This window comes from Klebsiella sp. YJ, assembly GCF_002108615.1.
Lineage (GTDB): Bacteria > Pseudomonadota > Gammaproteobacteria > Enterobacterales > Enterobacteriaceae > Klebsiella > Klebsiella planticola.
The window spans coordinates 1-115,343 of the sequence record NZ_MTEG01000020.1 but is presented as its reverse complement, the minus strand read 5'-3'; the positions used below and the strand labels follow the sequence as shown (position 1 = coordinate 115,343).

Below are 115,343 nucleotides of genomic sequence, written 5' to 3'. Positions count from 1 at the left end.
CGCTGTTCTTTGCCGCCGCCTGGCTGCCGTGGATCTACAAAGGTCTGACGCTGCTGCTGATCGGCTGTCCTTGTGCGCTGGTTATTTCCACTCCGGCGGCCATTACTTCCGGGCTGGCGGTGGCGTCGCGTCACGGTGCCCTGATTAAAGGCGGCGCAGCGCTTGAGCAACTGGGTCGCATACGTCAGGTGGCTTTTGATAAGACCGGGACGCTAACCGTCGGCCAACCGCGCGTCACCGCCGCAATCGCCCTGAATGACGTGGATGAAGATGGCCTGCTGGCACTGGCGGCGGCAGTAGAACAAGGCTCCAGCCACCCGCTGGCGCAGGCCATCGTGCGCGAAGCCCAGCAGCGCCAGCTGACGATTCCGTCTGCCCGCGGTCAGCGCGCGCTGGCGGGTTCGGGTATTGAAGCCGAGGTTGACGGTCGTCAGATACTGATTTGCGCGGCAGGCAATGACGCCGCCGCAGAGCATGAGGCGCAGATTCAGCAGCTGGAGAGCGCGGGTCAGACGGTTGTGCTGGTATTGCGCGAACAGTCTCTGCTCGGCATTCTGGCGCTGCAGGATACGCTGCGCGATGACGCCCGTCAGGCGGTCGACGATCTGCATCGTCTGGGGGTGCAGGGCGTCATTCTGACCGGCGATAACCCGCGTGCGGCTGCCGCCATTGCCGGGGAGCTGGGGCTGGAATTCCGTGCCGGACTGCTGCCGGCCGATAAAGTCGAGGCGGTCACGGCGCTCAATGCCGCTGCGCCGCTGGCCATGGTCGGTGACGGGATTAATGACGCGCCGGCAATGAAGGCCGCCACCATTGGTATCGCCATGGGCAGCGGAACCGACGTGGCGCTGGAAACCGCCGATGCCGCCCTGACGCATAACCGCTTAACCGGTCTGGCGCAGATGATTGCCCTGGCCCGCGCCACCCACGCCAATATTCGGCAGAACATTGCGATTGCGCTTGGCTTAAAGGGGATTTTCCTTATCACCACGCTGCTCGGATTGACCGGGCTGTGGCTGGCAGTGCTGGCCGATACGGGGGCAACGGTGCTGGTGACCGCTAACGCCCTGCGACTGTTACGTAAGAAATAAGCGGAAAGACCCCGGTGGCGCGTTGCTTACCGGGGCTACGGGAGCGTGCGGTCTTTGGATTTTGTAGCCCGAACAGGGACGTAGTCCCGCCTCCGGGAAGACGGTCTGCGGCAATCGCACCGTTTATCCCCTGGTGGCGCGTTACTTACCGGGGCTACGGGAGCGTGCGATCTTTGGATTTTGTAGCCCGGACAGGGGCGCAGCCCCGCCTCCGGGAAGACGGCCTGCGACAATCGCACCGTTTATCCCCCGGTGGCGCGCTGCTTACCGGGGCTACGGGAGCGTGCGGTCTTTGGATTTTGTAGCCCGGACAGGGGCGCAGCCCCGCCTCCGGGAAGACGGCCTGCGACAATCGCACCGTTTATCCCCCGGTGGCGCGTTGCTTACCGGGGCTACGGGAGCGTGCGGTCTTTGGATTTTGTCGCCCGGACAGGGGCGCAGCCCCGCCTCCGGGAAGACGGCCTGCAGCAATCGCACCGTTTATCCCCCGGTGGCGCGCTGCTTACCGGGGCTACGGGAGCGTGCGGTCTTTGGATTTTGTAGCCCGGACAGGGGCGCGCCCCGCCTCCGGGAAAGGCCGTGCGGCACGTAAACCCGTGCTTAATGGCTTTTACGAATCAGATAGCGGTAGGGCAGCGCCGCGGTTTCTTGCGCCAGCAGCTCATGCTCCATAAAGCGGCAAAAACCCGGAATATCGCGGGTTGTCGCCGGATCGTCGGCGATAATCAGCAGCGTTTCGCCCACCGGCATGGTACGTACGGTCTTACGCACCATCATTACCGGCTCCGGGCAACGCAGGCCCTGAGCGTCCAGAGTGTGGTCAGGGCTGGAGAAAAGTTCGGTCATTTTTATCTCACATCAACAAAACGGCCCTAGTTTACCCCCACTTTTCCGCTACGCAAGTCAGGTTAACGTTTGCGCGAAAAACAACCATTGCAATACCCGCTCAACGCAGTATCATTCTGCCGCTTCAAACTGGTACTCGCGCGTTGGCAAGCCACGGCACGAGTATTGATTTATTGGGTTCCCTCACCCCAACTCTCTGGTCCTGAATCATTCGAGTTGCAGAAAGGCGATACCGCAGTGAATTCCCGAGGGCTTACCCAGGTAAGCGACTGGAATACACGAGGAGAGTCAACGCATCTGCAGTCTGAAGGATAACGGGCATAAAAAGGTCACAATATGAATCCGTTTACAACGTCACAGCGTCAAAAAGCGCTGGTCTGGCTTTCTCTTTTTCATTTGCTGGTTATCACCTCCAGCAACTATCTGGTGCAGCTCCCGATCACCATTTTTGGTTTTCATACCACCTGGGGCGCATTCAGCTTTCCGTTTATCTTCCTCGCCACCGATCTGACGGTGCGGATTTTCGGCGCGCCGCTGGCACGACGCATTATCCTGGCGGTGATGGTCCCGGCGCTGCTGATCTCCTATGGCATCTCGTCCCTGTTTTATATGGGCGAGTGGCAAGGCTTTGCCGCGCTGACCCACTTTAACCTGTTCGTCGCCCGTATCGCCGCCGCCAGTTTCATGGCCTACGCGCTGGGCCAGATCCTCGATGTCCACGTCTTTAACCGCCTGCGGCAAAACCGCCGCTGGTGGCTGGCGCCGACCGCCTCGACCCTGTTCGGCAACGTCAGCGATACCCTGGCCTTTTTCTTCATCGCTTTCTGGCGCAGTCCGGACCCGTTTATGGCGGCGAACTGGGGAGAAATCGCGATTGTCGACTACAGCTTCAAGGTACTGATTAGCATTGTTTTCTTCCTGCCGATGTATGGCATGTTGTTGAATATGCTGCTGAAAAAACTGGCAGATAAATCTGATTTATCCGCATTGCAGCCAGGTTAAGAGTACTCGCAGGTTGATGTGATAAGATAAGCGAATGAGCCGTTAATGGCCGTTTATCGAAAGGAAGATGTCAATGCGCAATTTGGTTAAATATGTCGGTATTGGCCTGCTGGTTATGGGGCTCGCGGCCTGTGATAACAGCGACACAAAAACGCCGACTGCCGGGGCAGCTGCGGAAAGCAACGCCAGCGGACAAACTATCAGCCTGCTGGACGGTAAGCTGAGTTTTTCCCTGCCAGCAGGAATGACCGATCAGAGCGGTAAGCTGGGTACCCAGGCCAACAACATGCACGTCTATTCTGACGTCACCGGACAGAAAGCGGTGATCGTGATTGTTGGCGACAGCACCAATGAAGAATTGAGCGTGCTGGCTCAGCGCCTGGAAGATCAGCAGCGCAGCCGCGATCCGCAGCTGCAGGTTGTCACCAATAAATCGATTGATATCAAAGGCCACACGCTGCAGCAGCTGGACAGCATCATCTCCGCCAAAGGCCAGACCGCCTGGTCTTCCGTGATTCTCGGCAAGGTTGACGATAAGCTGCTGACCCTGCAGATCACGCTGCCGGCAGACAACCAGCAGCAGGCGCAAAGCGCGGCTGAAAACATCATCAACACCCTCGTCATCCAGTAACTACTGGCCTGACGTAGCGGCCTCCGGCGCCACCGCCGGGGGTCGTGTTTTTAACCGCCAGCTCAACAACAGCGCTACCGCCACCAGCCCCGCCGCCGCCAGATAAATGGTGGAAATCCCGGCCCATGCCATCAGCAGCCCGGCCAGCGGCCCGGTGATGCCTAAAGACAGATCCATAAATACCGTATAGGTCGCCAGCGCCGATCCCTGATTTTGCTGCGGCACCGCCTTCACCGCCACCACCCCCAGCGCAGGGAAGACCAGTGAAAAACCGGCGCCAGCGAAGAAGGTCCCGACTTTGGCGATCGGCGAAGTTTCAGCCAACCCCACCAGCAGAAGTCCGACAATCTCAACGCTAAAGCACAGCATCGCGACGTTCAGTCCCCCCAGACGATTAATGCCATTAGGGAACAGCAGACGCGTACCAACAAACGCACAGCTAAATAACGTCAGCGCAAACGCCGCGCCGTCCCAGCCTTTGGCGTCGTAGAACAGGGTAATAAACGTCGCGATCGTGCCAAACCCGGCGGAAGCCAATGCCAGCGCCATCCCATACGGCCAGACCCGGCCCAGCACGGCGCGAAACGTCATCGCTTTGCCCTTCGTTGCTCTGACCGCCGCCCTCGGCAGCGCACACAGAATAGCGACCAGCGCCACGGCCATAATCGCCCACGCCAGCCCCGGCAGTCCGACAAGGGAATAACAGAGCACGCCGAGCGGCGCCCCCATCGCCATCGCCCCGTAAGTCACGATACCGTTCCACGAAATAACCCGCCCGATATGCAGCGAGCCCACCACGCCCACTCCCCATAGCGTTGAACCGGTGCCGGCAAAGCTTTGCCCGATGCCGAGAATCACGCGACCGAGGCACAGCAGCGCCAGGCTAAAGATCGGCCAGCCGCTGCCGACGGCCGCCAGCAGATAGCTCAAACCGCTGAGAAAACAGCCGCACAGCCCGAAGATCACGATCTTTTTCGGTCCAAGAAGATCGGCGTAGCGTCCGGCATGAGGGCGGCTGAGGAGAGTGGCAAAATACTGCAGGCTAATGACCAGGCCGGCCCAGAACGCGCTAAATCCCATCACATCATGGACATAGCCCGGCAGAACGGCCAACGGCAGGCCAATTGTCAGGTAGCTGGCAAAATTAAACATCACAACGGAGACAATCCGCAGATTAAGGCGCACGCCATTCAGCGCCGGTTCGTCAACGGGTTCGGGCATGGGGGTCCACCAGACTTTTACAACAGTGTTTCACTATTACCACGTCGTCTGCTCAAAAGCAGCCCGCGGCGCAGAAATTCGCGCGCGACGGGCCGCACGATCAACCTCAGCATCGGGTACAGCTTCTGTCAGCAAGGACTGCTACAGGGCAACTGGCGTTCATTTTCGCTTCGCCATGGGGGAATGTTTGTGTCGCTAGCCGGAACCGGCCGGCAAGAGAGCCGCATTGGTCAGGAACGAATGTAAATAGCCGAAGGCGGCATCGGTGAGGAGCCAGGATCGCCCGGGAACACAGATAACCCGATAGCCGGAGTGAATGGGCCTGGTCAACACATGCGCAACCGGATGTCTAAGGCATATTTATTTAAATACCGTCAGCGATATACCTGAATATCCCCCGCGAATTAACTGTCTGGCGAATAATAATGTCGTTGGTATAAGCTTCGGAAATTCCCGCTATGCCGTTAAAATTCAACCTCATAAAACCATTCATTATCACTCATTACTGCTGGTGGCCTCGCTCGCTATCCTTTATGATGAAAACCGTCGCATCATTAAGACAACACGAAAATCCATACCGGATATTTATCCGGAACTTTCTGGTGGCCGACATTCATTTTTAACGTCAGCCATTTCATTGTATTACCGGTAATTTGACAGGGAGTGTTCATGAAAAAGTATGTGCAGTGGTTCGCCGCTATTGCGGTTGCAGGCGCGTTGGCCGGCTGTGCGCGCACCGCGCCGGTTGAGCAAATCCAGACCACCGTGAGTGCCGGTCATACTGAGGCTCAGGTGAAACAGGCCATTCTGCGGGCCGGCGTGCAGCGCCAGTGGATCATGTCGCAAACCGCGCCTGGCGCGATCGCCGCGCGTCAGCAGGCTCGCGACCATGTCGTTGAGGTCCGTATTAATTACTCCGCCAGCGGTTATTCTATTCACTACGTCAGCAGCAGCAATATGCTGGCCTCCGGTGGGAAAATCCATAAAAACTATAACCGCTGGGTCCACAATCTGGATAAAGATATTCAGGTAAATTTAGCCGCTGATTCAAGCCTGTGATTGTCCTCGTCATCCCATCATTGATTCAGGAGTCAGCGCGCAAATGCTGACTTCTGAAGAGGCACAGGATCAGAGACTATTCTGATGCTCGACAGGATTCGGCATTATCCTATGTATTCGTTTGCCACCCGGTAGAATATGTGGCGGAAATGTCAGAGTCAGGTCACTGACCTGTTGATGGAATAACAGAATATCTCTCTCAGGCGCGAATAGTTGCCATAATAAATTGCGCTGGCATAGGAAAATATCGAAAATACGCCCTGACTTCGCCGCATAAATTGCCATGCGGTGAATATGCTTGCCGATATGCCCTCAGACTCACCCTGAGGCCGGATATCCGGTCGGCAAAAAGCGGAACGGTAAACAATCCAGGCCGGTAATGCGCCGTTGGTCAAGGCGTTAGCCATACTGTATACGCGTGCCACAACAAAAATAAAAAGTGCCGTTAAAAAATGGCGCTAAGATCACCGATTTATCGCGGATACGCGTTGATGAAATTTGCACTAAACATAGTTGACTGGCAGGGCAGAGCCCCGGGAATGAGCGAAGCGACACAGTGGCAGCAATGGTCACGGCATCCGCACGCCTTCGATCCCTCAGCCCCACAGGCAAAATTAACCGAATTACCGATGATGACCGCCAGACGCCTTAGCTCCGGCAGTAAACTCGCCGTTGAGTGCGGGCTGGCAATGCTGCGCCGTCATCAAATCGACGCCATACTGTACACCAGCCGCCACGGCGAACTTGAACGCAATTATCGTATTCTCCATGCCCTGGCGACGCAGCAGGCCATCTCCCCGACCGACTTTGCCCTGTCCGTCCATAACTCGGCGGTGGGGAATCTGACCATTGCCGCACAGCGGCCGATCGTTTCCTCCTCTCTGTCGGCCGGGCGGGATACCTTCCAGCAAGGGCTATGCGAAGTCATGTGCCTGCTGCAGGCGGGCTATCAACGGGTATTAATGGTGGATTTCGACGGCTACCTGCCCGAGTTCTACCATCCGCAGCTATCGCCAGAAATGCCAACCTGGCCCTATGCGCTGGCGCTGGTGATTGAAGCCGGGGCGGCATTGCGCTGCGTCACCCGTCGCAGCGCACCGTCCGCAGAGACCGCGCTGCCGCAAAGCCTGTTATTTTTACAACACTATTTGCAGGACAGCCCGGCCTTTACCCTGCCCGGCGAGCGCGTGCAGTGGCAATGGAGTCGCACATGAGCCCTCTGCTGGCACGTCTGAACCGGGTCTGGCGGGGAGCCATGACCGGCGTCTGTTTCGCCTTGTTCGGTCTTGGTGGACTGCTGCTGTCCCTCATCTGGTTCAACCTGCTGCTGATAGTTATCAGGAACAAACCCCGTCGCCGCCGTCTGGCGCGGCGCAGCATTGCCGCCAGCTTCCGCCTCTTTTTGGCGGTGGTCAGAGCCGTCGGCGTGCTGGATTACCGCATTGAAGGCGGTGACATTCTACGCCAGGAGCGCGGATGTCTGGTGGTGGCCAACCATCCCAGCCTGATCGACTACGTGATGCTGGCGTCGATCATGCCGGAGACCGACTGCATGGTAAAAAGCAGCTTGCTGAAGAACCCGTTCGTCAGCGGCGTGATTCGCGCGGCGGATTATCTGCTTAATGACCAGGCGGATTCGCTGCTGCCCGCCAGCCTGAACCGCCTTCAGCAGGGTGATACCATTTTGATTTTCCCCGAAGGCACGCGGACGCGCCCCGGTGAGCAGATGACGTTGCAGCGCGGTGCGGCCAATATTGCCGTGCGCTGCGCCAGCGATTTACGGGTCGTGACAATCCGCTGCAGCGAACACATGCTTGGCAAGCAGTGCAAATGGTACGATGCGCCGCCCAGCAAACCTCTGTTTACGATTGAGGTGCGGGATCGGATACGTATCAACCAGTTTTTCGATGCCAGCTCACAGACGCCATCGCTGGCGGCACGGCAGCTAAACCGGCATCTTTTGCTTCAATTACAATCAGGTACTACGCCTACTTCAGGAATTAATGATGCAAGCGCTCTATCTTGAAATTAAAAATCTCATAATTACTACGTTGAATCTGGAAGAACTGTCGGCTGACGACATTGACACCGATGCGGCACTCTTTGGCGATGGCCTGGGTCTGGACTCCATCGACGCCCTGGAGCTAGGGCTGGCGGTAAAAAACCGCTATGGCGTGGTGCTCTCCGCCGAAAGCGACGAGATGCGCCAGCATTTCTTCTCCGTTGCCACCCTGGCCGCGTTTATCGACGCTCAACGTACCTGAGGCTCGCCCCATGACTGAATCACATGATATTTATGCCGACGTCTCGGCACTGCTGGTTAAGCTGTTTGAAATCGATCCTGAGGATATCAAACCGGAAGCGCGGCTGTACGAAGACCTGGAGCTGGATAGTATCGACGCGGTCGATATGATCGTCCACCTGCAGAAGAAAACCAGCAAGAAAATCAAAGCAGAAGAATTTAAAGCCGTGCGCACCGTGCAGGATGTGGTTGATGCCCTCGAACGCCTGTCCCGGGAAGCCTGATCCGCATGTCGGGGGCACTTTCACGCAAGGGTATTCTGCTGCTGACAAGCCTGCTCCTGCTGGCCTGGCCTTGTGTTATCTGGCTGGGCCTCGCGCATAACAGCCTGCGCTGGCTGCTTCCTTTAATGGTGCTGCTGCTGTATTTACGCCTGCGCCAGACCCGGCGTCAGGCGGGTCCGCTGCGGATCGTCACCCAGGTGGTCGCGCTGGCGGGGATCGTCCTGTGCGTGGCCAGCACGCTGTTGAAAACGCACCAGCTGCTGCTGTTTTACCCGGTGGTGGTCAACGCCGTGATGCTGGCTGCGTTCGGCGGTTCGCTGTGGACAACCATGCCGCTGGTGGAACGCCTGGCCCGCATACAAGAGCCTCACCTCCCCGCCGCCGCCGTGCGCTATACCCGTCGGGTCACGCAGATCTGGTGCCTGTTTTTTATCGTCAATGGCAGTATCGCCCTCTTTACGGCGCTGTACGGTGATATGGCGCTCTGGACCGCATGGAACGGCATGATCGCCTATCTGCTGATTGGCGCGCTGATGGCCGGAGAGTGGCTGGTACGCCGTCGGGTGATTAAGCGAGAATCCTCATGATGCCGCCTCTTTCTGTGGTCCGCTGGCTGAGTACCCCGCGTTCGGCCGACACCCTCGTGGCCTGGCGGGGCGACCAGGTCTGGACCCTGGGCCATCTGCGCGATGACGTTGCGCACTGCGTGGAGCGGCTGCAGCAGCACCAGGGTCAACGCTGGGCGCTCTGTTTTGACGACAGCTATCTGTTTCTGGTCGCGCTGCTGGCCACGCTGCATGCCCATAAAACGCCGGTGATCCCGGGGCATAGCCGCCTCTCTCAACTGGAAGAGCAACGCGCGCTGTTCGATGGCGTGCTCAGTGAAAAGCCTCTTGGCTGGAGCGGCCCGACATGGGTCATCAGCCGTTCCCGACGCCCTCCCGCGCAGACGGTCACCTTCCACCAGTTGGCTGATGACGCCACCATTGAGCTGTTCACTTCGGGTTCGACGGGGCAGCCGAAGCGAATTATCAAATCGCTGGCCGTTCTCGACCGCGAGGCTGAACTGCTGGCCACGCGCTTTGCCGACCGGCTGGCCGGCTGTCGTATTGTCGCTTCGGTGGCGCCCCAGCATCTTTACGGCCTGACCTTTCGCATTTTCCTGCCCATGGCGCTCGGCCTGCCGCTAGATGCGGCCATGCTGAATTATGCCGAACAGCTCAGCGCGCTGGATCCCCGGCATCGCTATGCGTTTATCAGCAGCCCGGCCTTTTTGAAGCGCCTTGACCCCCGGCTGACCCCGCCGCCGGTGGCAATCCTGTTCTCTGCCGGCGGAGTACTGCCCTGGGAACAGGTGACCGGAGCGGCCGACTGGCTTAAATGCTGGCCGGATGAGATTTACGGCAGTACCGAAACCGGCATCCTTGCCTGGCGTTGCCGCGAGCAGGAATATGGCAACTGGCGGCCTTTCCCCGGGGTCAAACTTCTCCCTGAGGGCGAAGCGTTTCGCGTATTTTCGCCGCTGATTGCCGAGCGAGATGGTCTGTTACTCGACGATACCCTGCAACTCACCGCCGACGGACACTTTCGCCTGACCGGGCGCCGTGGACGGGTGGTTAAAATTGAAGAAAAGCGGATTTCGCTCAGCGAAATTGAACAGCGCCTGATGGAACTGGAGGGGATTCGCGACGCGGTGGCTTTACCCGTCAGCCGCGGTGGCCGACAGGCCATCGGTGTCCTGCTGGTGCTCAATGACCATACCCGTCAGCAGTGGCTGTCCGCCAGCAAACCCCTTGAGCAGGCGTGGCGGCGAGCGCTTCGGCCAACGCTTGAGCCGGTCGCCATTCCCCGCTACTGGCGCAGTATCGATGAGATCCCGGTGAACAGCATGAATAAGCGCGTGTATGCGCAATTACAGGAGTTATTTCATGAAACCCCATGAAATTAAAGGGAATCAGGCGCATCCGCAACAGGTTGAGATTGTCTTGTACCTCGATCCTGGCCTTTTCTGGTTTAGCGGCCATTTTGCCGTACAGCCGCTGCTGCCCGGCGTTGCCCAGCTGGACTGGGTAATGCATTACGCCACCACGCTGCTGGCGCCAGGCTGGCGGTTCCACAGCATTCAGAACGTCAAATTCCAGGCGCCGCTGCTGCCGGATGCGACCGTCACGCTCACCCTGCACTGGCAGGAAGCGCGCCAGATACTCACTTTCAACTATCAGCGCCACGATGGCGAAGCGCGGCATACCGCCAGCAGCGGGAAAATCCGTCTATGTCAGTAACCTTCGCGCCCTGTGTGGTGATCCCTTGCTACAACCACGGCGCGATGATGCCCCAGGTGCTGGCCCGTTTACGGTCCTGCAATCTGCCGTGCATCGTGGTCGACGATGGCAGCGACGCGCCGACGCGCCGGGTGCTGGAACAACTGGCGGCGCAGGAGCCCGGGTTGACGCTGATTCGCCTGACGGAAAATGCCGGCAAAGGCGCGGCGGTGATCCGCGGCCTACAGGCCGCAGCCGCGGCGGGTTTCAGCCACGCCGTGCAGGTGGATGCCGACGGGCAGCACGCCATTGAGGATATTCCGCAGCTGCTGGCTCGCGCGCAAGCGCACCCGGCCGCGCTGATCTCCGGGCGGCCCGTTTACGACGACACCATTCCCCGATCGCGCCTCTATGGCCGCTGGATTACCCACATCTGGGTGTGGATAGAAACGCTCTCGTTCCAGCTGAAAGACAGCATGTGCGGCTTTCGCGTCTACCCGATTGCGCCGACGCTACAGCTGGCGCAGCGCGTGGCGCTGGGTAAACGAATGGATTTCGATACCGAGGTCATGGTGCGTCTCTACTGGCAGGGCAATGACAGCCATTTTGTGGCGACCCGCGTGACCTACCCCGTGGACGGGCTGTCTCATTTTGATGCGCTAAAGGATAACTGTCGCATCTCCTGGATGCACACTCGCCTGTTCCTCGGCATGCTGCCGCGTATCCCTTCCCTGCTGTTTCGCCGTCGGGCAAGCCACTGGGCGCAGCAGCAGGAGCTCAAAGGGCTGTGGGGAATGCGTCTGATGCTGCTGGTCTGGCGGCTGCTGGGGCGTAGGGCGTTTTCGTGGCTGCTCTACCCGGTGGTGGCCGTCTACTGGCTGACCGCGCACCGCGCCCGTCAGGCCTCGCAAAACTGGCTCTCCCGCGTGCGCGTGCAGCTTAGCGCCCGTCAGCAACCGCTGCCCGCGCACCTCAACAGCTATTGCCATTTTCTGCGCTTTGGCGAGGCGATGCTCGACAAAATCGCCGGCTGGCGCGGCGAATTACGCTTCGGACGCGATGTGGTTTTCGCCCCCGGAGCGGAAGACGCGCTCAGCAACACCACGCCAGGCGGCAAGCTCTTACTGGCCTCCCATCTCGGCGATGTCGAGGCCTGCCGGGCGCTGGCGCAATTGCAGGGCGGTCAGGTCATTAACGCGCTGGTGTTTAGCGATAACGCCCGCCGCTTTAAACAGATCATGGAGGAGATGGCGCCGCAGGCCGGGATCAACCTGATGCCGGTGACCGATATCGGCCCGGAGACCGCGATGCTGCTCAAAGAGAAGCTGGAGCGTAACGAATGGGTGGCTATCGTCGGCGACCGCATCGCCGTGACGCCCCAGCGCGGCGGCGAATGGCGCGTCTGCTGGAGCAAATTCATGGGGCAGCCCGCGCCTTTTCCGCAGGGGCCGTTCATTCTGGCGTCGATCCTGCGCTGTCCGGTGCAGCTGATTTTCGCGCTGCGCCAGCAGGGCAAACTGCATATCCATTGCGAACCCTTCGCCGACCCGCTGACGCTGCCTCGCGCAGAACGCCAGGCGGCGTTACAGCATGCCATTGACCGCTATGCAAAGCGCCTTGAGCACTACGCGCTGCAGTCGCCGCTGGACTGGTTCAATTTTTTCGATTTCTGGCAGCTGCCGGATGCCAAAGAGAAGGAGTAAAGGGTGCTGAACGATCCCCGTTTTACTGCCGAGGTAGAGCTGACCGTACCGTTTCACGACGTCGATATGATGGGCGTGGTGTGGCATGGCAACTACTTTCGCTACTTTGAGATTGCCCGCGAGGCGCTGCTTAATCAGTTCAACTATGGCTACCGCCAGATGAAAGAATCCGGCTATCTCTGGCCAGTGGTGGATACCCGGGTGAAATACCGCGACGTGCTGACCTTTGAACAACGTTTTCGCGTGCGTGCCCGGATAGAAGAGTACGAAAACCGGCTGCGCATCGGCTATGAGATTTTTGCCGCCGACAGCGGAAAACGCACCACCACCGGCTATACCATCCAGGTCGCCGTGGAGGAGAAGAGCCGTGAGATGAGCTTCGTCAGCCCGGATATCCTGTTTGAGCGCATGGGGGTGAAGCCATGAGATGGTGGCCCCTGCTGGCGCTGCTGATTAGCCCGTTGGTCAGCGCCCTGACGCTTGACGATCTGCAGCAGCGCTTTACCGAACAGCCGGTGATCCGCGCCCACTTCGATCAAACCCGTACCATTAAGGATCTGCCGCAGCCGCTGCGATCCCAGGGCCAGATGCTGATCGCCCGCGACCAGGGGCTGCTGTGGGATCAGACCGCACCGTTCCCGATGCAGCTCCTGCTGGATGATAAACGGATGGTACAGGCGATCGGCGGCCAGCCGCCGCAGACGATCACCGCCGAGAACAACCCGCAGATGTTCCAGTTCAACCATCTGCTGCGCGCGCTGTTTCAGGCCGACCGTCAGGTGCTGGAGCAGAACTTCCGCGTTGAGTTTGCCGATACCGGCGAAGGGCGATGGACCCTGCGCCTGACGCCGAAAACCACACCGCTGGATAAAATCTTCGCCACCATCGACCTGGCTGGCCAGCGCTACCTGGAAAATATTCAACTCAATGATAAACAAGGCGATCGTACCGATATCGTCCTCTCTCAACATCAACTGACGCCCGCGCAACTGACCGATGACGAACGACAACGATTTGCTGCACCGTAACCGCCGGAGCATCGCGCTGCTGTGGGGCTGCGCCTGCCTGCTGATGCTGGGCGTTCTGCTGACGCTGCTGCCGCAATCGCGGGTCAACAGCAGCGTGCTGGCGATGTTGCCGAAGCAGACCCTTGGCGCGATTCCCCCGGCCCTGAACGATGGCTTTATGCAGCGGCTGGACCGGCAGATAGTCTGGCTGGTGAGCCCCGGCAAGCAGGCCGGTCCTCAGGCGGCAGGCGAATGGCTCACTCTCCTTCAGCAATCGCACGCTCTCGCAGAGGTGAAAGGCCCGATGGATGCCGCCAGCCAGCAGGCCTGGGGAACATTTTTCTGGCAGCACCGCAACGGGCTTATCGATGATGCTACCCGCGCCCGCCTGCAAAACGGCGGCGCGGCGCAGGCGCAGTGGGTCCTCTCCCAGCTCTACTCCGCCTTCTCCGGCGTCAGCGGCAAAGAGCTGCAAAACGATCCGCTGATGCTGATGCGCGGCGCGCAGCTGGCGATGGCGCAAAACGGCCAGCGTTTGCAGCTCAAAGATGGCTGGCTGGTAACCCAGGATAAGCAGGGAAACGACTGGTATCTGATCCACGGCGAGTTGGCCGGATCCTCATTCGATATGCAGCAGACGCACCGCGTCGTGACGACCCTCGCGGAGCTGGAAGAGCAATTAAAAGCGCGCTACCCGCAGGCACAGGTGCTCGCCCGCGGGACGGTGTTTTACAGCGACTACGCCAGCCAGCAGGCGAAGCAGGATATCTCCACCCTCGGCATCGCCACGCTGCTTGGCGTGATCCTGCTTATCGTTGCGACTTTCCGTTCGCTTCGTCCGCTGCTGCTGTGCGTGATTTCCGTTGGCATTGGCGGGCTGGCGGGCACCGTCGTCACGCTGCTGCTGTTTGGCGAACTGCATCTGATGACGCTGGTGATGAGCATGAGCATTATCGGTATCTCCGCCGACTATACGCTGTACTATCTCACGGAACGTATGGTCCACGGGCATGATGCCACGCCGTGGCAAAGCCTTGCCAAAGTCCGCCGCACGTTGCTGCTGGCGCTGCTGACGGCCGTGGTGGCCTATCTCATCATGATGCTCGCCCCCTTCCCCGGTATTCGTCAGATGTCGGTGTTCGCCGCCGTCGGACTGAGCGCCTCCTGCCTGACGGTGATTTTCTGGCATCCGCTGCTGTCCCGCGGTCTGCCGGTTCGCCCGGTGCCGGCAATGGGGCTTATGCTTCGCTGGCTGGCGGCATGGCGACGCAACAAAAAACTGTATATTGGCCTGCCGCTGACGCTGGCGCTCTTATCGCTGGCCGGTATCGCCACCCTGCGGGTCGATGACGATATTTCACAGCTCCAGGCGCTGCCGCAGCATCTTCTGGCCGAAGAAAAAACGATCGTCGCCCTGACCGGCCAGAGCGTGGATCAGAAATGGTTCGTGGTCTACGGTGCGACGCCGCAGCAGACGCTGGAGCGGCTGGAGGCCTTTACTCCTGCCCTTGCCCAGGCGCAACGTCAGGGGATGCTCAGCGGTTATCGCACGCTTCCGCTCAATTCGCTGGCCCGTCAACGCCAGGATCTGGCCCTGCTCAACGCGGCAGCCCCGGCGGTCACCGCCGCGCTGCAAAACGCCGGGCTCAAAACGGTCGATGCCGATCTTTCCGCCATGCCGGTCACGGTCGATGACTGGCTTGCCAGCCCGGCCAGCGAAGGCTGGCGCCTGCTGTGGCTGACGCTGCCAGGGGGCGAAAGCGGGGTGCTGGTTCCGGTTGACGGCGTGAAAACAAGTGCGGCGCTACGGGCCCTGAGTGAAAAACAGCCCGGCGTCGCGTGGGTAGACAGAAAAAGTGCCTTTGACGAACTGTTTACTCTCTATCGCCATATTTTGACGGGGCTGCTGGTGGTTGCGCTGGCGGTCATCGCCTGTGGCGCCATATTGCGTCTCGGCTGGCGCAAAGGGTCGATCGGCCTGCTGCCCTCCGTGCTGTCATTAGGCTGCGGGCTGGCGGCCCTCGCCTTCAGCGGCCACCCGGTGAATCTGTTTTCACTGCTGGCGCTGGTGCTGGTGCTGGGGATTGGTATCAACTACACCCTGTTTTTCAGCAACCCGCGCGGAACGCCGCTGACGTCACTGCTGGCGATCATCCTCGCCATGATGACCACCCTGTTGACCCTCGGCATGCTGGTCTTCAGCGCCACCCAGGCCATCAGCAGTTTTGGCATTGTGCTGGTCAGCGGTATTTTCACCGCTTTCCTGCTCTCCCCGCTGGCGATGCCCGGTAAAAAAGAGAAAAAAAGACGATGATTAAACACAGACTCCGGTGCGCCGCGGCGCTGGCCGCCACCTTCATCCTCGCCGGGTGCAGCCACTCGTCGAGCCCCATGCAAGGGCGACCGCAGGCATGGCTGGAGCCGGGAACCCGCGTGACGTTACCGGCGCCGGGCATCACCCCGCCGCTGAATGCCCAGCAGCTGCTTACCGGGCGTTTTCACGGCCAGACTCAGTCGCTGCTGGTGATGCTCAACGCGGATGAGCAAAAAGTCACGCTCGCCGGTCTCTCATCGATGGGGATCCGCCTGTTTCTTGTGACCTATGATGAAAAGGGGCTGCACACCGAGCAGTCTATCGTGGCCCCGCAGCTGCCGCCGGCAAGTCAGGTGCTGGCCGATGTGATGCTCAGCCACTGGCCTGTCGCCGCCTGGCAACCGCAGCTGCCGGGCGGCTGGACCCTGACCGACACCGGCGACCGCCGCGAGCTACGCAACGCCAGCGGCCAGCTGGTGACGGCGATCGTCTACCTGAACCGGGATGGTAAGCGCGAGCCGATCAGCATTGAGCAGCGGGCCTTTAAATACCACATCACCATTCAATATCTGGGTGACTGAGATGATCTACATTTCTGCTGTCGGCATGATCAATGCGCTGGGCGACAACTGCGATGAAATCGCCGCGAATCTGACGCGCGGTGTTGCCCCCGGCATGCGCCCGCGTGCGGGCTGGCTAGAGGGACAGCCCGCAGCGGTACTCGGCGGCGTGGATGCCGTCCTGCCTGCCATTGCCGATGATTTTGCGGCCCACCGTTCGCGCAATAACCAGCTGCTGCTGGCGGCGCTGACCCAGATTCGTCCCCAGGTCGATGAAGCCATCGCGCGCTTCGGCAGCGACAGAGTCGCGGTGGTGCTTGGCACCAGCACCTCCGGCCTCGACGAAGGTGATATTCACGTGGCGGCCACGCTTAACGGCGGGGCCAGCGCTGGCTGGCAATATCCGCAGCAGGAGCTGGGCGATCCTTCGCGTTTTCTGAGCCACTGGCTGGCGCTGGACGGCCCGGCGTTCACCCTCTCCACCGCCTGCTCCTCCAGCGCCAGGGCCATGATCAGCGGGCGACGGCTGATTGAAGCCGACCTCGCCGACGTCGCGATTGTCGGCGGCGCCGATACGCTGAGCCGGATGCCGGTGAACGGTTTTCATAGCCTGGAGTCCCTCTCGGTGACGCGATGCCAGCCTTTTGCCCGCGACCGCTGCGGGATTACCATCGGTGAAGGGGCGGCGCTGATGCTGTTGACGCGCGAGCCGCAGCCTATCGCACTGCTGGGCGTCGGCGAATCAAGCGATGCGCACCATATTTCGGCCCCGCATCCACAGGGCGAAGGCGCCATCCGCGCCATTACCCAGGCGCTTGACGATGCCGGCATCACCGCCGGGGCGGTGGGCTACATCAACCTGCACGGCACCGCCACGCCGCTTAACGATCGGGTGGAGTCGCAGGTCGTGCAGCAGCTGTTCGGCGACACCGTGCCGTGCAGCTCAACCAAACACCTCACCGGACATACTCTCGGCGCCGCCGGGATCACCGAAGCGGCAATCGGGATGCTGATTTTGCAGCGTCATTTGCCACTGCCGGCCCAGGATTTCAGCCTCTCGCCGCGCGACCCGGCGCTGGCGGAGTGCGGTATTATCGCCACGGCGCAGCCTCTTGAACGCCCGGTGATTTTGTCCAACTCATTTGCCTTTGGCGGCAACAACGCCAGCATTTTGCTCGGGAGAGTTTCATGAGCCATTACCTGGCGCCCGGCGCCTATCTGCCGCACGATGCCCCGATGCTGCTGCTCGAAGAGGTGCTGGAGGTGACCGAGGAAACGGCCGCCTGCCGCGTGACCGTCGCCTCCGGGGGCGTACTGACGCCGTTTCTTGATGCCAACGGCGATCTGCCGGGCTGGTTTGCGCTGGAGCTGATGGCGCAGACCATTGGCGTCTGGTCCGGCTGGCATCGTCAGCAGAAAAACCTGGACAACATCGCCCTCGGTATGGTGCTGGGAGCCAGAGAACTGGTATGCGCCGCCGGGGTTCTGCCTGCCGGGCATACGTTGACCATCGCAGTCAGCTTATTAATGCAGGATGAACGTTTCGGTAGCTTCGAATGCACCATCTGCTGCGGGAATGACACGCTGGCAACGGGCCGCATCAACACCTTCCAGCCCACCCAGGAAGAGTTAACGACGCTTTTTAATCAGGGAGAGAAACCATGAGTCGTTCCGTATTAGTGACCGGTGCCAGCAAGGGTATCGGGCGTGCCATCGCCTGCCAGCTGGCGGCCGATGGCTTTATTGTCGGCGTCCATTACCATCGTGACGCAGAGGGCGCGCAGGAGACGCTGAAGAGCCTCCGCGCCGCCGGGGGAGCAGGCCGGACATTGAGTTTTGATGTCGCCAACCGTGAACAGTGCCGCGAGGTGCTGGAGCAGGAGATCGCGACTCATGGGCCGTGGTACGGCGTGGTGAGCAATGCCGGCATTACCCGGGATGGCGCCTTCCCGGCGCTCAGCGACAACGACTGGGATGCGGTGATCCACACCAATCTCGACAGTTTTTATAACGTCATTCAGCCGTGCATCATGCCGATGATCGGCGCCCGTCAGGGCGGACGGATTATCACGCTCTCTTCGGTGTCAGGAGTCATGGGCAATCGCGGGCAGGTTAACTACAGTGCCGCCAAAGCGGGCATTATCGGCGCGACCAAAGCGCTGGCCATTGAGCTGGCAAAACGCAAGATCACCGTCAACTGCATTGCCCCTGGGCTGATTGATACCGGGATGATCGCCATGGAAGAGACCGCCCTCAAAGAGGCGATGTCGATCGTTCCGATGAAACGCATGGGTCAGGCCGAAGAAGTCGCCGGACTCGCCAGCTATTTGATGTCGGATATTGCGGGCTATGTGACGCGTCAGGTGATTTCCATCAATGGAGGTATGCTATGACTCGTCGCGTCGTCATTACCGGCATGGGCGGCGTCACCGCCTTCGGTGAAAGCTGGCAGGCGGTATCCGCCAGACTACAGGCCTACGAGAACGCCGTGCGCACAATGCCGGAGTGGCAAATCTATGATGGTCTGCATACGCTACTCGGCGCGCCTGTCGACGATTTCACCCTGCCAGAGCACTATACGCGCAAGCGTATTCGCGCCATGGGCCGCGTCTCGCTGATGTCCACCCGCGCCAGCGAACTGGCGCTGGAACAGGCCGGACTGATTGGCGAGGCGGTTCTCACCAATGGCGAAACCGGTATTGCCTACGGTTCCTCTACCGGCAGCACCGGTCCGGTCAGCGAATTCGCCACCATGCTGACGGAAAAGCATACCAATAACATCACCGGCACCACCTACGTCCAGATGATGCCGCACACAACCGCAGTGAACACCGGCCTGTTCTTCGGCCTGCGCGGGCGGGTCATTCCCACCTCCAGCGCCTGCACCTCCGGCAGCCAGGCGATTGGCTATGCCTGGGAGGCGATTCGTCACGGCTATCAGACCATCATGGTGGCCGGCGGCGCTGAAGAGTTGTGTCCGTCGGAAGCCGCTATTTTCGATACGTTGTTCGCGACCAGCCAGCGTAACGATGAGCCGAAAACCACACCGTCGCCGTTCGATGAAGCCCGTGACGGACTGGTGATTGGCGAAGGCGCCGGCACCTTTGTACTGGAAGAGCTGGAGCATGCCAAAGCCCGAGGGGCGACGATTTACGGTGAAATCATCGGCTTCGCCACCAACTGCGACGCGGCGCATATTACCCAGCCGCAGCGGGAAACCATGCAAATCTGCATGGAGCAATCGCTCAGGATGGCCGGTTTAAGCGCCGAGGATATTGGCTATATTTCGGCGCACGGCACGGCGACCGATCGCGGTGATATTGCCGAGAGCCAGGCCAGCGCGGCCGTGTTTGGCGACCGCGTTCCGATCTCTTCGCTAAAAAGCTATTTTGGCCATACCCTGGGCGCCTGCGGGGCGCTGGAAGCCTGGATGAGCCTGCACATGATGCGGGAGGGTTGGTTTGCCCCTACGCTCAACCTGCGCCGTCCGGACCCACAGTGCGGCGAGCTGGATTACATTATGGGCGAGAGCCGGCGGATCGACTGCGAATTTATTCAGAGTAATAACTTCGCCTTCGGTGGGATCAATACGTCAATCATTATTCAGCGCTGGCCCTGATATGTATCGACTTTTTCTGGGAAAAATCTCGACGTTAAGCACCCGGCCTCTGCCGCAGAGCCTCGCGGCTCAGGCGCCGCAGGGCAGTCGGCGCGCAAGCTGGCTGGCGGGTCGGGTCCTGTTGGCGCAGGCGGTGTCGCCGCTGCCTGAGATTATTTACGCTGAACACGGTAAACCGGGGTTCTCCGGCGAGACGGGGCTGTGGTTTAACCTCAGCCACAGCGGCGATGATATCGCCCTGCTGCTCAGCGATGAAGGCGAGGTCGGCTGCGATATCGAAGTGATACGCCCTCGACCGAACTGGCGCAGGCTGGCTAACGCCGTATTCAGTCTCGGGGAGCATGCGGAGGTCGAAGCGGAGCATCCGGAACGGCAGCTCGACGCCTTCTGGCGTATCTGGACGCGCAAAGAAGCGATGGTTAAGCAGCGCGGCGGCAGCGCCTGGCAGATTGCCAGCGTCGACAGCACGCGCGGCGCGACGCTCCCGGTCAGTCAGATTCAGCTTGCCGATCTGAGTCTGGCGGTCTGCACGCCAACGCCGTTTGCGTTGAGGGCCGACAGGATTCGCTGACTCAGGCTTTACGCTTCGCCGGCCAGAAGATTGTCAGCACGCCGGCGATGATAATCAGCACCCCCAGCAGGGAACGCCAGTGGAAAGGCTCATGCCAGCCGGGCAACCAGATGGCGGCGGCCCAGACCAGAATGTAGCTAAGGCTGAGCAGCGCGTAGGCTTTAGCCAGCGGCAGCTGGTGCAGCGCAAAGTACCAGCAGACCATCGACAGCAGGTAGCCGCTCAGCCCCAGACCCAGGCCGATAGTTCCGGCACGCAGGTGTAGAAGATGATTGAGAAACGCGAACAGGTCACTCAGCGGCGGCAGCTCAACCATCGCCCCGCGCAGTAGAAGCTGTGCGGCGCTGACCAGCCCGACGCTGAATAACGCCCAGATTAACCCCATCAGACGCTACTCCCGAGCACCACGATGCCAACCACAATCAGCCCTACGCCGACCCAATGCCGCCGGGCTACCGGCTCGCGCCAGATCCCCCAGGCCGCTAACGTCACCCAGACAAAATTGAGGCTCAGCATGGGATAGGCCACACTCACCGGAATGGATTGCAGCACGCTCAGCCACAGCAGCATACCGCCGCCGAGCGCCAGGAGCGCAAGGCCCAGCCAGCCGAGAATATGTCGACCGCGCCGCCGTGATTTAGACGGGCGCGTCGCCTGTTTCTGGCACAGCTGCCCGGCGCAGCTTAACAGGCTCGCCAGCGCCAGGCAGATCCAGGTACTCATTGCGGCAGATACTGGAGGAACACAACCCGCTCTAACACATAGCTGCTGTCAGGTTTCGGTAGCGGTAAATCGGCCATGTTTTCTCCTTTATCCATCAACAGCACCAGCGATACCGGTCCTTCCTGGCGATGCGCTGCCAGCCAGCTGGCAAACTCACTCTGGCTCACAAAGCCATTCTTCGCATCCGGCCAGTCTAAACCGTACTTCAGTTCGCCCTGCTTGTCATACATGATGATATCGTTGCGCTTGAGTTCCCACGCCAGACCCGCGGCAATGCCAACGTTGTTGCTCAGCACATAGCGGCTTGGCGCCAGTGATTCACCAATAATATCGACCATGAACTGCGGCTGCTTACTATCAATCACCCGGTCAGGAATAGCAAAGCCAATCAGCAGCGCCAGCCCCAGGGGACAGCAGGCGGCTAATGTCCAGCGACGACCGTTATCTTTCATCGCCAGCCAGCCCATCAGCGCCCAGACGGCAAACGCAATCGCCGCCAGCAGACATTTATACAGCTCGATCTGCGTCCAGACCGGTTTATGCATCACGCCCCACGGCGACACCACCAGCACGGCAACCAGGCCAACCAGACCAAAGACAAGGTTGATGAGGCCGTTAATGCGCAGCGCTTTCGCTCCCGCCTTCGCCGCATCCAGCGCATAGCGTGCCATCAGAATCGATAGCGGCCCGAAGCACGGCAGAATGTAGGTCGGTAGTTTCCCTTTGGCGATGCTGAAAAACAGGAACGGCATCGCCACCCAGCCAAGCAGATACAGCGCGCCGCGCACGTCATCGCGCTCGCTCCAGCCGCGCTTCAGCGCCCCGGGCAGCAGCGCCAGCCACGGCAGGCTTCCGGCGAGCAGGAACGGGATGTAATACCAGAACGGCGCCTTGTGCTGGGCATCTTTTTCAGCAAAGCGTTGAATATGCTCCACCCAGAAGAAATAGCGCCAGAAGTCCGGTTCGCGTTTAGCGATGGCCAGGCCCCAGGGCAGCACCGTCAGGATACAGACGCCCACCGCCAGCCAGCCGTAGGTCAGCACTTCACGCCAGCGTTTCTGGGCAATCACCCACGGCAGGACCCCGACAACCGGCACCGCCAGCGCCAGGAAGCCTTTGGTCATCACCCCCATTCCACAGGCCACCCCCAGCAGCGCGTAGCCGATGAGTTTACCGTTTCGGGTCTGCGCCTGAGCGGCGCCCCAGAAACTGCACATCGCCAGCGCCATCCACAGGGTGATCATCGGGTCCAGCACCGCATAGGTGCCAATAGCGTAGACCAGCAGAGCGGTCAGGAAGATCACGGCGGACAGAATCGCCACCCGTTTGTCCTGCCAGATTCGCCATGCCAACCACGCAATCAGCAGCGCGGTGACGCTAATGGAGAATACCGAGCCAAAGCGTACGGCAAAGTTATTGTGACCAAACAACCACTGCCCGATGCTGTTAATCCAGTATCCGGCAATCGGTTTTTCAAAATAGCGCAGCCCGAGAAAATGCGGCACCACCCAGTCACCGGACGCCAGCATCTCGCGGCTGATCTCCGCATAGCGCGTTTCATCAGGCTGCCAGAGCAGGCGGAAATTCAACGGAAGTAGATAATACAGCGCAAATAACACCACTAAAGAGACGCTATAACGAATGCTTTTCATACGTCCTGACTCAATAATTGTTCACGCCCAAGCCAGCCTTCCCGGCCAGCCAATTCACCGCGAACCACTTTACCCAACGGCAGCTCGCTAAAATCTGCGGGCAGCAGTTGGCTCAGCGGGCAAAACTGGATTTCTTCCTGTGCGGCCATCGTCAGCAGTTCATCAAACTGCCGGGCAAAGGCAATTCCTTCCACTTCAGCATGAATGGTGTAGACCGGCGTACCGCTATCCTGATGAATACAATCCAGAAGATAGCGATTGAAGCCCCCGGCATCGACGCTACTGCCGACCACTTCATCCCAGGTAGGCAGCGTAACGGGGATCTGCACCGTACCTGTCACCTTGTCGCCCAGCAACGGCAGGAAGGGACGCGAGCCCCGGCAGTCGCTGTTGTAGAGGAAATTGAAGGACTCTTTGGCTTTAATCACCCGCTGATCCGCGCGCCAGCCCGCCACGGCGGAACAGGTGACCGAACGGCCGATGATCCGCTCCAGCTCGAGCAGGCCACGTTCGACCTCCAGCGCCAGCCGCTCCTGTGGCCAGACGCCGCTCCATGCCTGCCAGCTGTAATGATCCCAGGCATGCAGACCCACTTCATGCGTCTGCGCCGTCGCACGGATAACCTCTTCATTACCCGCGCCAATCCGTCGCCCAGGCCAGGCGGTGCCGGCCAGCAAAATATCCCAGCCGTACAGCGAAGCGGCGTTTGAACGCAGCATCTTCCACAGAAACTTCGGTTTTATCAGGCGCCATAAATGGCGCCCCATATTGTCCGGCCCAACGCTGAAGAAGAAGCTTGCCTGAACCCCGCGCTGGCCCAGCAGGCTCAACAGGCGCGGTACCCCGTCCCGGGTACCGCGAAAGGTATCGACATCTATGCGTAAGCCGACCTGTTTCATGATGTCTTATCGTCCACCAGCTCAACCGTGCGCAGGAAGAAGTCGAGCGTATGCTCCACGGTTTCTTCCATCGGAACCGTCGGCGTCCAGTTCAGGCAGCGCTTCGCGTTACGAATGCTCGGCTTACGATGCTCCACATCCTGATAGCCTTTACCGTAGTAATCGCTGCTCTCGACGTCGCGGAAACCAGCGAACGGCGGGAAGTTATTGCGCAGCGGATGACGCTCGAAGCACGCCAGCAGCATCTCCGCCAGCTCTTTGATGCTGGCTTCGTTTTCCGGGTTACCGATGTTGATAATCTGCCCGTCGCAGCGGCCGTCTTTGTTCTCAATAATGCGGAACAGCGCTTCGATACCGTCGCTAATATCGGTGAAGCAGCGTTTTTGTTTACCGCCTTCGATCAGCTTGATCGGCGAACCTTCAACCAGGTTCAGGATCAGCTGAGTAATCGCACGAGAGCTGCCGATACGCGCGGCGTTCAGGTTATCCAGACGTGGTCCCATCCAGTTAAACGGGCGGAACAGGGTGAAGCGCAGACCGGACTTGTCGCCATAGGCCCAGATAACGCGGTCGAGCAGTTGCTTCGATACCGAGTAAATCCAGCGCTGTTTGTTGATCGGGCCGACCACCAGGTTTGAGGTGTCTTCATCGAAGTTTTTGTCGGTGCACATGCCGTACACTTCGGAGGTCGACGGGAAGATAATGCGCTTATCGTATTTCACGCAGTCGCGGATAATCTTCAGGTTCTCTTCGAAGTCCAGCTCGAACACGCGCAGCGGGTTGCGGGTATATTCGATTGGCGTCGCGATGGCCACCAGCGGCAGTACCACGTCGCATTTCTTAATGTGGTATTCGATCCACTCGGAGTGAATGCTGATATCGCCTTCAACGAAGTGGAAGCGCGGGTTGCCGAGGAAACGACTGATCGCGTCCGACCCGATATCCAGGCCATAGATTTCATAGTTGTCGTCGGCGAGCAGGCGCTCGGTCAGGTGGTTGCCGATAAAACCGTTCACGCCAAGGATCAGCACGCGGGTACGACGTTTCATCGCCACAACCGGTTTGCTGCTCAGTACCGCACCGGATACCAGCCCCAGCGCCTGCGCCAGCTGCGTACCCTGCATGTAAACGCCGCGCTCGGTTTGACCGGTTACGATCTCCAGCGCGCCATCCTGACAAGCGACCACCAGCGGAGAGGTCGACATCACCGTTCCAGGCTTCGCCGCTGCCAGGTCCTGACGCACGCGGGATTTCCAGACGATAAATTTATTCGCGCCCACATAGCCAAACGCCCCCGGCCACGGATCGGAAACCGCGCGGACCAGGTTATGCAGCGTCAGCGCAGGTTTGTCCCAATCGAGACGGCCATCTTCCGGCGTGCGGCGCCCAACGTAAGTGGCCTGGCTTTCATCCTGGGCACGAGCCTGGATTTTATCTTCACGAATCGCCGGCAGAGCCTGGTTTAGCAGCTCTGACGCCGCGGCGCACAGCTTGCGATGCAGGCTCAGCGCGACATCATCAGCACCGATAGCCACCGTCTGCTGCGTCACGATATCGCCGGCATCCGCACGGCTGACCATGCGATGCAGGGTCACGCCGGTTTCCGTTTCACCGTTAACCAGCACCCAGTTCAACGGCGCGCGGCCGCGATATTGCGGCAGCAGAGAACCGTGCAGGTTGAAGCCGCCTTTTGGCGCAAGGCTGAGGATATCGTCGCCCAGCATGTTGCGATAGTAGAAAGAGAACAGTACGTCCGGCTTCATGTCGCGGATGCGTTCAATCCACAGCGGGTGGTTAACATCTTCTGGTGCCCACACCGGGATACCTTGTTCAGCAGCAATACGCGCAACCGAGCCAAAGAAATGGTTTTCGCCAGGGTTATCCGGATGGGTGAAAATAGCGGCGATTTCATACCCGGAATCCAGCAGAGACTGAATGCCAGCACAACCCATATCGTGATAAGCGAAGACTACAGCTTTCATGAACGATCTTCCTCTTGAGACGCCGTTTCCGGCTGACGAACAACACGTTGAATAAAGTAGCGGGGACGGGCGCGGACATCGTTATAGATGCGTCCGATATACTCCCCGAGCAGCCCCATGCCGACAAACTGCGCTCCGATGAACATGAACAGTACGGCAAACAGCATGAACACCCCTTCCGCCGCCCACTGCGGGCCAAATACCAGTCGCAGGAACACCAGCAGGAAGGCGAAAGCGAAGCCCAGCAGGGCAATCACGCTGCCAAAGACGCTAAGCAGACGCAGCGGCGTGGTGGTCAAACAGGTCACCAGGTCGTACATCAGATTAATCAGGCGCATAAAGCTGTATTTGGAATCGCCAAATTCACGTTCCGCGTGCATCACCGGGATTTCGACCGCCCGGCGGGCAAAGGTATTTGCCAGAATCGGGATAAACGTACTGCGCTCATGGCAATTGAGCATCGCGTCAATAATGTGGCGACGATAGGCGCGCAGCATGCAGCCGTAGTCCCCCATCGCTTTACCGGTGGTACGTTGAATCAGGCGGTTGATCATCTTCGACGCGCTTTTGCGGAAGAAGGTATCCTGGCGGTTCTGCCGAACGGTACCGACCACGTCGTAACCTTCGTCCGCCTTCGCCACCAGGCGCGGGATCTCTTCCGGCGGGTTTTGCAGGTCGGCATCAAGGGTAATAATCAGATCGCCGGTGACATGGCTGAAGCCCGCCATAATGGCCGAGTGCTGGCCATAGTTGCGGTTAAGCAACACCGCGACCACATGGCTGCCCTCGGCTTCTGCCGCCTCGGTCAACATACGGGCAGACTCATCGCTGCTGCCATCGTCGACCAGCAGAATCTCATACTGGCGATCCAGCGTCGCGCAGGCGGCATCCGTACGGCGAATCAGCTCGGGCAGGCTCTCCTGTTCGTTATAAACCGGAATAACGACCGAGACTTTTTTCACGGGTGGGTAAGTAAACATATCAACATCCTGACAGCTGGTGCAGCGCGGAAATGACCCGAGTGACGTCATCGTCGGTCATATCCGGGAACAAAGGGAGTGAACAGATACGCGCGCTGTTCCATTCCGTATTCGGTAAGGAAAGCGTCGGGAAACGCTCGCGGTAGTATTTTTGCGTGTGGGCCGCGCGGAAGTGCAGGCCGGTGCCGATGCCCATGGCTTTCAGTTTTTCCATCAACGCATCGCGGCTAATCCCGCAGGTGGCTTCATCCACGCGAATAATAAACAGGTGCCAGGCGTGCTGGTGTTCCCATTCCGGTATCGCCAGCGGCTTAAACGGCGTATCCGCCAGCTCGCGCAGATAGCGTTGGGCAATCTCGCTACGCCGCTGGTTGGCATGGGCCAGTTTATCCAGCTGTACCAGCGCCAGCGCGGCGTTGATATCGGCCAGATTGTATTTAAAGCCCGGCGAAATCACCTCCGCCTGCGGCGCCCGGCCATGCGTCTGACGGTCATAGGCATCGACGCCAAGTCCGTGAAATTTCAGGCTACGAATGCGCGATGCCAGCGCATCGTCATCGGTCACGATCAGACCACCTTCGGCGCAGGTCATATTTTTGATGGCGTGGAAAGAGAAGATCGCGCAGCCGCGTCCACCCACGTGTTTGCCCTTGTAATACGTCCCCGCCGCGTGCGCGGCATCTTCAATCACCGGAATGCCGTGACGTTCTGCCACGGCGCGAATCGCGTCGATATCCGCAGGCGCGCCCGCATAGTGCACGGGAATAATCGCCTTGGTGTTGGGGGTAATCGCCGCTGCCACAGACTCGGCGGTTATCATCAGATTGTCGCGATCGACATCGATCATCACCGGTGTCGCACCCAGCAGACAAATCATGTTCAGCGTGGAAACCCAGGTCTGGGATGGCGTGATGACTTCATCGCCCGGGCCAATGCCCAACGCCATCAGCGTGACGTGCATGCCGCCAGTCGCCGAACTCACCGCCACGGCGTGACGGTTGCCGGTCAGCGTACAGAATGCCTCTTCCAACGCCTGGTTTTTCGGTCCGGTAGTGATCCAGCCCGATTGCAAAACTTCACGCAGCGCAGCCAGCTCTGCGTCGCCCATCGACGGGCGCGAAAACGGCAAAAATTCGCTCATCATGTTCCTGTTCTGTATATGACCCTTTCAGGGTTACGGGGTCGATAGAAAAAATATCCTGCGCCAGCGGACTTAAACAAAATGAAAATGGAATCTCTTCAGCACCACTTTTCATTCCAGGGTATTTGACGTTATTAAATTTAGACGGGGTTGCTTAGGATAATATTAAGAAATTAATATAATTTGCCAGACAGACAATAATCAATTGTTTTTAAATGGAATTTACAATTGACGAGGCGGGAGAAGAGAGGGAAACTGGCTCCCGTTCATGGGCAAAACAGGAGCACGATGTAGTAAAGTAAACAGACATTAAACGGTTAAACAATAAATAGAATTTTATTCTGCAATCTGAATTTCAAAAACAGATCTTAGCTCACAAAATCATTTCCGGTAGATGACAAATTTGCAGGAAAGTCAGTCGGTAATTGATTAGCCGGGCAATTAATGACGCTGTTATTATCCGCGCCGCAATCACGTATAAAGGTAATGGTGGCGAACTCGTCAATCACTTCCGTCGGGTAAGCCGGTCCGGCTTCACGGTAAGAAACCATCAGCGGGATATGATCGTTCTGGAAGCAGACGGTTTTTTCCGGATTATTCATCACCCAGCGCGGGAAGAAGATGGTGCCGTGAAACAGTTTGTCGCCGAGGTTGACGATCAGGCTCACATCAGTGCCGGTCGGTTCGGTCCAGGAAATTTTGTAGATGCTTTCACCAACGCGAACGATGTAAGCCTGCTGATCTTTCACCCAACGATTCGCGACGATACCGCTGTGAATTCGGTAATCCAGGGTGTTGGCGTTTTTCACGTAAATTTCGTAATTCCAGCCGTTATCGTAGGTATAAACCAGATGTTTGCCGATAAAACCGCTCAGGTCATGTTTGTCGAATGTGCTCATAATCTGTTCTCCTCTATTTGTTGAGAACAAGCATACTGCTTTAAAAAATGGATGAATAACGCTATGTTTTGATGAAACTCATTCACTTTTTCGATAAATCATGCACAAAACGACGCTGGAACAATGGGCCTTGCTGGAAAAAGTCATCGCGCTCGGAAGTTTCGCAAAAGCAGCAGAAGAGACTCACCGCAGCCAGTCTTCGGTGAGCTATAACCTCGCCCTGTTGCAGGAAAGGCTGGGCGTCGCGCTGCTGCACCCCTCAGGCCGCCGCGCGGTCCTCACTCCGGCCGGAGAGCTGCTGCTAAGCCAGGTAAAACCGCTCCTGCAGGCATTTTCATACGTTGAAACCCGCGCGGCGACCCTGCACAACGGCGCACGAACCCGTCTGGACCTGGTTGTGGACAGTATTTTCCCTCGCGAACGGCTGTTTGCCATTCTGCGCCAGTTTCAGCAGCGCCATCCGCAGACTCAGGTGAGGCTGACCGAAGTCCTCGAAAACATGAAAGATGAGCAGGAGGCCCGCAGCGAAGCCGACGTGATGGTACTCACCCGCCGCCAGGATATTACCGGGCGCGGCGAATGGTTGATGAACATTGATTTTGTTGCCGTTGCCCACCGGGACCATCCGCTTGCCAGACTGAGCGGCCCCCTCGACGACAGTGCGCTGGCCTCCTGGCCGCTGGTACGTATCGCCGATCGCAGCGACGACCCGCAGACGGGGCGCGAGGCGTGGACGTTTTCCACCATTGATGCCGCTATCGATGCCGTGCTCTATCAGGTCGGCTTCGGCTGGCTCCCGGAAGAGCGCATCCGCTCCCGGTTGGATCAGGGTCTGTTGAAAATATTGCCGCTCAGCCACGGCGCCCGACGCGCCACCCCGCTGCACCTGATCGTCAAACGCGATCTGGCGCCCATTGATGAGCAGCTCGCCACGCTGCTGGCGCTGTTCAGAGCGCCCTGAATCGCCCGCTTGCGCGGGCCTACGGGCCACTCATCCTTCACGTTGTCTCGACCTGGCTAACCTGCAGACAATCTGAATGATGAAGTGTGTATATGAAATTCTTATACTTTCTGTCCTGACATTGATCCAGGTTAGGCCTGAAGTATGATGAATTATTAAAATCATCATACTTTCCTTCCTGTTGAGATAAAGACCTTGTCTATTTTCCGCACCACGCTGCTGGCGCTCCTCGCCTGCGCACCTCTGTTGACCGCCGCCGCTTCCTACGACATCACCACCGCCTGGCCGGTGAACGTGGGTCCGCTGAATCCGCATCTGTATACCCCCAACCAAATGTTTGCCCAAAGCATGGTGTATGAGCCGCTGGTCAAGTACCAGGCGGATGGTGCGGTGAAGCCGTGGCTGGCTACCCGTTGGAGCCACTCTGCGGACGGGAAAGTGTGGCTCTTTACCCTGCGTAACGACGTGCAGTTTTCTAACGGCGAGCCGTTCAATGCGCAGGCTGCGGTCGCCAACTTCCAGGCGGTGCTGGCTAACCGGCAGCGCCATGCCTGGCTGGAGCTCACCAATCAGATTACCGACGTGCGGGCGCTCGGCGATACGCAGCTGCAGATTACGCTCAAAAGCGCCTACTACCCTTTCTTGCAGGAGCTGGCTCTGCCGCGCCCGTTCCGTTTTATCGCCCCTTCGCAGTTTGTGGAAGGGGGAACGCAACACGGTATCAAAGCGCCCATCGGTACCGGCCCCTGGGTACTGAAAACTTCGAAACTCAACCAGTATGATGTGCTGGTACGTAACGACCGCTACTGGGGTGACAAACCGGCGATCCGCCAGGTGACCGTGAAAGTGATTCCGGATCCGATGACCCGCGCCGTGGCCTTTGAAACCGGCGATATCGATCTGCTTTACGGTAACGAGGGCCTGCTGCCGCTGGATACCTTCGCCCGTTTCAGCCATAACCCGGCCTGGCGTACCCAGCTCTCTCAACCTGTGGAAACGGTGATGCTGGCGCTTAACTCCGCCAGAGCCCCCACCAATGAACTGGCGGTGCGTGAAGCGCTGAATTATGCGGTGAACAAAAAATCGCTGATCGACAATGCGCTGTACGGTACGCAGCAGGTGGCCGACACGCTTTTCGCCCCTTCCGTGCCATACGCCAACATTGGTCTGAAACCGCGCCACTACGACCCGCAGCAGGCAAACGCCCTGCTGGAGAACGCCGGTTGGATCCGGCCCGCGGGCAAAGCGATTCGCGAGAAGAACGGCCAGCCGCTGCACATAGAACTGTCGTTTATCGGTACCGATGCCCTGAGTAAGTCGATGGCGGAGATAATCCAGGCGGATATGCGCCAGGTCGGGGTGGATGTGGCGCTGGTCGGTGAAGAGGAGAGCAGCATTTACGCCCGCCAGCGCGACGGCCGCTTTGGCATGATCTTTAACCGTACCTGGGGCGCGCCGTATGACCCGCATGCTTTTATGAGCTCAATGCGCGTCCCCTCGCACGCTGATTACCAGGCGCAGCAAGGGCTAGCGGACAAGCCACTGATTGATAAAGAGATTGGGCAGGTTCTGACCACCAGCAACGATGCGCAACGTCAGGCGCTGTATCGCGATATTCTGACTCGTCTGCACAACGACGCGGTCTATCTGCCCGTCAGCTATATCTCAATGATGGTGGTGGCGAAACCCGAGCTGGGAGCGATTCCTTACGCACCGGTTACCGCTGAAATTCCGTTCGAACAGATCCAGCCGGTGAATCCCTGATGCAACGTTATCTGCTGCGCCGCATTCTGCTGCTGATTCCGATGATTTTTGCCGCCTCGGTGATTATCTTCCTGATGCTGCGCCTCGGCACCGGTGACCCGGCGCTCGACTATCTGCGGCTTTCAAACCTGCCGCCCACGCCGGATATGGTGGCCTCTACGCGGGCGATGCTCGGGTTGGATCAACCGCTCGTCGTCCAGTACGGCCGCTGGCTGTGGCGGGCGCTGCATCTCGATTTTGGCGTATCATTTGCCACCCAGCGTCCGGTGCTTGACGATGTGCTGCGCTTCCTGCCCGCCACGCTGCAGCTGGCGGGCGCGGCGCTGGTGCTGATCCTGCTGACCTCGGTACCGCTGGGCATCTGGGCCGCGCGTCACCGCGAGAATTTGCCGGATTTCATCGTGCGGATCATCGCCTTTCTCGGCGTGTCGATGCCAAACTTCTGGCTCGCCTTTTTACTGGTGCTCTTCTTCTCGGTCTATTTACAGTGGCTGCCGGCTCTGGGCTACGGCGGCTGGCAGCATATCATCCTGCCGGCCGTGTCGATTGCGTTTATGTCGCTGGCGATTAACGCCCGCCTCCTGCGCGCCAGCATGCTGGAAGTCGCCGGACAGCGCCATGTCACCTGGGCACGCCTGCGCGGCCTGAATGCCAGGCAAATCGAACGTCGCCACATTCTGCGCAACGCCTCGCTACCGATGATTACCGCCGTGGGAATGCACATTGGCGAACTGATCGGCGGGACGATGATCATCGAAAATATCTTTGCCTGGCCGGGCATCGGGCGCTATGCCGTTTCGGCCATTTTTAACCGTGATTATCCGGTTATTCAATGTTTTACGCTTATCATGGTGGTGGTATTCGCCCTGTGTAATCTGGCGGTCGATCTGGTAAATGCCGCGCTGGACCCGCGCATTCGTCGTCATGAAGGAGCGCGCTCATGAGCTTTTTCTTCTCAGCGCGCGGTTCGGTGCGCGCGGCGCTGGTCATCATCGTCCTGCTGACGCTGGTGGCGCTCACCAGCCAGTGGTGGCTACCGTATGATCCGCAGGCCATTGATTTACCTTCCCGTCTGCTGTCGCCAGACGGCCAGCACTGGCTGGGAACCGACCATCTTGGCCGCGATATTTTCTCCCGTCTGCTGGCGGCGACCCGGGTGTCGCTGGGGGCGGTGATGGCCTGTTTACTGCTGGTTCTGGCGCTGGGGCTCCTCATTGGCGGCTGTGCCGGCCTGATGGGCGGGCGCGTCGATCAGCTCACCATGCGGGTGGCCGATATGTTTATGACCTTTCCTACCTCCATTCTGTCGTTCTTTATGGTCGGCGTGCTGGGGACCGGGTTGAGCAACGTGATTATCGCCATCGCCCTGTCGCACTGGGCATGGTACGCGCGCATGGTTCGTAGCCTGGTGGTGTCCCTGCGCCAGCGCGAGTTTATTCTCGCCGCGCGGTTGAGCGGCGCAAATCGCTGGCGGCTTTTCCTCGATCACCTGGCCGGCGCGGTGGTGCCGTCGCTGCTGGTCCTCGCTACCCTCGATATCGGTCATATGATGCTGCACGTCGCCGGGATGTCGTTCCTCGGCCTTGGCGTCAGCGCACCCACGGCGGAATGGGGGGTGATGATTAACGATGCGCGGCAGTTTATCTGGACCCAGCCGCTACAGATGCTGTGGCCCGGCCTGGCGCTGTTTATCAGCGTGATGGCCTTTAACCTGGTGGGCGACGCGCTGCGCGATCGTCTCGATCCTCACCTGATCGCGGAGCACAGCCACTGATGCCGCAAAAGATCCAGTTAGAACACTTTACCCTGTGCGCCGGCCGCCCGCTGGTGACGGAGCTGTCGCTGACCCTGCGTCGCGGGCAGGTGCTGGCCCTGCTGGGCAGCAGCGGTTGCGGAAAATCGCTGACCTGTGCCGCCGCGCTTGGCGTTCTGCCCCCCGGCGTCCGGCAAACCGCCGGGCGTCTGCTGCTGGACGGCATTCCGGTGCACGGCGAACAGCTACGGGGCGGTACCATTGCCACCATTATGCAGAATCCGCGCAGCGCCTTTAATCCGCTGTATACGATGGCGACTCACGCGCGGGAAACCTGCCGCGCCACCGGCCAGCCTGCGGATGATGCGGCGCTTATTGCCGCCATGACCGCCGTCGGTCTGGAAAACCCGTCTCAGCTGCTGAAACGCTATCCCTTCGAGATGAGCGGCGGGATGTTGCAGCGAATGATGATCGCCCTCGCCCTGCTGAGTAAAGCCCCCTTTATCTTCGCCGATGAACCCACCACCGACCTCGATGCCGTGGCGCAGGGGCGCATTCTGGATCTGCTGGAAGAGATTGTCACCAGCCGCGGCCAGGGCCTGCTGCTGGTGACTCACGACATGGGCGTGGTGGCGCGACTGGCGCACGAGGTCGTGGTGATGGACCGCGGGCGCATCGTCGAGCATTGCGACGTCAATACCCTGTTCAGCGCTCCCCGGCATCCGGTGAGTCAACGGCTGCTGGCGGCGCACCTGGCGCTGTACGGAATGGAGTTTGCAGGATGAACCTACTGAATGTTACCGACGTCAGCCACGATTACCCGCACCATCCGGGCGTGCTGCGCGACGTCAGCCTGAACGTCCAGGCGGGTGAAACGGTGGCGCTGCTTGGACGCAGCGGCTGCGGTAAAAGCACCCTGGCGCGGATGCTGGTCGGCCTTGAGACACCGGATCACGGCGAGATAACCTGGCGCGGGACGCCGATTCATACGCTAAAAGGCGACGCGCAACGGGCGTTTCGTCGTGATATCCAGCTGGTTTTCCAGGATGCTCAAAGCGCGGTGAACCCGCGAAAAACGGTGAATGAGATCATCAGCGAGCCGCTGCGCCATCTGTTTCGCTTCGCGCGCGATGAGCGCCAGGCGCGGGTCGACGCGATGATGCAGGCGGTGGACCTTTCTCCACACCTGCTCGACAAACGCCCGCACCAGCTCAGCGGCGGGCAGCTGCAGCGGATCTGCCTGGCGCGGGCGCTGGTTGTGCGTCCCCCCTTACTGATCCTCGATGAGGCCGTCTCGAATCTTGACCTCGTTTTACAGGCGGAGATCGTTGCGCTGCTGAAGCGTCTGCAGGTACAGTTTTCTACCGCCTGCCTGTTTATCACCCACGATCTGCGGCTGGTAGAGCGCTTTTGCCAGCGGGTGATGGTGATGGAAAGCGGGCAGATTCTTGAGACCACGGCGGTCAACACGCCGCTGCGCCTTCAGTCAATGGCAGGACGGACACTTCAACGGGCGGTCCTCCCTGCTTTTCCACCTTCCCTTGCCATAGAGAAACGACCATGCAGCGCGTAACCCTGACTCTTGATGACGATCTTCTGGCGACCCTGGACGCGCTGAGCGCCCAGCGCGGCTATCACAACCGTTCGGAGGCGGTGCGCGATATCTTGCGCAATTCGTTGATGCATGAGCATGCGCAGCGGCCCGAACAGCGCGGTTACGCGGTGCTTTCCTATGTCTATGAACATGAAAAGCGCGAGCTGGCAAGCCGACTGATCGCCACGCAGCATCACCATCATGACCTGTCCGTTGCGACGCTGCATGTACATATCAGCCATGACGACTGTCTGGAGATTGCCGTCCTTAAAGGTGAAATGGGCGAGGTGCGGCATTTTGCCGATGAGGTGATTGCCCAGCGCGGCGTACGTCACGGGCATCTGCACTGCTTAACCGCGCAAGACGAGGGTCCGCACGACTGACCCGCCGATGATGGCGGAAACGCAATTCGACGTATCGCCCTGAAAACCGACCAATTTAACGTGGTTTATCAACAGTTGATAAACCACGTAAATTATATGCTTTCACCACTTTTCTACCTGCCTATAATGGCCGCTCATTTAACGATCTCGTTATGGCGAGGCTCCTGCACAAATACAAGTTACCGCCCTGCTGGTATCGAGAGAGACCACTCAGGGAAATACAGGCATCCATCGAATCAAGGTGTTGCCAAGGTAACTTCTGACGGCATTCATGCCGGACAGATACGTTGTGCAGTGCTAAAACCAGGACGTAGGGATCTGCCTGTGCTCATCCTGTCTTGTTCGCCCCTATGAGTGATTTTTTATAGGGAATTACACCATGTCTTCAATGCAACACTGCGCCGCGCATCTGGCCACTTCCGCCTTCGACGGCGATGCGATCGCCCAGTACATGCGTACCGATTTTATCACTCTGCCCGAGCACCTCAGCGTCTATGAAGCGCGGGAGCTCTTTGTCTCGCAGCTCACCAGCGATGATATTCCAGGCCAGGTCTTTGTGGTGGCCGGAAAGAAGCTGCGCGGCAGTTTATCGATTAAAAAGCTGCTTCAGGAGAGCGATACGGCGCAATCCATTCGCTATCTGATGGACAGCTGCCTGTTTCGCGTGAAGCCCGATGATGAGCGTCAGGAGGTGGTCGCCGAACTGAGCGAACGCGGACTCGACCTGGTGCCGGTGGTTGAAAAAGGCGAACTGGTCGGCTGCCTGATGGAGAAAGAGATTGCCCATCTGCTGGAAGACGACGTCACCGAAGATGTGCATCGCCAGGGCGCAACGCTCCCGCTGGATAAGCCCTATCTGGAGATCAGCCCGTGGACGCTGTGGAAAAAACGTTCGGTGTGGTTATTGCTGCTGTTCGTCGCGGAAGCCTACACCAGCAGCGTCATTCAACATTTTGAAGAGGCGCTGGAATCGGCCATTGCGCTGGCCTTCTTTATTCCGCTGCTGATCGGTACCGGCGGTAACAGCGGTACGCAGATCACCTCCACGCTGGTCCGTTCCATGGCGCTCGGGGAAGTCCGCCTGCGCGATATGGGCCGGGTGATTCGTAAAGAGATGACGACGTCGCTGCTGATTGCCATCACTCTCGGTCTGGCGGGCTGCCTGCGCGCCTGGATGATGGGCATTGGCATGGAGATCACCCTGATTGTCAGCCTGACGCTGGTATGTATTACGCTGTGGAGCGCGGTGGTATCGTCAGTGATCCCTCTGACGCTTAAGCGCGTGGGCATCGACCCGGCGGTCGTCTCCGCGCCGTTTATCGCCACGCTGATTGATGGCACCGGGCTGATTATCTACTTCAAAATCGCCCAGCACTTTCTTGGTCTGAGCTGATAAATCGGGGGCAGCTTCCCGTAACAGGAGGCTGCCCCTGTCTTACGCTTCGACCAGCGCCTGGGCGCAGGCCCAGGCGGAAGACCATGCCCACTGGAAGTTGTACCCCCCCCAGCCAGCCGGTCACATCCATCACTTCACCGATAAAATAGAGCCCCGGCACCTTGCGAGCTTCCATGGTCCGCGACGACAGTTCGTGCGTATCGACGCCGCCGAGGGTCACTTCCGCCGTGCGATAACCCTCGGTGCCGTTGGGCTGCACGCGCCAGGCGGTCAGCGTCTCCACCAGCATTTCCTGCTCGCGCACATTGAGCTGTTTTAGCGTGACGTCCGGAATTTGTCCCAGCTGCTGCAGGCACTCCACCAGCCGCTTCGGCAGCTGCATGGCGAGGGTGTTTTTCAGGCTTTGATTCGGATGTTCGCTACGCTGCTCGTTAAGGAACTCATCAAGATGGCAATCAGGCAGCAGGTTGATGGTGACAAACTCGCCCGGCTGCCAGTAGCTGGAAATCTGCAGCACCGCCGGCCCGGAGAGCCCGCGGTGGGTAAACAGCAGATTCTCGCGGAACAGCGTGCCGTCCTGTGCGGTAATGGTTGATGGCACCGAAACGCCCGAGAGCACCTGCAACTGCTCAAGCAGCGGTTTATGCAGCGTAAAGGGCACCAGGCCCGCACGGGTCGGCAGCACCTTGAGACCAAACTGCTCGGCAAGTTTATAGCCAAACGGCGACGCCCCCAGCCCGGGCATCGACAGGCCGCCGGAGGCGACCACCAGTTTTTTCGCCGCCACCTCGTCGCCATTAAGTTGCAGTCTGTAGCCTTCATCATCGCGTTCGACGCTGATAATTTCGCTACGCAGGCGAATTTGCACGCCGCCCTTTTCACATTCCGCCAGCAGCAGGTTGACGATTTGCTCAGCGGAATCATCACAAAACAGCTGGCCGAGGGTCTTCTCATGCCAGGCAATACCGTATTTGCCCACCAGTTCGATAAAATCCCATTGGCTATAACGCGCCAGCGCAGATTTGCAAAAATGCGGGTTCAGGCTGAGATACGCTGCCGGCTCAATATACATATTGGTAAAGTTGCAGCGGCCGCCGCCGGACATCAGGATTTTACGGCCTGGCTTTTTGCCATTATCCAGCAACAGCACGCGCAGCCCCGCCTGGCCCGCCTGCGCTGCACAAAACATTCCCGCCGCTCCGGCGCCAATTACAATGGCATCAAACCTTTCCACGCAACTTTCCTCATATCCCGATTGTCGGGAATTGTAAATTTTTCACGCTGGTCGCACCAGCACGAAAATCGATGTATTCATGTACATCATTGAAAGATATAGGATTACTCTCAAGCAGGTAAAATCCAGACAGGAAGAAAATCAAAAAAAGTCTATATTTCACTTTGCCCGCGCCGCTAAAGTCACTGATAATGCGCCGCGTTCATGTCCTCAAAATGGCGTAACGTCCTATGCTACATTTATTTGCCGGTCTGGATTTACATACCGGGCTATTACTATTGCTTGCTTTAGCTTTCGTGCTGTTTTACGAAGCGATTAACGGTTTTCATGATACCGCAAACGCTGTTGCTACTGTGATTTACACACGCGCAATGCGGTCACAACTTGCTGTTGCGATGGCGGCCCTCTTCAACTTCTTCGGCGTTCTGTTGGGTGGTCTCAGCGTCGCTTATGCCATCGTGCATATGCTGCCGACCGACCTGCTGCTTAACATGGGTTCCGCACATGGCCTCGCCATGGTGTTTTCTATGCTGCTGGCAGCGATTATCTGGAACCTCGGTACCTGGTATTTTGGCCTCCCGGCCTCCAGTTCGCACACGTTGATCGGCGCTATCATCGGTATTGGTTTAACCAATGCGCTGATGACCGGCACGTCCGTGGTCGATGCGTTGAATATCCCGAAAGTCATCGGTATTTTTGGCTCACTTATCATCTCACCGATTGTCGGTCTGGTGGTTGCTGGCGGCCTGATTTTCATTTTGCGTCGTTACTGGAGCGGTACCAAAAAACGTGCCCGTATTCACCTGACGCCTGCAGAACGTGAAAAGAAAGACGGTAAGAAAAAGCCGCCATTCTGGACCCGTATTGCTCTGATTCTGTCCGCCATTGGCGTATCGTTCTCACACGGTGCGAACGACGGCCAGAAAGGCATTGGTCTGGTCATGCTGGTGCTGATCGGCGTGGCGCCGGCAGGTTTCGTGGTTAACATGAATGCCTCCGGCTATGAGATAACCCGGACCCGCGATGCGGTGAACAACGTGGAAACCTTCTTCGAACAGCGCCCTGAGCTGTTGAAAAAGGCCACCGGCGTTGATCAGCTGATTCCGTCTCCGGAGGCCGGGACGGCCGCCAGCGGCGGCGAGTTCCATTGCCATCCGGCGAATACCATCAACGCACTGAATCGCGTGAAGACGGCGCTGACCGGTATTGAAAGCTATGACTCGCTCTCCATTGATCAGCGTAGTCAGCTGCGTCGCATCATGCTGTGCATTTCCGACACGACCGATAAAGTCGCGAAGTTGCCGGAAGTGAATGCTGACGATCAGCGCCTGCTGAAGAAACTGAAAACCGATATGCTGAGCACCATCGAGTACGCGCCAATCTGGATCATTATGGCCGTGGCGCTGGCGCTGGGTATCGGCACCATGATCGGCTGGCGTCGCGTGGCGACCACTATCGGCGAGAAGATCGGTAAGAAAGGTATGACCTACGCGCAAGGTATGTCAGCCCAGATGACCGCTGCGGTTTCGATTGGTCTGGCGAGTTACACCGGTATGCCGGTTTCCACCACCCACGTGCTCTCCTCCTCCGTAGCGGGGACGATGCTCGTCGATGGCGGCGGCCTGCAGAGAAAGACCGTCACCAGTATTCTGATGGCGTGGGTGCTGACCTTGCCGGCAGCGATTCTGTTGTCAGGCGGACTGTACTGGATAGCCCTCAAGCTTATCTAAGTCCGGTTATTAGCGCTGAGCGAGCAAACATAAACGGGTCAGGAAACTGGCCCGTTTTTTTTACCTGACATCCGGCTAGTGCCAGATCAGTAACGCGATCAGACTCACCACCACCAGACCGCACAGGGCGCTGGTCAGAATAAACTGCCGCCGTACCCGCTCGCAGCGACGAATAAACTCCTCATCGTGATGATCGCGATAACGTTGGGCATAGATATACCACACCAGGCGCACCTGTTTGCCCGGCTGCCCATGCGAAGTAAAAAAGCCTCCGCCATCAACATATTGATAAAGCAAGGGATCGCAACCACGTAGCACAACCAATAATGCACGCAATGATGAGAAGTAGCGTGCCATATTCACCACACAAACGATACACAGGGCCCAAAACAGCGCAATAGTGCTGATCATACGTCCTCCCCGGCGACCCGCCCTCGGAGACATCTCCGGAGCTAGCGCTTCCCAATACCCAACCCAACATACAATACGAGAGTGCGATTCCGATCACGTTTATTTATCCGATCGGCTCATTAAATAGTGTAGGAGATCAGTCAATTTTTTTACCACAAGGTTAATCGTTATCAATACGTAAGATGAATATATTTGTTTAACTTTTGGTGAACCAGGTGCATTGACGGAGCGCGAGGGGCGCTATAAGGTAGAAATATCTTCTACAATTAAGTCCTTAAAGGGCTGAACCCCCGCGGATTAGCACGCAGGACGCGGGCGAAGCGGCAGCACCAGCTGTCTGGTCCAATGGTCATCGACAACTTATGGAAGGAGTAACACTATGGCTTACAAACATATTCTTATTGCAGTAGACCTCTCCCCGGAAAGCAAAGTTCTGGTGGAGAAAGCCGTTTCTATGGCGCGTCCTTATAATGCCAAAGTCTCTCTGATTCACGTGGATGTTAATTACTCCGACCTGTACACCGGTCTGATCGATGTCAATCTGGGCGATATGCAGAAACGTATTTCCGAAGAGACGCACCACGCGCTGAGCGAGCTGTCCACCAATGCGGGCTACCCCATTACCGAAACCCTGAGCGGCAGCGGCGATCTCGGCCAGGTGCTGGTTGATGCGATTAAAAAATACGATATGGACCTGGTGGTCTGCGGTCACCATCAGGATTTCTGGAGCAAGCTGATGTCTTCCGCACGTCAGCTCATCAACACCGTTCACGTCGATATGCTGATTGTGCCGCTGCGCGATGAAGAAGACGAATAACCGTTCGCGCGGTTAACCATCAGAATGCCAGCGCCCGCCTTTGCGGGCGTTGTTGTTTTTCACGAAGGGCATATTTGCCCGCGCCCCTTGCCTGCCTCCATTGGCCGATTCAAATATTACTTACCCACCTTTACTACCGGGATATCAAACCGAGTATTTATTATTGATTAGTGTGATCAACCAGTTATTAGAAAAATAATCTATATAATAATCTACCGTAAAAGCCAATAGCCGCATCATTGCGCTTCACCATACTTTTTCAGCGCGTTCTGGCATACGCGTTCATACTTTTTTGGGATTGCACTACAAGGCGAAGGAATATGAAAACTACTGCACCTACGGGGCTGTTGCAGCAACCTCGTCCGTTCTTCATGATTTTTTTTGTGGAATTATGGGAGCGATTTGGTTATTACGGCGTTCAGGGGATCCTGGCGGTCTTTTTTGTTAAACAACTTGGATTTTCTCAGGAACAAGCGTTTATTACCTTTGGCGCCTTTGCCGCGCTGGTTTACGGGCTGATCTCCATCGGCGGCTATGTTGGCGACCACCTGCTCGGCACCAAACGCACGCTGGTTCTTGGAGCCGTGGTGCTGGCGCTGGGCTACTTCATGACCGGGCTGTCGCTGCTTAAACCGGACCTGATTTTTATCGCCCTCGGGACGATTGCCGTCGGGAACGGGCTATTTAAAGCCAATCCCGCCAGCCTGCTGTCAAAGTGCTATCCCCCCAAAGATGCTCGTCTCGATGGCGCATTCACCCTGTTTTATATGTCGATTAATATCGGCTCGCTGCTGTCGCTCTCTCTGGCACCGGTGATCGCGGAAAAATTTGGCTATGCCGTGACCTATAACCTGTGCGGCGCGGGGCTGATTATCGCCCTGCTGGTCTATTTCGCCTGCCGCGGGATGGTGAAAGATATCGGGTCGGAGCCGGACCATCGGCCGCTTATTGTGCGCAACCTGCTGTACGTGCTGGTCGGTACGGTGGCGATGGTGTTCCTTTGCGCCTGGCTGATGCATAACGTCAAAATCGCTAACCTGGTGCTGATTGTCCTCTCTATCATCGTCATTATTTTCTTCTTTCGCGAGGCCTTCAGGCTGGATAAAACCGGGCGCAACAAAATGTTTGTCGCCTTTATCCTGATGCTGGAAGCGGTGCTGTTCTACATTCTGTACGCGCAGATGCCGACCTCGCTGAACTTCTTCGCCATCAATAACGTTCACCACGATATCCTCGGCATGACCATTAACCCGGTCAGCTTCCAGGCACTGAACCCGTTCTGGGTGGTGGTGGCCAGTCCGGTGCTGGCGGCGATTTATACCCGCCTTGGCAACAAAGGCAAAGATCTCACCATGCCGATGAAATTTACCCTCGGCATGTTTTTATGTTCGCTGGGCTTCCTGACCGCCGCCGCCGCGGGAATCTGGTTTGCCGATGCACAGGGGCTGACGTCGCCGTGGTTTATCGTGCTGGTTTATCTGTTCCAGAGTCTGGGGGAGCTGCTGATCAGCGCATTGGGGCTGGCGATGGTCGCCGCGCTGGTGCCACAGCATCTGATGGGCTTTATTCTGGGAATGTGGTTTCTGACTCAGGCGGCGGCCTTCCTGATGGGCGGATACGTCGCCACTTTCACCGCCGTGCCGGAAAATATCACCGACCCGCTGCAAACTCTGCCGGTTTATACCGGCGTGTTTAGCAAAATTGGCCTGGTGACGCTGGGTGTAACCATGGTGATGGCGCTGCTGGTACCGTGGCTCAACAGGATGATTAACACGCCGTCGAGCGACAAATAACAACCTGTTTCACCTCAGCGGCTGGCGCCGCTGGGGTGTTCCTTTCCGCGCGGCAATCCAGTCTCGCACTTCAATGACAAACTCGTCCGGCGCTTCAGGTCGTTGGACATACATCCCGGATAAGGCTTGCGGCTGCTATCCGGGATAGTCCGCAGCAGTGAAACGCTACTCGGGCGTGCCGGCGTAAATATCGAAGCGGTGTCCTTTGGTGACCACAGCGTTCGGCGTGGTGACATCCGCCAGCGGCGGGGCGTAATCCGGACGTTTCACCACCACCCGTTTGGTCGCCAGATGACGCGCGGGTTCCAGCAGACCGTCGGCATCCAGATCCGGCCCCACCAGCGACTGAAACACGCGCATCTCTTTCTTTACCAGCGCACTTTTCTGCTTATGCGGGAACATCGGGTCAAGATAGACCACCTGCGGGCGCGGCGTAATGTCCGTCAGCGCCGTCAGGCTGGAGGCATGAATCAGCTGCAAACGCTCCCGAAGCCACGGGCCGATTTCCGGGTCGGCGTAGCCGCGAGCCAGCCCATCATCAAGCAGGGCCGCCACTACCGGGTTACGTTCCAGCATGCGCACACGGCAGCCCACCGAGGCCAGCACGAAGGCATCGCGCCCCAGCCCTGCCGTCGCATCCACCACATCCGGCACGTAGTCGCCTTTGACGCCAACCGCTTTCGCCACCGCCTCGCCGCGACCGCCGCCAAATTTACGTCGGTGGGCCATCGCCCCGCCGACGAAATCAACGAAGATCCCGCCGAGCTTCGGCTCGTCGCGCTTACGCAGCTCCAGATGTTCGCGGGTCATCACCAGCGCCATCGGATTGTCATCGTCCTGCGTCAGGCCCCAGCGAGCGACAAGAACAGATAAGGCGCCGTCTCCGGCGCCCGTTTCATCAATTAAGCAGATTTTCACGTCCACTTTACCCTAAAGAATTCGCGTTGCCTCAAGACAACAAAAGAACCAATCCCTGGCCACGTACAGAGAGTATGCGGCCAGGGTGAGTGAGTGCAGTTGCCAAAGAGGCAGCCTGAAGAATGACGGGAAATTAGCCCTTAATCCCGTAATGCTCCAGCATCGCGTCGAGCTGCGGTTCGCGCCCGCGGAAGCGTTTGAACAGCACCATCGGCTCTTCGGAACCGCCGCGGCTCAGAATGTTATCGAGGAACGACTGGCCGGTTTCACGATTGAAAATCCCCTCTTCTTCAAAGCGCGAGAAGGCATCCGCCGCCAGGACATCGGCCCACAGATAGCTGTAGTAGCCTGCCGCATAGCCCCCGGCAAAAATATGGCTGAAGGCATGTGGGAAGCGCCCCCAGGACGGCCCAGGCACCACGGCGACCTGCTTTTTGATTTCCGCCAGCGTTTCGAGGATTTTCGCCCCTTGCTCCGGTTTGTACTCCGCATGCAGACGGAAGTCGAACAGGCCGAACTCCAGCTGACGCAGAATGAATAACGCGGCCTGATAGTTTTTCGCCGCCAGCATTTTTTCCAGCAGCTCCTGCGGCAGCGGTTCACCGGTTTCATAGTGGCCGGAGATAAACGCCAGCGCTTCCGGCTCCCAGCACCAGTTTTCCATAAACTGGCTCGGCAGCTCGACCGCATCCCACGGCACCCCGCTGATGCCGGAGACGCCGGCGGTATCGATACGGGTCAACATATGGTGCAGACCGTGACCAAATTCGTGGAACAGCGTGATCACTTCATCATGGGTAAACAGCGCCGGTTTGCCGTTCACCGGGCGGTTAAAGTTGCAGGTCAGGTAGGCAACCGGCTTTTGCAGCGAACCGTCAAGCTTGCGCATCTGCCCGACGCAGTCGTCCATCCAGGCTCCGCCGCGTTTGTGCTCGCGAGCATACAGATCGAGATAGAAGCTGCCGCGCAGTTCGTGGTTCTCATCATACAGTTCAAAGAAACGCACTTCCGGGTGCCAGACGTCCACATCGGTGCGCTCTTTGGCGGTAATCCCGTAAATGCGGTTCACCACTTCAAACAGGCCGTTAACGGCTTTGTTTTCCGGGAAGTAAGGGCGCAGCTGCTCATCGCTGATGCTGTAGAGATGCTGCTTCTGTTTTTCACTGTAGTAAGCGATATCCCACGGCTGCAGCTCGTCGACGCCGAACTCCGCTTTTGCGAAGGCGCGCAGCTGAGCCAGCTCTTTCTCACCCTGCGGACGAGCGCGTTTCGCCAGGTCGGTCAGGAAGTCGAGCACCTGCTGCGGGTTCTCCGCCATTTTGGTCGACAGCGATTTGGCGGCATAGCTGTCAAAGCCCAGCAGCTGGGCCAGCTCGTGGCGCAGCGCGAGAATTTCCGCCATCACCGGGCTGTTGTCCCATTTGCCGGCATTCGGCCCCTGGTCTGACGCGCGGGTGGAGTAGGCGCGATACAGCTCTTCACGCAGCGCCTGGTTGTCGCAGTAGGTCATCACCGGCAGATAGCTCGGAATGTCCAACGTCAGCAGATAACCTTCCTGCTCTTTCGCCTGAGCCTGAGCCTGGGCTGCCGCCAGCGCGCTTTCCGGCATCCCGGACAGCTCAGCGACGTCGGTCACCAGCTTGCTCCAGCCCATGGTGGCGTCGAGCACGTTGTTGCTGTACTGGTTGCCGAGCTCAGACAGGCGTGCGGCAATTTCGCCGTAGCGTTTCTGCTGCTCTTTCGCCAGGCCGATCCCCGACAGTTCAAAATCGCGCAGCGCGTTATCCACCGCTTTTTTCTGCGCGGTATTCAGCGTGGCGTAATGGTCGCCGTCACGCAGATCGCGATACGCTTGATACAACCCTTCATGTTGACCTACCCAGGTGCTGTATTCCGACAACAGCGGCAGCGTTTGTTCATAGGCTTCACGCAGCTCAGGGCTGTTCTTGACCGAGTTCAGATGGCTGACCGGCGAGAAGATGCGTCCCAGCACATCATCCACTTCAGCCAGCGGCTGGCAGAGCGTTTCCCAGCTGTATGGCGCGCCTTGCGCGACCACGCTTTCTACCGCGGCCCGACAGTCGGCCAGCGCTTTGGTCACCGCAGGGACGACGTGTTCCGGCTTGATCGCAGAAAAAGGCGGCAATGAAAAAGGCGTCAATAATGGATTGGTCATATGCGCAGTCCTGTTGAAAAGGGTGAATGAAGCGCGCGTTCCGGCGCTTTAGCATGAGATCTAGAATGGGGGATCGTGACGGGAATTTCAATGTCACACCGTGCCAGGCGCCGGGTATTGCTGCAATAAGTCGGCATTATTGGCGCAGGCAGTTTGCACCCGGCCAGCGCGGAGCAACCGGAGCGGACACGTAGCAGGTGAGGAGTTGATTTGCTTCGCTCCCCATTCGGGCCGCCAGGGGGCATTCAAACATAAATCGTTGCGGGCGTCGCCCCGCTTCAAAATGACAAGCAAAACAGTGCTGGTCTGACTCGCGCCGGTTTTCCCCGGCGATATGGGCCGGGGACATTGTCATCCTGCAAACCGGGAAGCTGGATTAATGTGCTTTCTGCGCCATCTGATATGCCGCCGGCAGATTCACCCGCTGCCAGAACTGCTGGTCGGCGGTCTCGCCCGACAGCGGATAACCCGCCGGAAGCGCGGTTTTCACCATCAGCGCCCGGCGCTGGGCGGCAGACAGATGCGGCAGCGCGGTCTCCAGCAGAACCTCTGCGCCTTCCGGCACCGTCAGAGCTGATTTCTCCCCCTTCTGCTGGGGCAGGTTGTAGGTCATGGTGAACGCGTAAAATGCGTTCATCGCCGGGTCGCGGTACGGATCATCTTTTCCGGCCGGCTTCGCGCACTCGGCCAGTGAGGTCGCGCACTCTTTTTCCAGCGCCGTCCGCAGCTGATCGCGCGCTTCATTGAACAGCGCACGATACTTCGCGTCGTTGAGGTAATGCGCGACATTACGCTGCGCCACCATCCGCGAACCCATCACATCCAGCGGGTAATGTACGCCAAGCACGATGCGGGAATAGCCGTAGCGCGCGCCGCGGGTCACCAGCGCATCAAAGCGCTCCGGGATCATTTCCGCCATCAGCAGCGCATCGGTGTAGCCGGTGTTGGTGTGTCCGCTGGGGAAGGAACCTCCGTCGGCGGTGTAAGGCTGGTTGTCCTTTATCACCACATCGTCCGGCACCAGATGAATGGTATTGCCCTGGATCAGGAACGGGCGCGGATTGTTATAATGCTTTTTCGCCGCCCCCGTACTGACTTCACTGACCTTAATCAGCGCCGCCGCTTTACCCAGCTCACCTTTGTCGTAGGCCGTGAGGAAGGCTTTGCCGAGCCGCGGACCCAGCGCATCGCTGAGGAAATAGAGATAGCTAATCCCTTCCGCATCCGCCAGCGCCTGATGGCGGGTCGCCTGCGTCGCATCGCGATTAATTGCGGTCACCGTAGCCAGGTTATCCTTCACCACCGAATCCGGGAGCGTGCTGAAGGCGGCAAGCAGCGCGATATCCGCCTGCTGATTCGCTTTCTCCTGGAAATCGTAGCCGCTGGCCTTCAGCCAGGCCTTATCCGCCTGGGTTTTACTCTGTTTTGCGTGCGCGAGCTGACCGCGGGTGAGCGTGGCGGCATCGCCCTTCAGCGCAGCGCGCAGCTGCGCCAGCGCCTGACCTTCAAGATCGTCAAACGCCGGGCTGGCCGCCGCTGGCGTCACGCTACCGGCGATCGCTGCCGCCTGGTTCAGCGGAACCTCTTTCGCCAGAGCCGGCAGCGCCAGGATCAACGCTGAGGTCAGGAGTGTGATTTGCAATTTCATTATTTTTCCTTTTATTCAAACAATTACCTTGCCTTCACGCGACGCTAGCGCTGATATTTGACATTTTTATGACGCAGTCATGTTTTGCAACGCTTTTGACCCCATTGAAACAGCGCGGCGCTACAGCGGTAATCTGTACGGATCTGCGGTAAACTATCGGTCATCTTGTTTAATTCCCGGAATCTCTGCATCCATGCTCAGTTATCGCCACAGCTTTCACGCAGGCAACCACGCCGACGTCCTTAAACACACCGTTCAGAGTCTGATCATTGAATCGCTGAAAGAGAAAGAAAAACCGTTTCTCTATCTGGACACTCACGCCGGCGCGGGCCGCTATCAGCTGAGCGGCGAGCACGCCGAACGTACGGGTGAATACCTGGAAGGCATTTCCCGTATCTGGCAGCAGGACGACCTGCCAGCCGAGATGGAAGCCTACATTTCCGTCATCCAGCATTTCAACCGTAGCGGCCAGCTGCGCTACTACCCGGGTTCTCCGCTGATCGCCCGCCAGCTGCTGCGCGAGCAGGACAGCCTGCAAATGACCGAACTGCACCCGAGCGATTTCCCGCTGCTGCGTTCGGAATTTCAAAAAGATGCCCGTGCCCGCGTGGAAAAAGCCGATGGCTACCTGCAGCTGAAAGCGAAGCTGCCGCCGGTGTCCCGTCGCGGCCTGATTCTTATCGATCCGCCGTACGAGATTAAAAGCGACTACCAGGCGGTCGTGGCCGGTATCCACGAAGGCTACAAACGCTTTGCCACCGGCACCTATGCGCTGTGGTATCCGGTGGTGCTGCGCGCGCAGATTAAGCGCATGATCAAAGATCTGGAAGCGACCGGCATTCGTAAAATCATGCAGATTGAACTTGCCGTGCGTCCTGACAGCGACCAGCGCGGCATGACCGCTTCCGGGATGATCGTCATTAACCCACCGTGGAAGCTGGAACAGCAGATGAACAACGTCCTGCCGTGGTTGCATAAGAAACTCTCGCCGACCGGCATCGGACATGCCACCGTTGGCTGGATCGTACCGGAGTAATCACAGCCATCGGTGGAACCTTTTACGCCTCGCGCTACAATCGCGGTCATTCAACGATTAAGGGCCTACCAGGATAGGTCTTCTAAGGATACAGGCTATGAGCAAACATTATGATTACATCGCTATCGGCGGCGGCAGTGGCGGCATCGCCTCCATCAACCGTGCGGCAATGTATGGCCAGAAGTGCGCGCTGATTGAAGCTAAAGATCTGGGCGGCACCTGCGTCAACGTCGGCTGCGTACCGAAGAAAATCATGTGGCATGCGGCGCAGATTCGCGAAGCGATTCATCTGTATGGCCCGGACTACGGTTTCGATACCACGATTAACCACTTCGACTGGGACAAACTGGTGGCCAGCCGCAGCGCGTATATCGACCGTATCCACACCTCCTACGACAACGTGTTAGGCAAAAACAAGGTTGATGTCATCAAAGGCTTCGCCCGTTTTGTGGATGCCAAAACCGTGGAAGTGAATGGCGAAACGATCACCGCCGATCATATCCTGATCGCCACCGGCGGCCGTCCGAGCCATCCGTCTATTCCGGGCGTTGAGTACGGCATCGACTCTAACGGCTTCTTCGAGCTGCCGGCCCTGCCGAAGCGCGTCGCCGTGGTGGGCGCAGGCTATATTGCCGTTGAGCTGGCTGGCGTCATTAACGGCCTCGGCGCCGAAACGCACCTGTTCGTGCGTAAACATGCGCCGCTGCGCAGCTTCGATCCGCTGATCGTCGATACCCTGGTCGAAGTGATGAACAGCGAAGGGCCGCAGCTGCACACTCACGCCATTCCGCAAGCGGTAGTGAAAAACGCGGACGGCAGCCTGACGCTTCAGCTGGAAGATGGCCGGAGTCAGACCGTGGATTGCCTGATCTGGGCCATTGGGCGTGAGCCGGAGACCGATAATTTCAACCTCGCAGCCGCTGGCGTAAAAACCAACGACCAAGGCTATATCGTGGTGGATAAATTCCAGAACACCAACGTGCCGGGGATCTATGCCGTGGGCGATAACACCGGGGCGGTGGAGCTGACGCCGGTGGCGGTAGCGGCGGGTCGTCGTCTGTCTGAACGCCTGTTCAACAACAAGCCGGAAGAGCATCTGGATTACAGCAATATCCCGACCGTGGTCTTCAGCCATCCGCCGATCGGCACCGTCGGTTTAACCGAGCCGCAGGCGCGCGAGCAGTATGGCGATGACGCCGTGAAGGTCTATAAATCCGCTTTCACCGCCATGTATACCGCCGTGACCTCGCACCGCCAGCCGTGCCGCATGAAGCTGGTATGCGTCGGCCCGGAAGAGAAGATTGTCGGCATTCACGGTATCGGCTTCGGCATGGATGAAATGCTGCAGGGCTTTGCGGTGGCGCTGAAAATGGGCGCCACCAAGCAGGACTTCGACAATACCGTGGCGATTCACCCGACGGCCGCGGAAGAGTTCGTAACCATGCGTTAATCCTCTCAGCCCCGTGTTCTCACGGGGCTTTTAAACCTCATTGCGTGATACCTTCAGGCGCTATCGCCTATCTCAATCAGGACTTTTACAAAAAACGTTTCCCGCTGATATAACCCGGGAAAAATAGCCGGAACATCTTTAAGCGCGACGCGTTTAGTGATTAAAGGCTGAACATCAATGACGCCGGAACTGAGGTACTTAATCGATGTATCCCACTCCGGGCCTGGAAAAGGCGCTGAAATAGAATTCCACGAACCCAGCACTTTAATTTCATTGCGGATGATTTTCTCAAAGTTAAGCCGGGGGAAAGCGACGTCGCCATAAGGAATACCCAGGAGGACCACGGCCCCACCTTTCGCCGCCAGAAGCATTGCGCTGGCAATCCCCGCGGGATGCCCTGAAGACTCAATAACGATATCTACGCCGGAGCTTTCTGTGAGCTCATGAAAACGGGACAGATAGCCTTCATCCTCGACCGAGAAAACATCTCTGGCCCCGGTCTCTTTGGCGATATCGAGCTTCTTTCGATCGGTATCAAAAGCAAATACTTCCCCGGCACCACAGACCTGGGCCCACTGTACTGCCAGCAGCCCGATGGTACCGCAGCCAACCACCGCCACCCGGCAGCCAACTTTCATATCGACCAGGCGTAGAGCGTGTACCACTACGCTGGAAGGTTCAATAAAGCTTGCCGTCGCAAAATCCATGGTCGCAGGCAGAAGTAAAACATTACGCGACGGCACCACAATATATTCAGCAAAAGCGCCGTTTTTATGTCCCCCGAGAACGTTGAGATCGATGCACTGCGAATAGCGCCCTTGTTGGCAATATTTGCATTGAAAACAGGGGAAGCAATTACAGGCCGTCACGCGATCGCCATTTTTCACTTCCTTCACAGCAGGACCGGTTTTCACCACTTCACCAGAAAATTCGTGCCCCCAGGTCAGCCCAGGGTTATAAGATCCCAGTTTGCCAAAACGAGAAATATCGGAGCCACAGATGCCCGCAACCTGGACCTTAATTAAAACATCGTCATCATTTTCAATGTCGGGTTGGATCGTCTCTTCATATCTCACATCCTGTCGCGAATAAAGATTTAATGCTTTCATATCATCACTCCCGGATAAAAAGTGAATGAGAGTCATAAAGCGAGTGAGCCATTGGGTGAGAAACGACAACAGAAAGCCGTTGAGGCTGCATAAGCGAGCCTCTGTTGCTGATGTGAATCTCACCCAAAATACAGGGGCATAATTTATTTCGTGAATTACTCTTTTTCGCCAAAGCCCGCAGCGAAAGCAGTTTTTAATTCACTCATTAATTCATGTTCATCCTCGCCATTACAGATAATATCAATCATGGTATTACCCTTTACGCCAGCACCAAGAATACTCATCATGCCTTTTATCTGAATCTCTCGCCCTTCATTGACCAGCGTTAATGATGAGGTATATTTCTTCACGATCCGGGCAAGAGTGGCCGCTGGCCTGGCGTGAAGTCCGGTACTGTTGACGACTCTGACGCTTTGTCTAATCATAATTCACTTAGCTCTAATAATTTTCAGGATGCCTGGCGTAGAAACTGATGCCCTTTATTCATCATAAGAATCTTAGAGTAGACATCATCTTCAACGGCTTGTTTTGCCGATGCCATAACTCGTGCCAGATTGGCTTCGTTATTGTTCTGTTGATAAGCTTTGCCAACGGAGGTAATAAAGGCTTTACGTAAATCGCTGGCAATATTCACCTTGACCACGTTATAGTTCACAAAACTACGCAGGATATCTTCGTCAATTCCTGAACCGCCGTGAATGACCAGAGGAACCGGCGAGACTTCAGCAATTCTCTGCAGCAGCGGAATATCAATACGCGGGACATCATCAAGACCGTGGACGTTGCCAATGGAGATAGCCAGCATATCGCAGCCGGTCTGTTCAACAAATGTCCGTACCTTTTCTGGTTCCGTTTTGCAGTCGGCTTCGCTGACATGATCGTCTTCTTTACCTAAAATCGCCCCCAGCTCAGCCTCAACCGGAACGCCATATGATTTACAGAAATCAACGGCAGCGGCGGTGAACGCAATGTTTTCTTCGAAGGAAAATGCTGCGCCATCAATCATAACGGAGGTAAAACCCGCCCGTACGGCCTGTTTGACATCATCAAAAGTTTTACCATGATCGAGGTGCAGGCTAACCGGTACATCCATTTTATCAGCATGACGTTTAACGATTTCATAAATATAGTCATAGCCTGATAATTGCGCATTGGTCGGTGCAATCTGGATGAAGTTTGGTAACCCTGAGCGCTCAATAGCATTGAGAATCGAGATGGTGGTTTCCAGATTCGTGGTATTGAATGCACCGGCAAGTACACGTTTCTCGCGGATACGATCCAGCAAGATTTTACCGTTAACTAATGGCATAGCATTATCCTCTATCTTCGTTGAAGAATAGTACCTAAATAATATTTATCTGATTTTAACCAGACGTTTCCTAAATCAAATGGCATTTTGTTTTCAAGGAAAACAAGTTGTTCGAGGTGCAAAACGGGGGCATCTTCATTGACTTCTAAATAATGACCACGTTCGCTACCAACAATTTTTGCTGCATAACGGCTTTCCGAATAGACAATTTTTTGACCAGATAACTCTTCAACCGTTGGAAACAAATTTTGTTTATTAAAGTCAACATCAGTAATTCCAGGGCAGAGTGCAATGTTGATTCTGTTTTCAATCAGCATCACTCTCTCGCCTTCCACGCTACGTACACGTTTAAGGTAAAGAATAGGCGCGCCAGGCTCAATTCTTAATTTCTCGGCAACACTTTTCGACGCTTTCTCAATATATGAAGTAATAACTTCAGTAGTAAATGACAAATGCTGACTTTCAAGTGATTCAGCAAAAGACAATAAACCTTCGCCAAGGGCATAAGAAATATTTTCTTTTTTTACAAATGTCCCCTTCCCCTGAACCTGGACCAGCAAACCTTCATTGACCAGCATGGTGACCGCTTTCTTTACGGTGCCCCGGCTGACCTGCAGTATTTCCATAATCTGGTTCTCAGAAGGAATACGATCGCCTTTGCCCAGCTCCCCTTTATAGATGTTTTCGCGGATCCATTCAGAAACCTGCATATACAACGGAATTTCTGAATCTTTCAGTATGGTGCTCATGTTGTGCTTCTCCTGTGTAGATCATCTGTATACAAGTATGAACAAGTTACGATAATACAGAGTTTTTTAAAAATCTAACTATATGATCAACTTCACAGTTTCAGCCCAACCCCCTGTTCTCCCTGTAACAAAGCGTTACGTGGCATATCGGCCCCCTCCCGACCGTTGAGCGGGAAGGGGCTCCCCGCTTAACCCTCAGATTTAATAATTATTTTCAGTAAGTCGTTTTCAGGATTTGCCGCAAACTCAATTGCTTCTTCAAGACGAGAAAGAGGCCAGGTATGCGTGATCATCTCTCTGGTATTGATTTTGTCTTTTTCAACGATCTCAATCGCTTCTTTCATGTCGTAAGGGGTGAGGGAGTATGTACCAACAATGGATATTTCATCCCGGAACAGACGTCCGGCATCAATTTCCACCACCGGGTTTTTATCAAATGGCGAGAATACAACGACCCGACCTCCCCGCCGCACCACGTTCACCGCCTGAGAAACTAATGACGACACGCCGGCCGCAATAATCACCACGTCGGGCCCTTTCCCATCGGTTATTTCAGCTACCCGCGTTTCAAGATCTTCATTCGCCGGGTCGATCGCATGGGTTACGCCGATTTTCAACGCCAGTTCACGTTTAAAGCGCGAAAGGTCGGAAACGATGACGGTTGATGCCCCCTTCAGCGCGGCAAGCTGTGCGCTGACCAGGCCAATGGTGCCGGAACCCAATACCAGCACCGTATCTTTTGCATGGATATTTGCTGATTTCAGACCATGTAAACAACAGGCCACCGGTTCGATCATCGCCGCACGATCCCAGTCGAGTTGCTCCACAATTCGATGCGTCAGATGCTCAACGTGTAGCTGAGGGATACGAATGAACTCACTGAAACCACCGGGCTCAAGATTGGTTTTTTTAAATTGATCGCAGAGGGTAAAATATCCTCTGTCGCAGTAGTGGCAGTTAAAACAAGGAACGTGAATAGCGGTTACCACGCGTTCGCCCACACGGTAGCGGGTCACGTTTTTCCCGACCTTCACAACTTCGCCAGAGACTTCATGGCCGAGAATAACAGGCCCCGTTACGGTCTGGTGCTGCGCCTTATGAATATCAGTGCCGCACAGACCGCAGGAGTGCATTTTAATGAGCATATCGCCATCGCCTATTTCAGGCACCGCGATATCTTCATATCGAATATCATTTTTGCTGTAGTAGACGCTGGCTTTCATTGGCTAACTCCATAACAAAGATGCTCAGCACGCATCTTGGATTCATAAAGCGGTTTATACACCTGGCTAAAAATTTGCTGATAATGTGCGACAACCTCAGGCTCTGGCCGATAATTTTTCAGCTCTGCCGGCGCGGTAAGGGCACAGTTATCCATATCCACTCCGACGGCTTTTGCCGCCAGCATTGCCGCCCCTTTGCTCACGGCCTCATCGACATTACAGGCGACAATTTCCCTGTTCAGAATGTTTGCTTTCAGCTGTAGCCAGTAGGGGTTTTTACACGCCGCACCAATGACGTTGACGACCGGGTAGTGGCGCCCTGTCAGGGTTTCATACAAATCGAGAAGATTTTTCAGTTCAAAACACAAGCCCTGGAAAACGAAGCGCAGAACATCTTCAGGCCGGGATTTATCATCAAGTCCATAAATCAACGCCCTGGACCAGGTATTCCTTTCCGGCGGCCCGCTACCCCGCAAATGAGGAATAAAAATGCCGTCCAGTGAGCCTGCAACAATCCGATCTTTTTCATTTCTCAGCGTATCCACCATGCGCAGAAAAGCAGGCATATCGAGTTCAAACAGGTTTCTGAACCATTCAATGGCGTAGCCAGCCGAAGGCAGCGAGGCATACAGAGAATGAAGCCCCGGCAAAACATGGACCCCGTTAGAGACCCTGGCACGGAAAAAGCTTCTGCTGTTGTTGACGGCCTCGGTCACCACCAACAATCCTTCCGTGGTGCCGGTAGAATTCAATATTTGGTTTTCGTTATTCAAGCCGACGGCGACAGAACCACACATATGATCATGCCCGGCAATGGCAACCTGCACATCGTCCGCCAGCCCGGTGAGGCCGGCAACCTCTGGGGTGATATGGCCTATCGACGTTCCGGCATGAACCAGCGGGCTAAACAGGGATGGGGAAAGTTTGGCCGCGGCCAGCATCGTTTCGTCCCAACCTCTCTCCGTGATATTCAATGCCATGGTCCGCGAGGCCAGGGAGTACTCCGAGCGTTTTATGCCTGACAATTTAAAGGCAATATATTCGGCAAGACACAGCCACTTTGTTCCATCTGCGGCATTTTTAATATTGTCATGCAACCATCTAATTTTATTAATACTGTAATTTGAATGCGCCGGGATACCGGTTATTTCATATATACTTTCAACATCCACAGCCGAAATAATACTCTCCAGCTGCCGTTTTGGCCGGGTATCATACCAGGTTAAAGATGGACCAATAATATTATCATACTCATCGAGCAACACGCCGGCTTCCCCAACGCTGGCAACAGCAACGGCGCGGATATCTGTCACATCGGGTCGATTACCAGTTATCGTTTTCAGGCCATGGACAATACCCTCCCATATCAGGCGGACGTCAAAATCGGTATTATCGCCATCAATAAGTTTGGCGGTTCTGAAACTATACTGTTCAATTAAATCAAGCGAAGGAACCTGAAACAAACACACCTTACAATTTGTCGTACCAACATCGATTCCGATCGTATACATTACTCTCCCCTTCTTTTTGCAAGGGACATAGTTTGTTTTTATTCTGAGGCAGAACATCTCTGCCTCAGAATCAGCAGGATTATTTCGCTAGCGGAATATCACTCGTCGAGACTTCTGTATTTTCAGCCGCCTCTTCTGCCTGAAGCTGTTTTTTCGTTACACGATAGAGCCACAGACATAACAGGAATATGACCGGGATAAGAGCCAAAGCAATTCCATTACCTTCAAAGACTTTCACCGCCCAGAACCGATAAGGGTTACCGCCATCAAGCAGACTTGATATTTCACCATCGGTTTTGATGGGGAAATTCATATCTCGGGCAATTTTAGTCAGAATCGGCGCCGCCGCTGATGCCACATACAGGTTCACAGCAAGACAAGGAATACCGATAATAAATGCTCTGACAATATTCCCACGGCAGGCCAGTACAACCATCGATATTGGTACCCAAATATTAGCCAGATCGCCCAACGGTAACAGTCTGTTGCCTGGCAGAATAACGGCAAGGAGCACCCCAACCGGAATCAGTAACAGAGCGGTCGACAGTACGGATGGGTGACCCACGGCGACCGCAATGTCGAGACCAATATAAAGATCGTGACGGTCTGGATAACGCTTACGCAGGAAACTTCTGACGGCATCTGATAATGGCAACAGCCCTTCCATCAACAGTTTTACCATCCGCGGCATAATCAGCATGACTGCCCCAAGGCTCATAGCCAGGTTCAACACACCTTTCAGGTCGTATTCTGCCAGCAGACCAATACCTGCCCCCAGAATCACCCCTAACATCATCGGCTCGCCGAAAACACCAAATCGTTTCTGGATTTGTTCCGGATCAGCATTCAGCTTGTTAATACCAGGGATTTTATCAAGCACCATATTTCCCAGCACGCCGATCGGGAAGAAGATGACGGACGACAATGTGGGCAGTGAAATCCCAGGTAGATTGAAGTATTTCTGGATCATCGGCGCGCACCAGTCCGCCATCACAAAGGTGATAGCCGCCGTCACGCCGGCAATCAGTAACCCGAAGAAGAAGCTGCCGGTAACTCCATATACCATGGCGCCGACCATAGAGAAGTGCCAGAAATTCCAGACATCAATATCGACCGTTTTAGTCCAGTTCAGGGTTAACATAAGTACGTTGATACCGATGGTCATCGGCACGACAAACGGCGCGACCTGTGAAGCCCAGGCAATAGCCGCAAGCGGTGTCCAGCCCAGATCAACGACCGGTAAATCAATGCCGGTGTGGCTAACCATCTCTTTCGCCGCCGGGCCAAGGCTATCGACCAGTAAACCAAAGACCAGGAAGATGCCGATGAAGCCCATACCGATTGTCAGGGCCGAGCGTAATGCCCGGCTAAAACCGGTCTGCAGGCACATTGCCATAATAAAAATAATTATCGGCAACATGATCGTCGGACCGAGCCCCAGAATAAACTGGACTGCGGAAAATACTTTATCCATCATGCTCACCTTTATTTTTTAAGGATGGCTACGATTTTTTCCAGTAACTCTTCTTCACCAAAACCGGTCAGAAGTGGAAGGCCATTCAAAACCGGGGTGGTCAGTTCGGTTTTTACCGCTGAAGTAACAATAATTAAATCAGCCATACCGTCCTGTTTACCAATAGTCCCGATATTTGACTGAATGGGGTCAACATTAATACCTTGGCTTTTACAATACTGAACAACTTTCTCTGTTGCTACGGCGGAAGTAGCGATACCACTGGTACATGCAAAAATAATTTTCTTGTTCATCGTAATCTCCGGGTACATTTATCAGGTGTAGTTGCTATTTTAATTAATGACTTCTTCGAGGAGTGTCTTCACCACTGAAGGTGAACTGGCTTTTAAAATCGCATCCATCTTGTCAGTTTGTCTGAACAAGCCGATCATTTTCATGAGAAAATCAATATGCGCATCTTTTTCTTTTAACAGCAGGAAAAATATAACCTGTACCGACATAACTTCATCGGGATCTTCTGCCTGCTTAAATTCAATTCCTTCCGGGCAGGTCACTACAACCAGTTTTTCCTCTTTAATATGCTCAACATCCACATGAGGAATCGCGACACCAATTCTCTCCAGTTGCATCGCCGTCGGATTATTTTCCTCCCTGCTGATTAAGGCAGAAAGATAAGTACTTTCGACAAAGCCATGCCTATAGAGCAGGTTGCCTACCTCGCCAAACAACGTTTCACGCTCACCCCCAGGGTGGTTTAGCAATATAAAATCGTTATCAAGACTGGTTGCAATGGACATAAAAACACCTCGGGTCCCGGTGAGAGATTTGTGTGTAACATATCTACTGTCAGTCATGGTTGTCTATGTACAACCATGTTCAAGTGATTTAAAGCTATACCTGGTACGAACTTGCTTCAATAGCGCTGGCTTTTTTTTGTGCTATGCATCACACAAAAGATATTCAAGAAGACAGAGTAAAAATAAAAACATTATTTATCATGTAGATATAAATCCATTTACTCAGTCTTCAGGAGAGTGACGGGACGCGCCTACAGGTGTGAGGACCGCTCAGACAACGGGGGACGTTGGTATACGCTGTCATATCCGCTACAGGGGTTGACCTGTTCGCCAGACAGAGGGTGACTTACCGACGGTGCTGATAGCCGATTTTGCAAAATAGCGTGGCCGATGTAGTTACTCCAGTTAAAGCTGTTTTGCAGCACCACCACCGCATTCTGATTAGCCTTATCAAAACCGATATAGCTGGAATAGCCACCGATATAACCCACCTGATAGGTGATTCTTTGCCCAGCGAGGGTATCGGTCACCCAGGCGATATTGGCCGCCTCTTTTTCCCGCGGATAGTAATCAACGCTGACGTCGGCAAAAGCCTTATCCAGCGCGGCATGTTGGGTAGGAGAAAAATGGGCGCGGGCGTATTCGATCAGATCGCGAGCATCGCTGTACAGGTTCGCCGCTCCGACCATATTGTTGCTGAACTGCCAGTCCGGCGTGAGCGCGCCGCGAGGTTTAAACTTCGGCTGGTCGCCGGCATGGCCGAGGGCCCGCCGGGGATATTCGCGCAGGGTCTGCGGAAGATAGCTGCTATTTCTCATCGCCAGCGGCTGGAAAATCATCCTTGAGGCCAGCGCCGCAACGGATTCGCCGGTCTGATAGGTAAGGATATAACCCAGAATTGCGTAGCCCAGATTGGAGTATTCCGGCTCATGGCTCAGCGGCGCGTTAAAGGTGCTCAGGTAACTCAGTACCCGCTCATTATCCAGTTCGTGATAGAAATTTTCGCCATCACTCAGATAAACCAGCAAATGCTCAAGCGACAGCAGGTTCATCGGCTGGCGCGGCAGGCCTGAAGTGTGCGTCACCAGCTGCAACAAGGTGATTTTTTTCGCGTCATCACTCAGCGGCGTACCCGGCGGTAACAACGTCAGTAGCGTATCATCCCAGTGCAGTCGCCCCTCGTTGACCAGCAGGGTTATCACCTCGGCGGTGGTGCCTTTACTCAGCGAACCCAGCGCAAAGAGCGTATCCGGGGTAATGGGATAACGGTTTTTGGCATCGGTCACACCATAGCAGTGGAACTCCGCCGGACCGTTGTGATGAATGATCGCCACCACCACGCCGCTGACCTGCTTGCGTTGCATATAGCGGCTGACGAACGCATCGATGGGCAGAACATGGCTATTTTGCCCGACCAGGCTGGTTTCATCTGAGGGGACGCTCATTTGTGAAAGCGTTCCGGAGCATCCTACAAGCAGCAGCGACGCCAATAGCACAGGGCTCAACTGCCTGTTCAAACCACACCTTCCTGCCGTACTGAAATCAAGGGGAGAATAAAGAGTCAGAGATCGTAACGACAGTCAACGGTCATTGCAAAGCGAACAGGCTGAAAAACGTCTGAACGACCGTCTGACACGCTGCCAGACGGTCTGCTCTGATTGGTCTCGTTACACCAGTCCCGTCGCGTAATAAACGCCAATAATGAAAAACGCCCCGAGAATCTTAAACAGCGTAATCCCGAGTATCGGTTTATAGGCCTGACGATGAGTTAACCCCGTCACCGCCAGCAGCGTGATGATCGCCCCGTTGTGCGGCAGCGTATCCATTCCCCCCGCCGCCATCGACGCGACGCGGTGCATCACCTCCAGCGGGATCCCCGCCGCATGGGCCGCCTCAATAAAGCGATCGGCCATCGCCGCCAGCGCAATACTCATGCCGCCCGAGGACGAGCCGGTGATCCCGGAGAGAATATTGATGGTGATCGCCTGATTAATGAGCGGGTTAGGGATAGCTTTCAGCGCATCGGCCACCTGGACAAACCCCGGCAGCGCAGCGATGACGCCGCCAAAACCGTACTCCGATGCGGTATTCAACGACGCGAGCATCGCGCCGCCGACCGCCACCTTACTGCCATCCGCCAGCTTGCCTTTCAGGCTGCGCCAGGCAAACAAAAAGATGGTGACAATACCGCACAACAGCGCCGCCATGACCGCCCAGATGGCGACCATCTTTTTGACATCGCTTTCCAGCGGCGCTTTCAGCCCCGGCAGGTCAATCAGGAAATGGCCGCCGTAGGTCAGAGGAATAAGCCAGGTAAAAATCAGGTTGGCGATACCGACCACCATCAGCGGCAACAGCGCGATAAACGGATGCGGCAAATTGAGGTCCGCCGGGGTTTCCGGCTCATTCACTAAATTTGTGCCGTAGCCTTCCCCGTTACGCTGCGCTTTACGCCGCATCGCTTCGAGATAGAGCCAGCCGCCGATCGCCACGAAGGCCGATCCGAGAATCCCCAGCCACGGCGCGGCCCAGGAGGTGGTGCCATAAAAGGTGGTCGGGATGATGTTCTGGATCTGCGGCGAACCCGGCAGGGCATCCATGGTGAAGGTAAAGGCCCCCAGCGCAATGGTGGCCGGCATCAGGCGTTTAGGGATCTGGCTCTGACGGAACATTTCAGCGGCAAACGGATAGACCGCGAAGACCACCACAAACAGCGAAACGCCGCCGTAGGTCAGCAGAGCGCACACCAGGATAATCACCGGCATCGCCTTGTTCTGGCCCATTAAGCGGGTCACGGCGCTGACAATCGAGCGGGAAAAGCCGGAAAACTCAATCAGCTTGCCGAAAACCGCCCCGAGCAAAAACACCGGGAAATAGAGCTTCACAAACCCAACCAGCTTATCCATGAAGATATCGCTGAAAACAGGTGCAACCGCCGCCGGTTGAGTTAACAAAACGGCGCCAAGTGCGGCCAGGGGGGCAAAGAGGATCACGCTGTAGCCACGATAGGCGGCTAACATCAATACTCCTAACGCCAGTAAGGCAATCAATACGTCCATAGGGCTATCCATCAGCGTGGCCGCCACTTTTCTCCGAGTTATATGGCGGCCGATGTTATCCAGAGGGGCTTATCCTGCCCTCCGCTTCAGTGCTGAATGCTCACTCGGGGATACCGGCGTAAGGCACATCTTTATGGCCATAGCGACGCACGCGAACGTTGGCCTGCTCGCCGTGTCCGGAGAACCCTTCCAGCGCGCACAGGCGCGAGCAGTACTCACCAATCTGCGCGGAAGCGCTATCGGTCAGTACCTTTTGATAAGTGCAGGTTTTGATGAATTTGCCGACCCACAGCCCTCCGGTATAGCGCGCCGCTTTGCGCGTAGGCAGCGTATGGTTAGTCCCGATAACCTTATCGCCATAGGCCACGTTGGTACGCGGGCCAAGGAACAGCGCGCCGAAGTTCTGCATATTGGCGAGGAACCAGTCAGGATCTTCCGTCATGACCTGCACATGTTCGAAGGCCAGCTCATTGGCAATCTTCAACATCTCTTCCTTGTCCTGGGCGACGATGACCTCGCCAAATTTATCCCACGATTGACGAGCGATTTCCGCCGTCGGCAGCACCGCCAGCAAACGCTCAATCTCCGCCAGGGTTTCGCGCGCCAGCTTCCCGGAAGTGGTCAGCAGAATAGCCGGTGAATCCAGGCCATGCTCGGCCTGGCCCAGCAGGTCGGTGGCGCAGATTTCGCCATCCACGCTCTCATCGGCAATCACCAGGGTTTCGGTTGGCCCGGCAAACAGGTCGATACCGACGCGGCCGAACAGCTGTCGCTTGGCTTCGGCAACAAACGCATTTCCCGGCCCCACCAGCATATCGACCGGAGCAATGCTCTCAGTGCCGACCGCCATCGCCGCCACCGCCTGAATACCACCCAGACAGTAAATTTCATCCGCACCCGCCATATGCTGCGCCACCACAATGGCCGGAGCCGGTTTACCGTTAAACGGCGGCGCGCAGGTGACGATGCGCGGCACGCCGGCCACTTTAGCCGTAATGATCGACATATGCGCCGAGGCCAGCAGCGGGTACTTGCCGCCCGGAACGTAGCAGCCCGCCGCGCTGACCGGAATATTTTTATGGCCCAGAATGACGCCCGGTAAGGTCTCCACCTCAATATCTTTCATGCTGTCACGCTGATGCTGAGCAAAGTTGCGCACCTGCTCCTGGGCAAAACGGATGTCCGCAATATCGCGTGCGGAGAGCTGGGCATAACAGTCGTCAATCTCCTGCTGGCTGAGACGGAAGTCCTCTCTGTCGAGCTTGTCGAACTTAATCGACAGCTCGCGTACCGCGGCGTCTCCGCGCGCTTCAATGTCCGCCAGAATTTTTTCCACCGCTTCACGAACGGAACGATCGTGCGTTTTTACCGCTTCAGATTCAGCCCCGCGTTTGATCCAGGTCGCCATAATTTGCCTCACTATGATGTTAATAAAATGCTAATGCATTCGAATTCATTTGTATCCTGGCGTGAATAAGATGTGATGAAAAGGATCAATGCATTCGAATGCAACGCAGATCGCAAAATGAGTGACAGCGGAGCAGATTCACGCATAATGACGAGGCATTCGTTAGCGGGAGACAAAGGAATGGCAGGTTCAATCAAACGAGCGGTGACAAGTTATGACGTTGCGAAAGCGGCGGGTGTCTCGCAATCTGCAGTTTCCAGAGCCTTTACCGACGGGGCGAAAATATCGCCCGCCACCCGGGAGAAAGTGCGCAAAGTCGCCGCAGAGCTCGGCTATCGGCCGAGCTTTATCGCGCAATCGCTGATCACCCGCCGCTCCAATCTGATAGGCATTGTGGTACCTGGACTGGTCAATCCGTTCTATTCGGCTGTCCTCGATGAGCTTTCGCATAAGCTTAATCTGATGGGATATCGGGTACTGCTGTTTTCCATGTATCGCGATGACGATACCACGCCGATCATGGAGGAGATCCTGCGCCATCGCGTCGAAGCGCTGGTGCTGGTTTCCAGCAGCCTCTCTTCCCACTTCGCCCAGGAGTGCCAGCACCTCGGGCTCCCGGTTTTGCTGCTCAATCGTAAAAATGACAGCCAGTCCGTCTCCAGCGTCACCAGCGACAACCTCGCCGGCGGCGCGGCGATTGCCGATTTTCTGCTGGATGCCGGCCACCGGCAGCTGGCGTTTATTGCCGGGAGAGATACCTCATCCACCAGCCGCGACCGGGAAACCGGCTTTCGCCACCGGCTGGATACGCGCGGGGCCAGGCCCCCGTTGCGCGATAGCGGGATGTGGTCGATTGAAGAAGCGATGAACGCCACCCGCAGGCTGATGGCCCTGCCAGACCCGCCGGATGCGCTGTTTTGCGCCAATGACATGATGGCGATCGCGGCATTAAACGTCGTGGTGGGCGAAATGGGTATGCGGGCCGGCCACGATATTTCGGTCGTCGGCTTTGACGATATCGCGATGGCCAGCTGGCCGCTGATCGATCTCACCACCTGGGTGCAGCCGCTCTCGGAGATGGTGGAAGCGGCGATCGCGGTATTAAAGACGCAGTTGGATAGTGCGGAGGCGGCCCCCGTGCAGCACGTGTTGAAAGGCAAGCTCATTATCAGGGGCAGTACCCGGCCGCGGCGTTAACGCCGGGAGTCGACCGTCACGCCGTACCGTTATTGCCGTGGCGCATAAACGCCGGCCGCTGATTGAGCATCATATACCAGCGCTCAACCGCCGGCAGCTCCGGATGGGCAAAAGGGGTCATTTTCCAGCGATGTACCGACAGACCCAGTACGATGTCCGCCAGCGTAAACTGCGGGCCGGCGATCCATGCGCCGGTGCGCTGCAGCTGTGATTCAACGATGTGAACACAGCGGGTCCACGTAGCGATGCTCTCCTTAATCGCCGCCGGATCCTGAAAACGCGGGTCTTTGCGCACCAGACCCATAAATGCATAGCGCCAGGCATTGTTAAACTCCGTGGCCTGCCAGTCCATCCAGCGCTCAACATCCGCTGCGCCCTGAGGGGTCACCGGTAGCAGATCCTCACGTCCGGCTTTACGCGTCAAATAGCGGCAGATGCTGTTTGACTCCCATAGCACGAAATCATCGTCGAGCAGCACCGGCACCAGGCCGTTTGGGTTCAGGGCGCGAAACTCGGCGCTATCGACCGGCTGGAAACCGCTGCCGTAATCCTCCTGCTGATAGGTCAGACCGACTTCATCGCAGGTCCATAACACTTTACGAACGTTAATTGATGAGCGTTTGCCCAGTATTTTTAGCATCGTGACATCCTTAAGCGAAGGAACGTGACTTCCACCCTACTCTATCCGGCGACAAAGAGGCAGCCTGCCGGATAATGTGTATAGTTGATTTCAGTCTTTTTTGCTGACACAGGGAACCCGCCATGCTGACTCCGTTTACTGTTTTCACGCCCGGCAATATCCGTTTTGGCCGCGGCCTTGCCCGTAGCGCTGCCCCCTGGCTGGCCCAGCGTACCGCGAAGGTACTGCTGGTCCACGGCGCCAGCGCGCAGCGGGCCGGTTTTTTACTCACCGAGCTGCGCGCCCATCATCTTGAAGCGATGACGCTATCCGTAGCCCATGAGCCGACGCTGGAAGATATTGAGCAGGGAGTGCGTCTGGCGCGGGAAAATGGCATCGGGGCGGTGGTCAGCCTCGGCGGCGGCGCGGTTATTGACGCAGGAAAAGCGATTGCTGCGCTGGTGCCGGCCTCGGGCCCGGTGATGGAGTATCTGGAAGTGGTGGGCAACGGGCGGGTATTAGAAGGGCATCCGCTGCCGTTTGTCGCTATCCCGACTACCGCCGGTACCGGGGCAGAAGTGACGAAAAATGCGGTGATTAACGTCCCTCAGCAGCGGCGAAAAGTCAGCCTGCGCGACGATCGGATGCTGCCGGAGCTGGCCATCGTCGACCCGGCGCTGACCGATAACGCCCCGCGCGCGGTGACGCTCGGCTCCGGCCTTGACGCGATTACCCAGCTCATTGAGCCCTGGCTCTGTACCCGCGCCAATCCTTTTACCGATGCGCTGTGCCGGGCCGCTATTCCGCGCGGAATCAAAGCGCTCCGCACGCTGATGGAAAAAGAGTGCCCGGACAGCCGCGATGAGATGGCCTGGGTCAGCCTGTGCGGCGGCCTGGCGCTGGCGAATGCTGGTCTTGGCGTCATTCATGGGCTGGCCGGCCCGCTGGGGGGACTGAGCCATGCTTCCCACGGCGCACTCTGCGGCAGCCTGCTGCCTTACGGCCTGGCGCTCAATGAGTCGCAGGTCAGCAACAGGGCTATCCGCGAACGCTTTGACGAAGTCCGCCAGTGGCTGGCCGACGGGCTGGACGTCGAGCCGGAGACGGCCTGGGATAGCCTGCGCGAATGGAGCCGCGGCGCCGGGCTGGGGAATCTGCGCGAACTGGGCGTACCGCACGAGGCCCTGGAGCCTGCGGCACTGGCAGCCAGCAGCTCCTCATCCATGAAAGCGAATCCGGTGCAGCTGGATAGCGAGCAGCTGCTGGAGATGCTGGAAGCGGCGTGGGAGTGACGCCCCGTTTTATCCGGCATAATTAGATTTTGTTGCAAAACGATTGCTCCGAATTCCCCCCTTCGACCCGGAGCAATTTGATATAAAAAATCAATAAATTAGCCACATCTCTACCTAAACTTATCGCTAAAAAACGTGACCTGACGCACACTTTTATTTCCAGACACCGAAGCGAATGACTAAGCTTAATAGTCAGGCCGGGAGAGGCCCGGCGCCCTGAACTGACGCGATCCGGAGGTCCGTATCACTATGTCCAGCCAGACATTACGCAACGAGAATGGCGATAAACCGAAGATCGAGCGCGATCTGTGCTACGAAGCCGATCCGTATGAGTTAAAACTGGATGAAATGTTCGATGCCGAACCGGAGCCGGAGATCATCGAAGGCCTGCCGGCCTCTGATGCCCTGACGCCTGCCGACCGCTATCTGGAACTCTTTACGCATGTGCAGAAATCACGCATCTTTGCCGACAGCAAAACCTTCCCCGACTGCGCGCCAAAGCAAGACCCGCTGGATATCTTGATCCACTACCGGCGGGTGAAGCACCAGCCTGGATTCGACCTGCGCCAGTTTGTTGAAGAGCACTTCTGGATGCCGGACAACCGCACTGACGACTACGTGTCCGATCCCCGGCGATCGCTGAAAGAGCATATCGATAACCTCTGGCCCGTTCTCACCCGCGAGCCGCAGGATCATATTCCCTGGTCATCGCTGCTGGCGCTACCACAGTCTTATATCGTGCCCGGCGGACGCTTTAGCGAAACCTACTACTGGGACTCCTACTTTACTATGCTGGGGCTGGCGGAAAGCGGCCGCGAAGACCTGCTGAAATGTATGGCGGACAACTTCGCGTGGATGATTGAAACCTACGGTCATATCCCCAACGGCAACCGTACCTACTACCTCAGCCGCTCGCAGCCGCCGGTGTTTGCCCTGATGGTTGAGCTGTTTGAGGAGGATGGCGTGCGCGGCGCGCGGCGCTATCTCGACCATCTGAAACTGGAGTATCAGTTCTGGATGGATGGCGCCGAATCGCTGATCCCGAACCAGGCCTATCGCCACACGGTGCGCATGCCGGACGGATCGTTACTCAATCGCTACTGGGACGACCGCGATACGCCGCGGGATGAATCGTGGCGGGAAGATGTGGAAACGGCGCGCCACTCCGGCCGCCCGGCCAACGAAGTCTACCGGGACCTGCGCGCCGGGGCGGCCTCCGGCTGGGACTATTCCAGCCGCTGGCTGCGCGATATCACCCGGCTGGCAAGCATCCGTACGACCCAGTTTATTCCGATCGATTTAAACGCCTTTTTATTCAAACTGGAAAACACCATTGCCAATCTATCCGGCCTGAAAGGCGACCGGGAAACGGAAACGGCTTTTCGCCAGAAGGCCAGCGATCGCCGGTCCGCGGTAAACCGCTATTTATGGGATGAAGAGGGCGGCTGTTTTCGGGATTACGACTGGCGACGCGAACAGCAGGCGCTCTTCTCCGCCGCCAGCATCGTAGCGCTGTATGTCGGCATGGCTACGCACCAACAGGCCGAGCGGCTCGCCGATGCGGTCCGCGCCCGCCTGCTGACTCCCGGCGGCATCATGGCCACCGAATATGACAGCGGCGAACAGTGGGATAAGCCCAACGGCTGGGCGCCGCTACAGTGGATGGCGATACAGGGATTTAAACTGTACGGCCAGGACCCGCTCGGCGACGAAATTGCCCACAGCTGGCTGCAAACGGTGAACCATTTCTATAAGCAGCACCATAAGCTGATTGAGAAGTACCACATCGCCGGCGGCGTTGCCCACGAAGGCGGAGGCGGCGAATATCCGTTACAGGATGGCTTCGGCTGGACGAACGGCGTGGCGCGTCGGCTGATAGGGCTGTACGGAGAACCCTTATAACCAGGTGCTGTTCCGACAATTCATGTCCTGCTATGGTCATAGCATCGCACTTTGCAGGAATTGTTTTCATGACCGAATTGCTTACGCCACGGCTGCACTGTTCACAGCTGAAGCAGGAGGACTGGTCTTTTTTTCTCGCTCTGCAGAGAGATCCGCAGGCGATGCTGTATATAGCCGATTCACGCCCGCTGTCTGAAATACGCGAGGCCTTCGATTCGCGTATTTCACCGTGGTCGCCAGGGGCAAAACAGTGGCTGTGCCTGGTGGTGCGCGACAGGGAGACCCGTATACCGCTGGGTCTGACCGGCTACCGGCATCATGAAGGCGGTTGCGCTGAAGTGGGCTTTTTATTTACCCCGGCCGCGCAGGGGCGCGGCTATGGCTATGAATCCCTGCGTGCGCTCTGTGATTTTGCCTTCAGCGCCGGAGGCGTACGGCGTCTGACCGCCACGGTTACCGCCGGCAACATAGCCTCGCGAAATCTGCTGCAGAAAACCGGCTTTCTGCAGGAGGGTGAGCTGCGCGAATGCTACTGGCTGAACGGACGCTGGCATAATGACTGGCTGTTTGGCCTGCTGCGTCGCGATTATCACACGCTGAAAATATAAGCTGAACGCTGCGCCTCTCCGCAGACGGAGAGGCGGTTACGATTACAGGAACATGCCGCCGGAAACTTCCACGCGCTGTGCGTTCATCCATCTCAGGTCATCGCTCAACAATGCCGCGATTGCATCGCCGATGTCATCTGGCAGCCCTACCCGACCCAGCGCCGTTTGCGCCGCAATATGCTGATTAACCTGAGCATTATCCCGCACTATTCCACCGCCAAAATCGGTTTCTATCGCGCCTGGCGCGATAATGTTGACCGAAATCCCGCGCCCTCCCAGCTCCTTCGCCTGGTAGCGGGTCAGCACTTCCATCGCCCCTTTCATCGCCGCATAGGCGGCATAGCCCGGCAGCGCGAAGCGGGCCAGCCCGCTCGACACGTTGAGGATACGTCCCTTATCCGCCAGAAGTGGCAGCAGGCGCTGGGTCAGGAAGAACGGCCCCTTAAACTGGATATTCATCAGCTCATCAAATTGTGCTTCGCTGGTCTCAGCAAAGGGGACGTTTAAACCGATCCCGGCATTGTTTAATAAATAATCAAAGGTATCGCGCTGCCAGCGCTGTTGCAGCAGCTGAGCCACATTCTGAGCGAAAGTGCCAAAGCTCGCCGTATCACCGACGTTCAACGCCAATGCCGCAGCTTTCACCCCTTTTTGCTCAATTTCATCCACGACTTCCTGGGCAGCCTGCGGGTTGCTATGCCAGGTGAGAATAATATCGGTTCCCTTCTCTGCCAGCTTCAGCGCGGCATTTTTTCCCAGTCCACGGCTGCCGCCAGTCACTAAAGCGATACGTTGTGCCATCAGAAAACCCCTTCTCAGTTGCGTTTGTCTGGTTAAAGAGCTTATTAGCTGCCAGTAAAACAATAAATGCGTTAAATTACGTTTTACTGTTCCAGTATTAACAACAATAGAGTTTCGGTATGGATAAAATTCACGCAATGCAGCTGTTCATCCGCGTCGCGGAGCTGGAGAGTTTTTCCCGCGCCGCCGAAACCTTAAACCTGCCTAAAGGGAGTGTCTCGCGCCAGATTCAGGCGCTGGAAAACCATCTGGGGGTGCGCCTGCTGCACCGCACCACGCGTCGGGTTCAGCTCACCCAGGACGGGATGGTCTATTACGAACGCGCCAGGGACCTGCTCAGCAATCTCGATGAGCTGGACGGCATGTTTCAGCACGATCCGGCCACCATCAGCGGCCGCCTGCGGGTGGATATGCCGGTTGGACTGGCCAGGAAACTGATCATTCCGCGCCTGCCGGCTTTTTTGCAGCAGTACCCGGGCGTTGAACTGGAGCTGAGCAGTAGCGACCGGCTGGTGGATGTGATTCGCGAGGGGTTTGACTGCGTGGTGCGCGTCGGCACGCTGAAAGACTCCGGCCTGATCGCCCGTCCGCTGGGTAAGCTGACGCAAATTAACTGCGCCAGCCCGCAGTATTTATCACGCTTCGGCTACCCGACCACGCTCGACGATCTGGCCGGTCACGCCCTTATCCACTATGCCAGCACCCCCGGCGCCCGCCCACTGGGGTTTGAGGTGATGAGCGATGGCGTTGTCCAGTGGGTGAAGACCGGCGGCACGCTCACCGTTAACAGCACGGAAACCTATCAGGCCGCCTGCCTGGCCGGGCTGGGGATTATCCAGGTTCCGCGTACCGGCGTCCGCGAAGCGCTGCGCACCGGCGAGCTGATTGACATCCTGCCGCAGTACCGCGCGGCACCGCTGCCGGTATCGTTAATCTATCCGCACCGACGCAACCTTTCCCGCCGGGTACATCTGTTTATGGAGTGGCTGGGGAGCGTGATGAAAGAGTACGTCGATTAGGCGACGCCGCCCTTTATCCGGCGGTCGTTCGGACGCTTCGCAGGTCTATGAAGGATTTTACGTATATAATTTTGAAGAATCTCGCTGTAAAGAAAGGAAGAAATCACTCATGACATCGGAAAACGACGCGAAACGCCCGACCCAGGATCCGAGCCAGCCGCCGGAAAAAAGTAAAAGCCCGCTGGCCGCCATCAACGACTCTGCCGTGGCGCAGAAGGCGAATCAGGCGTTAAAAAGCGTCACCGGAACAGCAGAAAAAGTTCAGAGGAACCCGATTATTGCGCACCTGCTGCGCGCAACCGAACGGTTTAACGACAGGATGGGAAACCAGTTCGGTGCGGCCATCACCTACTTTTCGTTTCTGTCGATGATCCCGATTCTGATGGTCTCCTTCGCTGCCGCCGGTTTTGTGCTGGCCTGGCACCCGACGCTGCTGCAGGACATTTTTGATAAAATCCTGCTTAATGTCAGCGACCCCACGCTGGCCGCCACGCTGAAAAACACCATTAATACCGCCATCCAGCAACGCACCGCCGTTGGCCTGGTCGGTCTGCTGGTTGCGCTCTATTCCGGTATTAACTGGATGGGCAACCTGCGGGAGGCGATTCGCGCCCAGTCGCGCGACGTCTGGGAGCGAGCGCCGCAGGACCAGGAAAAGATCTGGATGAAATACTTCCGTGATTTTATCTCGTTGATCGGCCTGCTGGTGGCGCTGGTGGTGACGTTATCGATAACCTCGGTCGCCGGTTCCGCGCAGCAGATGATCATCTCCGCGCTCTATCTTGATAATATTGAGTGGTTGAAACCGGCCTGGCGGCTGATCGGCCTTGCTATCTCCATCTTCGCCAACTATTTGCTGTTTTTCTGGATCTTCTGGCGCCTGCCGCGCCACCGCCCGCGGCGTAAGGCGCTGATTCGCGGTACCCTGATTGCAGCTATCGGTTTTGAAATCATAAAAATGATCATGACCTGGACCCTGCCCGCGCTGGTGAAATCGCCTTCCGGCGCCGCCTTTGGCTCCGTATTAGGCCTGATGGCCTTCTTCTATTTCTTCGCCCGCCTGACGCTGTTCTGCGCGGCGTGGATCGCCACGGCCGACTACAAGGATGACCGTCGTATGCCGGGCAAAGCCCACGATTGATGCCGTATCGGGCTGAAGAAAGGTACAAAATTCAGCCCGAATCATCATTTCAGCAGATAAATCCAACATGTAACTTTTATTTAACGCGGAACTGGTTTTATCTACTATTATTTTATTTGTGTGAAGCATTTCATAGAAGTTATTTTTCCGGCACGCAAATTATCCGCTTTTTGACCATTTTTTCACCACTCACGCCCCCTGTTACAGATTGAAATGTCCCTTTTGCTGTGGCTATATGACCTTTCGTTCGCTAAAAATAAGAAAGATCTATGCAAGCCACAGCCACCACACTCGACAAGCAGCAGGAAACCGCTCCGGTTAACTCACGCAATAAAGTCGTCGTCGCCTCCCTCATCGGTACCGCCATTGAGTTCTTCGACTTTTATATCTATGCCACCGCCGCGGTGATCGTATTCCCGCACATTTTCTTCCCACAGGGTGACCCGGCCGCAGCTACGCTACAGTCGCTGGCGACGTTTGCCATTGCCTTTATTGCCCGTCCGATTGGCTCTGCGCTATTCGGCCACTTCGGCGATCGCGTCGGCCGTAAGGTCACCCTGGTCGCTTCGCTGCTGACCATGGGCATCTCCACGGTGGTGATCGGCCTGCTGCCCGGTTACGAGAGCATTGGTATTCTGGCGCCGATGCTGCTGGCGCTGGCGCGCTTCGGCCAGGGGCTGGGGCTGGGCGGTGAATGGGGCGGCGCGGCGCTGCTGGCGACCGAAAACGCCCCGCCGCGCAAGCGCGCGCTGTACGGCTCTTTCCCGCAGCTCGGCGCGCCTATCGGCTTCTTCTTCGCCAACGGCACCTTCCTGCTGCTCTCGTGGCTGCTGACCGACCAGCAGTTCATGGCATGGGGCTGGCGCGTACCGTTTATCTTCTCCGCCGTGCTGGTGATTATCGGGCTGTATGTGCGCGTGTCGCTGCACGAGACGCCGGTGTTCGCCAAAATCGCCGCCGCGAAGAAACAGGTCAAAATCCCGCTGGGGACCCTGCTGACGAAGCATGTGCGCGTCACCGTGCTCGGCACCTTTATCATGCTGGCGACCTATACCCTGTTCTATATCATGACCGTCTATTCCATGACGTTCAGTACCGGCGCCGCGCCGGTGGGTCTCGGCCTGCCGCGGAACGAAGTGCTGTGGATGCTGATGATGGCGGTCATTGGCTTCGGCGTGATGGTGCCGGTGGCGGGTCTGCTGGCCGACGCGTTTGGCCGCCGTAAGAGCATGATCGTGATTACCACGATGATTATCCTCTTCGCGCTGTTCGCCTTTAAACCGCTGCTGGGCTCCGGTCAGCCGGTTCTGGTCTTCGCCTTCCTGCTGTTGGGCCTGAGCCTGATGGGGCTGACCTTCGGCCCGATGGGTGCGCTGCTGCCGGAGCTGTTTCCGACGGAAGTGCGCTACACCGGCGCATCGTTCTCGTATAACGTTTCGTCGATTCTCGGCGCCTCCGTCGCACCGTATATTGCCGCCTGGTTACAGGGCAACTACGGCCTGATGGCGGTCGGCCTCTATCTCGCGGCCATGGCCGGGCTGACGCTGATTGCGCTGCTGTTGACCCACGAAACGCGCCATCAGTCGCTGTAATCCCTTACTGCCCGGCGCGCCGCGCCGGGCACGCTTCTTCCATTCGTTTACTTTTTCATCTGCGATAAAATCGCCCGGCACTGATTGGCATCCCCTTCCGCAGGCGATACCAGCGCCAGCAGGGCCGCCGCCGGCGTGACTAATGTCGCCAGCGCCGCCGCTACCGCGCCGCGCGCGATCAACGGCCCGGCCTTCACCCCGGCATTCGGCGATTGAAAGGTCCCGCGCACGTACAGCGGAGAGCGTAGGGTAATAATACGCAACCCCTTACTCTCCGGATCAATGGTCAGGTCGAGCTGTTCCGAAGCAAAGCTGGCGGTGCCGGTCACGTTAATCAGCGCATTTTCGGTATCAAAGGCAAAAATCTGCGGCCGCGCCACGCCGTTAGTCACATTGATATTTGCCGCCGCGCAGTTCACCCGGACCTCATCATCGCCAAATATCTGCCCGATAACATAGTTACCCACGTTCAGACCGAGGATTTCCATCAGGTTACGGCTAATCAGACCGTCGTTCATCAGCAGCTTCAGATTGCCGTTGCTGTTGCCCAGCAGCGCCGCCACCGAATTGCCGCTCCCGCGCAGCTGTACGTCGCCATTCATCTCCCCGAGCGTCTTCTGCATCATTTCGACTTTCGGCATCAGCGCCTTCAGCTTCAGACGCCGCGCCTGCAGGTTGGCTTCCCCCTGCAATGGTTTCTTATTGCCCTGCAGATGGAGGCTGCCGGCAATTGTGCCGTTCGCCAGGCCAAAGCGCAGCGGCTGCAGGCGCAGGTCACCTCGTTCCAGGATCACATGGGTGGAAAGGTCGCTAACCGGCAAAGTGCCGCCGTGCTCAATCCGCCCGCCTTTAAAGCGCACATCGGCGTCCATCAGCTGCCATTTATCGGTATCAAAGCGATCGTACGGTAACACTTTCCCCGCAGGCTGCGCTGAAGCTGCGCCTTTACGTTGCTCGCCTCCGGCGGTTTTTGTGCCTGTATTCACGCCAATGAGCGGGCCGAGATCCGCCAGCCGTAGCTGTCGTGAAGCGACATCGCCCTCCAGCTTCGGTCGCGGTTTGCCGGTGCTGTAGGTCAAGGAACCGTGGATATCACTCTCGCCAATACGGCCGTTAAAATCACGATAGGCGAAACGCGCGCCTTTCGGATCCTGAAAAGTGGCGCGCAGATGGCCGTCGGTCGAGAAGGCCGGCGTATCCGGCAGCACCACCCCGGTCAGCTCGTACAGATCCCGCAGCGAGGCCCCGGAGAACTTCAAACGCAGATCCACGCCCCCGAGATTGAGGGGATCGCTGACCGTGCCGCTAAAGGCGACCCGGGTGTTGCCGGAGCGAAAGTCCCCCTGCAGCGGGAACGGCTCCCCCTCGCTGCGCAGCGCCAACATGCCGCCGATTTTACCGTCGCCCTGGAGCGGCTGCCCGTTATAGGTCCCCTTGGCCTGCAGGCCAAAAATATAGTCTCCGGCTTTTGCCGACCCCTCTTTGTCCTTCTCGCCGCTCACCTCGCTGAAGGGCAGCGGCTTGCCGAGCGGATCGACCAGGATCGTGATATCCGCGCGCGTCACCTTGTCATCAATGGCGATCCGTCCGCGATCGAACAGAATATTATCCAGGCGGAAAGACCAGCCGGAAGAGGCGGGCCGTTCGGTGGACGCGGCATCGGAGGCCAGGGTAAAGGTCCAGTTATTATTTTTTTCCGACAGCCGAATCAGGCGGGCATCGGGCTGTTCCAGCTTAATCCACGGCAGGTAAACGGTTCTGGTAAGCAACGCCAGCGGCGCCAGGGTGGCTTCGACACGCGGCAGATGCACCATGGTGACCTGAGGGATCGCCGGCGGGTTGCCGAGAACAATATCTTCGGCGTGGACGTGCGGCCAGGGGATCCAGCTGCGCCAGCCGCGTTCGCCGGCCTGACGCTCCCAGACCACGCCCAGGTCGCCGCGAATCGCAAACGGTCGATTCAGCTCGGCTGAGACCTTCTGGTTGATCGTCGGTTTCAGGCGATTCCAGTCAAAGGTCGCCAGCACGATGAAAAACAGAACGATCGCTACGAGTATCGTTCCCGAGATAATGGCAATCGTTTTACGGGTTCTGGTCATCCCCTCTCCGCTCCTTTTGCGTCTCGTCAGTTCTGAATATAGTTGAAAAGCACATCTTTCTCTGACAAATGCGCTTTTCGTCACATTCCACGCGTCAGGTCAAAAAAATAATGGAACATTGTTTTAATATAATTGACCATAAAAACGGCGCGGCGCACACTCGCGCTTATTCGATTCCATCTCAGGTCATGATTATGTCTAAAAAAATTGCCGTCATTGGCGAATGTATGATTGAGCTGTCAGAGAAAAACGCGGCGGTAAACCGCGGATTTGGCGGCGATACCTTAAACACTTCCGTCTATATTGCGCGCCAGACCGATGCCAGCGCACTCGCCGTCCACTACGTTACCGCGCTAGGTACCGATGGATTCAGCCAGCAGATGCTGGATGCCTGGCAGCAGGAGAAGGTCCACACCAACCTGATTCAACGGATGGCCGACCGCTTACCCGGTCTGTACTACATCGAAACCGACGATACCGGCGAGCGGACGTTTTATTACTGGCGTAACGAGGCAGCGGCAAAATTCTGGCTGGAGAGCGAGCAGGCTGCCGCAATCTGTGAAGAGCTGGCCACCTTTGACTATCTCTATCTCAGCGGAATCAGCCTGGCCATCCTCAGCCCGACCAGCCGTGAGAAGCTGCTGACGCTGCTGCGCGAATGCCGCGCTAACGGCGGGAAGGTCATTTTTGATAATAACTACCGCCCGCGCCTGTGGGCCAGCCAGGAAGAGACCCGCCAGGTCTATCAACAGATGCTGGCCTGCACCGATATCGCCTTCCTGACGCTGGATGACGAAGATGCGCTATGGGGTGAAAAGCCGGTCGATGAAGTCATTGCCCGCACTCATGCCGCGGGCGTGCAAGAGGTGGTGGTGAAGCGGGGCGCGGATTCATGCCTGGTGGCGATCGCCGGCCAGCCGCTGCTGGACGTACCGGCCGTGAAGCTGGCAAAAGAGTGCGTAGTGGATACCACCGCGGCAGGCGATTCGTTTAGCGCCGGTTATCTGGCGGTGCGCCTGACCGGCGGCGATGCGGAGTCTGCCGCCAGACGCGGCCACCTGACGGCCAGCACGGTCATTCAGTATCGTGGGGCGATTATCCCGCGCGACGCGATGCCGCAGTAGTCACGGCCGGGCGATCGCACCGCCGTTCGCCAACATCTACCCCGCTCGCGCGGCGTTTAGCGGGGCTACGATCGGTGCCGTATGTAATCTGTAGCCCGGGCAAGGGGTTTACCCCGCCGCCCGGGAACTTCCCGGTCACGCAATGCAGACCGGAGATAGCCGCTGATTTACTGCGCAGGAGGAATATCCGAGGCGTCGTTATGCGCTTCAGCCGCGCCGCCGCTGGTTGCCGCAGCCGGGACTGGCATCATCAGCCTTTCCCATGTCGCCTTCAGATCCTTCATATTGTATTCCGGCTCACCCTGCGGTTGTTGCAGTACCAGCGCCATATCCTGCGACAGTTGCTGGCGCAGATACTGATTCAGCATATCCACGGTCAGAGAGTCCAGAAACTCCTGACGCAGCTTCTGATACTGCTCCGGCGCGATATCCACCACCTGGTTTTGCAACGAGCGGATACGCTGGCTAATCAGAATGTCGGTATCGGTGCGCGCGTAGGTGGCAAACAGCTTCTGCAGCTCCAGGTTTTTCTGCGCAATCAGCGCATCAAACTCTTCTTCCGGCAAGCCGTTATCGCGTACCTTCGCCAGTTCGCGGGAGACTGCGGTCAGGTTTGCGTTGAGTTTATTGCCCGGTGATTCAATATTAATGGCGCACTGCGCGCGCTGATACAGCACCCGACAATCAAAGCCGAGGTTAACGTCTTTGGCATTGCTCCTGCTCAGGCTCTGTTGCACATGCCAGAACAGCGCCTCACGCGCCAGATCGTCACGCCAGTAGCGCTGCAGAGCCACAGAGTCGCGAATCGGCTGCCACGGGGAATCCCACATGATCGACAGCTTATCCTGACGCACCGTTTTGGTCATGATGCTCACCGGCGTCGTCGGGAGCGGCGCCAGCGTCGGCACCGCCGCCGGCGTTTCGCGTTTGCCTTTCAGCTCACCGAAGGTCTTGTTGATCTGCTCCGCCACGCTGCGGCTATCGACGTTACCCACCACGATCAGCGTCATGGCATCCGGGGTGTACCATTTCTGATAGAACGCCTTCAGCTGAGCAATATCGACCGGTTTTTTCAACGGGGTGCCCGGATCATGTCCCAGCATCGTGGAACCTTTCAGACGATAGCGCCACCAGCCATCTTTGGTGTCCAACGGCCAGGTCGCCACCATGTCATCCCCCTGCAGGGCATGATTCACCGATTCCGGCGTCACGACCAGCTTTCCGCTGGCATCCGACAGCCAGTTCAACGCCTCTTTCAGCAGATCATTGCGGTTATTCGGCAGGCTGAGATTAAACATGGTGTAGCTATACGAGACGATCGCGGGCGGCATCGGACGATTGGGGTCGATGCTTTGTTGCCATAGCGAACGCGCCTGCATTGTCGGCAGACTGCCGCTCTGCGTCAGCGCCAGACGAGGAATAAAGTGGCTAAAGCCGCTCTGCTGAGTGCTTTCACTCAGCGAGCCAATATTTACGAACAGACGGACTTCAATACGATCGCTAGGACGCTGCGGCGTGGCTAAAACCTGCCACTGAAGTCCATTCGCGAGAGTCCCCTGTTGCCAGGCCGGGTCCGGCTGGAGCGCTTCTGCTTGCACATAACCGGCTGCTGCCATCATCAGCAAACCACCCGTTAACAGTCGAATTTTTGTGCCCTGCATGTGAACCCCTGATGAACATTCCTGGTTACAAAAGCAACCCGCGCGCGGGCTGCCAAAAAATATGGTGAACGAAGTACGTCGGTTAGACCACGCGGAGATGAAAATGTCGCACGGAGACGTAAAATAATCATTTCGTATCATTCCCCTGCTGCGGGGAATGATACCTAATTATGCGCAGGAGCCCGGAGTCCAGCAAGGACAACGGGCCTAACAGAAGGATTTAAGAGGATAATTCGTGCGATTTGTTGGTTGGCTCGCGGTTATTCAGGACATCATCCAGCTGCTGGCTGTCCAGTTCTTTCACCCATTTTGCCACCACGATAGTCGCCACACCGTTACCCACCAGGTTGGTCAACGCGCGTGCTTCAGACATAAAACGGTCAATCCCCAGGATTAGCGCCAGACCGGCGACCGGCAAATGCCCTACCGCAGAAATCGTTGCGGCCAGAACGATAAAGCCGCTCCCCGTCACCCCCGCAGCTCCTTTTGAGGAGAGCAACAGCACGACCAGCAGGGTAATCTGATGGAAAATATCCATATGACTGTTCGTCGCCTGAGCAATAAAGACCGCCGCCATCGTCAGATAGATCGAGGTCCCGTCGAGGTTAAAGGAGTAGCCGGTTGGAATCACCAGCCCCACGACCGATTTACGACAGCCCAGCTTCTCCATCTTGTCCAGCATACGCGGCAGCGCCGATTCGGACGAAGAGGTCCCAAGGACAATCAGCAGCTCTTCACGGATGTAGCGGATGAACTTGAAAATGCTAAACCCGGTCACGCGGGCAATAGAACCCAGTACCACCACCACGAACAGGATACAGGTGATATAGAAGCAGACGATCAGCTGACCCAGTTGCACCAGGGTGCCGACACCGTATTTCCCGATGGTGAAGGCCATGGCCCCGAAAGCACCGATTGGCGCAAGGCGCATAATCATGTTGATGATGCCGAAGATCACCTGCGAGAAACTTTCGATGACGTTAAAAATGAGCTGGCCTTTGCTCCCGAGGCGATGCAGCGCAAAGCCAAACAGCACGGCAAACATCAGTACCTGAAGGATGTTGCCGCTGGCAAAGGCGCCGATGACGCTGCCGGGGATAATATCCAGCAGGAAGGCGACAATCCCCTGTTCTTTCGCCTGCTCGGCGTAGACCGCCACCGCATGGGCATCCAGGGTCGCCGGGTCAACGTTCATTCCGGCGCCGGGTTGCACCACGTTAACAATAATCAGGCCGATAATCAGCGCCGCGGTACTGACCACTTCGAAATAGAGTAGCGCCACCGCACCGGTACGGCCGACGGCTTTCATACTTTCCATCCCGGCAATACCGGTCACAACCGTACAGAAAATGACCGGCGCGATAACCATTTTTATCAGTTTAACGAAGGCATCGCCGAGAGGTTTCATCTGCGCGCCCAGTTCCGGGTAGAAATGGCCCAGCAGAATACCGATCGCAATGGCCGACAAAACCTGCACATAGAGGCTTTTGAAGAGAGAGGTTTTCATAGGGTGTCCTTTGGGTAAAACCACAGACCTTGAAGGGGTATAGGCTGTCTGTGGCTTAAAAGTAACACCAGGGAAACATTTCAGAAATAACTAACCGCAAAAATGCAACGGAATTGTTAAAAACTTTGAGCTGACACGCACAAGTTCACCACGCGCGTTACAAGCTTGCACCCTCTTCATTCTTGCCTCGCAAGAACTGCGTCATAAAGGCCTCCTGCGACAAAGCGCAACCAAACAGGAACCCCTGAACGACATCCACGCCGGCCGCCTGCAACCAGTGATACTGCGGCTCTTTTTCTACCCCTTCCGCCACGATGCGCAGATTAAGGCCGCGCGCCAGCTGGATAATCGCCGGAACCATGCTGGTATCCTCGGGCAACATATCAATAAAGGCTTTATCGATTTTCAGGATATCGACCGGCAGCGATTTCATATGCTGGAGCTGACGCAGCCCGGCATAGCCCATACCGAAATCATCCAGCGCGATCCGCACGCCGGCCTCACGTAGCGGGCGCAGCAGCGACACCACCGTCTGCGGGTCGTCCAGATGACGGCTTTCCGTAATCTCCAGCACCAGCGTCCCAGGCGCAATGCGATAGCGATCCAGTAACGTCAGCATCTCGGTACCGCGATCGTGGTGCAGCAGCTGCAGCAGCGAAACGTTCACCGACAGCGGCAACATGATGCCCAGGCTTTGCCATGCGGCCAGCTGACGACAGGCTTCTTCCATCACCCAGTAACCTACCGGCACCATCAGCCCGCAGGCTTCAATGCGTTCAATCAGATCCGCAGGGAGCGACCAGCTACCGTCGGGCTGGCGTTGCCGCAGCAGCACTTCCGCCCCGCAGACCTCACCGCTGGCGGCATCAACCTGGGGCTGAAGCCAGATAGCAAACTGATGATTATCCAGCGCGGTCAGGATGTCGTGCTCTTCCATCAGCCGACGCTGGGCTTTTTCCATCTGCGCCGGATCGAAGAATTCAATCTGGTTTTTACCTTTGTGCCGCGCGGCGATGGCGGCAGAAAACGCCCGACGATAGAGCTGTTCCGCGCTCAGTTCGCCGTTAAACATCGCAATACCCACGCTGGCGCAGGGGCGCAGTTGAATACCCTGTAGCGGCAGCCGTTCATTTATGACAGTGAGCACTTGCTTACTTAATGTCACCGCGTGCCACGGCTCGCTCATTCCGTGGGCCAGAATCGCGAAGTCATAGCCGCTAATCTGAGCCAGCACCATCCGCGACGGGATAATCCCCCGCAGCTTCTCCACCAGCGTCAGCAGCAGGATCTCGCGCTGGGTCTCTTTCAGTACCCCCGCGGTGTCCTGCAATGTTTCGCAGGCGATAACCAGCAAAGCCGAGCTTTGCGGCCGGGAGACGGTCTGCTCCAGCAGGGCCATCAAAAAAGCCTTATTCGGCAGCTCGGATACCGGGAAGCGGGTGGACTGTAAGGTCAGCTCATCGTGCTGGCGCAGCAGGGTCTGCTGATTGCGGTTATAGCTGCGCACCAGCAGGCCTATTTCATCGTCATGGTGCAGACGCGGCAGCGTCAGCTGGTGCCCGAGCCGGTCCTGCGGCGCAACATCATTGAGCTCACGGGCCAGCTTACGCAGCGGACGGACGATCAGACGGTTGATACACCATGTGATAGCCACCGTCAGAATAAGCACCAGCAAGAAGTAAGCGGTCACTAACGTAGAAAGCACGCTCATGACGAATTTGTAGGTCTGCCAGGAGTCGGCCTGCAGCACCAGATAGGCTATCGGCTGCGGGTTGGCTGGCCTCTCCAGGGAGTAAATCGGCAGGGAGATCTGTACCGGGAGTTCGAAAATGCGAGTCACCATCACCGGTACCGGGCGCTCCGGGATAAAACGCATCCGCAGCGCCTGAAATTGATTGGGCAACACCACATCCGCCCGGCTGACAATACCAGCAGGCTGGATACGCCCCAGAATGGCTTCCGCCTCAGGGATATCCGCTTTCAGAATAGCCCCCGACAGGGGTTCGCGAACGGAACGAGCGATACTTTCTAATTGCGTGGCCGTAATGAAGCGACTCTGTTGCACAAAGTGAAACAGCAAAATAGAACAAAATACCAATACAAACGCCATGGACACGCCCGCGACCATCGCCATCTGTTTAATTGTAAGTGAGCGGCTGACGCGCAACTGGGTTCTCCACTGATACTTAACACCAACCCGGTTTAATTCCATCAAAACCGGTCGTTTTCGGGATGATTATATACTTAAATCCTTCGCTCGCGTCCGCAAGGGGTGACGTGATGTCTGCGCGTTATTTTCCCGGATTGCCGCTGACCCCTTACCGGAGCCAGGCGACGGCATTGGTCTGTCGCCCCGATAAGCGTAGCGCCAGCGAGGGAAAGACGGCCAGAATTAACAAAGACGGGCGAAGTTTGACGAGTATACGCGAACCGGCGGGTGGAGTGACGCCCGATCGCGTAATTCAGGCTATTCTGCTACCAGTCCGCGTAAGGCACCAGCGGCTGCGGCGGCATATCCATATCACCCTGCCAGCCGGCGGCCGAATAGCGCACGTAGAGCAGCGCATGGCTCGGGGTATAATCCTTCGCCTGTTGAATATCCACCGCCGCCCCCACGAACCAGTTGCCGGTGACACGTCGCTCAACCAGCGCCCGGGCGGTATAACCAAAGCCCTGGCTGCTGCTGCCTTGTTCCGTCAACTGACTGGCATCGGCCCGATAGTCCGAGGGAATCAAATTCAGCAACGGATAGCGCGGCATGGTTTTGGTACGCGAGTGCGACCAGGAGACGGATCCCCCCAGTTCCCATGACCAGTTTTCCGTACGCTGACGCCAGGTGACCGGTACCGCGAACGAAATATACTCCTGCGGGCTATAGTAGCCGCCCTGGCCCAGGGTATAGCCGCTCAGGTCTTTGTCATAATGCCAGAGCATATTGTTCAGGCCCACCGTGACGCGGCGGTTATCTTCATTGATGACTTTATAGTAGTAACCGGTCATCCAGCGCACGCGCCAGTTGTCGGCCACGTTTTTCCCCGTGAGTCGATCGACGCCCAACGAAGACCAGACGCCGTTGGCTTCGCCCTTATCATAGCTCATGCTCACGCCGCCGCCGTCAGCCCGGACGCCGCCCCAGGTTATCCCGGTATGGCTGCTGCTGTCTTTCTGTCCGCCAAAGGCGAGCAGCGAGCTGGAAACCGGCCGACGATGCATATTGAGGGTGTAGCCGATCGGTCCGAGATCGTTGCTGTAGCTCAGGCCGCCCACCACATCAACCACGTTAAAGCCCATCGGGGTGGTACCGATATCCGCGCTCCAGGTCTCGTTCTTCCAGCCCACCGCAACGCTGGCTCCACCGTCGGTCTGGTTTTTGCTACCGCTGGTGCAGGCAATTTCACCGCAGGTCCCCCAGTTTGGCGAATAGCTGCCGTCGCTGTTCGTTGAGAAGCTGCCGGCATCCATATTGACCAGGTCGGTGCGGAAGAACATGCGTCCGTCGGCAAGCGGCGCATCCACATGCAGCATCGTGGTGTGCGCTTTGAGATCGGAATAGCCGCCGGTGCCGCTGGATCCCCAGAAATCATGTTCCAGGGTGACATTCAGATCCTGCTGGCGATAGAGATCCGCGGCATCGCTGCGGATCCCACGCTTCAGCCAGTCATCGCCGCTGTTGTTCCGGGTCAGACGGGTAAAGGCATCGTTATCCTGCGGGCGGACCGGGGTCACGCCGGAGGCCACCATTGCATCTTTATAACTCTCCAGCGCCATCTGCGGCTGGCCGTTCTGGGTCTGGAATCGGGCCGCATCGCGCAGCACCAGCGCGCTTTCCATCGACGGTGGCTGCGCTTTAGCCTGCGGGATAATACGGTTAAAAATTTGCTGCGCCTGGGTTGTATCGCCAAACCCTGCGTTCGCCAGGGCCACCCGCCGCTGCATATTGATGGAGTCGCTCTCACCGCCTTTCAGCTGGCTGACCTGCGCGCGCGCGGCATTTTTATCGCCTTCGGCAAGATAGACTTCCGCCAGTCCCAGACGGGCATCACCGTTGTCAGCCTCTTTACTCAGCACCGCGTTGTACTGCGCAATCGCCGTCTGGCTATCGCCGCGTTGCTGCGCCCAGTCCGCAAGCGTAAGCTGGTAGCGAACCAACGGCGGCTGCTGTTGAATGAGGGCGATAGCCTGTGCTTCCTGGCCGCTGTCACGCAGCTGGTTAGCCTGACGTATCACCTTATCGCTCTGTAGACGCGCATCCAGCTCACGAATGTTATCCGTCCACTGACTGCGCGGCAGGGCAGCAAGCTGCGCCAGCGCCAGATCGTCCTGATTATTGCCGGATAAATAGAGACCCCAGGCATAAACCCGCTCGGCATCCCCCGGCTTGCGGCTGACCATATTACGCATCAGCGTATCGGCCTGTGCCTGTTCGCCAGCGCTGACTAAATCGCGGGATAAACGGTAGGTAATCCACACGCTATCCGGGTCAAGCGCCAGACGCCGACGCTGGACTTCCGCCGCCTGCGCCCAGTTGCTTTGGCTCTCCAGCGCTGCGGCCTGTTTTTCCAGTCGTTCATTGGTCAGGCTGCGCTCGATATCATCAATGCTGCGCCGCTGGGCAGGCGACAGACCGGCGATATAGGCGCTGGCTTTTTCCGGCGATTGCGCACGATAAAGATTAGCCAACCCGCGAACCGCCAGATTGTTGCCGCGATCCATACGCAGGGTGCGCTGATAATAGCGCTCCGCTGCGGCATTATCTTTGCGCGCTGCCGCCACATCTCCGAGCCCGAGCACCGCATAGCTATCGGTACCGTCGACTCGCTGAGCCTGCGCATAATAGTTTTGCGCCCGATCCAGCTCTCCGGCCTTCAGCGCGGTATCGCCCTGTTTGATCAACAACCAGTAGCGGTTCGTCTGGAGCAGGCTGTCCCATTTATCGCGATTCGGGCTTTTCGGATCCATCGCGATCGCTTTATTCAACTGTGCGACGGCGCGAGCTCTGTCGCCACGCTGCGAATAGGCCTGGCCCAGGGCGCCCACGGCATCGCTGTCCCGGGCATCGGCCCGTACGGCCTGCTGTAAATTGGCCACGGCCTGGGCGGGGTTGTCATTTTTAACCGCCGCCAGCCCTTCAGAACGCACGCGAAACGTCGGATCCTGCAGTTGAGTCTGCTGCTGAGCCAGCAACACGCGGGCATTCGCTGCCGATTCACCGGTTGTAAACAGGGCCAGGAAACGCTGCAGTTCCTGCACGCTGGCCCGGCTGACCGGCATATCTTTGATTTCGCTGAGCCACATATCGGCGGCAGCGCCGCGACCGGCGGCCGAACGCGACATTTGTTCTAAATAGGCAAACCCTTCCGCCGGCTTATTGTCAGCAAACATCTGTTTGGCCAACGCCGCCTGCAGGTCGGCATTGCCCGGAGAGCTGGCATCCAGCTTCTTCAGTTGAGCGACGGCTTCTTTATGTCGCGCCGGGAGACGCGCCACCAGCGCCCAGTATTCAATCGCGAGGGTCTGATCGGGCGGCACGCCGCCGAACAATTTTTCAAAGGCGGCCACGCCCTCTTCTACACGTCCCGATACACCCAGCAGGCGCGCCTGTTGAAGCTCCTGCCTCCCGTCGCCGGTGTTGAGGTTCATTTCGCTACGGGAGGATTTCAGCTCTGCGGAATCGGGGGCCAGTTTTGCCAGCCTGTCGAGCTGTTTTCTGGCGCCGTCGCTGTCGCCCTGGCGCAGCAGATAACGCATTCGCGCGGCAATTAATTGCGGATTATTCGGGTCAATCAGCTCGAGGCGATAGAGGGATTGCTTAACCAGATCTTCACGATGGCTCGCTTCGCCCAGCCGAACCTGCTCCAGCAGATGCTCCTGGGCAGGGGTTGTCGCCGCCTGCGCCAGCGGCAGCAGGGCGAGCCCGAGAGACAGCGTGATAATACTTAATCTGAACTTACGCATTCCTGGTCCCAGTCAGGTCGTAATTCGCCACCCGCAGTGAAACGAAAACGATGTTGATCCCATCCCTGGCCAAAAAGAGTCAGGACAGCACTATAGTAGGCATCGGCACCTGGATAGTGGTCTGCGACGCGCTGGCGCTGTATCGCCCGGGCGTCGTCATTTTGTAAAAACGGCAGCATCGACGCGGAAAATCCGACCGGGCCGTTGCCGGTCGTTTTACCGGTTGCGATATTCGCTTTTTCCGGCGGAACGCCCTGGCGAATCGTCTGCGCTTCCATCGGTTTAAAACCAGCCAGCAGTCGCGCTTTCTGTTTATCCCCGTCATCCAGCATCCCGACCCACAGATAGACGCGGATCGCGTCGTAGCTGCCGATTATCGGTTTGTCCGCCTTCAGCTGCCAGCCTTGTCCTTTTTCGTAACGCACCCAGTCAGGGGAAAAACCTTTGGGCGCCGTCTCCAGCAGAAAACGCAGGTTGCTGTCGCGCAGTTTCAGCCAGGGGGCGCCAAAGCGGCTGAAGTAGCTGGCAAGCTGTGGCGGAAGGTAGCTGGGGTTAAAGCGCCAGCCTTTATCGTCGGCAAAGCCAACTTTGCCGGGGAGAACCATAGGTCCGAACCCCGGCACATCCGTCACTTCTTCATCGGCGATACGCGACAAGAGCGCCTTGCCCACCTCGGTGTACTGCGGCATCTGCCACAACCGCCCCGCTTCCAGCAGCGACCAGGCTATCCATAAATCGGAGTCAGACGCGGAGTTGCTGTCCAGCAGGGTCCACTCCTCATCGCTCTTTTTGCCCCACAGCCAGCCCGGCAGGTGCGCACGCAGGTCGCCCGCCGCCAGGTTGTTCTGGGTCCACTGGAACAGCTTGCCGAAAGCGTCGCGATCGTTTGCCGCCAGCGCGAAGAACAAGGCGTAGCTTTGCCCTTCGGAGGTGGTGATTTTTCGCGAATCGGCGGGATCAACCACCCGCCCTTCGCTACTCACATACTCTTTTTTAAATTGCTCCCAGGCCGGCCAGTGGCAGGCGGCGCTCACCTGCGCCGCCGCCAGCATCAGAACCGCCAGGATGACTCCGCGAATCGGGTTCATCATCACTTACTCATCATCAAGGTGGAGACGACGACGGCTGACAATACGCAGCATGCGCCACAGCACCCAGGCCAGAAGCACAATGCTCACCGCAGCCAGAATCGCCAGCAGCACCGGGTGGCTGGACAGCGCAAACCAGATACGCTCAAACCACGGCAGGTGTCCGACATAATAGACGTCGCCCACGCGCAGGCTGTTCACCCCGGATTCACGAATCACCGACGCGGAACCAAACATCGCCGCCCGCTTACCGCTGTCGTTTAGCGCACCGTTCAGCAGCTCGTTACCGCGCGGACTGTCCGCCAGCAGCGCCACGACGCTGCGTTGATCGTAATACGGCGACTGGAAGCTGATAATGGCCGCCATTGGCCCGGAGGAGGTGATATCCGTGCGCGTATTGGGCGTTCTGGCCTCATCATCCGGATAGATGCTCGGCAGATCGTAATGGCGCATCGGCATCTTCACCCAGCTCTTCGTCGCATCGACCAGCAGGCTAATTTTGGTCTCATCTTTCAGCGCTGCCGGAATCGAGCCAATCAACAGCAGGTCGGCGTCTTTATCCTTAATTTTGTTGCCATCATCGGTGACCTGCACGTTGATAGCCGCCAGGCCAGTCTGCGCGCCGATACCGCCTACGGATTCCAGCAGCGTCGCCACCTGGCCCTCAGTCGGGGCGGATGGCACCACAATCAGCGTGTCAGCAAGGTCGGCCATCCGGCTATACGGGAAGCCCGAATTGGCAAACACGCGCAGATCCGGCATGGCAATAAAGTGGTAATACTTCGAGAAGTCGATCGTTGAATCGTCACCGATCACCACGTGGTTCTGCACCGGCTGAAAGGTAATACAGTTATCGATAGAGCCGCCCGGCATCGGGTTCATGTACTGGAAATCAAAACGCAGATGGTTGAGCGCCCCGAGGCGCAGCGCCGGGATACTGACGTTGGTCTTACCGTCCAGCAGCCCCTGCAACACCGGCAGACGCAATATTAATTTATTCACGTCCTGAGAGCTGTTCAGGCTGAAGGATTGCAGGAACTGGTCATTGAGGCTGATATCCATCCGCGAACTGTCTTTGATCGGCGGCATGGTGTAGCGATAGTTCAGCTTCATATCGATGCCGTTGGCGCGCAGCAAATAGAGATCCGGCGGCAAATTCAGCGCCACGTTAATGGAATCTGGCACCAGGCCGCTGGACTGCAGCTGCTGTTCGTAGGTTTTCAGTTCGCCGAAGGTGACTTCACGATCGGTTCGCACCCAGTTCGGCGCATCATAGGGTTTACGCGCCTGCAGCTCTTTGACGTCGTCGACCACGACGCTACTGCCGCGGAACAGAATATTGCCCTGTGCGATCCCCCTGGCGGCCAGCAGCAGATCTTTGTCATCACGGCCAAAGACCACCAGCAGCTTGACGTAAGGGTTGTCCGGATGGTCGATCATTTCGATGGTCGGCGCCTTCACCGGCGGATGTTCGCGCAGGAAGTCCGGGCGCTTATCGTTGGTCGCAAACACGATGGCGTTGCGATCCGGCAGTTTGTTAAACAGTACCGGGAACGCCTGGCCGCGCCAGCCGGCTTTACTGCCGAACCAGGAGGCCACAATCGCCGCTGCCTGCTGCTGCTGCGCATCCGGCGAGGAGGCGAAAACCATCGGCAGCGTCAGCGATCGGTTGTCCCGGGGGTCGTAGAACGGCACCGGGAAATGGGACAGATCGTTACGCACCGCCAGCGCCTGATAGGTCAGGTCCAGGTTGCTGTCACGCCCGACGTCCAGCCATAACGTACTGCTGGCCGGGTTCTCGCACACATCGCGATAATGGCCGACGAACACCAGACGCACGCGGTTAAAGTCGGTGATATACAGAGGATCGATAGGGATCTGCGCGCTGACTTTTTTACCCAGCTGCTCTTTAGTAACCGGCAGGACGCCCATCAGCTCATCATTGAGGTACACCTTCAGCTGCGACTGCACCGGCAGCAGTGAAGGGGACGGCGTATAGTCGAGATTCAGCAGGGCTTTCGTCACGACCTCATCGCTGCGCATACCAAATTCTACCGAGCCGTCGGGATGCGCCCCGCGCAGTACCATGCTGCCCGGAGGCGGGGCGATACTGGCGAAAGAGAGCTTCACGTCGCGGGTCGGAACATTCTCCATGACGACCGCCGGCGCTGGCGGTGCGGCAAGGGTTGCCGTCGGCTGGCTGTCGGCAATGACCGGGGCCGTCAGGCCCCCGTCCAGCGGATCCGTCGCCGCAGGCGCTGGCGCTGCCGTCACGGCTGTCGTCGGCGCCGCAAAAGAGGCGAAGGATGACCAACCAGCCATGCCCACTGCCACTGCACAAATCAAGGAGAGTTTTCTTTTCATCGCATTATCATCATTGTTGAGCCATTTCTGGTTCCGCAGAGAGTATCGCCGCGGCACGCTCAGGCCGACGGGGAACAAACGAGACTATCCAGGCAACCAGCATGGTGAGCGAGCGGAAAATAACCTTCACCGACGGCGGCGAGAACTCCGCCAGGTGACGATATCCACGGAACCCCAGCTTCAGGATATCCAGCAGGCTTTCCATCGGTTTATCTTCCGGGAAGCTATCCTGCCAAAGCGCCCACGTATCAGCACGGGCAAACGTACACTGTACAAAATCAATATGTTGTTGATTGGTCAACGGCATCAGCTGCAAACCGACTTCGCTGCCGTTCACGCGCGCAACCCTGACCGGGAAGGCATATTCCTGCTGTCCGCGTTTGAGCAGCAGATTCACCTTTTGCCCTTCCAGCACCTGCGCCTTACCGTTAATTTTGATCCCCAGCCCGCCATCGGAATAGTCATGTACGGTACAGGAGAACAGGTGGCCATCTTCGCGCGCAATTGCCGCCGGCATGCTCATTTCGACGCGATGCGAGCGACGGACCTGCTTACTTTCCACCGAGACCGCCACCGCGCCGCCCAGGATAATCAGGTTATAGAACACCCAGACGATACTGACCCAAACGGTCAGGATCTCATTTTCCGGGCCATAGAAGTGACGCCAGACCCCAGCCGCCACGCCCACCAGGTTCAGCAGCACCAGATAGATATAGGGACGGGAAATGACCCAGTCGACATATTCGTCCTCCACCAGTCCTCCTTTCGCCGTCACGTTGAACTTACCTTTATGCGGGTTAATCAGCGCGACAAAGGTCGGCGGCGCGATATACCAGGCCAGCGTGGTTTCGTAGATTTCGCTCCAGAAAGAGTGGCGATATTTGCCCTGAATCTTCGAGTTCGTCAGGCTCGCATGAATCATATGCGGCAAGACGAAGAGCGCGATCATCAGCGCCGGCGCATAGATGATATAGGCGTGCAGCAGTAAAAATGCCAACGGCGCGACGAGGAAGATCAGCCGGGGAATGCCGGATAAAAAGTGCATCATCGCATTGACGTAACAGAGCCGCTGCGCAAACTTAAGCCCTTTACCAAACAAGGGGTTATCGAGGCGGAAAATCTGCACCATGCCACGCGCCCAGCGAATACGCTGGCCAATATGCGCTGAAAGGCTTTCGGTCGCCAGGCCGGCGGCCTGCGGAATGCGCATATAGGCGGACGTGTAGCCGCGACGGTGCAGACGCAGGGAGGTGTGGGCATCCTCGGTCACCGTTTCCACAGCGATACCGCCAATCTCATCCAGCGGGCCGCGCCGAATCACCGCGCAGGAGCCGCAGAAGAAGGTGGCGTCCCACATATCGTTGCCATCCTGCACCAGGCCATAAAACAGGGTCCCCTCGTTTGGCGTTTTCCTGAAACGTCCCAGATTGCGTTCAAACGGGTCGGGCGAGAAGAAATGGTGCGGCGTCTGCATCATCGCCAGCGCTTTCTCTTTCAGGAACCACCCCATGGTCATCTGCAGGAAAGAGCGTGTCGGCACGTGGTCGCAGTCGAAGATAGACACAAATTCGCCTTTGGCGTACTTAAGCGCGTTGTTGATATTCCCGGCCTTAGCATGCTCGTGAGTGGCGCGGGCGATGTAATGCACGCCGACGTCTTTGGCGAACTGGCGAAACTCTTCGCGCCCGCCGTCATCGAGGATCCAGATATTGAGCTTATCTTTCGGCCAGTCGATACCTTGCGACGCATAAATGGTGTTTTTCACCACGTTAAGGTCTTCATTGTAGGTGGGAACGAAAATATCCACCGTCGGCCACTCGGCCATATCTTTGGGTAACGGAACCGGCTGGCGATTCAATGGCCATATCACCTGGAAATAGCCCAGCACCAACACCAGCCAGGCATAGGTTTCAGCAAACAGCAGCACAACGCCGCACACCAGACTGACGGGATCGTCCCAGTTCAGCGTCGAGGTATAGCGCCACCAGATATAGCGGCAGGAGACGGTCAGCGAGAGGACAATCAGCATCAGGGCCGAAAAACGCCCGGGAATACGGCGCACCAGCAGCGCCACACCCCACAGCAACATCAGGAAAATAAACTGCGAAAGCGGGTTAAACGGCTGAGTAATACACAGCAGCGACAGCACCAGCGAGAAAGTGACCACCACGCCAAGAATCGCCTTGCGCAGTTTCGGGCTGATGTGCGCCAGCTCTTTGTGTTTATTCAGATGGGTAGTACGGCTGTTCGTCCGCTCGGGAAGCGTCTCCAGCCACTGGGTGTAGCGCCCGTGAACCCCTTTGATGGCGGCAAACGAACGCCAGTTCGCCTTTTTATCCGCCCCGGGTACATGCGTCACCAGCAGCCACAGGGACTGCAGCAGATAGCGCAGCGGATCCAGCAGCCGCGGGCGATGGGGATTAATATGCGGAAAGTAATCACGATGGTTGTTCAGAATCGCCTGCCAGCGCGGTGTTTCCAGCGGCATCAGCGCCCAGACCAGCGACGCCCACAGGCAGCCCAGCGAGGCGGACAGCCACGATGCGCCGTGCTGGCGATAATCGCTGTAGCGTTCGCTCAGGCGTTCCGCAACCGCAGGCGCCAGGAGCAAAGTACTGAGGCGCATCATTGCGTCCCCTTGCCGGAATAGTGCAGCAAGCACCAGTTAGCGAGGGTCAGGATCTCTTCGGCGGCCAGCGAATCAGAACGATATTCCCCGAGCGGCTGCTTCGCCGCCAGACACTCCGCCATCGCCTCATCACGATGGACGGTGACCGGCAAAATACGGCGCTGGCTCTCCAGCCACAGCTGATACAAATCTTCCTGTAGCTGGCTGCCGACGCGCAGATCGTTAATCAGAATATCACCCTTCGCCGGCAGCGCCTGTTGATGCAGGCGAATATGGCTGTTGCCATCCGGATGCACCACCACCAGCGTGCGATCGCAGGCGCTAAGCAGCGAACGAGTCAGCGGGGAATAACCTTCCGGTAAATCCAGCAGCAGCCAGCGATGATCGCCCTGCTGTTCCAGTTTCTCCACCATGCCGACAAACGATTCCAGCAGCGGATAGAGCTTATCAACGTTCTCTCTTTCACCGGGCGAGAGCAGACCAAAAGGCAAAATATCGATATGCGAGGTATAACGGATGCCGGCGTCACGCCAGTCGCCTCCGTCAATTAACGCGCGTGCCCAACCGTCGCGATGCGTCGCATCAACGTTGAAAAAATAGCGCAGCATATTATCCGGGCTGGCGTCGATCGCCAGAACCGTCTCCCCGAGGAGCTGTAACGCCCAGGCGAGCGCGGCGGTAATCGACGTGGTGCCCACGCCACCGCGGATACCCTGTAATCCAAGAATAGCCATCGACGGCGTCCTTACTTTTTCTCTGCGAGTTCCGCCAATAGTGGCCAGCGTTTCAGCGCCGCGGCTAACTGCTCGCGCCGGGAAATGTCGTGGTAATCAATTTCGGGCAGGGAAAATGCCCGGCTTAACGCCAGGAAATCATTTTGAAAGGTGTAACCCAGCGTTGCATCTGAGGGTACTGAAGGCTCTTTTCCCGGCATTTCGCTGTCCATTCAAAAAACACATAAATAAAACCCGATGTATAATAGGCTCAATCTCAAGTCACCTATATATGCTAAAACTGATACCCTTTAAATTCAATGTTAGGTTTACTCTGACGCTTTCGCTAGTAAACTGATCCAGTATGAATCAGGGCTGACGAGGAACGACGTGAATATCGTTTATACTTTAGGTATTTCATCATTATGGGACGAGGTCTGCCATATGCCCGTCGGGGGCGTGTGGTGGCTTAACGTCGATCGCTATCCTGACGCGGTAAGCCTGCTCAATCAAACCCTGGCGGCCCAGGATAAAGAGTGTAAAGTCGCCGCCATCGTCATGGGTGAGAAACCAAATAAAATCATATCATTAAAAAAAGATCGCGGCCCGGAAAAAGTGGCGTTATTCAGTATGCCAGACCTGACGGCCGGGCTGGAAGAAATGCATCGTGATTTACTCTGCTCGATCGATCCGGCCAATTACTTTTTTATTTTGCTGTGCGCCGAAAATGCATGGAAAAACATAAAAAGTGAAAAAATAAGCGCATGGGTTGAAAAATCTCATCAATGGGCTAAATACCATAAGTGTTCGTTATTAATTCTTAATTCAGATAATGATATAGACAAGCAACTCTCGCCATTATTACACGAGTATCGCGCGCTTTCCGGGCTGGCGAGCATTCGTTATCAGGGCGATAGTTTTCTGTATGATATTGCCTGGTGGGGCAGCGAAAAAGGAATGAGCGCCCAGCAACAGCTGACGGTAATTCAGGATGACGACGGCTGGCGACTGGCTGAAGAAGAAGAGGCCACGGTGCAGCCGCGCAGCGATGAGAAGGTCGTTCTGAGTAACCTGCGAGTCCTGGAAGGGGCGCCTGCTCTGTCTGAATACTGGACGCTGTTTGATACCAATGACGGCGTGTTTAATGCCGCCCGCACCGCGCAGGCGGCAACGCTGTTATTTTCCGTGACGCAGAACGAACAAATTGAGCAACTGGGTCGCTATATTCACACGCTGCGCCGGCAGCGCGGCAGCGCGTTGAAAATTGTCGTCCGCGAACAGCTACCCAGCCTGCGAACTACCGATGAGCGACTGCTACTCAGCAGCGGCGCGAATATGGTGATCCCCTTCAGCGCCCCGCTTTCCCGCTGCCTGACGTTAGTGGAAAGCGTGCAAAAACAGAAGTTCACCCGCCATATTCCGGAAGAGTTCGCCACCCTGCTGACCTGGAGTCAGCCGCTTAAACTACGCGGCTACCAAAAGTGGGGAGATTTCTGCGCCGCGGTACATAACATTATGACCAACACCATGCTGCCTGCGGACAGCAAAGGGGTGATGGTGGCGCTGCGCCCGGCGCCGGGGCTGCGCGTCGAGCAAGCGCTGACGCTGTGCCGGCCGAACCGTATGGGCGATATCATGACGATCGGTAACAACCGATTAGTGCTGTTTCTGTCGTTTTGTCGCGTAAACGACCTGGACACCGCGCTAAACCATATTTTCCCGTTGCCCACCGGCGATATTTTTTCCAACCGCATGATCTGGTTTGAAGATAAACAAATCACGGCGGAAATTGGGCTGATGCGGGGTATTTCGCCGGCGCAGTGGAACACGCCGCTGCCTATTACGATGGAGAAAAACACCCCCATTAACGCGGCCCATGACGGACGCAGCTGGCGACGTATTCCGCAGCCGCATCGTTTGTCTACCGACAGGGAGAAAACGTCATGATGTCCATCAGTGATATTCTTCAGCTGATCGTACTGTGTGCCCTGCTGTTTTTTCCGCTGGGATATCTGGCGCGCCATTATCAGCGCCGAATTCGCACCACCTTACGCTTAATGTTCTTTAAACCTCGTTATGTCAAACCGGCTGGCGTATTACGCCGGGAAGCAACAACTCAGCAAGGCAAACTGAATAAATGACGAATCCAAAAACTAATGCGACGCCGCTGCCGCTGTGGCAATACTGGCGTGGCCTGGCCGGTTGGAATTTTTACTTCCTGGTGAAGTTTGCGCTGCTTTGGGCGGGATATCTTAATTTTCATCCCATGCTCAACCTGGTCTTTCTCGCATTTTTACTGGTCCCGCTGCCAAAATATAAACTGCACCGCCTGCGGCACTGGATTGCTATTCCGATCGGCATCGGATTGTTCTGGCATGATACCTGGCTACCGGGGCCGGAAAGTATTTTCAGCCAGGGCTCACAGCTTGCTGGCTTCAGCGCCGGTTATATCTGGGACCTGATCACCCGCTTTATTAACTGGAATATGGTCGGCGCCTTCTTCCTGCTGCTGGTACTGTGGATGTTCATCAGCCAGTGGCTGCGCGTCACGGTGGTGGTCTCCGCGATTATGGTGTGGCTGGCGATCAGCCCACTGCTTCCGGCCTTTACCTTATGGCCCGTGGGCCAACCGACGGCAGCGGCGACCACCGCGAAGACTACCACCGCGACGATGGCCCCGGCGAGCACCTCGGCCGCCGGCGGCGATATTCCGGCCCAGACCGAACCGCCCACCTCGGCGAATTTGACCAACTGGCTGAACGCGTTCTACGCCTCAGAACAGAAGCGTAAAACGCCGTTCCCGGATCAGCTGCCGGCCGATGCCCAGCCGTTTGACCTGCTGGTTATCAACATTTGCTCGCTATCATGGTCCGATATCGAAGCCGCCGGGCTGATGGATCATCCGCTGTGGAAGCATTTTGATATTGTGTTCAAAAACTTTAACTCGGCGACCTCCTACAGCGGCCCGGCGGCGGTACGACTGCTGCGCGCAAGCTGTGGCCAGCTGTCGCATTCGAACCTCTATCAACCGTCGGGCAGCGACTGTTACCTGTTCGAAAATCTGGCAAAACTCGGCTTTACCCAACAGCTGATGCTCGGCCACAACGGCCTGTTCGGCGACTTCCTGAAAGAGGTGCGCAGCTTAGGCGGGATGCAAAGTCCGCTGATGGATCAAACGGGGCTGCCGGTCAGCCTGCAGGCTTTTGATGGCTCGCCGGTCTATGACGACTTAGCGACCCTCAACCGCTGGCTGGAAACCGAAAATAAACAGGGTAACGCCCGCAACGCCACCTTCTATAACACTCTGCCGCTGCACGACGGCAACCACTTCCCGGGCCAGAGCAAAACGGCGGATTACAAAGTTCGCGCGCAGAAACTCTTCGACGAGCTGGACAGCTTCTTTACCGCGCTGGAAAAATCGGGCCGTAAAGTGATGGTCGTGGTCGTACCGGAGCACGGCGGCGCGCTGAAGGGCGACAAAATGCAGGTTTCCGGCCTGCGTGATATCCCGAGTCCGTCCATTACCAACGTACCGACGGCGGTGAAATTTTTCGGCATGAAGGCACCGCATCAGGGCGCCCCGCTGATTATCGACCAGCCAACCAGCTATCTGGCGGTGTCGGAGCTGGTGGTGCGCGCGCTGGACGGCAAGATGTTTACCGAAGATAACGTGGACTGGCAGCAGTACACCGCCAACCTGCCGCAAAGCGCCGCGGTATCGGAAAACGCCAACGCCATCGTTCTGCAGTACCAGGGGAAACCTTACGTTCAGCTGAACGGCGGAAGCTGGGTACCGTACCCGCAGTAACCCGCCAATGGCCGCAGGGGCGTTCCCTGCGGCCATGATACGCCAGTAGTCAACTGCCCCTCGCCTCCTCGCTAATCTCCCGGTGAAACCGCCAACGACCGCACAGGGTCGCTATCTCTGATGGCGAACCCCAGACGACCGTCGCTGGCAAAAAACGCCGTGACAGCGTTCGCCTGGGGCTATACGATATATATATGAATCATTACGGAACATATATATGGGAATCGTAAAAATCTCCGACCTGCTGCATGACGACATCCGCGACGCCAGCAAGGCCATGTCACGCTCAGTGAATGCTCAGGCGGAATACTGGATTCGGCTTGGGATGATGAGCGAACTCTACCCGGAGCTTAACCACCAGCAAATCAAGATGATGATGCTTAAATCGGGATCCGATCGTTTACTGGAGGTGATCAATGCCATCAATTCCCATTAAAACGGCGGACGAATTAGCCCGACAGCGCCGGGCAGGCGCGCTGCTGGCCTCGGTGTTCGACATGCTGGATAAGCATATTCAGCCCGGCATAACCACCATGGAGATCAACAACCTGGCGGAAGCGTTTATCGTCAACCAGCTCCATTCCCGACCGGCCAGCAAAGGGCAATACGATTATCCTTTCGTCTTAAATACCTCGGTGAATGAAGTGGTGTGCCACGGTATGCCAAAAGAAACGGAGCATCTGAAGTCAGGCGCGATCGTCAACGTCGACATTACGCTGGAAAAAGATGGTCTGATTGCGGACTCCAGCAAAATGTACTTAATCGGCGACGTTTCGCCGCTGGCCCGTCGACTGGTGAAGAAAACGTATGAAGCGATGTGGAAAGGTATCAAGGTTGTCAGGCCCGGCGCCACGCTGGGTGATATCGGCCATGCGATTCAGAGCTATGTTGAAAGCAACGGCTACAGCGTCGTACGCGAGTATTGCGGTCACGGTGTCGGGCAAGAGATGCATGAAGAGCCTCAGGTGCTGCACTACGGCAAGCCGGGTGAAGGCGCCGTGCTGCGAGAGGGCATGGTTTTTACCATCGAACCGATGGTCAACCAGGGCGATAGCCGGACAAAAATCAAGAAGGATGGCTGGACCGTGGTGACCCGCGATAAGAAGCTCTCGGCGCAGTGGGAACACACCGTGGCCGTCACCGCCGACGGCGTAGAAGTCCTGACGCTACGCGAGGACGAAATTATCCCGTTCTGAGCCGTTCCGGCTGTCGATATCGCCTTCAGCACGCCAGAGCGCGCCTGGCGAAGGCGCTAACATTACCGATCGCGCCCTGCCAGCCAGACCAGCAGTTTCAGGCTGGCGGAGTAGTAATCATCCTGGGCGGTAATTTGCGGATCCTCCGCCGTCTCGCCCATGGTCAGATCGCGCACCGCCAGCAGGCCGCCGGTCATAAACCACGGGGAGACGTTATTGGTGCTGACGTTAATCCACGCGGGCGTTTGCAGCCGCGGATAGCTCTGGAACCAGTTTTTCCACGGCGTCAGCAGAGGGCTCTGCGGATCGGCCCAGGTGAGATACAGCGGGATACGAATCGCGTCATAGCTCATCCGCGGCGGCCACTCTTTCGCCGGCTCCATCTTACCGTCAGCTTTCAGCGCAACCCAGTCGGTAGGGAGCTGGGTTTTGCCCCATGCCATTTTACCCAGTAGCGTCTGACCATCGCTTTGCAGCTTACGCCAGGCGATCAGATGCGTACGCTCAGCAAACGCCTGCCATGCCGGGAAGATAAAGTAGGAGGGGTTAAGATTGAGATGGTCATTGCGGTTGAAGCCTTTGGCGCCCGGCATCATGACCTGATATCCGGCAAAGGTCACCACCGTATTTTTCAGCAGCGAAGCGGTAATGGCATCAGACGCGTTGCCGTAGGATTTGTCCCCCCACTGTTGCTGTGCGCGCAGCAGCGCCCATGCAATCAGGGTATCGCCGTCGGTGGCATCGTTCTTATCGGCGACAGGGTCCGGCGCCACGGGGTTATAGCGCCAGTAAAAGAGCCTGTTGTCTTTATTGCGTAGCGTTTTATCGGTCCATTGCCATAGCTTGTCGAAGGCCGGTCGATCGTTTTTCGCGACCGCCAGCAGCATCGCGAATCCCTGGCCTTCGGTATGCGAAACGTTACCGTTGCCCGTATCCACAATGCGCCCGTCAGCCATCATAAAACGCGATTTATAGCTTTCCCAGGCGGCGTCTGCCCACGCGCGGGGCAGCACCATCATCGTCACCATGACTGCGATTACAGCACGCAAAGACATATGTTCACCCGTTATGGATGGAAGTAGAGGAACTGAACATCGGAAACCGAGAACAGCCGCTCACGCTGTAACACCACATGCGCACCGCCCCCTTGTCCCTGTAGCCAGCGAGAATAAAGCCCCTCGAGTATGGCACAAAATGCATTGCACCAGCGTACGCGGCGCGCATCGTCACGGCTCACCGGCAGCGCGCGATGACGTAAGCGCAGGCCGTCATCGCCCACCTCCACGCTGACGACGCCCCACTGAAAGCGGCTGAGCAGCTGGTTGATATTGGCCTCCAGCTGTCCGACTGTTTCTGACTCTGGCAGCGGATAGTTATCGGCCAGCGCTTCCCCCATCTGGCGTAAAAATGGCTGGCTCTCCAGCTCACCGGCGTTGTTCAGCATCCCGTCAATCATAATGAGCAGCAGATCAAACCATCCCGCGGGGGTTTGCTGCTGTTGAAACCAGGCCATGACTTCCGCGTTGTTTTTGTCCGTCATGATCAGTTATCTCCCAACATATAGCGGATATAGAGACCGGCGGTACTCTCGTTGTAATCACCGAAGGTGTCGTAGCCAATCTGGCCGCCCAGCGTCATCTGTTTGTTCACCTTATAATCCGCCCCGGCGCGCAGCGTATAGCCAATGCCGCTTTTCGAGGTCGCTGAATAGTACGCCTCTTTGGCAAAACCATTGGCCACCGCGGTCTCCAGGGTCTGCTGCCATTCGGAGTTGGTCGGGAAGTAGGCGCTCTTATCCTGACTATAGGATTGATAGCCCACCGAGCCGCCAAGCTTCATGGTCCAGTTGTCATACTTCTCCGTCAGGTTAACCGGCAGCGAAACGCTCACGTAGTTTTGCGGGCTGAAGTAGCCCCCCTGACCATAGGTGAAGTAGCTCAGGTTCTTCGAGTAATCCATGTAGCTCATACTCAAACCGGCCTGCAGCTGGCGATACTCATCATGGTAAGGTCGCAGATAGACCCCGGCATTGGCGTTGATACTGGTGTTGCTGGCCACGTCGCTGCCAATGTAGCTGTAGCCACCGCCGCCGACGTAAAAACCGGCGTCGCCATCGTCATAGCTGAGCTGCAGGGTTCCGCCATTTTTTGTCACCTGCCCCCAGGTTTTCCCGGAGTAGGTGTCTTTCAGCCCCACGTAAGAGAGCAGGCTGTCGGTCAGCGAACGGCGCTCACCGGTGAAGATCAATGACAGGTAGTTGGTGAGTTTCGGCGACCATTTCACGCCCCCGACCACGGTGTTGAGATCCTGACCCAACGGCGTGCTGCCGATATCCACGCGATAATCATCGCCGCTCAGCGCCAGGGCTAATTCGACGCCATTTGCCTTCTGCGAATCCGTCGAACCGCTGGTCTGATCGACATTCGGTTTCTGGCTGGAGGAAGCCAGATAGCTGGCGACCTGTCCGGAGTCATAGGCGCCCAGTTTCGCCAGATTCTCCATCCCGCTGCTGGTCGTGGCGTTAAAGTCTGCCGCATTCAGCGTCCCCAGCGAACTCAAGGCTTCGGCTCCCGGATTGCTGGCAAAGTATGCCGTACGCTCCGTCTCAGTCATCGCCGCAATCGCCGCCTGTTCGCTGGTGGCAGTGGAAATCATGTTGGAAACCGCATTGGAGAGCGGGTTCGCGCCGTAGCGCCGCCAGGCGTCGCCGCTGGCGGTGCCGGCATTCAGCGAAATCGGCGTCACGGTAAAATCAAAACGCGAGTCGCCAAACGGCGATGAGGACCAGGTCAGCGGCGTTTTCATCTCGGTCAGCTTACTGGTCCCGGATTCACCGTCGCGCCCACGCACCTCCATTCCCCCCTGCAGCCAGGTGCCGGTTTTATCCTGCAGCGACTCCATCATGGTATCGACCTGGCGCAGCATGCGGGTTTGCGCGGTCTCCACCGGCAGGTCGGGACGTTGGATGCCGGGCAGCGTGGTTCCGCTGCCTGTTGACACCTGGGCAACCTGCCACGGCATATATTGCCCGTAAGCCGATGCCGTTCGCGTCGTGGACGGCGTGCGGGAGACGCCCACAAAGGGGTTATCCGCCGCCAGCACACCGCCAACGGTCGGCGTTTGCGCGCTGTTGCTGCTCTGCAGCCCCAGCAGTTTGCCGCGCGCGCTGCGCAGATACGTCATAGCCTGCTGATGGTGTCCCTGCGCTTCCGCGACGCGCGCCAGCAGCAGCAGGCGATCCGGCGTATTGTCCTGACGCAATCCGCCGGCCAGCTGTTCCGCCCGGTCGTTATCGCCGGCCGACAGCGCAACATCGATAGCGCCGGAGCGCGCCGCCTGATCCGGCGTATCGCGGGTCATCAGATAGTCATAGACCACCCCGGCTTCTTTGTTCATTTTGCCGCTCTGATAGAGACGCGCCATCGCGAACATCAGATCGGTATTTTGCGGATCGCTTTGCATCGCCCCCATCAGCTTGTCATACGCCGCGGCATAGTTGCCCTGCTCCCGCAGTCGATCGGCTTCGTTGATCACATAGCCGTTGCGGATGCTCGCCAGCTGCGTTGGCGTACTGCTTGCCTGAAGCTGCGGGTTCGACAGCAGAGTCTGCGCTTCATTGGTCAGCCCCGCCTGGTTGAGGACCGCCACCTGATCGGCATAGTCGCCGGCGTTCCCGGTGATTCCGCCGCTGATATTGTTGCGCACCAGCGTGACCGCCGTGGAAACATCGCCGCTCTGCGCCAGCAATCGCGCCAGTTTCCCCACGTCAGCCGGTGATTTTGGCGGCGTGGCCGACATCGCTTTCAGGGTATTGGACGCCGCCACCGTGTTGCCCTGGGCGAGATAGTCTTGCGCGGTGGTCAGCTGCAGGTTGTAGTTTACCCGCTGACGCAGGTCGAGCATCTGGCTGGTCTGGCTGGCGGCGGGAATCCGCCCCAGCAGCGTCTGCGCCTGCTGCCAGCCGCCGCTCTCACTGGCAAACAGCGCTGCGGCATAGAGGTCGTTACTGCTGGCGCCGGGACGATACGCGGCGGCCATCGTTGACGCGGCCTCGCTGTCATTGCCGGATTTTTGCAGGAGCCGGGCTAAGTCGAGGCGCATCCAGGCGTCATCCGGGTAGCGGGAGACCCCCTGGCGCAATGTCGCGATAGCGCCGCTGACGTTGCCGCTGTTGGCCTGCTCCTGCGCCTGGCGACGTAGCGAATCTCCCGGCATACCGGTCACGATGCGCGGCTGCAGCTTTTGCTGCAAACTCTCCGGCAGCGTGCGTAACATCGCCTGCGCTTCCGCCGTTTTATTTTGCTCGCGCAGGATGTAGTAAAGGTTCTCGCGCGCCGGGCCATTTTGCGGCTGCTCGCTGAGCAGCGAGCGCAGCGTTTGTTCGGCCTGAGGGAGATCTTTGTTATGGCGCAATACATCGGCACGGAACAGTTTAGCCGATGAGCCACGCGTCCCGCTCTGCTGAGCCAGCGGAGCAGAGAGCGCCAGCGCCTGACTAATATTGCCTTGCTTGTACGCCTGCTGAGCCTGCGCCAGCTGCCCATAGAAGAGCGCGTCCGCCGCCTGCTGACGGCGCGCCGCTGAATCATTACCGCCGAGATCCGCCGCCCGGCTTAAATATTGCGATGCGGCCTGGAAGTCGCCGTTGCGCTGGGCGATATATCCCATCCCGGCCAGCGCGTCCGCATCCTGCGGGTTGGTTTGCAGCACTTGTTCAAACTGCTGCTTCGCCGCTGCGGTATTACCGCTATTGAGGTTAACGAACCCCTGACCACGCGCCTGGCCGCTTATCCGCTGGCGATAGTAATTCTGTACTTCGGTATCCTGCGGGTGACGCTGCATCCAGGTATCGTAAAACGCCCGATCGCCCTCCTGCGGCCCCAGCCACAGCAGCGCCTGGCGCAGGCCGCTGTCGGCATCTTTACTGCCGCTGGCCATCGATTCCAGCATTGAGATCCCTTCCCGCCGGGTATCTTCCCGCCAGGTCAGCGCCTTGCCTAAAGCCACGCGCGGGGCGTTCTCCTGCGGATACTGCGCCACGTACTGACGCAGTTCGCTGACCGCCTGAGGATACAGCGCTTTGTCGCTGGCCATGGTCATGTAGTACTCGCCAGCCAGCCCCGGCGGCGGCGTGTTGCCGTTGAACATGCTGCGCCAGGTCGTCAGCGCAGCCGGAATATTGCCGCTGCGCGCCTGCTGTCTGGCCAGACCCAGCTGCCCCTGCGGCACCTGTGCCATTTTTTTAGCGTTATCCAGCTCCTGCAGGTTTGGGCTCTCTGGCGACACTTTCGCCAGGCGCGCCCGCCACTGGGCCGCCGCCTGAAGGTCGCCGCCCTGCTGTGCCCACAGCGCCATCAGATACATGGCCTGCGTGTTGTTGGCATCAACCAGCAGAACTTTCTGCAGCGACTCTATCGCCAGCTCATCGTGCGATTTTTCATGCCAGTAGTTCGCCTGGGCAAACAGCGCCTGCAGTGCGGCATCATTCCCCGCGGCCATGGCATCGCCGAGGGCGCCCAGGGTCAGCGCGCCGGACAGACAAAACGTGGATAATCCGCGGGTCGCCCTGCTCTTCATTTTAGTGGCTCGTTTCATTGGCTATCCCCCGAACTCAGACGCTTGCGTGCATGGCGTTTAAACATGGCGGTAAGCGCCAGGCCGATGATCGTTGTCGCCAGCAGTCCCAGCAGCGCCAGCAGACCGGAGTGCTGGTTGGCATACCAAACGGCCATCATGTACCACGGCATCTGCCCGCCAGGGTATGGCGTGCTCACCTGGAAGCTGCGAACCCCATTATCACTGGTGATAACCGCCGTATCACCGCGGATACCGGCGTTGATTCGCGGTGAATCAAGGTCGCTTTTCAGCTTCGTCAGCTGATCATCGTTGCTGGCCATCGCCACCACCACCGTCCGCCGTGGGTTCCACGGTGAACGGTAGCTAATAAAGCCGCGCCAGGCGCTGCTGGAGGAGAGATAGCGATCGGCATCCAGGCTGGCGGATGTCCAGTCGCCGGCCAGCCATCGCTGTACTTTTGAACTCAGTCCCGACTCGCGCACGCCCAGCTGATTATCCGTCTGATAATAAGGAGAATCTTCCAACAAGCGCTGGTTAAACGTTTTCTGATCGAGGGCGCTGACCGCCAGCACATCGCGATCGTGCAGATACTGAAGGCCAGCTCCACCGCTGGGGATGCCTAAAACAACCCGGTTGTTCGCCAGCGCCGTGCCGGTCGCATTCCCCGAGCGGGCCGCGAGGTTTAACAGCGTGGCGACCTGCGTTTCCGACGGTTTTTCCGCCAGCAGCAGCGTGGTTTGTGAATAGTCCGCCAGCCGCGAGAACGGGAACGAAGCGCCGACGAAATAGGAGAGATTGGGCAGCAGCGAGAAGTGTCGCGTATTGCTCAAATCAATCCACGAATCATCGGTAATCCGGCTCTTGATATTGTTATTGAGCACCACCGAACAGGGGGCGTTTTGTTTCGGCACCACGTTGAAATAGAGCGACAGCTGGTTATCGCCGTAAATCAGATACGGCGCCAGCGGAATGGTAAACCGCTCCTGACGCACATCGCCGCCCAGATAACGCCATAATTTCTCCAGCGGCCCCTGCTTGTTTAGCGGCAGGTTGTGCAGGAACGTGTTATTGAGCGTCACGCTTAATAACGACTGCTCCTCATTAATCCAGTTTTCCGACGGGAAACGGTAGCCAATCTGCAAGGGAATCGTTTCCCCGTCCCACAGATAGAGATCCGGCGCCGCGCGGAAAGCTACGCGCAGCGGTTCATGCCAGACGCCGTTTACGGTCATACTCTGATCTTTACGCAGCAGCTCGCTGATTTTTACCGGCCGATCGGTTGGGATCCAGCGCGGGGCATCGTATGGCTTGCCGATCGGGATCGCCTGCGGATCCACGCTCAGACTCGCGGTCTGCGGGGCAATATTACCGCGGGTCAGCCGCCAGGTCGCCGCACGCAGCGCCGCATCATTTTGCCCGACGATCAGCAGCAGTTTGTAGGTGGGGTTACCCGGGTTATCGACAATCTGCAGCAGCGGTTTATCGGTTTGCGGCAGCGTCAGCCCGCCGACCTGATCACCCGGATGGCCGATAATAATGCCGTGGCGCTCCGGTAAGCGGTCGCGCAGCGCGCTAAAAGCAATCCCGCGATAATCCGCCTGAATACCCAGCCACGACGAGAGCAGCGCTGCGGCGCTGAAGATATCCGCTCCCGATTTCTCCGGGTAGGCCACCGCGATATCCGCCGGGGTCATCTGCATGCTGTCGAAGAATGGCCGCGGGAAGTGACTCAAATCATTGCTGAGATTCAGCGGCTGGCTTTCCCAGTTAAAACGCGAAGCCGGTAAAATCGTGACGCCCGACGTGTCATGCGTATTGAGCTGGCACTGCATGTTGTCGCCATCATTCACTTTAAAGCTCAGATTGTTGCTGGAGACCATCAGCGCCGCAGGAATATCCAGCTGATAGTGCGAAATGTCCGCCCCGTCGGTGCCCAGCGGCACCGTGCCTAAAGGCTGGCCGTTGAGCATCAATTGCAGCGTGGCGTTGCGAGCGGCCATATCCGGCGAGACCTGAACATCCAGCATCAGCTCTGCATGGGTCACCACCTGGTCCGAAGGCAGCGTAAAACCCGCACCGCCCTGCTGTTGACCGCCGCTGAGGATAATGCCATCCGGCATCCCCATCTGAGCCAGATTCAGACTGCCCCCGACCACCGATGTTAACGGCGCGACATCCGGCATTGCCGTATTGGTCGGTGGAGGCATGACGGGAAGCGAGGTGGCCGGATCCGCCGCCGCGGGTTCTGCTGTCGTGGGTGTCGATGCGGTCGACGACCCGGACGCGGCAGAGGGTTCTGGGATCACCGGAACCTCCGGTGTGGCCGACGGATCCGCGCCGGTGGTCGACGCGGATTCATCGGCGGGAATGCCGCCCGTGGTCGCGCCCGGTAACGGGAAATTAAGCGGCGCAGAACGATCGGCCGGCGCCTCTTCACCGTGCAGCACCGGTATGGAAAACATGCCGGCCAGCAGCGCAAGCGTGGTTAATCGCTTCATAATTGCCCATCCTCCTGCGCGCTACTCGCGACAGGTTTCTGCTGGCGACGGCCGCGTCGTGTTTTCCAGCTCAGCCAGAACAGTTCAAACACGCAGCGTAAGATGGTGAAAAATGACCGGAACGGGTTGTCCTGCGGGCGCGGCGGGTTAATCCATGCATCGGCGCGCGCCAGCACCACTCGCACCAGTTCACGGCGCAAAGAGAGGGGAATATTTTCATCAAACTTGAGGCGAATAAAGCTCTCGTCCGCGGTCACCTGTTCAGCCGGAATACAAATCGCGCCAGATTGCAGAATCAGTTCAATCTCTTCGATCTCATCCTGCAGATGACGATCGTCCGGGACCGCGATGCGGCATCCGCCCATCGACAGGTCTGCGGTGTGGCTGCGCGACACGATGCCGCTGGCGTAGTGAATCAACACCGGAATATTGACGTCGATACGGATCGTTTTCCGCACCTGGCGGGTTTCCCGGGCAACGGCAATCGCCGCCAGCAGGAAGATCAGGCTGTACAGCCCCCAGCCGACGTTCAGCGCGATAACGTTAGGATCCGAGCCGAAATAGTCATGGCCAATGGCCCTGACGATACCGACAATCACGCCAACCGCGAGCAAACATGCCACCACCAGATGCGGCCTGACGACGGTAAAGTCGAAGTAGCCCACATCCAGCAGCCCCCCTTTGTCGGTCACGTTGAATTTACCGCGTTTGGGGAAGATCATCGTCACCAGCGTCGGCAGCACCAGGTGGAATGCCAGCACGATGTCATAGATTTCCCCCCAGAAGCTGTAGCGATAGCGACCGTTCATCCGTGAGCCGACATAAATCGCCAGGAACAGATGCGGTAGCGCATACGAGACAATCAGGCTCGCTGAGGAGTAGATAATATTCAGGTTAAACAACAGATACGCTAACGGTGCGGTGACAAACACGACCCGTGGCAAGGCGAACTGATAGTAGAGCATGGCGCTGAGATAACACAGGCGCTGCTGGAAGGTCAGCCCGCGGCCCAGTAGCGGGTTATCGAGGCGGAAAATTTGCGTCATCCCACGCGCCCAGCGGGTACGCTGAATGACGTGCACGACCAAACGTTCGGTGGCTAAACCCGCAGCCAGTGGAATATCGAGAAACGATGATTTCCAGCCCAGGCGCTGAAATTTAAGCGCGGTGTGCGCATCTTCGGTCACAGTTTCTACGGCAAAACCACCGATATCATCCAGCGCTTTACGACGAATCACGGCGCAGGAACCGCAGAAGAAGGTCGCGTTCCAGTTATCGTTGCCCTGCTGAATCGGGCCATAGAACAGCATCCCTTCATTGGGGATATTGCGGCCGACGGAGAGGTTGCGTTCAAACGGGTCCGGCGAATAAAAATAGTGCGGGGTCTGCACCAGCGCCAGCATCGGGTCTTTGAGGAAGCCGCCGACCGTCGCCTGCAGGAACACGCGGGTCGCCACGTGGTCACAGTCGAAAACGCAAATCAGCTCCCCATGAGTCAGGGTCATCGCGTGGTTCAGGTTACCCGCCTTGGCGTGTTTATTATCATTACGGGTGATATAGCCAACGCCGACATCGGCGGCGAACACCGCAAACTCGCTACGTTTGCCATCGTCCAGCAGATAAATTTTCATTTTATCCGCCGGGTAATCGATACACTGCGCAGCCAACACGGTATCACGCACCACTTCCAGCGGTTCGTTATAGCTGGGAATATAAATATCGACCGTCGGCCATGTGCTCATATCATCCGGCAGCGGGACGATTTCTCGCTTCAGCGGCCAGACCGTTTGCAGATAGTTCAGCAGCAGCATCACCCAGATATAGACTTCCGCCAGAAACAGCCCCATCCCCAGCACCGTCTCAATAGTGGAGTTAAAATGCAGGGTCTGCGTCAGGCGAAAATACATATAGCGGGTAGACATCAGCAGCGAAGTCACGACCATAATGACCGAAATACTGCGCTTTTTGCTAAAGCCCATTAAGAACAGAATACCGATGCTTAGCAGACCAAAAAGATACTGCTTTTGGCTGTCCATCGGCGTAATAATGACCAGAACGGCAATCGGCGATAGCACCAGTGCCAGCAACCAGAAAAGAGACTTTTTCATTCAGCAGCCCTGCAATAAGTTAAAGCCCTGACATACGAGGCTGGCTGTGCACCGTGCCGTCGCCAATTTTAATACCCAACAGCGCAGAGATTTTTTTTGCCATGATTTCAATATCAAAGGCGGCTGCAGAGGAAGAGCTAAAGTCGAGAATCGACTTCTGGGAAGCATTCGCTTCAACGACGCTCTCATCGCGATGGATAATACCCAACAGACGATCGCCCAGTTTATCCTCCATCAGAGCGGTGACGTCACGGCTGACCTGACGGCGGTTATCGCTCTGATTCAGCACGAAAAAGTGCCCAAGTTTGTGGTTAAGCTTACCGCCGGTTAAACGCTGCTTTTCCACGTGCGACAGCGTCGACATCGAGGCGGTATCCGCCAGCAGCGGCACCAGGTGCAGATCGGCCAGCGGCGTTAATGCCGTCAGCGCCGGTGAAGGGCCGGGAGGCAGGTCGGCGATGATAATCAACCCGGGATAATTCAATAATGCCGCCAGCCCACGGGTGAGGAAATGGGCGTCGCTGACAAGGTGTTGGTCAAAAGCCTGATGCTGCGCCTCGCTAACATCGCCATACGGCAGGACAAAGATATTGCTGCCCGCGCTCAGTACGCACTGGCTCCAGTCATGAAGCTCCAGCGCTTTCGCGACATAGCCGCGCTCATCGCTCAGAGGGACGCCAAAATGCAGACGCAGCGCATTTTGCACGTCAAAATCGATCGCCAGGACTTTGCTGCCTGCGCGAGCTAATGAATAGGCCAGATTTGCCGCGAGGGTCGTTTTTCCTACGCCGCCTTTGGGAGAACACACGCAGATCAACGGCATGTCGCAATCCTTTCTAAAAGTGATTTCAGCGGCTGATCTTTATTTTTCGCCACCGGTTCAACGGCTTTTGCCGCAAATAAATGAGCATAGCCTTCCGCCGCCTGCACAGACGGCACGGCCGGGCGAACCGCTACCGGTGGTGCTGGCGCGACGGCTGGAGCTGGGGCTGGAGCTGGGGCTGGAGCAACGGCTGGGGCTGGATCTGGCGCAACGGCTGGAGCTGGCGCAAGGGGGACGGCCATTGCCGGCGCAGGTTCCGCTACCCGCGTATTTTCTGCAACCGAAAGGGGGTCATGTGGGGCTGAGACGGAGACAGGCGGCGGCATTACCGGAGCCGGGGCTACAGGTGATGATGGCAGCGGCGTGTGCGCGGGTTGTGCCTCGACCCAATGAAACATATCCGTAGGGACCGGCTGCGGTATCGGTAACGATACCGATCCTCCCATGGCCAGAGAGGATTCTTTTTCTTCCCCAGGCGAGAGCTGATTGAGAATAACCCAATCGCCCTGTTCCCTGGCGGCTGCGTGTGATGAAAGGTCCTTAAAATCGAGACTTTGCGTACGAGTCTTTTCCTTGAAGCGCTGCAAATCATCATAATGGTTCATGGATAACCTCATGATTCTAAAAAATAATATTTTAGCTGTTTTTATTTTGATACTACGCCTTTAGAGCATAGTTTATTTTATTGTTTTTCATCAACTTAAGTTGGTCAGAATGACCAACAATACAATGACGTTGTAGAGGAGTATTGGTCAAGGTGGCGTAAATCACTGATAATTTTGTAGTTACCCTATCATTTATTATAAGAAATGATAGCTCCATTTTTTAGGAGGTCCCATGATCCCAGCAAAGCTGAGCCCAGCGCACCCTTAAAATAACCCGTTTTTTCTCTAATTGATCTTTAGATAATGCGCAGAACAAAATAACTCTGCCGCGTGATGGAATATATTTTAGACTTTTTATATCGTTGTATAAATAGGTCAAATAAATTATTTAAGCCGAAAAATATCGGCCAGGTACTTTCTCAAGCCTGACTCTTCTCTGGGCATAATAAGCGGCTGCTGCCGAAAGTTTTGGCTCCTTCGACAGCAGCAGGGAACATCAGGCGAGCGGTTTTTGCTGGTTTTCATCCTGGTCAACGGCAAAACAGGCGACCAACTGACCCCGGTAATCTTTCAACTGTGGCTGCAGCTGGGTGCACGGACCGAAACGACGGCGGCAGCGGGCGTTAAAAGCGCAGCCCGGCGGCGGATTCAACGGGCTCGGCAGTTCGCCGGTCAGCTTAATACGTTCGCGACGATCGTCCGGGTTCAGGCGTGGCGTGGCCGACAGCAGGGCCTGGGTATACGGGTGCTGCGGATTGTTGAAGATCTGATCCTTGGACCCTTTCTCCACGCAGCGGCCGAGATACATCACCATCACTTCATCCGCAATGTGCTCCACAACCGACAGGTCATGGGAGATGAACACATACGACAGCCCCATATCCTGCTGCAGATCCATCATCAGGTTCAGCACCTGCGCACGAACCGACACGTCCAGCGCGGAGACGGGTTCATCGGCAATCACCACGTCCGGGTCCAGCATCAGACCACGGGCAATCGCGATACGCTGCCGCTGACCGCCGGAGAACATGTGCGGATAGCGATCGTAATGCTCCGTTTTCAGCCCGACCTTCGCCATCATCGCCAGCGCTTTTTCACGGCGCTGTTCTTTGCTCAGCGAGGTGTTGATCTGCAACGGTTCTTCCAGAATCTGCCCCACTTTCTTACGCGGATTCAGCGAGCCGTAGGGGTTCTGGAACACAATCTGGATTTTCTGCCGACGCAGCTTTTGCGCCGTGGCGTCTGGCTTTAATAAATCCTGGCCCTGATAATAAAGCTCGCCACCGGTCGGGATCTCAATCATCGTCAGCAGACGGCCCAGCGTTGATTTGCCGCAGCCGGACTCGCCGACCACCGCCAGCGTTTTCCCGCGTTCGAGGGTAAACGAGACCCCGTCCAGCGCCTTAACCAGCCTTTCCGGAGCAAACAGCCCCTTCTTCACCGGGTAATATTTTTTCAGATCAATGGCCTGCAACAAGAACTGTTGCGTGGTGGCCTCATGGGTACTCATAGCGTAGGCCTCCCGGCATCATCCAGTGGGTAGTGGCATTTCGACTGACGGGCGCCGTCGACGCGGTTCAGCTCAGGCTCCTCGCTGCGGCACTTATCCGTGGCATAGGGGCAGCGCGGGTTTAACAGACAGCCGTTGGGGCGGTCATATTTCCCTGGCACTACGCCCGGCAGCGACGCCAGCCGCGCTTTATCCTGGGCAAACTCCGGCAGCGCGCGCAGCAGCGCCTGAGTATACGGATGGCGCGGCGCGCGGAAGATATCCTTCGCATCGCCCGTCTCCACAACCTGACCGGCATACATCACAATAATTTTGTGTGCCGCCTCGGCTACCAGCGCCAGATCGTGGGTGATCAGGACCAGTGCCATGTTCTCTTTTTGCTGCAACTCCAGCAGCAGCTCAATGATCTGCGCCTGGATGGTCACATCCAGCGCGGTGGTCGGTTCATCCGCAATCAGCAGCTTTGGTCGGCAGGCAATCGCCATGGCGATCATCACGCGCTGGCTCATCCCACCGGAAAGCTGATGCGGATAGACATCAAGACGCGATGCCGGGTCAGGAATGCCAACCAGCGTCAGCAGATCGATCGCCCGCTGGATACGGGTTTTCTTATTTCCGCCCTGATGTACTTTAATGGCTTCCATTATCTGGTAGCCGACGGTGTAACACGGATTCAGGCTGGTCATCGGGTCCTGGAAGATCATCGCCACTTCCGCCCCCACCAGCTGGCGGCGCTCTTTTTCTGAAATACGCTTCAGATCGCGGCCATTAAATTCCAGCTTATCCGCCATCACCCGGCCGGGATAATCAATCAGCCCCATGATCGCCAGTGAGCTGACCGATTTACCGGAGCCGGACTCGCCGACAATGCCAACCACTTCACCCTGATTCACGCTGTAACTCACGCGGTCTACCGCGCGAAACGGTGTCCCTTCGTCGCCGAAGTGCACCGATAATTTATCAACATTCAATAACGCCATCTCGAACCTCTTACTGCTTCAGTTTGGGATCGAGCGCGTCACGCAGACCGTCACCCATCAGGTTAAATGCCAGCACCGTCAGCAGAATCGCGACACCCGGGAAGGTGACGACCCACCAGGCACTCTGCGCGAACTGCAACACGTCGGAGAGCATCGTGCCCCACTCCGGTGTCGGCGGCTGCGCACCCATGCCAAGGAAGCCAAGAGCGGCCATATCGAGAATGGCGTTAGAAAAACCGAGCGACGCCTGAACAATCAGCGGAGCAAGGCAGTTAGGAAGAATGTTGATGAACATCTGACGTATTGCCCCCGCTCCTGCCACCCGTGAAGCGGTGACGTAGTCGCGGTTCACTTCCACCAGCACCGCCGCACGGGTCAATCGCACGTAGTGCGGCAGGGCGACAAAGGTGAGCGCCAGCGAAGCGTTGACGATCGAGGGGCCGAAGATAGCCACCAGCACCAGCGCCAGCAGCAGGCTCGGCAACGCCAGCATAATATCGACAACACGCATAATGATGGAGTCAATCACCCCGCCGAAGTAGCCGGCAATCAGGCCCAGTACCACGCCGAGAATCAGCGACAGCACCACAACCAGACAGCCAACCAGCAGCGATAAACGCGCGCCGTACATCAGTCGCGACAGAATATCGCGGCCCACGTCATCGGTACCCAGCAGATGCGCAAAACTTCCCCCGTCCTGCCAGGCCGGCGGTGCCAGCAGCACGTCGCGGAACTGATCCGCCGGGTTATAGGGGGCGAGGAAGTTAGCGAACACGGCGATGATAATCATAATCGCCACGTACACCAGGCCGACAACCGCCCCTTTATTGCGTTTGAAATAGTGCCAGAACTCCTGCAAAGGGGTCATTGGCACCGGTGCGGCGACAACTTTATTTTCAGTAATTTGTGACATGATGGCCCCTTACTTCTTATGCCGAATACGCGGGTTCACCACGCCGTACAGCAGATCGACCAGCAGGTTGACGAGGATAATCATCGTCGCCACCAGCAGTACCCCACCCTGAACCACCGGGTAATCACGGCGTTGCAGCGCATCGATCAGCCAGCGCCCTAAACCAGGCCAGGAGAAGATGGTTTCGGTCAAAATAGCGCCCGCCAGCAGCGTCCCTACCTGTAGCCCAATCACCGTGACCACCGGCAGCATAGCGTTACGCAGCGCGTGGACCACGATGACGCGCATCCGGGTCAGCCCCTTGGCGCGCGCGGTGCGAATGTAATCTTCGCCCAGTACTTCCAGCATCGAGGAGCGGGTCATACGTACGATAACGGCCAGCGGAATGGTGCCCAGCACCACGGCTGGCAGAATCATGTGCATTAAGGCATCAATAAAATCGCCCGGCTCGCCCCAGATAGCGGTATCGATGAGCATAAAACCGGTCAGCGGCAGGGTATCGTCAAGAAACACGGTATCGCTGATACGTCCGGAGACTGGCGTCAGGTTGAGCTGGACCGAAACCAGCATGATCAACATCATTCCCCACCAGAAGATCGGCATGGAATAGCCGGTCAGCGCAAGGCCGACGGAGGTGTGATCGAAGATAGAACCGCGTTTGACCGCCGCCAGCACGCCCACCGGAATACCGACGATAACGGCGAAAATCATCGCGCACACGCCCAGTTCCAGCGTGGCTTTAAAGCGCGGCACGAACTCCTGCCACACGGGAATACGGCTTTTCAGCGAGATGCCTAAATCCCCATGCAATACACCCCAGATATAGTGGGCATACTGCTGCCACATCGGCTTATCAAGGCCCATTTCAGCCAGCAGCTGAGCGTGACGTTCAGGGGAGATACCACGTTCGCCCGCCATAATCATCACCGGGTCACCGGGAATCATATGCACAAAGGCAAAGGTGAGAAGGGTAATACCGATAAAGGTCGGGATGACAAGTCCCAAACGTCGGAGGATGAACTGCAACATAACCCGGATTCTCTATAGTGACGCCCCGCCTGGTGACCGGACGTCTGTATTGCTCACAAATGTCAATTCCCTCTCCCCAAGGCGGGGAGAGGGGGAACATACTGTTTATTATTCGACAGAGACGTTATCGAAGTGGTGCTTGCCTAATGGATCGACCACGTAGCCTTTGACTTCTTTACGCACTGGCTCATAGACGGTGGAGTGAGCGACGATCAGCGCCGGAGCCTGGTCATGCATCACCACCTGAGCCTGCTTGTAGAGCTCGATACGTTTGTTGTGGTCGTCGGTGGCTCGTGCCGGCTGAATCAGATCTTCAAACGGTTTGTAGCACCAGCGAGAGTAGTTCGAGCCGTCTTTTGCAGCCGCGCAGCTGAACAGGGTGGCGAAGAAGTTATCCGGATCCCCGTTGTCGCCGGTCCAGCCCATCATCACGGTCTGGTGCTCGCCTGCTTTCGCACGCTTCAGATATTCGCCCCACTCGTAGGTGACGATCTTGGCCTGGACGCCAATTTTGGCCCAGTCAGCCTGGATCATCTCAGCCATACGGCGCGCGTTCGGGTTGTACGGACGCTGTACCGGCATTGCCCACAGATCGATGGAGAAGCCTTTTTCCATCCCGGCTTCTTTCAGCAGCGCTTTCGCTTTTTCCGGATCGTAAGTGTAGTCTTTAACGTCGTCGTTATAGCCCCACATGGTCGGTGGAATCAGGTTTTTCGCGGACTGACCTGCGCCCTGGTAAACGGCTTTGATAATCGCTTCTTTATTTACCGCATAGGTCAACGCCTGGCGGACCTTCACGTTATCCAGCGGTTTCTTCTCGGTGTTGAAGGAGAGATAGCCGACGTTCAGGCCCGGCTGTTCCAGCAGGTTAATGCTCTTATCTTCTTTCATGCGCGCGATGTCGGCCGGGTTCGGGTACGGCATCACCTGGCACTCATTCTTCTGCAGTTTGGCATAGCGCACGGAAGCATCAGGCGTAATGGAGAAGACCAGGCGATCGATCTTCGGCTTGGTGCCCCAGTAGCCCGGGAAGGCTTTATAGAGAATACGGGAGTCTTTTTGATACTGCAGCAGCTGGAACGGACCGGTACCGATTGGGTTCAGGTCCACTTTTTCCGGCGAACCGGCTTTCAGCATGTTGTCGGCATACTCTTTCGACAGAATAGAGGCGAAGTCCATCGCCAGGTCAGCGAGGAACGGCGCTTCCGGGCGAGTCAGCACAAACTGGACGGTTTTATCGTCGACTTTCTTCACTTCGCTAATCAGGTCAGGCAGGCCCATCCCTTCGAAGTATTCATAGCTGCCGCCGGACACTTTATGGTACGGGTTTTGCGCGTTTTTCTGGCGATCGAACGAGAATACAACGTCGTCGGCATTCAGGTCGCGAGTAGGTTTAAAGTCTTTATTATCCTGCCACTTCACGCCCTGACGCAGGTGGAACGTATAGGTTTTGCCGTCCTCACTCACTTCCCATTTTTCCGCCAGCCCCGGAATCACTTCCGTAGTACCGGTTTTGAATTCAACCAGGCGGTTATAGATGGGCACCGAGCTGGCGTCATAGGTTGTACCAGAAGTGAATAGCTGTGGGTTAAAGCCTTCCGGCGAACCTTCAGAACAATAAACCAGGGTCTTAGCCTGAACGCTTGCTGCAACGGTCAGGGCGACCAGGCTCAGACCAAGCTTCAGCATCCCTGACTTTTTCAAGGAAATACTCATTATTCTGCTCCAAATGTGATGTTGTTTGCATATATCCGCCAGGCCTTTATTTATTTTTTACCCGGTCTGGTCGGTGGTGCCCGAAGGCCTGGATGAGAGATGGGGATTCCTTTCACAAAAACGCCTGAGTTGCAGTGCGGATTCTCCATGAAATGCCCCTCATGCCCTACAATCTGTCAACAGAATGCGTAAACGTCAATACAGCCAACCGGGTTTTACATCCGGGGTGAGAATCAGCAGGCAAAGATTAAAAAAACTTCAAGACGCTATTTTCAGCAGAGAAATTTATGCTAGCGGCGAGCGGGCAGCATAAATGTCTTAATACTTCGTAACAGCCAGTGATAAGCAATTCTGGTAAATGGTGAAAATTTATTACGATATGGCCAATATGTGAGCGATTAATAGCGCGAACGTTAAAACGCACAGCGGAAAATGCTGCAGTTATCCATAAGCTTCGCGAAAAAAGAGCCTTAGATATATAAAAAAATACAATGGAAGATGTCACAAAATAGTTAACAGGCAACATGAAACAAGGATTCGTGCTTTTTTTGTGACTTTGGTTGACTATCACACTCCGACATCGTGGCGCCCGGCCCGCAGCCCAACGCCATTGATGCAAAGGATTTCATTTTACGGTGGCCTGGACGAGGCCTGTTTTTGCTGTCAGCAGGGGGAGACAGGCCAATACACCAGGGCGGTGTTAAGCCGGCTAAAAATTACTGAGGTACAAATGACCGCTCTGGGCCGCCAGCATAGCCGAACCTCGCCCCCGGAGGCTCTTATCCTCATCGGCTTCGGATGCAAAAAAGCCTGCTCATTGAGCAGGCTTTTAAATTTGGTCGGTGATAGAGGATAACTCGCCACTGCGTGGCTCGCCCT

The 115,343-nt window shown here is 57.2% G+C and carries 96 protein-coding genes, 3 pseudogenes and 1 riboswitch (1 of these 100 running past the window's edge); of the genes and pseudogenes, 48 read left to right on the top strand and 51 right to left on the bottom strand.

Annotation, left to right across the window (positions count from 1 at the left end; genetic code table 11):
- On the top strand, window positions 1-1,091 hold the final stretch of the coding sequence (gene zntA, locus BV390_RS20430; protein WP_085397278.1) for a Zn(II)/Cd(II)/Pb(II) translocating P-type ATPase ZntA. 1,108 nt of this gene lie to the left of the window's left edge; 1,091 of the gene's 2,199 nt are visible here — the last part of the coding sequence; its start codon lies beyond the left edge, outside the window; its stop codon occupies window positions 1,089-1,091.
- A gap of 600 nt (window positions 1,092-1,691) precedes the next feature.
- Here zntA and tusA read toward each other — a convergent pair.
- Window positions 1,692-1,937, bottom strand: coding sequence for a sulfurtransferase TusA (tusA, locus tag BV390_RS20425; protein ID WP_004868581.1), 246 nt, complete (start codon window positions 1,935-1,937; stop codon window positions 1,692-1,694).
- Window positions 1,938-2,273: 336 nt separating this feature from the next.
- Here tusA and BV390_RS20420 point away from each other — a divergent pair, with 336 nt between their 5' ends.
- Window positions 2,274-2,939: a 7-cyano-7-deazaguanine/7-aminomethyl-7-deazaguanine transporter gene (locus BV390_RS20420; protein ID WP_032696925.1), complete on the top strand. Its 666-nt coding sequence runs from the start codon at window positions 2,274-2,276 to the stop codon at window positions 2,937-2,939.
- 73 nt (window positions 2,940-3,012) lie between these two features.
- Entirely contained in the window at window positions 3,013-3,570 is a 558-nt protein-coding gene (locus BV390_RS20415) for a DcrB family lipoprotein (protein ID WP_032690403.1), read from the top strand.
- Here the strand turns inward: BV390_RS20415 and BV390_RS20410 are convergent, their stop codons facing one another.
- Window positions 3,571-4,791: an MFS transporter gene (locus BV390_RS20410; protein ID WP_085397277.1), complete on the bottom strand. Its 1,221-nt coding sequence runs from the start codon at window positions 4,789-4,791 to the stop codon at window positions 3,571-3,573. It lies immediately after the preceding gene.
- A gap of 316 nt (window positions 4,792-5,107) precedes the next feature.
- Here BV390_RS20410 and BV390_RS30790 point away from each other — a divergent pair, with 316 nt between their 5' ends.
- From BV390_RS30790 to acpT, 19 genes are all read left to right on the top strand, one after another.
- Entirely contained in the window at window positions 5,108-5,443 is a 336-nt protein-coding gene (locus BV390_RS30790; protein ID WP_127624801.1) for a hypothetical protein, read from the top strand.
- A 17-nt stretch (window positions 5,444-5,460) separates the two neighbouring features.
- The gene (locus tag BV390_RS20405) at window positions 5,461-5,850 is read left to right on the top strand and encodes a hypothetical protein (RefSeq protein WP_032690401.1); all 390 of its coding nucleotides are present in this window, start codon (window positions 5,461-5,463) and stop codon (window positions 5,848-5,850) included.
- A 491-nt stretch (window positions 5,851-6,341) separates the two neighbouring features.
- The gene (locus BV390_RS20400) at window positions 6,342-7,064 is read left to right on the top strand and encodes a beta-ketoacyl synthase chain length factor (RefSeq protein ID WP_032696927.1); all 723 of its coding nucleotides are present in this window, start codon (window positions 6,342-6,344) and stop codon (window positions 7,062-7,064) included.
- Window positions 7,061-7,876: a lysophospholipid acyltransferase family protein gene (locus tag BV390_RS20395; RefSeq protein ID WP_032690399.1), complete on the top strand. Its 816-nt coding sequence runs from the start codon at window positions 7,061-7,063 to the stop codon at window positions 7,874-7,876. Before BV390_RS20400 ends, BV390_RS20395 begins: the two co-directional genes overlap by 4 nt.
- The gene (locus BV390_RS20390; protein ID WP_004868598.1) at window positions 7,857-8,114 is read left to right on the top strand and encodes a phosphopantetheine-binding protein; all 258 of its coding nucleotides are present in this window, start codon (window positions 7,857-7,859) and stop codon (window positions 8,112-8,114) included. Before BV390_RS20395 ends, BV390_RS20390 begins: the two co-directional genes overlap by 20 nt.
- 10 nt (window positions 8,115-8,124) lie before the next feature.
- On the top strand, window positions 8,125-8,376 hold the full coding sequence (locus BV390_RS20385) for an acyl carrier protein (protein ID WP_004868599.1): 252 nt from the start codon (window positions 8,125-8,127) through the stop codon (window positions 8,374-8,376).
- A 5-nt stretch (window positions 8,377-8,381) separates the two neighbouring features.
- Window positions 8,382-8,963, top strand: a complete 582-nt coding sequence (locus BV390_RS20380; protein WP_085397276.1) for a COG4648 family protein — start codon at window positions 8,382-8,384, stop codon at window positions 8,961-8,963.
- Complete coding sequence (locus tag BV390_RS20375; RefSeq protein WP_064385367.1) at window positions 8,960-10,318, top strand: class I adenylate-forming enzyme family protein; 1,359 nt, start codon at window positions 8,960-8,962, stop codon at window positions 10,316-10,318. The genes BV390_RS20380 and BV390_RS20375 overlap by 4 nt, the downstream gene beginning before the upstream one ends.
- Window positions 10,305-10,658, top strand: a complete 354-nt coding sequence (locus tag BV390_RS20370) for an ApeI family dehydratase (protein WP_064794010.1) — start codon at window positions 10,305-10,307, stop codon at window positions 10,656-10,658. Before BV390_RS20375 ends, BV390_RS20370 begins: the two co-directional genes overlap by 14 nt.
- Window positions 10,649-12,340, top strand: a complete 1,692-nt coding sequence (locus tag BV390_RS20365) for a glycosyltransferase family 2 protein (RefSeq protein WP_085397275.1) — start codon at window positions 10,649-10,651, stop codon at window positions 12,338-12,340. The genes BV390_RS20370 and BV390_RS20365 overlap by 10 nt, the downstream gene beginning before the upstream one ends.
- A gap of 3 nt (window positions 12,341-12,343) precedes the next feature.
- The gene (locus tag BV390_RS20360; RefSeq protein ID WP_004868610.1) at window positions 12,344-12,766 is read left to right on the top strand and encodes an acyl-CoA thioesterase; all 423 of its coding nucleotides are present in this window, start codon (window positions 12,344-12,346) and stop codon (window positions 12,764-12,766) included.
- Window positions 12,763-13,368 carry a LolA family protein gene (locus BV390_RS20355; protein WP_032690394.1) on the top strand — a complete coding sequence of 202 codons (606 nt, stop codon included), beginning with the start codon at window positions 12,763-12,765 and terminating at the stop codon, window positions 13,366-13,368. Before BV390_RS20360 ends, BV390_RS20355 begins: the two co-directional genes overlap by 4 nt.
- Window positions 13,337-15,661 carry an MMPL family transporter gene (locus BV390_RS20350; protein ID WP_085397274.1) on the top strand — a complete coding sequence of 775 codons (2,325 nt, stop codon included), beginning with the start codon at window positions 13,337-13,339 and terminating at the stop codon, window positions 15,659-15,661. Before BV390_RS20355 ends, BV390_RS20350 begins: the two co-directional genes overlap by 32 nt.
- Window positions 15,658-16,242: a DUF3261 domain-containing protein gene (locus tag BV390_RS20345; protein WP_085397273.1), complete on the top strand. Its 585-nt coding sequence runs from the start codon at window positions 15,658-15,660 to the stop codon at window positions 16,240-16,242. The genes BV390_RS20350 and BV390_RS20345 overlap by 4 nt, the downstream gene beginning before the upstream one ends.
- 1 nt (window position 16,243) lies before the next feature.
- Entirely contained in the window at window positions 16,244-17,413 is a 1,170-nt protein-coding gene (locus tag BV390_RS20340; RefSeq protein ID WP_032690391.1) for a beta-ketoacyl-[acyl-carrier-protein] synthase family protein, read from the top strand.
- Window positions 17,410-17,886, top strand: coding sequence for a hotdog family protein (locus BV390_RS20335; protein WP_032690390.1), 477 nt, complete (start codon window positions 17,410-17,412; stop codon window positions 17,884-17,886). Before BV390_RS20340 ends, BV390_RS20335 begins: the two co-directional genes overlap by 4 nt.
- Entirely contained in the window at window positions 17,883-18,614 is a 732-nt protein-coding gene (locus BV390_RS20330; RefSeq protein ID WP_032690389.1) for a 3-ketoacyl-ACP reductase FabG2, read from the top strand. The genes BV390_RS20335 and BV390_RS20330 overlap by 4 nt, the downstream gene beginning before the upstream one ends.
- Window positions 18,611-19,840, top strand: a complete 1,230-nt coding sequence (locus tag BV390_RS20325) for a beta-ketoacyl-ACP synthase (RefSeq protein WP_032690388.1) — start codon at window positions 18,611-18,613, stop codon at window positions 19,838-19,840. The genes BV390_RS20330 and BV390_RS20325 overlap by 4 nt, the downstream gene beginning before the upstream one ends.
- Window position 19,841: 1 nt before the next feature.
- Complete coding sequence (acpT, locus tag BV390_RS20320; RefSeq protein ID WP_085397272.1) at window positions 19,842-20,411, top strand: 4'-phosphopantetheinyl transferase AcpT; 570 nt, start codon at window positions 19,842-19,844, stop codon at window positions 20,409-20,411.
- A gap of 1 nt (window position 20,412) precedes the next feature.
- Here acpT and arnF read toward each other — a convergent pair whose 3' ends face one another.
- The 8 genes from arnF to BV390_RS20280 all read right to left on the bottom strand — a co-directional run bounded on the left by arnF (window position 20,413) and on the right by BV390_RS20280 (window position 28,690).
- A complete protein-coding gene (gene arnF / locus BV390_RS20315; protein WP_032690386.1) occupies window positions 20,413-20,796 on the bottom strand; it encodes a 4-amino-4-deoxy-L-arabinose-phosphoundecaprenol flippase subunit ArnF in 384 nt (127 codons plus the stop codon).
- Window positions 20,796-21,134: a 4-amino-4-deoxy-L-arabinose-phosphoundecaprenol flippase subunit ArnE gene (arnE, locus tag BV390_RS20310; protein ID WP_004868642.1), complete on the bottom strand. Its 339-nt coding sequence runs from the start codon at window positions 21,132-21,134 to the stop codon at window positions 20,796-20,798. Before arnE ends, arnF begins: the two co-directional genes overlap by 1 nt.
- Window positions 21,131-22,786, bottom strand: coding sequence for a lipid IV(A) 4-amino-4-deoxy-L-arabinosyltransferase (arnT, locus tag BV390_RS20305; protein WP_064385360.1), 1,656 nt, complete (start codon window positions 22,784-22,786; stop codon window positions 21,131-21,133). Before arnT ends, arnE begins: the two co-directional genes overlap by 4 nt.
- Complete coding sequence (arnD, locus tag BV390_RS20300; RefSeq protein WP_085397271.1) at window positions 22,783-23,685, bottom strand: 4-deoxy-4-formamido-L-arabinose-phosphoundecaprenol deformylase; 903 nt, start codon at window positions 23,683-23,685, stop codon at window positions 22,783-22,785. The genes arnT and arnD overlap by 4 nt, the downstream gene beginning before the upstream one ends.
- Window positions 23,682-25,667: a bifunctional UDP-4-amino-4-deoxy-L-arabinose formyltransferase/UDP-glucuronic acid oxidase ArnA gene (gene arnA / locus BV390_RS20295; RefSeq protein ID WP_085397270.1), complete on the bottom strand. Its 1,986-nt coding sequence runs from the start codon at window positions 25,665-25,667 to the stop codon at window positions 23,682-23,684. The genes arnD and arnA overlap by 4 nt, the downstream gene beginning before the upstream one ends.
- Window positions 25,664-26,647 carry an undecaprenyl-phosphate 4-deoxy-4-formamido-L-arabinose transferase gene (gene arnC / locus BV390_RS20290; protein ID WP_032696942.1) on the bottom strand — a complete coding sequence of 328 codons (984 nt, stop codon included), beginning with the start codon at window positions 26,645-26,647 and terminating at the stop codon, window positions 25,664-25,666. The genes arnA and arnC overlap by 4 nt, the downstream gene beginning before the upstream one ends.
- 1 nt (window position 26,648) lies before the next feature.
- Entirely contained in the window at window positions 26,649-27,788 is a 1,140-nt protein-coding gene (gene arnB / locus BV390_RS20285) for a UDP-4-amino-4-deoxy-L-arabinose aminotransferase (protein ID WP_046853371.1), read from the bottom strand.
- 368 nt (window positions 27,789-28,156) lie between these two features.
- Entirely contained in the window at window positions 28,157-28,690 is a 534-nt protein-coding gene (locus tag BV390_RS20280) for a phenolic acid decarboxylase (RefSeq protein ID WP_168185425.1), read from the bottom strand.
- Between the two features lie 97 nt (window positions 28,691-28,787).
- Here BV390_RS20280 and BV390_RS20275 point away from each other — a divergent pair, with 97 nt between their 5' ends.
- The 8 genes from BV390_RS20275 (at window position 28,788) to BV390_RS20240 (ending at window position 36,535) form a co-directional block, all read left to right on the top strand.
- Window positions 28,788-29,648, top strand: coding sequence for a LysR family transcriptional regulator (locus tag BV390_RS20275; protein ID WP_032690379.1), 861 nt, complete (start codon window positions 28,788-28,790; stop codon window positions 29,646-29,648).
- Between the two features lie 195 nt (window positions 29,649-29,843).
- Complete coding sequence (gene nikA / locus BV390_RS20270; RefSeq protein ID WP_032696943.1) at window positions 29,844-31,412, top strand: nickel ABC transporter substrate-binding protein; 1,569 nt, start codon at window positions 29,844-29,846, stop codon at window positions 31,410-31,412.
- On the top strand, window positions 31,412-32,356 hold the full coding sequence (gene nikB, locus BV390_RS20265; RefSeq protein WP_032690377.1) for a nickel ABC transporter permease subunit NikB: 945 nt from the start codon (window positions 31,412-31,414) through the stop codon (window positions 32,354-32,356). Before nikA ends, nikB begins: the two co-directional genes overlap by 1 nt.
- Window positions 32,353-33,186, top strand: a complete 834-nt coding sequence (nikC, locus tag BV390_RS20260) for a nickel ABC transporter permease subunit NikC (protein ID WP_032690376.1) — start codon at window positions 32,353-32,355, stop codon at window positions 33,184-33,186. Before nikB ends, nikC begins: the two co-directional genes overlap by 4 nt.
- The gene (nikD, locus tag BV390_RS20255; RefSeq protein ID WP_085397268.1) at window positions 33,186-33,950 is read left to right on the top strand and encodes a nickel import ATP-binding protein NikD; all 765 of its coding nucleotides are present in this window, start codon (window positions 33,186-33,188) and stop codon (window positions 33,948-33,950) included. Before nikC ends, nikD begins: the two co-directional genes overlap by 1 nt.
- The gene (nikE, locus tag BV390_RS20250) at window positions 33,947-34,738 is read left to right on the top strand and encodes a nickel import ATP-binding protein NikE (protein ID WP_085397267.1); all 792 of its coding nucleotides are present in this window, start codon (window positions 33,947-33,949) and stop codon (window positions 34,736-34,738) included. Before nikD ends, nikE begins: the two co-directional genes overlap by 4 nt.
- The gene (nikR, locus tag BV390_RS20245; RefSeq protein ID WP_032690373.1) at window positions 34,726-35,142 is read left to right on the top strand and encodes a nickel-responsive transcriptional regulator NikR; all 417 of its coding nucleotides are present in this window, start codon (window positions 34,726-34,728) and stop codon (window positions 35,140-35,142) included. The genes nikE and nikR overlap by 13 nt, the downstream gene beginning before the upstream one ends.
- A gap of 139 nt (window positions 35,143-35,281) precedes the next feature.
- A riboswitch (M-box (ykoK) riboswitch) is annotated at window positions 35,282-35,465 on the top strand.
- A 56-nt stretch (window positions 35,466-35,521) separates the two neighbouring features.
- Window positions 35,522-36,535: a magnesium transporter gene (locus BV390_RS20240; protein WP_032690372.1), complete on the top strand. Its 1,014-nt coding sequence runs from the start codon at window positions 35,522-35,524 to the stop codon at window positions 36,533-36,535.
- Window positions 36,536-36,577: 42 nt separating this feature from the next.
- Here BV390_RS20240 and BV390_RS20235 read toward each other — a convergent pair.
- Window positions 36,578-37,772, bottom strand: a pseudogene (locus BV390_RS20235) (BaiN/RdsA family NAD(P)/FAD-dependent oxidoreductase).
- Between the two features lie 230 nt (window positions 37,773-38,002).
- Between BV390_RS20235 and pitA the strand changes: the two are divergent.
- Complete coding sequence (gene pitA, locus BV390_RS20230; RefSeq protein ID WP_032696945.1) at window positions 38,003-39,502, top strand: inorganic phosphate transporter PitA; 1,500 nt, start codon at window positions 38,003-38,005, stop codon at window positions 39,500-39,502.
- A gap of 75 nt (window positions 39,503-39,577) precedes the next feature.
- Here pitA and uspB read toward each other — a convergent pair whose 3' ends face one another.
- On the bottom strand, window positions 39,578-39,913 hold the full coding sequence (gene uspB, locus BV390_RS20225) for a universal stress protein UspB (protein ID WP_032696946.1): 336 nt from the start codon (window positions 39,911-39,913) through the stop codon (window positions 39,578-39,580).
- 379 nt (window positions 39,914-40,292) lie between these two features.
- On the opposite strand from uspB, the gene uspA reads away from it, so the two are divergent.
- A complete protein-coding gene (gene uspA / locus BV390_RS20220; RefSeq protein ID WP_004126268.1) occupies window positions 40,293-40,730 on the top strand; it encodes a universal stress protein UspA in 438 nt (145 codons plus the stop codon).
- Window positions 40,731-41,050: 320 nt separating this feature from the next.
- On the top strand, window positions 41,051-42,523 hold the full coding sequence (gene dtpB / locus BV390_RS20215; protein WP_085397266.1) for a dipeptide/tripeptide permease DtpB: 1,473 nt from the start codon (window positions 41,051-41,053) through the stop codon (window positions 42,521-42,523).
- A 165-nt stretch (window positions 42,524-42,688) separates the two neighbouring features.
- Here the strand turns inward: dtpB and rsmJ are convergent, their stop codons facing one another.
- The 3 genes from rsmJ to BV390_RS20200 all read right to left on the bottom strand — a co-directional run bounded on the left by rsmJ (window position 42,689) and on the right by BV390_RS20200 (window position 47,265).
- On the bottom strand, window positions 42,689-43,441 hold the full coding sequence (gene rsmJ / locus BV390_RS20210; protein ID WP_049267933.1) for a 16S rRNA (guanine(1516)-N(2))-methyltransferase RsmJ: 753 nt from the start codon (window positions 43,439-43,441) through the stop codon (window positions 42,689-42,691).
- A 133-nt stretch (window positions 43,442-43,574) separates the two neighbouring features.
- Window positions 43,575-45,617 (bottom strand): oligopeptidase A, encoded by a 2,043-nt coding sequence (prlC, locus tag BV390_RS20205; protein ID WP_032690366.1) that lies wholly within the window; start codon window positions 45,615-45,617, stop codon window positions 43,575-43,577.
- A 376-nt stretch (window positions 45,618-45,993) separates the two neighbouring features.
- Window positions 45,994-47,265, bottom strand: coding sequence for an acid phosphatase (locus tag BV390_RS20200; RefSeq protein WP_085397265.1), 1,272 nt, complete (start codon window positions 47,263-47,265; stop codon window positions 45,994-45,996).
- Window positions 47,266-47,458: 193 nt separating this feature from the next.
- Between BV390_RS20200 and BV390_RS20195 the strand changes: the two genes are divergently transcribed.
- Window positions 47,459-48,301: a 23S rRNA (adenine(2030)-N(6))-methyltransferase RlmJ gene (locus BV390_RS20195; RefSeq protein ID WP_032690364.1), complete on the top strand. Its 843-nt coding sequence runs from the start codon at window positions 47,459-47,461 to the stop codon at window positions 48,299-48,301.
- Window positions 48,302-48,398: 97 nt separating this feature from the next.
- Complete coding sequence (gene gorA, locus BV390_RS20190; protein WP_032696949.1) at window positions 48,399-49,751, top strand: glutathione-disulfide reductase; 1,353 nt, start codon at window positions 48,399-48,401, stop codon at window positions 49,749-49,751.
- A gap of 53 nt (window positions 49,752-49,804) precedes the next feature.
- On the opposite strand, the gene BV390_RS20185 is transcribed toward gorA, so the two are convergent.
- From BV390_RS20185 to hisD, 12 genes and pseudogenes are all read right to left on the bottom strand, one after another.
- The gene (locus BV390_RS20185; RefSeq protein WP_085397264.1) at window positions 49,805-50,860 is read right to left on the bottom strand and encodes a galactitol-1-phosphate 5-dehydrogenase; all 1,056 of its coding nucleotides are present in this window, start codon (window positions 50,858-50,860) and stop codon (window positions 49,805-49,807) included.
- A gap of 155 nt (window positions 50,861-51,015) precedes the next feature.
- A complete protein-coding gene (locus BV390_RS20180; RefSeq protein ID WP_032696952.1) occupies window positions 51,016-51,285 on the bottom strand; it encodes an HPr family phosphocarrier protein in 270 nt (89 codons plus the stop codon).
- 23 nt (window positions 51,286-51,308) lie between these two features.
- Window positions 51,309-52,169: a class II aldolase gene (locus tag BV390_RS20175; RefSeq protein WP_032690360.1), complete on the bottom strand. Its 861-nt coding sequence runs from the start codon at window positions 52,167-52,169 to the stop codon at window positions 51,309-51,311.
- Between the two features lie 11 nt (window positions 52,170-52,180).
- Window positions 52,181-52,918: a GntR family transcriptional regulator gene (locus tag BV390_RS20170; RefSeq protein ID WP_032690359.1), complete on the bottom strand. Its 738-nt coding sequence runs from the start codon at window positions 52,916-52,918 to the stop codon at window positions 52,181-52,183.
- 188 nt (window positions 52,919-53,106) lie between these two features.
- Window positions 53,107-54,141 carry a zinc-binding dehydrogenase gene (locus BV390_RS20165; protein WP_085397263.1) on the bottom strand — a complete coding sequence of 345 codons (1,035 nt, stop codon included), beginning with the start codon at window positions 54,139-54,141 and terminating at the stop codon, window positions 53,107-53,109.
- The gene (locus BV390_RS20160; RefSeq protein ID WP_168185424.1) at window positions 54,138-55,652 is read right to left on the bottom strand and encodes an FGGY-family carbohydrate kinase; all 1,515 of its coding nucleotides are present in this window, start codon (window positions 55,650-55,652) and stop codon (window positions 54,138-54,140) included. The genes BV390_RS20165 and BV390_RS20160 overlap by 4 nt, the downstream gene beginning before the upstream one ends.
- Window positions 55,653-55,731: 79 nt before the next feature.
- Window positions 55,732-57,129 carry a PTS galactitol transporter subunit IIC gene (locus tag BV390_RS20155; protein ID WP_049267930.1) on the bottom strand — a complete coding sequence of 466 codons (1,398 nt, stop codon included), beginning with the start codon at window positions 57,127-57,129 and terminating at the stop codon, window positions 55,732-55,734.
- Between the two features lie 8 nt (window positions 57,130-57,137).
- Window positions 57,138-57,419 carry a PTS sugar transporter subunit IIB gene (locus BV390_RS20150; protein WP_032690356.1) on the bottom strand — a complete coding sequence of 94 codons (282 nt, stop codon included), beginning with the start codon at window positions 57,417-57,419 and terminating at the stop codon, window positions 57,138-57,140.
- A 39-nt stretch (window positions 57,420-57,458) separates the two neighbouring features.
- On the bottom strand, window positions 57,459-57,923 hold the full coding sequence (locus tag BV390_RS20145; RefSeq protein ID WP_032690355.1) for a PTS sugar transporter subunit IIA: 465 nt from the start codon (window positions 57,921-57,923) through the stop codon (window positions 57,459-57,461).
- 251 nt (window positions 57,924-58,174) lie between these two features.
- Window positions 58,175-59,368: a serine hydrolase domain-containing protein gene (locus BV390_RS20140; RefSeq protein WP_077267082.1), complete on the bottom strand. Its 1,194-nt coding sequence runs from the start codon at window positions 59,366-59,368 to the stop codon at window positions 58,175-58,177.
- 1,248 nt (window positions 59,369-60,616) lie between these two features.
- Window positions 60,617-60,982: pseudogene (locus BV390_RS32125) on the bottom strand (GntP family permease); the annotation flags it as partial.
- 100 nt (window positions 60,983-61,082) lie between these two features.
- Window positions 61,083-62,390 carry a histidinol dehydrogenase gene (hisD, locus tag BV390_RS20130; protein ID WP_032696956.1) on the bottom strand — a complete coding sequence of 436 codons (1,308 nt, stop codon included), beginning with the start codon at window positions 62,388-62,390 and terminating at the stop codon, window positions 61,083-61,085.
- A 180-nt stretch (window positions 62,391-62,570) separates the two neighbouring features.
- Here hisD and BV390_RS20125 point away from each other — a divergent pair, with 180 nt between their 5' ends.
- Window positions 62,571-63,587: a LacI family DNA-binding transcriptional regulator gene (locus BV390_RS20125; RefSeq protein ID WP_032690352.1), complete on the top strand. Its 1,017-nt coding sequence runs from the start codon at window positions 62,571-62,573 to the stop codon at window positions 63,585-63,587.
- Window positions 63,588-63,603: 16 nt separating this feature from the next.
- Here BV390_RS20125 and BV390_RS20120 read toward each other — a convergent pair whose 3' ends face one another.
- Window positions 63,604-64,227, bottom strand: a complete 624-nt coding sequence (locus BV390_RS20120) for a glutathione S-transferase family protein (RefSeq protein WP_032698598.1) — start codon at window positions 64,225-64,227, stop codon at window positions 63,604-63,606.
- Window positions 64,228-64,349: 122 nt separating this feature from the next.
- Between BV390_RS20120 and BV390_RS20115 the strand changes: the two genes are divergently transcribed.
- From BV390_RS20115 to BV390_RS20105, 3 genes are all read left to right on the top strand, one after another.
- A complete protein-coding gene (locus BV390_RS20115) occupies window positions 64,350-65,498 on the top strand; it encodes an iron-containing alcohol dehydrogenase (protein WP_032690350.1) in 1,149 nt (382 codons plus the stop codon).
- 249 nt (window positions 65,499-65,747) lie between these two features.
- Window positions 65,748-67,400, top strand: coding sequence for an alpha,alpha-trehalase (locus tag BV390_RS20110; RefSeq protein ID WP_032690349.1), 1,653 nt, complete (start codon window positions 65,748-65,750; stop codon window positions 67,398-67,400).
- 68 nt (window positions 67,401-67,468) lie between these two features.
- Entirely contained in the window at window positions 67,469-68,008 is a 540-nt protein-coding gene (locus BV390_RS20105; RefSeq protein WP_032690348.1) for a GNAT family N-acetyltransferase, read from the top strand.
- A 42-nt stretch (window positions 68,009-68,050) separates the two neighbouring features.
- On the opposite strand, the gene BV390_RS20100 is transcribed toward BV390_RS20105, so the two are convergent.
- Window positions 68,051-68,809, bottom strand: a complete 759-nt coding sequence (locus tag BV390_RS20100; RefSeq protein ID WP_032698597.1) for an SDR family NAD(P)-dependent oxidoreductase — start codon at window positions 68,807-68,809, stop codon at window positions 68,051-68,053.
- Between the two features lie 119 nt (window positions 68,810-68,928).
- Between BV390_RS20100 and BV390_RS20095 the strand changes: the two genes are divergently transcribed.
- The 3 genes from BV390_RS20095 to BV390_RS20085 all read left to right on the top strand — a co-directional run bounded on the left by BV390_RS20095 (window position 68,929) and on the right by BV390_RS20085 (window position 72,561).
- Window positions 68,929-69,828 (top strand): LysR family transcriptional regulator, encoded by a 900-nt coding sequence (locus BV390_RS20095; protein WP_047663559.1) that lies wholly within the window; start codon window positions 68,929-68,931, stop codon window positions 69,826-69,828.
- A gap of 109 nt (window positions 69,829-69,937) precedes the next feature.
- On the top strand, window positions 69,938-70,969 hold the full coding sequence (yhjD, locus tag BV390_RS20090; RefSeq protein ID WP_085397261.1) for an inner membrane protein YhjD: 1,032 nt from the start codon (window positions 69,938-69,940) through the stop codon (window positions 70,967-70,969).
- 269 nt (window positions 70,970-71,238) lie between these two features.
- Entirely contained in the window at window positions 71,239-72,561 is a 1,323-nt protein-coding gene (locus BV390_RS20085; RefSeq protein ID WP_032690344.1) for an MFS transporter, read from the top strand.
- Window positions 72,562-72,608: 47 nt separating this feature from the next.
- Here the strand turns inward: BV390_RS20085 and BV390_RS20080 are convergent, their stop codons facing one another.
- Complete coding sequence (locus tag BV390_RS20080; protein WP_085397260.1) at window positions 72,609-74,660, bottom strand: AsmA family protein; 2,052 nt, start codon at window positions 74,658-74,660, stop codon at window positions 72,609-72,611.
- Between the two features lie 194 nt (window positions 74,661-74,854).
- Here BV390_RS20080 and kdgK point away from each other — a divergent pair, with 194 nt between their 5' ends.
- Window positions 74,855-75,784: a 2-dehydro-3-deoxygluconokinase gene (gene kdgK, locus BV390_RS20075; RefSeq protein WP_085397281.1), complete on the top strand. Its 930-nt coding sequence runs from the start codon at window positions 74,855-74,857 to the stop codon at window positions 75,782-75,784.
- A 167-nt stretch (window positions 75,785-75,951) separates the two neighbouring features.
- Here kdgK and BV390_RS20070 read toward each other — a convergent pair whose 3' ends face one another.
- The 9 genes from BV390_RS20070 to bcsR all read right to left on the bottom strand — a co-directional run bounded on the left by BV390_RS20070 (window position 75,952) and on the right by bcsR (window position 91,922).
- Window positions 75,952-77,445, bottom strand: a complete 1,494-nt coding sequence (locus BV390_RS20070; protein WP_064385336.1) for a M16 family metallopeptidase — start codon at window positions 77,443-77,445, stop codon at window positions 75,952-75,954.
- 220 nt (window positions 77,446-77,665) lie between these two features.
- Window positions 77,666-78,952, bottom strand: coding sequence for a dicarboxylate/amino acid:cation symporter (locus BV390_RS20065; RefSeq protein WP_032690342.1), 1,287 nt, complete (start codon window positions 78,950-78,952; stop codon window positions 77,666-77,668).
- Window positions 78,953-79,109: 157 nt separating this feature from the next.
- Complete coding sequence (gene hmsP, locus BV390_RS20060) at window positions 79,110-81,119, bottom strand: biofilm formation regulator HmsP (protein WP_085397259.1); 2,010 nt, start codon at window positions 81,117-81,119, stop codon at window positions 79,110-79,112.
- Between the two features lie 308 nt (window positions 81,120-81,427).
- Window positions 81,428-84,907 carry a cellulose synthase complex outer membrane protein BcsC gene (gene bcsC, locus BV390_RS20055; protein ID WP_085397258.1) on the bottom strand — a complete coding sequence of 1,160 codons (3,480 nt, stop codon included), beginning with the start codon at window positions 84,905-84,907 and terminating at the stop codon, window positions 81,428-81,430.
- The gene (bcsZ, locus tag BV390_RS20050; protein ID WP_047663562.1) at window positions 84,889-85,998 is read right to left on the bottom strand and encodes a cellulose synthase complex periplasmic endoglucanase BcsZ; all 1,110 of its coding nucleotides are present in this window, start codon (window positions 85,996-85,998) and stop codon (window positions 84,889-84,891) included. The genes bcsC and bcsZ overlap by 19 nt, the downstream gene beginning before the upstream one ends.
- A 3-nt stretch (window positions 85,999-86,001) precedes the next feature.
- Window positions 86,002-88,359: a cellulose biosynthesis cyclic di-GMP-binding regulatory protein BcsB gene (bcsB, locus tag BV390_RS20045; RefSeq protein WP_073554048.1), complete on the bottom strand. Its 2,358-nt coding sequence runs from the start codon at window positions 88,357-88,359 to the stop codon at window positions 86,002-86,004.
- A 10-nt stretch (window positions 88,360-88,369) separates the two neighbouring features.
- Window positions 88,370-90,988, bottom strand: a complete 2,619-nt coding sequence (gene bcsA, locus BV390_RS20040; RefSeq protein WP_085397257.1) for a UDP-forming cellulose synthase catalytic subunit — start codon at window positions 90,986-90,988, stop codon at window positions 88,370-88,372.
- Window positions 90,985-91,722 (bottom strand): cellulose biosynthesis protein BcsQ, encoded by a 738-nt coding sequence (gene bcsQ, locus BV390_RS20035; RefSeq protein WP_032690337.1) that lies wholly within the window; start codon window positions 91,720-91,722, stop codon window positions 90,985-90,987. The genes bcsA (BV390_RS20040) and bcsQ overlap by 4 nt, the downstream gene beginning before the upstream one ends.
- Window positions 91,723-91,733: 11 nt before the next feature.
- Window positions 91,734-91,922: a cellulose biosynthesis protein BcsR gene (bcsR, locus tag BV390_RS20030; protein WP_004868728.1), complete on the bottom strand. Its 189-nt coding sequence runs from the start codon at window positions 91,920-91,922 to the stop codon at window positions 91,734-91,736.
- A gap of 169 nt (window positions 91,923-92,091) precedes the next feature.
- Here bcsR and bcsE point away from each other — a divergent pair, with 169 nt between their 5' ends.
- The 5 genes from bcsE (at window position 92,092) to map (ending at window position 96,705) form a co-directional block, all read left to right on the top strand.
- Window positions 92,092-93,648: a cellulose biosynthesis protein BcsE gene (bcsE, locus tag BV390_RS20025; RefSeq protein WP_085397256.1), complete on the top strand. Its 1,557-nt coding sequence runs from the start codon at window positions 92,092-92,094 to the stop codon at window positions 93,646-93,648.
- The gene (bcsF, locus tag BV390_RS20020; RefSeq protein WP_032690335.1) at window positions 93,645-93,842 is read left to right on the top strand and encodes a cellulose biosynthesis protein BcsF; all 198 of its coding nucleotides are present in this window, start codon (window positions 93,645-93,647) and stop codon (window positions 93,840-93,842) included. The genes bcsE and bcsF overlap by 4 nt, the downstream gene beginning before the upstream one ends.
- Complete coding sequence (gene bcsG, locus BV390_RS20015; protein WP_032690334.1) at window positions 93,839-95,509, top strand: cellulose biosynthesis protein BcsG; 1,671 nt, start codon at window positions 93,839-93,841, stop codon at window positions 95,507-95,509. The genes bcsF and bcsG overlap by 4 nt, the downstream gene beginning before the upstream one ends.
- Window positions 95,510-95,726: 217 nt before the next feature.
- The gene (locus BV390_RS20010) at window positions 95,727-95,945 is read left to right on the top strand and encodes a ParD-like family protein (protein ID WP_004868736.1); all 219 of its coding nucleotides are present in this window, start codon (window positions 95,727-95,729) and stop codon (window positions 95,943-95,945) included.
- Complete coding sequence (gene map / locus BV390_RS20005) at window positions 95,926-96,705, top strand: type I methionyl aminopeptidase (protein WP_032696968.1); 780 nt, start codon at window positions 95,926-95,928, stop codon at window positions 96,703-96,705. Before BV390_RS20010 ends, map begins: the two co-directional genes overlap by 20 nt.
- Window positions 96,706-96,767: 62 nt before the next feature.
- Here map and BV390_RS20000 read toward each other — a convergent pair whose 3' ends face one another.
- The 12 genes and pseudogenes from BV390_RS20000 to dppA form a co-directional block, all read right to left on the bottom strand.
- Window positions 96,768-97,760, bottom strand: coding sequence for a glycosyl hydrolase family 8 (locus BV390_RS20000; protein ID WP_085397255.1), 993 nt, complete (start codon window positions 97,758-97,760; stop codon window positions 96,768-96,770).
- Window positions 97,761-97,771: 11 nt separating this feature from the next.
- On the bottom strand, window positions 97,772-98,248 hold the full coding sequence (gene bcsD / locus BV390_RS19995) for a cellulose biosynthesis protein BcsD (protein WP_162180061.1): 477 nt from the start codon (window positions 98,246-98,248) through the stop codon (window positions 97,772-97,774).
- Complete coding sequence (locus BV390_RS19990) at window positions 98,248-102,300, bottom strand: cellulose biosynthesis protein BcsC (protein WP_085397254.1); 4,053 nt, start codon at window positions 102,298-102,300, stop codon at window positions 98,248-98,250. Before BV390_RS19990 ends, bcsD begins: the two co-directional genes overlap by 1 nt.
- Window positions 102,297-104,780, bottom strand: a complete 2,484-nt coding sequence (bcsB, locus tag BV390_RS19985; RefSeq protein ID WP_085397253.1) for a cellulose biosynthesis cyclic di-GMP-binding regulatory protein BcsB — start codon at window positions 104,778-104,780, stop codon at window positions 102,297-102,299. The genes BV390_RS19990 and bcsB (BV390_RS19985) overlap by 4 nt, the downstream gene beginning before the upstream one ends.
- A complete protein-coding gene (gene bcsA / locus BV390_RS19980; protein WP_052135774.1) occupies window positions 104,777-106,888 on the bottom strand; it encodes a UDP-forming cellulose synthase catalytic subunit in 2,112 nt (703 codons plus the stop codon). The genes bcsB (BV390_RS19985) and bcsA (BV390_RS19980) overlap by 4 nt, the downstream gene beginning before the upstream one ends.
- Before the next feature lie 19 nt (window positions 106,889-106,907).
- Window positions 106,908-107,700 (bottom strand): annotated as a pseudogene (locus tag BV390_RS19975) (cellulose synthase operon protein YhjQ/BcsQ).
- Window position 107,701: 1 nt separating this feature from the next.
- Entirely contained in the window at window positions 107,702-108,316 is a 615-nt protein-coding gene (locus BV390_RS19970; protein ID WP_085397252.1) for a cellulose biosynthesis protein BcsO, read from the bottom strand.
- A 496-nt stretch (window positions 108,317-108,812) separates the two neighbouring features.
- A complete protein-coding gene (gene dppF / locus BV390_RS19965) occupies window positions 108,813-109,826 on the bottom strand; it encodes a dipeptide ABC transporter ATP-binding subunit DppF (protein ID WP_032690326.1) in 1,014 nt (337 codons plus the stop codon).
- A complete protein-coding gene (dppD, locus tag BV390_RS19960) occupies window positions 109,823-110,806 on the bottom strand; it encodes a dipeptide ABC transporter ATP-binding protein (RefSeq protein ID WP_015585548.1) in 984 nt (327 codons plus the stop codon). Before dppD ends, dppF begins: the two co-directional genes overlap by 4 nt.
- Before the next feature lie 10 nt (window positions 110,807-110,816).
- Window positions 110,817-111,719 carry a dipeptide ABC transporter permease DppC gene (gene dppC, locus BV390_RS19955; protein WP_032690325.1) on the bottom strand — a complete coding sequence of 301 codons (903 nt, stop codon included), beginning with the start codon at window positions 111,717-111,719 and terminating at the stop codon, window positions 110,817-110,819.
- A gap of 9 nt (window positions 111,720-111,728) precedes the next feature.
- Window positions 111,729-112,748, bottom strand: coding sequence for a dipeptide ABC transporter permease DppB (gene dppB / locus BV390_RS19950; protein ID WP_032690324.1), 1,020 nt, complete (start codon window positions 112,746-112,748; stop codon window positions 111,729-111,731).
- A gap of 108 nt (window positions 112,749-112,856) precedes the next feature.
- Complete coding sequence (gene dppA, locus BV390_RS19945; RefSeq protein WP_032690323.1) at window positions 112,857-114,464, bottom strand: dipeptide ABC transporter periplasmic-binding protein DppA; 1,608 nt, start codon at window positions 114,462-114,464, stop codon at window positions 112,857-112,859.
- Between the last annotated feature and the right edge of the window lie 879 nt (window positions 114,465-115,343).

What these genes read in the sequence shown, in the direction of transcription:
- gorA (WP_032696949.1), top strand. Translation starts at nt 48,399, where the DNA reads ATGAGCAAACATTATGATTACATCGCTATCGGCGGCGGCAGTGGCGGC.
- nikE (WP_085397267.1), top strand. Translation starts at nt 33,947, where the DNA reads ATGAACCTACTGAATGTTACCGACGTCAGCCACGATTACCCGCACCAT.
- BV390_RS20100 (WP_032698597.1), bottom strand. Translation starts at nt 68,809, where the DNA reads ATGGCACAACGTATCGCTTTAGTGACTGGCGGCAGCCGTGGACTGGGA.
- arnT (WP_064385360.1), bottom strand. Translation starts at nt 22,786, where the DNA reads ATGAAAAGCATTCGTTATAGCGTCTCTTTAGTGGTGTTATTTGCGCTG.
- bcsA (WP_085397257.1), bottom strand. Translation starts at nt 90,988, where the DNA reads ATGATGCGCCTCAGTACTTTGCTCCTGGCGCCTGCGGTTGCGGAACGC.
- hisD (WP_032696956.1), bottom strand. Translation starts at nt 62,390, where the DNA reads ATGGCGACCTGGATCAAACGCGGGGCTGAATCTGAAGCGGTAAAAACG.
- BV390_RS20150 (WP_032690356.1), bottom strand. Translation starts at nt 57,419, where the DNA reads ATGAACAAGAAAATTATTTTTGCATGTACCAGTGGTATCGCTACTTCC.
- BV390_RS20105 (WP_032690348.1), top strand. Translation starts at nt 67,469, where the DNA reads ATGACCGAATTGCTTACGCCACGGCTGCACTGTTCACAGCTGAAGCAG.
- BV390_RS20160 (WP_168185424.1), bottom strand. Translation starts at nt 55,652, where the DNA reads ATGTATACGATCGGAATCGATGTTGGTACGACAAATTGTAAGGTGTGT.
- nikR (WP_032690373.1), top strand. Translation starts at nt 34,726, where the DNA reads ATGCAGCGCGTAACCCTGACTCTTGATGACGATCTTCTGGCGACCCTG.
- nikD (WP_085397268.1), top strand. Translation starts at nt 33,186, where the DNA reads ATGCCGCAAAAGATCCAGTTAGAACACTTTACCCTGTGCGCCGGCCGC.
- dppD (WP_015585548.1), bottom strand. Translation starts at nt 110,806, where the DNA reads ATGGCGTTATTGAATGTTGATAAATTATCGGTGCACTTCGGCGACGAA.
- uspB (WP_032696946.1), bottom strand. Translation starts at nt 39,913, where the DNA reads ATGATCAGCACTATTGCGCTGTTTTGGGCCCTGTGTATCGTTTGTGTG.
- dtpB (WP_085397266.1), top strand. Translation starts at nt 41,051, where the DNA reads ATGAAAACTACTGCACCTACGGGGCTGTTGCAGCAACCTCGTCCGTTC.
- BV390_RS20330 (WP_032690389.1), top strand. Translation starts at nt 17,883, where the DNA reads ATGAGTCGTTCCGTATTAGTGACCGGTGCCAGCAAGGGTATCGGGCGT.
- nikB (WP_032690377.1), top strand. Translation starts at nt 31,412, where the DNA reads ATGCAACGTTATCTGCTGCGCCGCATTCTGCTGCTGATTCCGATGATT.
- bcsF (WP_032690335.1), top strand. Translation starts at nt 93,645, where the DNA reads ATGATGTCCATCAGTGATATTCTTCAGCTGATCGTACTGTGTGCCCTG.
- dppC (WP_032690325.1), bottom strand. Translation starts at nt 111,719, where the DNA reads ATGTCACAAATTACTGAAAATAAAGTTGTCGCCGCACCGGTGCCAATG.
- BV390_RS20365 (WP_085397275.1), top strand. Translation starts at nt 10,649, where the DNA reads ATGTCAGTAACCTTCGCGCCCTGTGTGGTGATCCCTTGCTACAACCAC.
- BV390_RS20180 (WP_032696952.1), bottom strand. Translation starts at nt 51,285, where the DNA reads ATGATTAGACAAAGCGTCAGAGTCGTCAACAGTACCGGACTTCACGCC.
- kdgK (WP_085397281.1), top strand. Translation starts at nt 74,855, where the DNA reads ATGTCTAAAAAAATTGCCGTCATTGGCGAATGTATGATTGAGCTGTCA.
- BV390_RS20200 (WP_085397265.1), bottom strand. Translation starts at nt 47,265, where the DNA reads ATGAAATTGCAAATCACACTCCTGACCTCAGCGTTGATCCTGGCGCTG.
- arnC (WP_032696942.1), bottom strand. Translation starts at nt 26,647, where the DNA reads ATGTTTACTTACCCACCCGTGAAAAAAGTCTCGGTCGTTATTCCGGTT.
- bcsR (WP_004868728.1), bottom strand. Translation starts at nt 91,922, where the DNA reads ATGCCGGGAAAAGAGCCTTCAGTACCCTCAGATGCAACGCTGGGTTAC.
- bcsC (WP_085397258.1), bottom strand. Translation starts at nt 84,907, where the DNA reads ATGCGTAAGTTCAGATTAAGTATTATCACGCTGTCTCTCGGGCTCGCC.
- BV390_RS20325 (WP_032690388.1), top strand. Translation starts at nt 18,611, where the DNA reads ATGACTCGTCGCGTCGTCATTACCGGCATGGGCGGCGTCACCGCCTTC.
- map (WP_032696968.1), top strand. Translation starts at nt 95,926, where the DNA reads ATGCCATCAATTCCCATTAAAACGGCGGACGAATTAGCCCGACAGCGC.
- bcsZ (WP_047663562.1), bottom strand. Translation starts at nt 85,998, where the DNA reads ATGATGAACCCGATTCGCGGAGTCATCCTGGCGGTTCTGATGCTGGCG.
- BV390_RS20370 (WP_064794010.1), top strand. Translation starts at nt 10,305, where the DNA reads ATGAAACCCCATGAAATTAAAGGGAATCAGGCGCATCCGCAACAGGTT.
- BV390_RS20355 (WP_032690394.1), top strand. Translation starts at nt 12,763, where the DNA reads ATGAGATGGTGGCCCCTGCTGGCGCTGCTGATTAGCCCGTTGGTCAGC.
- bcsQ (WP_032690337.1), bottom strand. Translation starts at nt 91,722, where the DNA reads ATGGCTATTCTTGGATTACAGGGTATCCGCGGTGGCGTGGGCACCACG.
- BV390_RS20175 (WP_032690360.1), bottom strand. Translation starts at nt 52,169, where the DNA reads ATGCCATTAGTTAACGGTAAAATCTTGCTGGATCGTATCCGCGAGAAA.
- tusA (WP_004868581.1), bottom strand. Translation starts at nt 1,937, where the DNA reads ATGACCGAACTTTTCTCCAGCCCTGACCACACTCTGGACGCTCAGGGC.
- BV390_RS20120 (WP_032698598.1), bottom strand. Translation starts at nt 64,227, where the DNA reads ATGCTAAAAATACTGGGCAAACGCTCATCAATTAACGTTCGTAAAGTG.
- BV390_RS20080 (WP_085397260.1), bottom strand. Translation starts at nt 74,660, where the DNA reads ATGACCAGAACCCGTAAAACGATTGCCATTATCTCGGGAACGATACTC.
- arnB (WP_046853371.1), bottom strand. Translation starts at nt 27,788, where the DNA reads ATGAGCGAATTTTTGCCGTTTTCGCGCCCGTCGATGGGCGACGCAGAG.
- bcsA (WP_052135774.1), bottom strand. Translation starts at nt 106,888, where the DNA reads ATGAAAAAGTCTCTTTTCTGGTTGCTGGCACTGGTGCTATCGCCGATT.
- BV390_RS20380 (WP_085397276.1), top strand. Translation starts at nt 8,382, where the DNA reads ATGTCGGGGGCACTTTCACGCAAGGGTATTCTGCTGCTGACAAGCCTG.
- BV390_RS20240 (WP_032690372.1), top strand. Translation starts at nt 35,522, where the DNA reads ATGTCTTCAATGCAACACTGCGCCGCGCATCTGGCCACTTCCGCCTTC.
- BV390_RS20085 (WP_032690344.1), top strand. Translation starts at nt 71,239, where the DNA reads ATGCAAGCCACAGCCACCACACTCGACAAGCAGCAGGAAACCGCTCCG.
- BV390_RS20385 (WP_004868599.1), top strand. Translation starts at nt 8,125, where the DNA reads ATGACTGAATCACATGATATTTATGCCGACGTCTCGGCACTGCTGGTT.
- prlC (WP_032690366.1), bottom strand. Translation starts at nt 45,617, where the DNA reads ATGACCAATCCATTATTGACGCCTTTTTCATTGCCGCCTTTTTCTGCG.
- BV390_RS20405 (WP_032690401.1), top strand. Translation starts at nt 5,461, where the DNA reads ATGAAAAAGTATGTGCAGTGGTTCGCCGCTATTGCGGTTGCAGGCGCG.
- BV390_RS20070 (WP_064385336.1), bottom strand. Translation starts at nt 77,445, where the DNA reads ATGCAGGGCACAAAAATTCGACTGTTAACGGGTGGTTTGCTGATGATG.
- BV390_RS20275 (WP_032690379.1), top strand. Translation starts at nt 28,788, where the DNA reads ATGCACAAAACGACGCTGGAACAATGGGCCTTGCTGGAAAAAGTCATC.
- arnA (WP_085397270.1), bottom strand. Translation starts at nt 25,667, where the DNA reads ATGAAAGCTGTAGTCTTCGCTTATCACGATATGGGTTGTGCTGGCATT.
- BV390_RS20140 (WP_077267082.1), bottom strand. Translation starts at nt 59,368, where the DNA reads ATGAGCGTCCCCTCAGATGAAACCAGCCTGGTCGGGCAAAATAGCCAT.
- BV390_RS20125 (WP_032690352.1), top strand. Translation starts at nt 62,571, where the DNA reads ATGGCAGGTTCAATCAAACGAGCGGTGACAAGTTATGACGTTGCGAAA.
- BV390_RS20000 (WP_085397255.1), bottom strand. Translation starts at nt 97,760, where the DNA reads ATGTCTTTGCGTGCTGTAATCGCAGTCATGGTGACGATGATGGTGCTG.
- acpT (WP_085397272.1), top strand. Translation starts at nt 19,842, where the DNA reads ATGTATCGACTTTTTCTGGGAAAAATCTCGACGTTAAGCACCCGGCCT.
- BV390_RS20400 (WP_032696927.1), top strand. Translation starts at nt 6,342, where the DNA reads ATGAAATTTGCACTAAACATAGTTGACTGGCAGGGCAGAGCCCCGGGA.
- BV390_RS20165 (WP_085397263.1), bottom strand. Translation starts at nt 54,141, where the DNA reads ATGAAAGCCAGCGTCTACTACAGCAAAAATGATATTCGATATGAAGAT.
- arnF (WP_032690386.1), bottom strand. Translation starts at nt 20,796, where the DNA reads ATGGGGTTAATCTGGGCGTTATTCAGCGTCGGGCTGGTCAGCGCCGCA.
- bcsB (WP_073554048.1), bottom strand. Translation starts at nt 88,359, where the DNA reads ATGAAAAGAAAACTCTCCTTGATTTGTGCAGTGGCAGTGGGCATGGCT.
- BV390_RS20010 (WP_004868736.1), top strand. Translation starts at nt 95,727, where the DNA reads ATGGGAATCGTAAAAATCTCCGACCTGCTGCATGACGACATCCGCGAC.
- BV390_RS19990 (WP_085397254.1), bottom strand. Translation starts at nt 102,300, where the DNA reads ATGAAACGAGCCACTAAAATGAAGAGCAGGGCGACCCGCGGATTATCC.
- BV390_RS19970 (WP_085397252.1), bottom strand. Translation starts at nt 108,316, where the DNA reads ATGAACCATTATGATGATTTGCAGCGCTTCAAGGAAAAGACTCGTACG.
- BV390_RS20415 (WP_032690403.1), top strand. Translation starts at nt 3,013, where the DNA reads ATGCGCAATTTGGTTAAATATGTCGGTATTGGCCTGCTGGTTATGGGG.
- dppF (WP_032690326.1), bottom strand. Translation starts at nt 109,826, where the DNA reads ATGAGTACCCATGAGGCCACCACGCAACAGTTCTTGTTGCAGGCCATT.
- BV390_RS20340 (WP_032690391.1), top strand. Translation starts at nt 16,244, where the DNA reads ATGATCTACATTTCTGCTGTCGGCATGATCAATGCGCTGGGCGACAAC.
- nikC (WP_032690376.1), top strand. Translation starts at nt 32,353, where the DNA reads ATGAGCTTTTTCTTCTCAGCGCGCGGTTCGGTGCGCGCGGCGCTGGTC.
- BV390_RS20195 (WP_032690364.1), top strand. Translation starts at nt 47,459, where the DNA reads ATGCTCAGTTATCGCCACAGCTTTCACGCAGGCAACCACGCCGACGTC.
- BV390_RS20345 (WP_085397273.1), top strand. Translation starts at nt 15,658, where the DNA reads ATGATTAAACACAGACTCCGGTGCGCCGCGGCGCTGGCCGCCACCTTC.
- bcsB (WP_085397253.1), bottom strand. Translation starts at nt 104,780, where the DNA reads ATGAAGCGATTAACCACGCTTGCGCTGCTGGCCGGCATGTTTTCCATA.
- uspA (WP_004126268.1), top strand. Translation starts at nt 40,293, where the DNA reads ATGGCTTACAAACATATTCTTATTGCAGTAGACCTCTCCCCGGAAAGC.
- BV390_RS20170 (WP_032690359.1), bottom strand. Translation starts at nt 52,918, where the DNA reads ATGAGCACCATACTGAAAGATTCAGAAATTCCGTTGTATATGCAGGTT.
- arnE (WP_004868642.1), bottom strand. Translation starts at nt 21,134, where the DNA reads ATGAGTACCTGGATCTGCCTGGCGCTGGCGAGCCTGTTAAGCTGCGCC.
- BV390_RS20395 (WP_032690399.1), top strand. Translation starts at nt 7,061, where the DNA reads ATGAGCCCTCTGCTGGCACGTCTGAACCGGGTCTGGCGGGGAGCCATG.
- dppB (WP_032690324.1), bottom strand. Translation starts at nt 112,748, where the DNA reads ATGTTGCAGTTCATCCTCCGACGTTTGGGACTTGTCATCCCGACCTTT.
- BV390_RS20390 (WP_004868598.1), top strand. Translation starts at nt 7,857, where the DNA reads ATGCAAGCGCTCTATCTTGAAATTAAAAATCTCATAATTACTACGTTG.
- BV390_RS20185 (WP_085397264.1), bottom strand. Translation starts at nt 50,860, where the DNA reads ATGAAAGCATTAAATCTTTATTCGCGACAGGATGTGAGATATGAAGAG.
- BV390_RS30790 (WP_127624801.1), top strand. Translation starts at nt 5,108, where the DNA reads ATGGGCCTGGTCAACACATGCGCAACCGGATGTCTAAGGCATATTTAT.
- BV390_RS20065 (WP_032690342.1), bottom strand. Translation starts at nt 78,952, where the DNA reads ATGAAAACCTCTCTCTTCAAAAGCCTCTATGTGCAGGTTTTGTCGGCC.
- BV390_RS20145 (WP_032690355.1), bottom strand. Translation starts at nt 57,923, where the DNA reads ATGTCCATTGCAACCAGTCTTGATAACGATTTTATATTGCTAAACCAC.
- BV390_RS20375 (WP_064385367.1), top strand. Translation starts at nt 8,960, where the DNA reads ATGATGCCGCCTCTTTCTGTGGTCCGCTGGCTGAGTACCCCGCGTTCG.
- BV390_RS20155 (WP_049267930.1), bottom strand. Translation starts at nt 57,129, where the DNA reads ATGATGGATAAAGTATTTTCCGCAGTCCAGTTTATTCTGGGGCTCGGT.
- BV390_RS20410 (WP_085397277.1), bottom strand. Translation starts at nt 4,791, where the DNA reads ATGCCCGAACCCGTTGACGAACCGGCGCTGAATGGCGTGCGCCTTAAT.
- dppA (WP_032690323.1), bottom strand. Translation starts at nt 114,464, where the DNA reads ATGAGTATTTCCTTGAAAAAGTCAGGGATGCTGAAGCTTGGTCTGAGC.
- arnD (WP_085397271.1), bottom strand. Translation starts at nt 23,685, where the DNA reads ATGAAACAGGTCGGCTTACGCATAGATGTCGATACCTTTCGCGGTACC.
- bcsG (WP_032690334.1), top strand. Translation starts at nt 93,839, where the DNA reads ATGACGAATCCAAAAACTAATGCGACGCCGCTGCCGCTGTGGCAATAC.
- pitA (WP_032696945.1), top strand. Translation starts at nt 38,003, where the DNA reads ATGCTACATTTATTTGCCGGTCTGGATTTACATACCGGGCTATTACTA.
- yhjD (WP_085397261.1), top strand. Translation starts at nt 69,938, where the DNA reads ATGACATCGGAAAACGACGCGAAACGCCCGACCCAGGATCCGAGCCAG.
- BV390_RS20420 (WP_032696925.1), top strand. Translation starts at nt 2,274, where the DNA reads ATGAATCCGTTTACAACGTCACAGCGTCAAAAAGCGCTGGTCTGGCTT.
- BV390_RS20095 (WP_047663559.1), top strand. Translation starts at nt 68,929, where the DNA reads ATGGATAAAATTCACGCAATGCAGCTGTTCATCCGCGTCGCGGAGCTG.
- BV390_RS20335 (WP_032690390.1), top strand. Translation starts at nt 17,410, where the DNA reads ATGAGCCATTACCTGGCGCCCGGCGCCTATCTGCCGCACGATGCCCCG.
- BV390_RS20350 (WP_085397274.1), top strand. Translation starts at nt 13,337, where the DNA reads ATGACGAACGACAACGATTTGCTGCACCGTAACCGCCGGAGCATCGCG.
- BV390_RS20110 (WP_032690349.1), top strand. Translation starts at nt 65,748, where the DNA reads ATGTCCAGCCAGACATTACGCAACGAGAATGGCGATAAACCGAAGATC.
- BV390_RS20115 (WP_032690350.1), top strand. Translation starts at nt 64,350, where the DNA reads ATGCTGACTCCGTTTACTGTTTTCACGCCCGGCAATATCCGTTTTGGC.